A 113492-nucleotide genomic window follows, 5' to 3' on the forward strand; every position below is an offset into this window, starting at 1 on the left:
CGGCGCGTACCGACGTGGCCGTGCTCGGCGCCGGCTACACCGGCCTGACCGCGGCGTTGGCGCTGGCCGAGCAGGGCTACCGGGTCACCGTGCTGGAAGCCGAACGGGTCGGCTGGGGTGCCTCCGGCCGCAATGGCGGCCAGGCCATCGTCGGCTACGGCTGCGAGCAGGACACGCTGGAACGGCTGGTCGGCGACGCCGATGCGCGGCTGCTGTTCGACTTCTCGCGCGACGGCATGCAAATGCTCAAGCAGCGCATCGCCCGCCATGGCATCGACTGCGACTGGCGCGATGGCCACGCCAGCGTACCGATCCATCCGCGCCAGGAGCGCGCCCTGCGCGCCGACATCGAACGCATGGCGCAGCGCTATGACTATCCGCTGGAATGGTGGGACCGGCCCCGGTTGCGCCAGGAGCTGGCCAGCGAACGCTACCTCGGCGCGATGTACGACGCCGCCAGCGGCCACCTGCACCCGCTCGCCTACGTGCTGGGCCTGGCACGCGCCGCCGAGGCCGCTGGCGTCACCGTGCACGAGCATTCGCCGGTGCTGCGGCTCGAACGCGGCCCGCGCCCCGTGCTGGTCACCGCGCAGGGACGGGTCGAGGCCGAATTCGTGGTGCTGGCCGGCAATGCCTGGCTGCAGGGCATCGCGCCGGAGCTGGAGACCCGGATGATGCCGGTCGGCACCTATATCGGCGCCACCGAGCCGTTGGGCGAAGCACGTGCCCGGTCGCTGATCCGCAACGACATGGCGGTGGCCGACGTGAACTGGGCACTGGACTATTTCCGGCTCAGCCGCGACCACCGCCTGCTGTTCGGCGGCCAGGCCAACTACTCGGCACTGCCGCCGCCCGGGCTGCGCGCCAGCATGACCCGACGCATGCGCCGAGTGTTCCCGCAGCTGGCCGACGTGTCGCTGGAATACGTCTGGGGCGGCTACATCGACATCACCCGCAACCGCGCCCCGCACTGGGGCCGGCTCACCCCGAATGTCTATTTCGCGCAGGGCTTCTCCGGCCACGGCGTGGCCAGCACCGGCCTGGCCGGTGAAGTGATCGCCGCTGCCATCGCCGGCCAGGCCGGACGACTGGATGTGTTCGAGCGGATCCCGCACGGCATCTTCCCCGGCGGCAAGGCACTGCGCATGCCGCTGCTGGTCGCTGCCATGTCGTGGTACAAGCTGCGCGATCTGCTCGGCTGAGCGCGCGCGGGAACGGGAAGCGTGGCGCTGGTGTGCCCTGCCGGTTCAACCCGAGGATGGCTCTCGTCCCGGCACCCTCCCCGCTCCACGCCTAAAGTCCAGCCGATTGCTGCCGCTATCCCGTCCTGAGACCCCCAGAACCTTTCGCATGGCCGCCTCATCCCAGGCCGGCTTCACCAGCCCGCCGATCACGCCCCTGCCGCAGCGCATCCTGCTCGTGGAGAACTCGCGCACCTTCACCACGATGCTGCGCGCGGCCATCGAGCAGCGCCTGGAGCTGCCGGTCAGCGTCGCCTCGACCCTGGCCGAGGCCGGCGAGCTGCTGGAACGCGAGCAGGGCTGGTTCCTGGTGCTCACCGGGCTGGTGCTGGCCGACGGTGACCGTGACCACGTGGTCGACTACTTCGTCAGCCGCGGGTTGCCGACCATCGTGGTCAGCGGCGTCTACGACGAAGACCTGCGCAAGCGCGTGCTGCAGCAGGAAATCATCGACTACGTGCTGAAGAACACCCCCGGCAGCGTCGACTACCTGGTCTGGCTGGTGCAGCGCATGGAACGCAACCGCCGCATCTCGGCGCTGGTGGTCGACGACTCCCCCTCGGCCCGGTCGTATGCCGCGGCGCTGCTGGGCATGTATGGCTACCACGTCACCCAGGCCGGTGATGGCCCCTCGGCGCTGCATGCGCTGGAAGCGGACCCGGCCATCCGGCTGGTGATCGTGGACCAGGAGATGCCGGGCATGGACGGCGTGGAGCTGACCCGTCGCCTGCGCGCCCTGCGCGCGCGCGACAAGGTGGCGGTGATCGGCATCTCCGGCAATTCCGACCCGTCGCTGATCCCGCGCTTTCTGAAGAACGGCGCCAACGACTTCCTGCGCAAACCGTTCTCGCGCGAGGAGTTCTTCTGCCGCGTCTCGCAGAACGTGGACCAGCTGGAGTTGATCGGCACGCTGCAGGACCTGGCCACGCGCGACTTCCTCACCGGTCTGCCCAACCGGCGCAGTTTCCTGGAACACAGCCAGCGCCAGCTGGGCCGTGGCGAAGGCAGTGTGGCGGTGGCCATGGTCGACATCGACCACTTCAAGCACATCAACGACAGCCTCGGCCACGAAGCCGGCGACCAGGCCATCCGCGCGGTCGCCAGCGTGCTGCAGGGCCATACCCGGCCACGCGACATCAGCGCCCGCTTCGGCGGCGAGGAATTCTGCCTGCTGGTCCACGGGCTGGGCGATGACGCCAGCGCGGCGCACTTCGAGCAGTTGCGCCAGGCCATCGAGGCGATCCGCCTGCAGATCGGCGAGAACGTCCTGCGCATGACCGTCAGCATCGGCGTCAGCCGCGACCCGGGCGGGCGCAGCAGCCTGCACCAGCTCATCACCGAGGCCGACCGCCAGCTCTACCTGGCCAAGGCCGACGGCCGCAACCGGGTGCGCAGCATGCAACTTGCGCCAGCGGCGACCACCGGTGCCGCGACGCCTGCGCGACTACATTCGTGAACGCTTCCCTGCCGGCGCAGGGCCATTGATCCAGATCAACGCGCCGGCGAAGGTGCGCCCCTAGAGTGCCCCCAAGGAAATCACAGGGAGGAACTCGCGATGGCACTACTGGTTTGGCAGGACGACCTCAACACGGGGGTCGAGGTCATCGACCATCAGCACATGCGCATCGTGGAGATGCTCAACCACCTGCATATCGCCCAGAAGAGCCTGGAACGCGTCGCGGTGGCCGAGGTGATCGACGAACTGGTGGACTACACCATGTCGCACTTCGCCTTCGAGGAAGAACTGATGGAGGAAGCCGGCTATCCGTTCTGCGCCGCCCACAAGCGCGTGCACGAGGTGTTCGGCAAGCGCGTCTCCGAATACCGCATGCGCTTCCAGGCCGGCGAGGACGTCACCGACGAGCTGCGCAACATGCTCTCGCGCTGGCTGTTCAACCACATCCGCGGCGATGACAAGGCCTATGCCGAGCAGGTCAAGCGCCACCTCAACCAGTTTGCCCGCGATCACCAGGAAGGCAGCTGGCTGGGCCGCACGCTAAAGCGCCTGTTCAACTGACCGGCCCCGTGCAGGAACGACGCGGCGGCGGCCGATCCCCTCCCTACGTGGTGCTGCCGCGCCGTTCCTGCCCTTTCCGTCCTGCTGCCCCACAGGCTGATGACTTCCCAGCGCGCCGCCACCAGCGGCTCAGGCCGCTTCGGCACCTGCCCGCTGCTGGCGCCGGCCAATGGCCCACAACGCCAGCCCGGTAACCAGCGCGGTGACGCACAGGTAGCCGCCCACCGCGGCGATGCCGAACCGGCCTGCCAGCCAAGTGGCCGCGTAAGGGGCCGGTGCCGCACCCAGGATGCCGGCCAGGTTGAACGACAGCGACGCGCCGGTGTAACGCACCTGCACCGGATACAGGCTGGCCAGCATGGTGCCGCACGGGCCGTAGGTCAGGCCCATCAGGAACAGTCCCAGCGACAGGAACAGCAGCACCAGCAGCGGGTGCCCGGCCTGGAACAACGGCTGGAACAGCAACCCGAACACGAAGATCGCCACCGTCGCCAGCAGCATCGCCTTCACCGTGCCCTGGCGGTCGCCGTAGCGCGCGGCCAGCGGGATGCCGGCGGCGAAGAACAGGATGCCGACCATCTGCAGCAACAGGAAATCCTCGCGCGCGTAGCCCAGCGTCTTGGTGCCATGGCCCAGCGTGAACACCGTCATCAGGTAGAACAGCACGAAGGTGGCAAACGCAGCCAGCGTCCCCACCACCACCGCAAAGCCATGCGCCACCAGCACCTCGCGCATCGGCAGGCGCACGCGCTGGCCCTGGTCCAGCGCCTTCTGGAAGTCCGGGGTCTCGCGGATGTTCAAGCGCACCCACAGGCCGACGATCACCAGCAACGCGCTGGCGATGAACGGCACCCGCCACCCCCAGCCGAGGAAGGCCGCATCGTCGAGCACGCGCCCCAGCACCAGGAACACGCCGGCCGACAGCAGGAAGCCCAGCGGTGCCCCGAGTTGCGGGAACATGCCGTACCAGGCGCGCTTGCCCGGCGGTGCATTCTCGGTGGCCAGCAACACCGCACCGCCCCATTCACCGCCCAAGCCCAAACCCTGGCCGAACCGGCACAACGCCAGCAGCAGCGGCGCGGCCAGGCCGATATCGTGGTAGGTCGGCAGCAGTCCGATCGCGACGGTGGAAAGGCCCATGGTCAACAACGCCGCCACCAGCGTGGCCTTGCGGCCGATGCGGTCGCCGTAATGGCCGAACACCGCCGAGCCGACCGGGCGGGCGATGAAGGCCACCGCGAAGGTCGCCAGCGACTGCAACAACGCCGCATCCGGGCTGCTGTCGGGAAAGAACAGCCTGGGGAACACCAGCACCGCGGCAGTGGCGTAGATGTAGAAGTCGAAGAACTCGATGGTCGTACCGACCAGGCTGGCCGCCAGCACGCGGCGCGGGGAATTCAGGGGCACGGAGGCTGCAGCGGTCGACATGAGCCGGGACAAGGGAAACAGGTGCCGCAGTCTGCCACGCGTCGCCGCCCGGCCCCAGAAATGGTTGCAGCCGTGACCTTCCCACCCCTTATGCCCTCCACGGCCCCCCGCATGACGCCCGCTCACGCCGGGTTTCAACCCCGTGTAACCGCCCCGACGGGATTCCCGTGCAGACTGGATCGGCGGTTGCACCTGTCCCTCCCCTCACACCGGAGAACACCATGAGCACTCCCTCCCCCCGCATCGAACACGCCCCGGACGCCAGCGCCCGCTACTGGCACAACGCCCCGCTCAACACCCTGCCGCCGCCGGACATGGTCGGCAACTACCAGCGCTTCAAGCCCCTGCCCACCGAGGGCATCGCCGAGCGCAAGGCCTGGATCGTCGGCGGCGGCATCGCCGGCCTGGCCGCGGCGTTCTACCTGATCCGCGATGGCCACATGCCGGCACGCAACATCACCATCATCGAAGGCCTCGAGATCGAGGGCGGCTCGCTGGATGGCTCGGGCAACCCGCAGGACGGCTACCTGGTGCGCGGTGGCCGCGAGATGAACTGGAACTACGACAACCTGTGGGACATGTTCCAGGACGTGCCCGCGCTGGAACTGCCCGAAGGCTTCAGCGTGCTCGACGAGTACCGCCTGGCCAACGATGCCGACCCCAACTGGTCCAGGTCGCGGTTGATGCACAAGCAGGGCCAGGTGCTGCCGGATTTCACCCGCTTCGGGCTGAGCCGCAAGCAGCAATGGGAAGTGGTGAGCCTGCTGCTCAAGCGCAAGGATGAGCTGGACGACCTGACCATCCAGGACCATTTCAGCGAAGGCTTCCTGGCCAGCAATTTCTGGTTCCTGTTCCGCTCGATGTTCGCCTTCGAGAACTGGCACAGCCTGCTGGAAATGAAGCTGTACATGCACCGCTTCCTCGATGCCATCGACGGCTTCGGCGACATGTCGGCGCTGGTATTCCCCAAGTTCAACCAGTACGACACCTTCGTCACCCCGCTGGTCCGGCTGCTGCGCGAACAGGGCGTGCAGGTGCGGCTGGGCACCCAGGTGCTGGACATGGACTTCGACGTGCAGGGCGAGCAACGCACCGTCACCGCGCTGCGCACTCGCACCGCCGAGGGCGAGGGCCACATCGCGGTGGCCGCGCGTGACCTGGTGATCGCGCTGACCGGCTCGATGACCGAGGACACCGCCTATGGCGACCTGGACACCGTGCCGGTGCTGAAGAAGCGCCACGGCGGCCCGGCCGAGGGCAGCAGCTGGGGGCTGTGGCAGAACCTGGCCCGGCAGTCGCCGGTGTTCGGCAAGCCGGACAAGTTCTGCGGCGACATCGACCGCTCGATGTGGGAGTCGGCCACGCTGACCTGCACCGCCTCGCCGCTGCTGGACAAGCTGACCGAACTGTCGGTCAACGATCCCACCTCCGGCCGCACCGCCACCGGCGGCATCATCACCTTCACCGATTCGAACTGGGTGCTGAGCGTCACCATCAACCGCCAGCCGCACTTCCCCGGCCAGCCCAGGGACACGGTGGTGATGTGGGTGTACGCGCTGCTGATGGACCAGCCCGGCAACTTCGTCAAGAAGACCATGCCCGAGTGCACCGGCCGCGAGATCGTGGCCGAGCTGTGCTACCACCTGGGCATCGCCGACCAGCTCGACGCGATCATCCCGCACACCAAGGTGCGGTTGGCGCTGATGCCGTACATCACCGCGCAGTTCATGCCACGCGCGGCCGGCGACCGCCCGCAGGTCGTGCCGCACGGCTGCACCAACCTGGCGCTGGTCGGCCAGTTCGTGGAAACCGCCAACGACGTGGTGTTCACCATGGAAAGCTCGGTGCGCACCGCCCGCATCGCGGTCTACACCCTGCTCGACCTGCCCAAGCAGGTGCCCGACCTGAGTCCCACCCAGTACGACATCCGCAACCTGTTCAAGGGCGCACGCGCGCTCAACAACGGCGAACCGTTCATCGGCGAACGCTTGCTGCACAAGCTGCTGGACAACACCTACTTCGCCCACATCCTGCCGCCGCTGCCGAAGCACGAGGGCGAAGCCACCCGGCGCGAGCGCCTGGAGGCGGAGTTGGCCAACCTGCGCGACAAGGGCGGCGTGGCCCTGCAGGGCTTCGCGCAATGGCTGGAGCGCTTTGCCGGCCAGTTGCGCAAGGGCGGCAAGGACTGAGCCTGGCCCGGGGTGCCCTGACGGCGGGGCACCCCGCCCACTCACGGAATCAGTCGCCGAGGTGGATCCAGGTCGCCTTCATCTCGGTGTACTTGTCGAAGGCATGCAGCGACTTGTCACGGCCGTTGCCGGACTGCTTGTAGCCGCCGAACGGCGCGGTCATGTCGCCACCGTCCCAGTAGTTGACCCAGACGCTGCCCGCGCGCAGGTTGCGGGCTACGCGGTGGGCCCGGGAGATGTCGCGCGTCCATACGCCCGCCGCCAGCCCGTACTCACTGTCATTGGCCAACTGCAGCGCCTGCTGCTCGCCGTCGAAGGTGATCACCGACAGTACCGGGCCGAAGATTTCCTCGCGGGCGATGCGCTGCTGCGGTGAGACCTCGTCGAACACCGTGGGTTCGAGGTAGCAGCCGCCCTCCACCACCTGCGCACGCTTGCCGCCCAGCAGCAGCCGCGCGCCTTCGGCGGTGCCTTCGTCGATGTAACCGAGCACCCGCTGCAACTGGGCTTCGTCCACCATCGCGCCCATCGGCGCCCCCGGTTCGAACGGATGCTTCGGCTGCATGCGCCGGCCATGCTCGACCACGCGCGCGACGAATTCATCCTTGATCGAGCGTTCCACCAGCAGCCGCGAGGCCGCCGTGCACACCTCGCCCTGGTTGTAGAAGATGCCACTGGCCGCCGCTTCGGCGGCCTTGTCCAGGTCCGGGGCGTCGGCGAACACGATGTTGGGACTCTTGCCGCCGCACTCCATGTACGCGCGCTTCATGTTGGACAGGCCCGCGCATTGCAGCAGCCGCTTGCCCACCGCGGTGGAGCCGGTGAACACCAGCCCATCCACGTCCATGTGCAGGGCCAGCAGCTCGCCCGCGCCCTTGCCGTTGCCCGGCACCACGTTGAACACGCCCTCGGGCACCCCGGCCTCGGCCACCAGCTCGGCGAAACGCAGCGCGCTCAGCGGCGACTTCTCCGAGGGCTTGAGCACCACCGAATTTCCGGCGGCCAGCGCCGGTGCGAACTTCCATGCCGCCATCAGCAGCGGGAAGTTCCACGGCACGATCGCCGCGACCACGCCCAGTGGCTCGCGCGTGATCAGGCCCAGCTCGTTGCTGCCGGTGGGCGCCACCTCGCCATACAGCTTGTCCACCGCCTCGGCGGTCCACTGGATGCAGCGGATCACCCCGCCGATGTCCACCCCACGTGCTTCGCCGACCGGCTTGCCCATGTCCAGCGTTTCCAGCAGCGCCAGCTCATCGGCATGGCGCTCCACCAGCCCGGCCAGGCGCAGCAGCACCTGCTTGCGCCGCGCCGGCTTCAACCCCGCCCACTGCCCCTTCTGGAAGGCACGCCGCGCCACGGCCACGGCGTGGTCCACATCCCGTTGGCCGCACTCGGCCACCTGCGCCAGCACCCGCCCATCGATCGGGCTGATGCACTGGAAGCGCGCGCCGGACGCGGCATCCACGTAGCGGCCGTCGATGAAGGCGCGGGTGCGCAGCGACAGGCCATCGGCCAGCGTCTGCCATTGTTCGCGGAGGTGCGGCGTATTCATGGTCTGCTTCCTGTTGCGGGACAACGCGGCGCGGGCCGCCACCGTGCATGGTACGCCGGCCACGCCGCACGGCCGTCATGAATCCCTGCCGTCGCACGGCCAACGGGACTTGCCCCGGCACCGTCCCGGGTCACTACAATGCCCGCCCACGTTTCAACCGGCAGCCGCATGGACATCATCGTCAACGAAGAACTCAAGGCCTACATCGACCCGCTCACGCAGGACGAACATGACGCGCTGGAGCGCAGTCTGCTGGCCGAGGGCTGCCGCGACGCACTGGTGCTGTGGGGCAACATCCTGATCGACGGCCACAACCGCTACGGCATCTGCACCCGGCACGGCATCCCGTTCAACACCGTGCAGAACACCCGCTTCCAGTCGATGGACGACGTGCACCTGTGGATGATCGAGCAGCACCTGGGGCGCCGCAGCGTGTCCGATTTCCAGCGCGGCGTGCTGGCCCTGCGCAAGCGCGCCATCGTCGAGGCGCGCCGCCGCGCCGAGCAGGAGCAGCTGCGCCGGGAGAGCGAAGGTGAAGCCGCGCTGGCCGACGACCACGCCAACGACGCCGACACCCCGCCCTGGGACCCGGCACCGAAGCTGTCCAAGGCCGACCTGGCGCGCGAAGCCAAGCTCAGCGCCAGCCAGGTGACCCTGATCGAGAAGATCAGCGCACATGCCGCGCAGGAAGTGATCGAGGCGGTCAAGGCCGGGGAGATCTCGCTCAGCGCCGCCGCGGTGGTCGCCAGCCTGCCGGAAGCCGAGCAGCGCGCCGCCGCCCAGGGGGGCAAGAGCGAGCTGAAGGAAGCGGCCAAGCGGGTGCGTGAATCGCGCCGCAAGCCCAAGCCCGAAGCCCGCCCGGAGCACGACCAGGACGCCCACGACGAAGTGCAGTCCGCACCGTCCACCGCGGCGGCCAGCCCCGAAGTGGAGGCGCTGCGCCAGCGCGTAGCCTCGCTCACCGCGGAGAACCAGGCCCTGCGCATGGAACTGGACGCGCTGCGGGCGCGACTGGCCGCCAGTCGCGCGGAGGAACCGGAAGCGGCCGCCTCCGACTATTGATCGCCACGCGGCCGGCCCCTTACGCTGCGGGCACGCATGGCAGGGAGCACGCGATGGCATCGGCTTCACCCGAACTCGAATCATTCGTCCGCGAGGCCCTGATGCGCGGCCACAGCCGCGCCCAGGTCAACCAGGCACTACTGGCCGCCGGCTGGAGCCAAGCGCAGGTACGCGGGGTGCTCGATGGCTGGGCCGAGGTGGATTTCGCCTTGCCGGTACCGCGCCCGCGCGCCTCGCTGTCCGCCCGCGAGGCGTTCGTCTACCTGCTGCTGTTCAGCACGTTGTATTTCTATTGCTGGAACCTGGGCAGCCTGCTGTTCAAGCTGATCGAACACGCCCTGCCCGACCCAGCCGATGCACGCTGGCAGATGCTGCAGCTGGGGCCGTCGATCCGCTGGTCGATCTCGGCGCTGGTGATCGCCTTCCCGGTGTTCGCCTTCCTCAGCCACCGGGTCAGCCGCGACGTGGCCCGGCATCCGATCAAGCGGCTGTCGCCGGTACGGCGCTGGCTGACCTACCTGACCCTGTTCGTCGCCGCCGGGGTGCTGATCGGCGATCTGACCACGCTGGTCTACAACCTGCTCGGCGGTGAGCTGAGCCTGCGCTTCGTGCTCAAGGTGCTGGCCGTGGCGCTGCTGGCCGGCACCGTGTTCGGCTGGTACCTGGCCGACCTGCGCCGCGAGGAGGTGAGCCCATGAGCCAGACCGCTTGGGGCAGCCGCCTGCTGTGGGCCACCGGTGTGTTCACCGCACTGGCGATCGCCGCCGGCGTCTGGGTGATCGACTCGCCGGCGCAACAGCGCCTGCTCCGCCTCGACGAAAGCCGCCTGCAGGACCTGCGCTCGCTGGAGCAGGCGGCGCGCAGCTACCGCACCGCACATGAGGCGCTGCCACCGGACATGGCCCGCCTGCGCGCCACACCCGGGCTGGACCTGCCGCTGCACGATCCCGCCGGTGGGCCGGACTACCGCTACCGCCTGCTCGACGACAGCCACTTCGAACTCTGCGCCCTGTTTGCCACCGACAGTGCCCGGCAACGGCGCTTCGGCGGCCTGGAGGCCGATTGGGCTCACCCGGCCGGCGAGCATTGTTTCCGGCGCTCGATCAAGAACGATGAAGACTGAGGCGTGAACGCCGTCGACGATCCGCGCCGCGCGCAGCTGCGCCGGCTCAAGCTGTATGCGGTGGCGATGCTGCTGGCGATGCTGGCCGGCTTCATCGTCAGCCATCTCAACGGCGAGCGCGGCATCTGGGCCTGGGTCAGCGCGTTCTGCGAGGCGGCCACGGTGGGCGCCCTGGCCGACTGGTTCGCGGTGGTGGCACTGTTCCGGCGCCCGCTCAACCTGCCGATCCCGCACACGGCCATCATCCCGCGCAACAAGGAACGCATCGCCGACAGCCTGGCGGTGTTCGTGCGCGACCACTTCCTCGAGCCGGAAACGCTGCTGGCCAAGCTCAAGGTGTTCGACCCCGCCACCCGGCTGGGCGAATGGCTGGCGCAGCCACAGCAGGCGCGCATGCTCGCCGGCATGGCCCGCGGCTGGGCGGTGCAGGCACTGGACCTGCTCGACGAAGCCGCCGTGCGCCGCGCCATCCAGTCCTTCGTGGTCGAACAGCTGCGGCAATGGAATGCGGCGGCCACCGCTGGCGAACTGCTCGGCCTGCTGACCGCCGACAACCGCCACCAGCGCGTACTCGACGAAGGCCTGAAGCGCGTGGCCACCTGGCTGGATAAGGACAGCGTGCGCCAGCATGCCTCGGCACTGATCGTGCGCTACATCCGCAAGGAATGGCCGACGCTGGCCAGCACCGTGGATTGGGTCAAGCCGATCGACGAGATCGGCGATTCACTGGCCGACCGCCTCGCCCGCGCCGGGCTGGAGGAACTGCAGGACGTCCTCTCGCAACCGGAGCACCCGCTGCGGCAGGACTATGCCCGCTGGCTGGGCGACTACATGCAGCGCCTGCGCGAAGACCCCGCGCTGGCCGAGAAGGTCAACACGCTCAAGCAGCAGGTGATCGACCACCCGGCCGTGCAGGATTACGTGCAGGGGCTGTGGAAGCGCGTGCACGACTACCTGCGCGATGACCTTTCGCGCGAGGACTCGGTGCTGGCCGGCTACCTGGAGCGCAGCCTGTCCAAGCTGGGCACCGCCCTCGGCGAGGACCCCGCCCTGCGCGATGCCCTCAACCAGCACATGCTGGCCGGTGCCGAGAAGCTGACCAACCGCCTGCGCAACGGCGTGACCACGCATATCGCGCAGACGGTGAAGGCCTGGGACGAGAAGAAACTGGTCGAGCAGCTGGAACTGAGCGTGGGCCGCGACCTGCAGTACATCCGTTTCAACGGCACCCTCGTCGGCGGCCTGATCGGCCTGCTGCTGCATGCGATCACCGGCTGGCTGAAGTTCTGAGCATCGCGGCAGCAGCGGCCTCGGCCGCGAAGCCGATAGCGCATCAGCACGCAGAACATCCCGACCATCGATACGGCCGTCCGTCGGCGGCATCGCCCTCGTTCGCCGGTGCGATGTCTCACGCTGCAATGGCTTCGCGACCAAGGTCGCTCCTACGGGTGCGCCTTGATTTTTGTCATCCGTGACAAAAACGCTTGTCATTGGCAATGAGAATAGTTATCGTTTCGTTCATAGGCAGTACGCTTAGCCTCCCGCGGCATGGACGCCCCGCGCGTTCCCCGCCAAGCCCCGTGTACCCCCACTACAACTCCTGCCACGCGATGCCAACGGCCTCGCGTTGTGCACGCGGCTGACTTCAGGGAGCACTACCCCGCAACGTTGCTCACGCATGGCGTGAGGCGTCGCCATGGGCGAATTCCAGGTCGGCCACCCTTTCGCCCACCAGGAAACCACGATGCAACGCCCTGCCCCCACGTCCCTGCACTTCTCGCTGCTGGCCAGCGCCCTGGCCGCCGCCCTGGCCACCCACGCCGCGCCCGTCCTGGCCGATGACGCCGCCCGCGACCCGGCCACGCTGGATACGGTCAAGGTCGTGGCCGAAGGCGAACTGGCCAACTCCTACACCGTCAAGCACACCGGCACCGCGACCAAGCTGGACCTGTCGCTGCGCCAGACGCCGCAGTCGGTCACCGTCATCACCCGCCAACGGCTGGATGACATGGGCCTGTTCTCGCTGCAGGACGTGATGGGCCAGGTCACCGGCGTGCACGTCTCGGTGACCGACAGCGAACGCATCAACTACGTCTCGCGCGGCTACAACATCACCAACTTCCAGGTCGATGGCATGCTCAACACGTTCGGCGGGTCGATCAAGACCAACACCGACAACGTGATCTACGAGCGCATCGAAGTGGTGCGCGGCGCCACCGGCCTGACCACCGGCGCCGGCGATCCGTCCGGCACCATCAGCTTCGTGCGCAAGCGCCCCACCGACACCCTGCAGATGGGCGCCAACCTCACCGTCGGCCGCTGGAGCAACCAGCGCATGGAGTTCGACCTCGGTGGACCGGTGGCCTGGGATGGCCGCATCCGCGCGCGCGTGGTCGGCGCCAAGCAGCAGAGTGACTCCTTCCGCGACGTCTACAAGCTGGACAAGGACGTGTTCTACGGCATCGTGCAGGCCGACCTGAGCGACAGCACCCTGCTGGAGCTGGGGTACGAGTACCAGTCGCCCAAGACCACCGGCGTGACCTGGGGCGTGGTGCCGTACTGGGGCGTGGATGGCAAGCCGGCCAACCTGCCGCGCTCGACCAACCTGTCGGCCAGCTGGAGCCAGTGGCCAATCGTGGAGAAGACCCGCTTCGCGCGCCTTGAGCAGCAGTTGGGCAGCAACTGGACGATCAAAGGCAGCTTCACCCATGCCGACCGCGATACCGATGGCAGCGTCTGGTACGGCGCGGCCGGCAACCCGCGGCCCGACGGCACCGGGGTGACCGCCTACATCTCGCACTTCGCCGAGAAGAGCACGATGGACGTGACCGACGTCAACGTCACCGGCGCCTTCGAGCTGTTCGGCCACGCCCAGGAAGTGGTGTTCGGCTACGGCCAGTCGCTGCGCAAGAGCAAGGCGCCGTCGATCAGCATCCCTGACTACCCGGACAGCTACGCGCAGGTGCCGGACTGGCGCAACTGGACCGGCGACGTGCCGCAGCTGCCCATCGTCCGCAATGGCTACCTCAGCTCGCAGGACGAACTGCGCCAGCGCGGCGCCTACCTGGCCGCGCGCCTGCAGCTGGCCGACCCGCTGCTGGCCGTGGCCGGTGCGCGCTACAGCACCTGGGAAACCCGCAACTGGCGCTACAGCTACGACAACGCCGGCAACCGCACCAGCACCACCCGTGGCGGCTACAAGCCCGACAACACACTGACCCCGTACTTCGGCCTGATCTACGACATCAACCGCACCTTCAGCGCCTACGCCAGCTACACCGACATCTTCCAGCCGCAGAACTACCGCGACAAGAACAACAGCTACCTGGAGCCGGTGGTCGGCGACATGTGGGAAGCCGGCCTCAAGGCCGAGTTCTTCGACGGCCTGCTCAACACCTCCGTGGCCGTGTTCAAGGGCGAGAAGGACAACGTGGCCGAGCTCGATGACAGTGTGCCGGCCAAGTTCCTGCCCGATGGCAGCGATGCCTACCGCTCCACCGGCAAGGGCAACAAGGTCCAGGGCTGGGAAGTGGAAGCACAGGGCAGCCTCGGCGAGCACTGGAACCTGTCCACCGGCTACGCGCATACCGTGATCGAGAACCAGAAAGGCGTGCGCCAGAACACCACCACGCCGGTCAACACCTTCCGCCTCAACGCCAGCTGGCGTCCGGGCGGCATCGACGGCCGCTTCTGGCTGGGCGGTGGCGCTACCTGGCAGAGCGAGATCTGGCGCAACGGTGCCAGGCCGGCACCGGACTACTTGGTTAGCGGCCGTACCGAGAGCGTGCGCATGACCCAGGACGCGTTCTACCTGCTCAACCTGTCCGGTGGCTACCGCTTCAACGCCAACTTCAGCGCCCAGCTCAACGTCAACAACCTGCTGGACAAGAAGTACTACAGCAACGTCGGCTTCTACAACGGCGTGTACTGGGGCGAGCCGCGCAACGTGCAGCTGACCCTGCGCTGGAAGCTGTAACGCCTTTGGGGACGCGCCGCACGCGGCGCCGGCCAGGGATGGCCACTTCATGCAGCGCCGGTCGCCACCGGCACTGCCCGCTCCAGCCTTCACCGCAGGTTTCCGTGGACAGCACGCCCATCGCCAGCTCCTGGCTCGCCCGAATCGAGCACTTCCTCGCACGCCCCTGGCTGGGCGTGCTCTCGCGCAGCATCGCCGCCATCGTCGGCGGGTACGCGCTCGCCGCCACTTCCGCGATGTTCTTCGCCCTTGCCCTGCCGCTGCCACGCAGCCAGGCCGTGCTGACCGGCATGCTGGTCGCCATCGTGCTGTGCGCTTGTGCCGCGCTGTGGGCGTTCGCCACGCGCAGCGCGCTGCGCGCCTGGCTCGGCATCGTGCTGCCCGCCGCGCTGTTCTGGATGGCCGCCGAATGGCTGGGGGTGATGGCATGAAGAACGGATTCCGCCAATCGATGGCATGGCTGCACACCTGGACCGGCCTGCTGGTCGGCTGGTTGTTGCTGCTCATCTTCATGGCCGGCACCGCCAGCTACTACCGCGAGGAAATCAGCCGCTGGATGCGCCCGGAGCTGCCACGCAGCACGGTCAGCAGCGAGGTTGCCGCCGCCAATGCAGTGCGCTTCCTGCAGCGCAAGGCCCCGCAGGCCGAGAGCTGGACCGTCACCCTGCCCGATGCACGCAACCCGGCCATGCGCATGTTCTGGCGCAACCCCGAATCAATGGTCACGCCGCCGGCTGAAGGAGAGAAACGCCGCCGTCGCGGTGGCGGTCGCTTCGGTGACGCCACCATCGACCCGAACAGCGGCCAGGAGGTGCGTGCACGCGAAACCCGCGGCGGTGACTTCTTCTACCGCCTGCACTTCGACCTGCACTACATCCCGGTGATCTGGGCACGCTACATCGTCGGCTTCTGCGCGATGTTCATGCTGGTGGCGATCATCACCGGGGTCATCACCCACAAGAAGATCTTCACCGACTTCTTCACCTTCCGCCCGCAGAAGGGGCTGCGTTCCTGGCTGGACTTCCACAACGTCAGTGCAGTGATGGCGCTGCCGTACCACGCCATGATCACCTACACCGGCATCGTCACCCTGATGTTCCTGTACCTGCCATGGGGCGTGAAGGCGGCCTACCCGGACGACCCGGATGCGTTCTTCTCCGAAGCCTTCGCACGCATGGCCGACGTCGAGGGCCCGACCAAAGGACGCGCGCCGCCGCTACCGATCCAGCAGTTGCTGGACAGTGCCCGCAAGGAATGGAACGGCGCCGAGGTGGCGGGCTTCACTGTCCATCGCCCGGGCGCGGATAATTCGGTGGTCGACGTGCTGCAGCGGGACGGCCATCGCCTGTCGATCGACACGCCCTCGCTGCGCTACGACGCCCTCACCGGCGTGCGCCTGGAGGGCAGCCCGGCACCGGGCGGTGCCACCCAGACCCGCGGCGTGATGTACGGCCTGCACCTGGCCCGCTTCGCCGACTGGGGGCTGCGCGCCCTGTTCTTCGTCTCCGGCCTGATCGGCTGCCTGATGGTGGCCAGCGGCGTGGTGCTGTGGGCGGTCAAGGAGCGCCCCAAGCACGCCAAGTCGGGCAGGACCGGTTTCGGCCTGCGTCTGGTCGATGCCCTGAACATCGGCGCGGTGGCGGGTTTGCCGATCGCCTTCGCCGCCTACTTCTGGGGCAACCGACTGTTGCCGGTGGAACTGGCCGAACGCAGCGCGGCCGAAGCCAACGTGTTCTTCTACGCGTGGGGGGCCGCCCTGCTCGCGGCATTCATCTGGCCCAAGCGGATGATGTGGGCCTGGCAACTGTACGTGGGCGCGGCGATGTTCGCGCTGATTCCGCTGGTCAATGCACTGACCACGCACGCCCATCTGGGCGTGACCCTGCTGCAGGGCGACTGGCCGCTGGCCGGCGTGGATCTTTTCATGCTGGTGTTCGGCGTCGTGCTGGCCTACTGCGGCTGGCGCATGCAGCACTGGCAGCCCCCCTTGAGTGCGGCGGAGAAGAAGCGTCGCCTGCAGGCGGCCGCCGCGGGAGCGGGCGCATGATGCTGCTCGCCCTGGGGCTGTCGTTCGCGGCGTTCACCGCGCTGTCGCTGGCCATGGAAAAGCACCAGCGCGAGCTGCAGCGCGGCTCCGAACGCACGTCGCTGTGGCGTTGGCTAGGCTGGGGCCTGCTCGCGTTGGCCTTCGCGGTTTGCGTCGCCGACCACGGCTGGGCCGCCGGCCCGGTGTTGTGGCTGGGGGCGCTGACCGCCGCCGGGCTGCTGCTGGCGTTCGGCCTGTACCCCTACCGGCCCCGCTGGATCGTGCCATTGGCCTGGGCCCTGCCGGTCATCGGCCTGGCCGCGACCGTCGTGCCCTGAGCCCGTACGAGCGACCCTGGTCGCCAAGCCGATGATGCATCCGGATACGCCTTCATCGTCCAACGACCGGGCGCGCCAGGCAGTATCGGCTTCGCGGCCAAGGCCGCTCCTGCCCACTTCGATCAGGGCACCAGCGAGAACAGGTGCGCCGGGACGGGCCGGTCATGGACGATGAGCCGGTTGCGCGCGATGCCCTCGTGCAATGCGCCGGACTTCACCGCCACCCTTTCGCTGGCGGTGTTGCCCACCGCCACCACGATCTCGATGCGCTGCAGGCCTTCGTGGTCGAACCCATGCGCCGCCAGCGCGCGCACGCAGCGTGGCGCGATGCCGTGCCCCTGGCGCGACGTGCGCACCCAGTACCCCAGGTTGCAGAACCGGTGGCCACGCCGGATCTCGTTCAAGCCTGCGCCGCCAAGGAAGGCCCCGGTCTGCGCGCAGAAGACCCCGAACTCCAGTGCATCCCCCCGCTCGCGTCGTGCACGGCAGTCGGCGAACCACGCCAGCGCCTGCACGGTGTCGTAGTCCGGTGTTGCCCATGGCATCCACCGGCCCACGCTCTGGGCCGACTCGCGTACCGCTTCGGCGAACGGCTCCGCGTCGCTGTCCTCGAAGGGCCGCAGCAGCAAGCCTTCAAACACGATGGACGATGCTGCCATGCTGCCTCCCGCGCTCATCGTCTCATCCCAACCGCTGCAGTTCCCAGGCGCGGTGGATGCGGGCGTTGCGCTCGAAATCCGGGCCGATGGTCCTGGCGCTGATCTCGCGGCAGCGCGCGAACTCGGCGATGGCGTTCTCTTCCAGCTTGAAGCGGCGGAAGTTGTTGGAGAAATACAGCACGCCGCCCGGCGCGAGGCGCGCCACCGCCGCGCGCAGCAGGCGCAGCTGCTCGCGCTGCACGTCGAAGTCCTCCGCGCGCGCGGAGTTGGAGAAGGTCGGCGGGTCGCAGAAGATCACGTCGAACTGGCCCTGCTCGGCTTCCAGCCACTTGATCGCATCGGCCTGCACCAGCTGGTGGCGGCTGCCGCCCATGCCGTTCAGGGCCAGGTTGTCGGCGCACCACTGCAGGTAGGTGCCGGACAGGTCGACGCTGGTAGTCGAGACCGCGCCGGCCACCGCCGCTTCCACGCTGGCCACGCCGGTGTAGCAGAACAGGTTGAGGAAGCGCTTGCCGCGCGCCTGTTCGGCCATGTGCCGGCGCAGCGGACGATGGTCCAGGAACAGGCCGGTGTCCAGGTAGTCGAACAGGTTCACGCGCAGCAGCGCATTGTTCTCGCGCACCAGGATGAACTCGCCACGCTGCTCGAAACGGCCGTACTTGCTGCCGCCCTTGCCGCGCTCGCGCGACTTCAGCGCCACCTGCTCGGCCGGCACCTGGAACACCTCGCGCGCGGCGGCCAGCAACTCGTTGCGGCGGCGGCGCACGTCGGCATCGGGAATCGTGGCTGGCGCAGCGTACTCCTGCACATGCAGGAAAGTGCGGCCCTTGCCGCCATCCTCGCGGTAGACGTCGATGGCGGCGGCGTACTCGGGCAGGTCGGCGTCATAGGCGCGGAAGCAGGTAACGTCCTCGCGCGCCAACCAGCTCTTGAACTTCTTGAGGTTCTTGCGCAGGCGGTTGGCCACCATCTGCGCACCTTCGCTCAGCTCGCGCGGCTGGCCATCGTTTTCGCGCGCCGGCACCGCGATCGGGTCGCAGACGATCAGCGCGCACTCGATGGCACCATTGAACAGCTGGTAGGTCTTGCGCGCACGCAGGCCCGTGGCGAAGGCCAAATCGGCGCTACCGCACAGCAGGCTGGCCTTCCATTGCGGCACCGCGCGCTTGAGCGCATCACCGATGCGACGGTACAGCGCCGCGTCGGCGGCCAGGCGTTCGTCGTACGGCGGGTTGCAGACCACGCAGCCAATCTCCTGCGGCGGCACCTGCATGTCGGCGACATCACGCACACCGAACCAGATCGCTTCGCTGACACCGGCCACCTCGGCGTTCTCCTTGGCCGCACGGATCGCCTGCGGGTCGATGTCGCTGCCGTGGATGACCTGCTTCAGCGCGGCACGCCCGGCCTGCTCGCGCTCGCGCGCCTCGCCCATCAGCGCCTTCCACTGCGCCTGGTCGAAACCCCGCCAGCGGCTCGGCGGAATGCTGCCGTGGCGCTGCAGGCCCGGCGCGACATCGGCGGCCATCAGCGCGCCCTCGATCAGCAGCGTGCCACTGCCGCACATCGGGTCGAGCAGGCCACCACCTTCGGCATGGATCTTCGGCCAGCCGGCGCGCATCAGCACCGCTGCGGCCAGGTTTTCCTTCAGCGGGGCGTCGTTCTGCGACTGGCGCCAGCCGCGGCGGTGCATCGGGCCACCGCTCAGGTCGATGGAGATGGTGGCGCGGCCCTTGCGCAGCGACAGGTTGATGCGCACGTCCGGCAGATCGACGTTCACCGACGGGCGCTCCAGGCCTTCACCGCGCAGGCGGTCGACCACCGCATCCTTGACCCGTTGCGCGGCGAAGCGCGCGTGGGTGATGGCGGTGCCGGACACATGCGCGTCCACGGCCAGGGTCAGGTCGGCGTCCAGATGCTCTTCCCACGGCATCGACACCACGCCCTGGTACAGCGCGGCTTCGTCGGGGCAGTCGAACTCTTCCAGCGGCCACAGCACGCGGCTGGCCAACCGCGACCACAGCACCACGTGCTGCGCATCGCGCAGCTCGCCTTCGGCATTGACGCCGGCAATGGTGGCGGTGGCCTTGGGCAGGCCCATCGCCAGCAGTTCGTCGGCGAGCAGGTACTCAAGGCCCTTGGCGCAGGAAACAAAGAATTTCACGGGATCGGATCAACTGTCGGAAAGGAGGGGATGCGGGCGGGCACGACGGCCGGCCCCGGACGGCATCCAGGGCGTCATTGTAGGCAGTTGCCGGCCAACGCGCCGGAACGCCGGCTTGACGGGGCTCAGAGCGAGCGCAGCAGGGTCTCGAAGGCCTGCGCGGAGGCCTCGACGTTGCGCATCAGCCGGTGGCTGTCATTGACCATCAACAGGCGCGCCGAGCGCTGCCCGGCCCAGCGGATCACCTCCTCGGCCGGGATGATCTCGTCATGCCAGGCGTGCACCACGCTGATCGGCACCGCGGCCGCGTCCAGCGCCGGCATCGGCCCCATCGTGGTCGGCGGCACCATCAGGAACAGACCCTTGACCGGCACCTGCAGCGAGGTGATCGCGGAGATGTAGGCGCCCAGGCTGGAGCCGCCCAGCACCAGCGGGCCACGCGCGGCCATTTCGCCGGCACGCTGGACCAAGCGCTGCAGCCGCGCCGGCACGTCACCGACCGGGCTGATCTCGCGGCGGGCATCCAGGTCGGTGTAGTCGGGGCGCTCGTGGGTCCAGCCCAGCCGCTCGGCGACTTCGGCCAGCGCGGTGACCTTGGTGGCGTCAGGGCCACTCTCGAAACCGTGGGAAAGGATGCAGTGGCCGCGGCTCATGGCTGGCAGGCGGGAAGATCGGGATTCATCGACGAATGCTAGCATCCGCACATGCCTCTGCCGCCCCCGATCATCGCCGCGCCCCTGCCCTACGAACCATTGCTGGGCAGCCGCGCGCTCACCGACGTCGACCTGGTGGTCATCCACTGCACCGAACTGCCGGACCTGGCCACGGCCCGCCAATACGGCGAGCGCACCGTCTACGACAGCGGCACCGGCAACAGCGGCCATTACTACATCGACCGCGACGGCAGCATCCTGCAGTACGTGGCGCTGGAGCGCGTGGCACACCACGTGCGCGGCATCAACCCGCGCTCGGTCGGCATCGAGCTGGTCAACACCGGGCGTTACCCGGACTGGTTCGACTCACGCACCCAGCAGATGGGCGAACCCTACCCCGAGGCGCAGATCGCATCACTGGTGCGCCTGCTGCAATGGCTGCCGGACCAGCTCCCGGCGCTGCGCTGGATCGCCGGCCACGAGCAGCTGGACACCGCGCGCGTACCGGCCAGCGACGACCCGACCCGCGAGGTCGCGCGCAAGCTCGACCCGGGCCCGCAGTTCCCGTGGGCGCAGGTGCTCGGCGCGGTCACCCTGCAGCCACTGCCGCTCTGAGCCCGGCCTATTCGGCCACGAACTGGTACTTCTCGCCTGCGGTCACCCGCAGCTCGAGCCGGTTGACCGCCGGCGCGATCGGGCACACCACGTGCCGGCTCAATGCGCAGGGCGGGTTCTGCGCGCGGTTGAAATCCAGCACGACCTCGCCGTCACGCGGCGCCGATGCATTGAGATAACGCGCGCCGCCAAAGGTCTCGCGGCCGCCGGTAAGGTCGGTGAAGATGAAGAACAGGTTGGGCGACAACGGTTCAGAGGCATCCTGCATCGCCTGCAGGCGATAGTGGCGGCCCCCGACCTCGAACTCGGCCTCCCCGGGCGCGACGGCCGGCAATGGCGTGCCGATCGAACTGAGCAGCATCGCCGGAGCCGGGCGCGGGAACGGTTTCCAGCGCGCCACCACCCGCCAGCGCGGGTCCACCGGGAAGTGCTCGATGCCACGGAAGCCGCGTCGCAGCGCCGCGTTGGTATCCCGGCAACGCCAGCCCAGCACGTTGCCGATCCGCACCAGGTAGAACTCGGCGCTGCCGAAATGCAGCCGGCTGGCCTCCTTGCCATCACCCGCCGGCTGCAGCGTGGCGCCCCGCAGCGGCTGGCCGTTGAGGGTGACGCCGGTGCCCGGGTAGCCCTCGATGGTGGCCTTGCCGGCCGCGTCGATGCTCAGCCGGCCCACCCGCTCCGGCCCCAACGGCAGCCGCACGTCGCTATCGGGCGCGCTGCCGACCGAATAGGTCGTCCCGGCCTCCAGCCGCCCCGAGCCCACGTAGCTGAGCCAGCCCTGCGGCCCGCGCAAGCGTGCCAGGCGCTGCGTGCGCCATTGCTCCACGTCACGCTGGTACTGCCGCACGTCGTAGGGGTGCTGCAGCGCGTCGTTGGCAAACGGGTCATTGGCCGGCGTACAGGCCGCCAGCACCAACGCCAGCGACAGCAGGAATGCCCCTTTCATCGAAACCATGTCTCCCCCGAGGCCCTTGGTTCTTTCGCGTGTCAGCCTACCGCCACGGGTCGTGACGGATCACTGGACCAGCCACTCCAGGAGTCGGCGAACACGCGCGCCCCCGCCAGGCCGGCATGTTCGAACGCCAGCAGCAGGTGGCAGGCGGTCACCCCGGACCCACACATCAGCACCGTCTCCCGGGCGGGCTGGTCACCCAGCAGCGCGCCCAGTTCGGCCTGCAGTTCCGCCGCCGGGCGCATGCGCCCTTCATGCACGTTCATGCCGAACGGCCGGTTCAATGCCCCCGGCACGTGGCCGGCGACCCGGTCCAGCGGCTCGACGTCACCGCGATAGCGTTCGGCCGCGCGCGCGTCCACCAGCCACCCCGGCCGCTGCGCCAGGCGCGCCTGCACCTCGTCGGCGCTCACCACCTGGGCTATGTCGAACCGGCCCGGATACGGCCCCAGCGCGGTCACTTCCGGCACCTCGCTGTCGAGCGGATGGCCGGCCGCCTGCCAGGCCGCCAGCCCGCCATCGAGCACGGCAACGTTGCGGTGGCCGATCAGGCGCAGCAGCCACCACAGGCGCGCGGCCGCCATGCTGCCGTCGGCGGCGTCATAGACCACCACCTGGGTGTCGGGGCCGATGCCCCAGCGGCCCAGCGTCGCGGCGAAGGTATCGCTGTCCGGCAGCGGGTGGCGGCCATGTCCCTGCCTGCCCAGGTCGGACAGGTCGCGGTTGAGGTCGGCATGCAGCGCGCCGGCGATGTGCCCAGCCGCGTACTGCGCCGCCCCCGACTGCGGGTCGGCCAGCGAGAAACGCGCGTCCACCACCCGCACCGCGGTGCTGGCGGTGGCGCGTGCATCGAGCACCTGCACCGACGGCCCGACCAGCGCGGCGGCCAGGCGGGGAACATCGACCAGCGTGGTCCACGGCAATCCGGTCAGGCTCATCTCACGTGCTCCAGGCGACGACGCAGGTTGTAAAGGATGGCGGCCGTGGCTCCCCAGATGCGCTGGCCCGGCCAGGTGTACTCCAGCACATGCCGCACCCGGCCGCGGTGCTCCACGTCCACGTGGCGCAGGTTGGCCGGATCCATCAGGTAGTCCAGCGGCACTTCGAATACTTCGGCCACCTCGCCCGGCTCCGGGCGCGGCACGAAATCCGGGTCCACCACCGCCACCACCGGCGTCACCCGGAAGCCGCTGATGGTGATGAACGGGTCCAGGTACCCCAGCGCCAGCACCTGCTGCGATGGCAAGGCGATTTCCTCGTCGCTCTCGCGCAGCGCGGCGGCCAGGGGATTACGGTCGCGCTTTTCCATCCGGCCGCCCGGGAAGCCGACCTGCCCCCCGTGGTTGCGCAATGCCTCGGTGCGGCGCGTCAGCAGCACCTGCGTGCCCTGCGCGCGCGGCACCAGCCCGGCCAGCACCGCGGCCTCCACCGGCGGCCCCGGCGGCAACAGGTCTTCCAGTTCACTGCGGTTCCAGCCCGGTCCGGCCGGCACGCGGGTCAGCGGAAGCAGGGCCTGCTGCAGGCGATCACGCCCGGCCAGGCGCTCGGCGAAGCTGGCCGCCTGGCGCGCACGCCCCGGCAACACCTGCTCCATCAATCCGCGACGCTCGCTCTCGCTCATGCGCATCCAGCTCCCGATCTCGTTTCCCGTGCGCCAGCACCCTCGGCAAAGGCCTTCCGCGTCCAGTGCGCACACACCGATGCAGGGGCTGGAGACGGCACGAACCGGAGAACCCATCAATTCAGACATCTCCCCAGCTTAGCGCGGCGCGAGGACAGCGCACAGGCTGGACAGGGCGTGATGTCGCGCTGTTGCACGCGGGTCGGTGATCGCGATGCGGGCGGAACGGCCGTGCCCCAACGGCGGCGCCCTGCCGCCTGCACAGTAAAATTTGTGACGGACATCAAGTCTATTGAACTGACGTTCATCCCCATGCACACTCGGGTTGCCGTCAGGGGGAAACACGAAACCACGTCACGCAGTCCGCAGGGTCCGGTGGCACGCCCACCACACCACTGCTGCCTTCGTTGCGCTGGGGCCTCTCGTTTTTCACTCTGTAACGGAGCCAGAAATGAAAGTGGCAAAACCTTCCCTGTTGTTGACCGCGCTTGCGCTGGGCACCTGCCTTACCGCCCACGCCGCCGAACCACCCACCACCGAAGCCCCGGCCACCACGGCCGAGAGTGGCATGGTCGCCGGCATCGACCCCACCACCGGCAAGCTGCGCAAACTCACCGACGCAGAAATCCGCGCCCTCTCCGAGAAGGCCAACGCCATGCCCGCCACGGCGCGTAGCGCCGCCGGCAGCAGCACCGCCACCAACGCCGCCTGGGCACGCATGCCGCAGAACAGCGCCCAGGCCACCGCCACCATCCGCACCCATGCCAACGGCATGAGCAGCGCGGAACTGCCGGTCTCGGCAATGAATTCGCTCACCGTCGAACGCGCTGCCGATGGCAGCGTGCAGGTGCTGGAGAACGGCGCACCGCCGTCGCATGGACGCCAGGAGGTCAGCAAATGAAGACACATCTGCTCTGCGCCCTGATCGGCGCCAGCCTGTTCGCCGCGTCGGCCGAAGCGGCCGTGATCACCCCGGTCAACCAGGACCCGGTTGGCAAGGGCCTCAATGACCCCACCGCACGCGCGCCGGAAGGCGGCAACCCGGGCAAGACCGTCGGTGAACAGCGCCGCATCGTCTACCGCTACGCCGCCGACCTGTGGGGGGCGGTGCTGAACAGCGACGTGGAAACCTTCGTCGGCGCCAGCTTCCAGGACCTGACCTGCACCGCCACCGGCGGCACGCTGGGCTCGGCCGGCGCCGCATGGATCGCCACCTCCGCGCCCTCGGGCAGCCAGCTCGGCATGATCTACCACGGCCCGCTGGCCAACGCGATCAACGGCTCGCGCATCAGCATCAGCTCGTCCGGCACCGACATCACCAGCCGCTTCAACAACAACCTGGGCGGCACCAATCCGGACGGCACCCCGTGCATGACCGGCTCGGGCTGGTACTACGGGCTCGATGGCAAGACGCCGGCCGGGCAGATCAACTTCCTGGACGTGGTGCTGCATGAGATCGGCCACGGCCTGGGCTTCTCCGGCTTCGTCGGCTACACCAGCGGGCGCCTGGGCGAACGCACCGGCATCCCCAGCTACTACGGCTATTCGGACGTGTACACCGACAACGCGTTCGACAACCTCACCGGCAAGCGCTTCACCGACGCGAGCATGACCAACGCGCTGCGTGCCACCTCGATCAAGACCCGCGGCGGCCCGGCCTGGAATGGTGCCAGCACCCGTGCGCAGGCGCCGTTGTGGCTGGATCCGGCGGTGGTGCTGTCCATCAGCGGCATCAGCCCCACCCTGGTCACCCAGTTCTACGGCACGGCTTCGTTCGGGCCCAAGGCCACCTCCGACAACTTCGCCGGCAGCGTGGTGGTTGCCAATGACGGCACCGGCAGCGACACCGCCGATGCCTGCGAGGCCCTGCCGGCCGGCAGCCTGACCGGCAAGGTGGCCTACATCAACCGCGGCGGCTGTGCCTTCGAGATCAAGGCCGCCAACGCCGAAGCCGCCGGGGCGGTCGCGGCGATCATCGGCAACGTGGCCAGCTCCGGTGATCCGGGCACCGCACCGGGCATGGCCGAGGATGCAACGGTCACCGCCAACATCCCCACCGTCAGCGTCAACCTGACCGATGCCAACCGCATCAAGGCCGGAGCCCAGGGCGGTGCGGCGATGACCGCGGCGTTGGGCGAAGTGGCCGGGCAGATGGCCGGTGCCGATCCCAGCGGGCGTCCGCTGCTGTACGCCCCTGCCACGGTCGCCAGCGGCTCGTCGTTCTCGCACTTCGAGAGCGTGCTGATCCCCGATGCCCTGATGGAGCCGGCCAACAGCGATGAAACCGACGGTGCCCGCATCGTCGACCTGACCCTGGGCGTGTTCGCCGACGAGGGCTGGGTGTTGAACACTGGCACGGCGCGTATCGGCACCTGCGATACCGGCGTGAAGCTGTTCAAGAACCCGGGCCTGATCGCCGGTGCCAACGTGCAGGCACAGGACCGCCTGTGCCGTACCAGCGCCAACGGCAACCGCGGTGCCTACCTGCGTTGCATGAACGACACCGCCTCGGACCTGAAGGCACTGGGCATGATCAGCAACGTCGAGCAGGCCAGCATCCGCTCCTGCGCGGCCAAGGTGACATCGCTGTAAGCCCGCGCTCCAACCCTGCAGTACCACGACCGGCGCCCGCGTGGCGCCGGTCGTGTGTCAGGCCCCTTCCCGCGCAGGCCCGGAATCGATCCGGATGTACACCCACAAAAAAGCGCCGGTGCTTTCGCACCGGCGCTTCGTGTTTCCGTGCAACTGGCGTGGATTACTTCACGCTGACCAGCTTGATCTCGAACTGCACGGCCACGTTCGGCGGGAACGGGGTACGCGGGTCGGCACCGTAGGCCTGTTCCGGCGGCAGGGTCACTTCCCACTTGGCGCCGGCCGGCATCTGCAGCAGGGTTTCGCGCATCGCGGCCATTTCGACTTCGCTGACCTTGATCGACGGAATCGACTGGGCCGGGCGGGCTTCGGTCGGACGCTGGCCGTACGGGAACGGACCGGCCACTTCCAGCGCAACGGTGCTGGCCTGGGTCGGCTTGGCGCCGTTGCCGGCTTCGATCACGCGGTACTGCACGCCGCTGGCCAGCGCCTGCACGCCCGGCTTGGCCCGGTTGGCGGCGATGAACTGGTCGCTGCGGGTCTTGTTGTCGGCGGCGGCCTTGTCGTACTCGGCCTTGGCGGCCTGGGCACGGCTCTGCTCACGGCGCTGGAAGGCTTCCACGGCCGGCTTGAGCTGGTCGGCGGTGATCGCCGGCTGCTTCTTGGCGTAGGCATCCTGCAGGCCCTTCACCACCGAAGCGATGTCCAGCTGCTCGCCGCGACCGGTGAGTTCAGCCAGGTTGTTGCCGTAGTCATAGCCGAAGTAATAGCTCAGCTTGCCCTTTTCGGACGAGACGTCCTGGGCGAATGCAGTGCCGGTGATGGCCAGAGCGGCCACGGCGACCGCGATAGAACGCAACTTCATCAAACTGTTCTCCAGGGAAGGTGTCTCAGGGCAACCATGCCGCTTGAGGCGACGGGTTAGGATAGCCGTCACAAAGGCGCTCCGCCACTGACGACCCGGGCTCTGACCCACATGGGTTCGATTTAGTTCAAAACTCACTTTTTTTTAACTTTTCAGGAGCTTCACCGTATGTCCGACGCCCCGGTCTCGATCGCCACCCGCGACGGTATCCGCACCATCACCGTGCAACGTCCGGAAAAGCTCAATGCATTGAACCGCCAGACCCTGGAAGCCTTGGATGCGGCATTCGCCGCGGCCGGCCAGGCCGACGACGTGCGCGTGGTGGTCCTGACCGGGGCCGGTCCCAAGGCGTTCGTGGCCGGTGCCGACATCGCCGAGATGAATGGCCTGACCCCGGTGCAGGGGCGCGACTTCTCGCTGGTCGGCCAGCGCCTGATGCGCCGCATCGAACGCCTGGAAAAACCGGTCATCGCGATGATCAACGGCTTCGCGCTGGGCGGCGGCATGGAGCTGTCCATGGCCTGCCACCTGCGCATCGCCGCCGACAGCGCCAAGGTCGGCCAGCCGGAAATCAACCTGGGCCTGCTGCCGGGCTTCGGCGGCACCCAGCGCCTGCTGCGCCTGGCCGGCCGTGCCGCGGCGCTGGAGCTGTGCCTGCTCGGCGCGCCGATCGACGCCGCCCGCGCCCAGCAACTGGGCCTGGTCAACCGTGTGGTGCCGGCCGCCGAGCTGGAGGCGGAGACGCTGAAGATCGCCACCCAGTTGGCCCATGCCGCGCCGCTGGCACTGCGCGGCATCCTGGACGCGATCAACGTCGGCGGCGAGTGCGGCATCGAGGAAGGACTGGAGTACGAAAGCGCGCAGTTCGGCCTGGCCTTCTCCACCGAGGACATGCGCGAAGGCACCTCGGCCTTCCTGGAACGCCGCAAGCCGGAATTCAGGAACCGCTGAGCTGCACCGATGCCTGCCGTGACCGCCACACTGCAACAGCTGCTGCAGTTCATCGCCGCCGACGACCTGGACGCGGCCGTGCGCGCCGGGCTGATGGAGTACGCGCCCGAAGCCGCCGGGCTGGACACCGCGCAGGTACAGCCGTTGCTGGAAGCACAGCAGCGCCTGCGCCAGGCCTGGGCCGCGCGTGAACGCCACCGCGCGCGCGACGCACGGCTGGCCCGGCGCGCGGCCGAACGCGAAGCACGCCGCGCGCCACCACCGGCACCGGACCACAAACCCGCCCTGCCCTCGGCAGCGGCCGCCATCCTCGCCCGTGCCAAGGCACGGGCCGCGGGAAAGCCCACTGCATGACTGCCCCCACCGTGAAGAAAGCCGCGGCACGCAAGGCCGCGCCCCGCAAAGCCGCCCCCCCACCAAGCGCCGCGACGGTGAAGAAGCCGTCGACGCCGCGTGCCGGCAAGCGCATGAGCCGCGAGGAAGTGCGGGAGATGTTCACCCGCCTGCGCGAGCTCAACCCGCACCCCAAGACCGAACTGGAATACAGCACGCCGTTCGAACTGCTGGTGGCGGTGACGCTGTCGGCGCAAGCCACCGACGTGGGCGTCAACAAGGCCACCCGCAAGTTGTTCCCGGTGGCCAACACCGCCCAGGCCATCCTCGACCTGGGCGAGGAAGGGCTCAAGCGCTACATCGCCACCATCGGCCTGTTCAACGCCAAGGCGAAGAACGTCGTCGCCGCCTGCGCGATCCTGGTGCAGAAGTACGGGGGCGAAGTGCCCGCCGACCGCGCCGCGCTGGAAGCCCTGCCCGGCGTCGGCCGCAAGACCGCCAACGTCGTGCTCAACACCGCCTTCGGGCAACCGACCATGGCGGTGGACACGCATATCTTCCGCGTCGCCAACCGCACCGGCCTGGCGCCCGGCAAGGACGTGCGCGCGGTGGAGGATGGCTTGTTGAAAGTGATCCCCGGGGAATTCCTGCAGGACGCGCACCATTGGCTGATCCTGCACGGCCGCTACGTCTGCAAGGCGCGCAAGCCGGACTGCCCGCAATGCGTGATCCGCGATCTGTGTCACTTCAAGGACAAGACAGCCGACGCCTGAGCGCGGCCGGCTGCCATCTGCACGACACCTGACCGTAACAGCGCCCGCGTCCAATACGCGGGCATGGGCGTTGCGTGCGCGGAAGGTCGTCGCCGGACTGTCACATTTACGCAATCTTTACGCCCTAGCCTTCGCAGCATCCTCAACCTGCCTGCAAGGCTACCCATCCATGAAACTGCATCGCCAACTCCTCACTGCAGCCGTTGTGTCGGCGCTGTTTGTCCCGGCCGCACACGCCGAAATCGCCATCGATGTCATCGGCGGCTCCGAAATCACCTTCGAAGGCCTGGTGCAGGCTGATGGCAACTGGTTCGACAACGATCGCGCCGACCTGAACGGCGTCGCCAAGAACGGCAAGGACAGCGAGTTCGAGCTGCGCCGCGCCGAGCTGGTGCTCAAGGGCAAGGGCCCGGGCAACGTGGAATGGGTGGTCGGCTACGACGCCAAGGCCGACAAGTTCCTGGACACCAACCTGAAGTACAAGCTGGGCGGCAACAGCAACCACTACCTGCAGGCCGGCCAGTTCAAGCAGCCCAACAGCCTGGAAGAGCTGTCCAGCACCAAGAACAACGACTTCATCTCCAAGGCCACCGTGACCAACACCTACGCCGTGGCCCGTCGCCTCGGCCTGGGCTACAGCATCGGTGACAGCGACTGGTCGGTCACCGCGTCGGCGTTCGGCCGCGAACTGACCCGCGACCTGGCCCATGGCAGCGGCTACGGCGTGCGCGGCACCTTCGCCCCGATCAACGAGAAGGGCAACATCCTGCACCTGGGCCTGAGCTACGTCGATTACGACACCGACGCGGACACCCTGCGCTGGCGCGCCCGCCCGAACGCCGACCTGGCCACCGTGCGCCTGGTCGACAGCGGCGACCTGAAGGACAGCGACCGCATCAGCACCATCGGTGCCGAAGCCATGTACGTGCAGGGTCCGTTCAAGGCCCAGGCCGAGTACTACAACTCCAAGGTCAAGCGCTACGACCATGACAACTACACCACCGACGGCTACTACGTCAGCGGCGTGTGGAACGTCACCGGCGAAACCTGGGGCTACAAGGGCGGCACCCCGAGCCTGGGCCTGCCGGACGATCCGGGCCGTGGCATGTGGCAGCTGGGCGCCCGCTTCGACAGCATCGACCTGAACGACGGTGGCCTGCGCGCCCCGGCCGTGATCGGTGGTGCTCCGCTGGTGGACGGCGTGCTCGGCGGCAAGATGGACATCTGGACCGTGGGCGCCAACTGGTACTGGCGTTCGAACTTCAAGGCCTCGCTGAACTACGTGATGGTCGACAGCAAGAAGTACAGCTCCAGCGCCCGCACCTTCCTCAGCGACAAGCCGAACATCCTGGAAGCCCGCCTGCAGTTCTTCTGGTAAGCCCAGGCAGCGATGATCGAGGAGAACGCCCCGCAAGGGGCGTTCTCTTTTTCCTTGGGGGAACGGCCTTGGCCGCGAAGCCCGTCGTCGTTCCGAACGCGGGAATACCCATTGTCGTGATCCTCGCAGGAAGCCATGGTCCGCCGTTCGTCGTTTCGCGGCTGGATGCATTCCCGGCTTCGCGGCCAAGGCCGTTCCCTCGCCGGGCGAGCGGCTATGCTGCGGGCCTACGTCATCAACGGATTGATCATGCGCATCGCCCTGCTGCTGTTCCTGCTCGCCCTCCCCGTCACGGCATTGGCCCAGGACTGCGGCGCCGACAGCGCCACCCGCATCCGCCAGGCCTATGCGCAACTGCCCGCCGGCACCCTGCCGGAACATCGCCAGATGCGCATCGACGCCACCCAGGGCGTCTGCCGTGTCTGGCCGGCCGACACCTCCCTGACCCTGATGGCCGTGCCGCTGCTCGGTGAATGGCAGGAGGACGGTTCTTACCGCGACGGCGACCTGGACCTGCTGGTGGTCGACACCACCACGCTGCGCCCGCGCGCCACCGTGCGCCTGCCCGGCGCGATGAGCAGCGACGCCGTCCGCATCGAGGGCGTGAGCCTGGACACCGCTCGCTATCGCCTGTCCGCGGACGTACGCGCGTTCGGCGTGCGCATCTCGCGCAGTGGCTCCTCGCAGCCCAACCCGTTCTCTGACACACGCCTGCAATTGTTCGTGCTGGACAAGGACCGGCTCACACCGGTCACCGGCCAGATCGTGATGAACCTTTTCAGCGGCGAATGGGACACCCGCTGCACCGGCGAGTTCAACGACGTCGAACGGACCCTCGAAGTGGAGCCACCGCCGGCACAGGGCTTTGTCACCCTGCGGGTGCGCGAGCGCATCACCGGGATCATCAACCGCGAGGATGCCGCCGGCCAATGCGCGGAGGATCGCCACACGCTGCCGGTCAAGCACTACACCCTGCAACCCAAGGGCCGCAGCTACCCGCTGCCGGAGGCGATCACGGCCAGCTTCTGAGCAGGTTGCGGCTGTCACCGCGTCGTCATATGACAGACGCTGCGTTGTCATCAAATGGTTATGGAATAGGCGCCGGGCGGAACTCACCGCACATTCACCTCCCAGGAGCCATTCGTGATCCACGCCATCAAATCGCGCGCCGTCGTCGCCATCCTCGCCGCGTCGTCCGTGTTCGCCGCCAATGCCACCGATGTCACCGGCGCTGGCGCCTCCTTCATCTACCCGGTCATGTCCAAGTGGTCGGCCGACTACAGCGCCGCCACCGGCAAGCGGGTGAACTACCAGTCGATCGGCTCCGGCGGCGGCATCGCCCAGATCAAGGCCAACACCGTCGATTTCGGTTCCTCCGACGCCCCGCTGCGTCCGGAAGAACTGGCCTCCTCGGGCCTGGTGCAGTTCCCGTCGGTGATCGGCGGCGTGGTGCCGGTCATCAACGTGGCCGGCGTCGAAGCCGGTGCCATGAAGCTCGACGGCCCGACCCTGGCCAACATCTTCCTGGGCCGCATCACCAAGTGGAACGACCCGGCCATCGTCGCCCTCAACGCCGGCCTGGCCCTGCCCGACGCGAAGATCACCGTCGTGCACCGCTCCGACGGTTCTGGCACCACCTTCAACTTCGTCAACTACCTGTCCAAGGTCAACAACGACTGGAAGACCAGCGTCGGTGAAGGCACCAGCGTGCAGTGGCCGGTCGGCATCGGCGGCAAGGGCAACGAAGGCGTCGCCGCCTACGTCAAGCAGATCAAGGGTTCGATCGGCTACGTCGAGTTCTCCTACGCGCTGCAGAACCGCCTGACCTTCTCGCGCATGAAGAACGCCGCCGGCAACTTCGTGCAGCCGCGTGACGAGACCTTCTCGGCCGCTGCCGCCAGCGCCGACTGGGCCAATGCCCGCGACTTCTACCTGGTGATGACCAACGCCCCGGGCGAGCAGGCCTGGCCGATCACCGCCACCAACTTCATCCTGATGCGCAAGCAGCCCAAGACCGCCGAAGGCGCCAAGGCCGCGCTGGACTACTTCCGCTGGATCTACGCCAACGGTGATGCACAGGCCCGCCAGCTGGACTACGTGCCGCTGCCGGACAGCCTGGTCCGCCAGATCGAAACCTACTGGCAGCAGAACGCGCGTTACTGAGTGTAGAGCCGACGAGTCCCTCTCCCTCGTCGCCTCAGGCGCGGATCGAGCGATCCGCGCCTTTTTTTTGCACATCCCGGCAGCACGGAACCCCGCACCGCCGCGGCGCCGCCGGGAAGGCCCTGCCGGGCATGCCCCGGCATTCCGCCCTGGCGTCATCCGGAAGGCCAAACGCGTCACACAGCACCGCTGTCCCGGCCGTTTCCGGACGCCCCACTGCATCCTGTAGCCCATTGATTAACATTGGGTTTTCAGATTTTTTTCAGCATGTAATCAGGCTGTAACAAAAACATCATTTCATAGCCGCATCCGCTGGCGCCGCCAGCCTTTCTCCCGCTATGGAGTGACGCATGAAGCTGCACATGACCGGCCTTGCCGCCCTTTCCCTGGCCATTGCCCTGGGCCTGTCGGCCTGCGGTGGCAACAACGGCAACCCCGCCGCTTCCAACCCGGAAAACGCTGCTGCCGGTGCCCCGGCCGCGGGTGACAAGGTTGCCGCCGAAATCTCCGGCGCAGGCGCCTCGTTCATCTTCCCGCTCGTGTCGAAGTGGTCGGCCGACTACAACACCGCCACCGGCGCCAAGATCAACTACCAGTCGATCGGCTCGGGCGGCGGTATCGCCCAGATCAAGGCCGGCACCGTCGACTTCGGTTCCTCCGACAAGCCGCTGTCCAGCGAAGAGCTGGCCCAGGCCGGCCTCGGCCAGTTCCCGTCGGCCATCGGCGGCGTGGTCCCGGTGGTCAACCTGGAAGGCATCCAGCCGGGCCAGCTGCGCCTGAGCGGCGCCCTGCTGGCGGACATCTTCCTGGGCAAGGTCACCCAATGGAATGACAAGGCCATCGCCGATGCCAACCCGGGCGTGACCCTGCCCGACACCAAGATCACCCTGGTGCACCGCTCCGACGGTTCGGGCACCACCTTCAACTTCTCCAACTACCTGTCCAAGGTGAGCGGCGAGTGGAAGGACAAGGTCGGCGAAGGCACCTCGGTGCAGTGGCCGGACGGCGTGGGCGGCAAGGGCAACGAAGGCGTCGCCTCCTACGTGCAGCAGATCAAGGGTTCGCTGGGCTACGTCGAGCTGGCCTACGCGCTGCAGAACAACATGCCGTACGCGTCGATGCAGAACGCCGCCGGCAACTGGGTGCAGCCGACCGCCGAGACCTTCGCCGCCGCTGCCGCCAGCGCCGACTGGGCCAACGCCAAGGACTTCAACCTGGTCATCACCAACGCCCCGGGCGCCAATGCGTGGCCGATCACCGCCACCAACTTCATGCTGATGCACAAGCAGCCGAAGGACGCCAAGCGCAGCGCCGACACCCTGGCCTTCTTCAAGTGGGCCTTCGAGAACGGCCAGACCCAGGCCAACGAACTGCACTACGTGCCGCTGCCGGCGGAGCTGGTGACCCAGATCGAAAGCTACTGGGCCGCCGAGTTCAAGTAATGGAACCGCACGGGTGCGCCACGGGCGCACCCGTGCAGGTTGCATGCAGTACCCGCAGGACCGTTGTCGTTGTTGTTGTCGTCATTCCCGCGAAGGCGGGAACCGCTCCTGCTTCCGGGGTTGCATCGGGGGTAAAGGCAGGAACGATCCCCGCCTTCGCGGGAATGACGAACGCCTCCGCTTCCCCCGCCACCGCGCGGACAACGTTGCCACCGCTGTGTCCTTCCCGGAATACCGGGGACAGAACCAAAACCGCCTCCCCCTTGGGCCTACGCCGCTGCCATGAATGCCATCGCACCGTCCCTCGCTTCGCCCAGCTCGCGTGATGTGCGCGATGCCCGCAATGACCGGCTGTTCCGCTGGTTCCTGATCGCCACCGTCATCTTCGTGCTGGTCGCCCTGGCCAGCGCCGCGCTGTCCATGCTGTGGGGCGGCCGCCATGCCCTGCAGGAACAGGGCCTGAGCTTCTTCTACTCCGCCGACTGGAATCCGGTGGAGAACAAGTTCGGCGCGCTGGCGCCGATCTACGGCACCATCGTCACCGCGCTGATCGCCATGCTGATCGCCGTGCCGGTGAGCTTCGGCATCGCCTTCTTCCTGACCGAGGTGGCGCCGCGCTGGCTGCGCGGCCCGGTCGGCACCGCCATCGAACTGCTGGCCGGCATCCCGTCGATCATCTACGGCATGTGGGGCCTGTTCGTGCTGGTGCCGGTGATGACCGAGTACGTCACCCCGTTCCTCAACGAGAACCTCGGCGGCCTGCCGGTCATCGGCGCGTTGTTCCAGGGGCCGCCGCTGGGCATCGGCATGCTCACCGCCGGCTTCGTGCTGGCGATCATGGTGATCCCGTTCATCTCCTCGGTGATGCGCGAGGTGTTCCTCACCGTGCCGACCCGCCTGAAGGAGTCGGCCTACGCGCTGGGCTCGACCAAGTGGGAAGTGAGCTGGGACATCGTGCTGCCCTACACCCGCTCGGCGGTGATTGGCGGCGTGTTCCTCGGCTTGGGCCGCGCCCTGGGTGAAACCATGGCCGTGGCCTTCGTGATCGGCAACAGCGTGCGCCTGACCCCGTCGCTGCTGGAGCCGGGCACCACCATCGCCGCGCTGATCGCCAACGACTTCGGCGAAGCCACCGAAACCTACCGCTCGGCGCTGCTGCTGCTCGGCTTCGTGCTGTTCATCGTCACCTTCGTGGTGCTGGCCATCGCCCGACTGATGCTGCTGCGCCTGTCCCGCAAGGAGGGCAACTGATGTCCACCGTCGCTTCCCACAAGGCCGCCGACGCGCTGTACCTGCGTCGTCGCATCACCAACGGCCTGGCCCTGCTGCTGGCCTGCGCCACCGCGCTGTTCGGCCTGTTCTTCCTCGGCTGGATCCTGTGGACGCTGCTGTCCAAGGGCCTGCCGGGCATCAACCTCAACCTGTTCACCAAGATGACGCCGCCGCCGATGCAGGAAGGCGGCCTGCTCAACGCCTTCTTCGGCAGCGCGGTGATGTGCGCGCTGGCCATCGCCATCGGCACGCCGCTGGGCGTGGCCGCCGGCACCTGGCTGGCCGAGTACGGCAATGCGCGCAAGGCCGGCACGGTGGTGCGCTTCGTCAACGACATCCTGCTGTCGGCGCCGTCGATCGTGCTGGGCCTGTTCGTCTACACGCTGTACGTGATGCAGACCGGCGGCCAGTTCTCCGCCTTCGCCGGTGCGCTGTCGCTGGCCTTCATCGTGCTGCCGGTGGTGATCCGCACCACCGACGAAATGCTGCGGCTGGTACCGGTGCAGATGCGCGAAGCCGCGCTGGCGCTGGGCGTGCCGCAGTGGAAGGTGATCATGCAGGTGCTGTACCGCAGCGCCATGGCCGGCATCGTCACCGGCATCCTGCTGGCGCTGGCACGCATCTCCGGCGAGACCGCGCCGCTGCTGTTCACCGCCTTCGGCAACCAGTACTGGAACAGCAACGTGTTCCAGCCGATGGCCTCGGTGCCGGTGGTGATGAACCAGTTCGCCGGCAGCCCGTATGAATCCTGGCAGGTGCTGGCCTGGGCCGGCGCACTGGTCCTGACCGTGTTCGTGCTGCTGGTCAGCCTCTCCGCCCGCGGCCTGCTGCTGCGCAATCGAATTTCAAACGACTGATCCCATGGACCTTCCCATGAACGACCTCAACAACGCCGTGCCCATGCAGCGCATCAACGTGCCTGCCTCCAACCAGGAGCTGCATGCACCGGCGCCGGTGAAGCTGGCCGCACGTGGCCTGGACTTCTACTACGACAAGTTCCATGCGCTCAAGGGCATCAACCTGGAGATCCCCGAAAAGCGCGTGACCGCGCTGATCGGCCCGTCCGGGTGCGGCAAGTCCACCCTGCTGCGCATCTTCAACCGCATCTATGCGCTGTACCCGAAGCTGGAAGCGCGCGGCGAAGTGCTGCTGGACGGCGAGAACATCCTCTCGCCCAAGTACCCGATGAACCGCCTGCGCTCCAAGGTGGGCATGGTGTTCCAGAAGCCGGTGCCGTTCCCGATGACCATCTTCGAGAACGTGGCCTACGGCATCCGCCACCACGAGAAGCTGTCCAAGGCCGAGATGAACGTGCGCGTCGAGCAGGCGCTGCGCCAGGGCGCGCTGTGGGACGAGGTGAAGGACAAGCTCAACCAGAGCGCGCTGGGACTGTCCGGCGGCCAGCAGCAGCGCCTGTGCATCGCCCGCGCCGTGGCCCTGCGCCCGGACGTGCTGCTGCTCGACGAACCGACCTCGGCGCTGGACCCGATCTCCACCAGCCGCATCGAGCAGCTGGTCGAGGAACTGAAGAACGACTACACCATCGCCATCGTCACCCACAACATGCAGCAGGCCGCGCGCGTGTCCGACTACACCGCCTTCATGTACTTGGGTGACCTGATCGAGCATGACCGCACCGAGGTCATCTTCTCCAACCCGTCCAAGCAGCAGACCGAAGACTACATCACCGGTCGGTTCGGCTGAGCCCGGGCAATGGGGAGCCGGCAGGCGGGAGCGCAGTCCTCCCGCCCCCTGCCCCACCGGACTTCAACGCCCCGCCTCCCCATTCCTGTTTCCCCTTTTCCGGCTGACGCCCATGAACAACCCCAACGACCACATCGTGAAGAGCTACGACGAAGAACAGCAGCGCCTGGTAACCGAGATCGTGCGCATGGGCGAGATGTCCGTCGCGCAGCTGGAAGCGGCGCTGGACGTGATCGAACGCCGCGACGAGAAGGCCGCCCAGCGCATCGTCGCCAACGACGAGGCCATCGACCAGCTCGAACAGCAGATCAGCCATGACGTCATGCGCCTGGCGCTGCGCGGCCCGATGGCGCGTGACCTGCGCGAGATTCTGGCCGGCCTGCGCATCCCGGCCGACATCGAACGCATCGGCGACTATGCCGCCAACGTGGCCAAGCGCTCGATCGCGCTGGTGTCGGTGCCGCCGATGCCGCAGATCCAGGGCGTGCGCGCACTGGGCCGCCTGGCCGCCCAGCAGGTCCGCGCCGCGCTGGTGGCCTACCGCGACAACGATGCCGAAGCGGCATTGAAGCTGCGCGAGGAAGACGCCCGCCTGGACGCGCAATACACCGCGCTGTTCCGTGAACTGCTGACCTACATGATGGAAGACCCGCGCAACATCACCCCGTGCACGCACCTGCTGTTCATGGCCAAGAACCTGGAGCGCATCGGCGACCACGCCACCAACATCGCCGAGAACGTCTGGTTCCTCGTGCACGGCGAACAGCCGCTGCCGCCGCGCGAGAAGCGCGACGAAACCAGCACCGTTGACCACGCCTGAGCCTGGCAACGGCCCGCCGGATCCTCGTCCCGGCGGGCCGTTACATGCCGATACAAAGCGATACCGCGGCGGCGGGGAATTTAATTACGCGTTCATGGATTTTTTCCTAGCGTGGTGTTGCACGCGGCATCCCCGCCGCGTCCCCCAGGAAACCACCATGAAGCGCATCTTCGCCACCGCCCTGTCCCTGTCCCTGCTGGCCTCGGCCAGTGCCTTCGCCGGCCCCGCGCAGGACCGCGACCGCCACGACCCGCCGGCACCGTCGCATGCGCAACAGCACCCGGCAGCCGCGTCGTCCAATGGCGCCCGCCATGCCGCCCCGCAGTCGGCCCATCACGCCCCCCGCAAGGGCGAGCGGCTGTCCCAGCACCAGCGTGGAACACGCGTGGCCGACTACGCTCACCATGGCCTGCGCAAGCCCGGAAGGGGCAATGAGTGGCGCCGGATCGACGATCGCTACGTGTTGATCGCCATCGCCACCGGGCTGGTCGTGGACATCGCCAGCGGTCGCTGAACACCGCCCGTACCGCAACCCCGACAGGCCCGAACCGGGCCTGTCGACACATGCGCTACCCGCACGCCCGCCACCGTGCTTGCTAAGCTCCAGCCTCCCCCGCACACCTCTGACACTGGAGCACCACCGCATGGCCATCGATCTCCGCAAGCCTGCTTCCCTCGCCCTGGGTGTCGCGTTGCTCGGGGGCAGCGCCGCCCCGGCCTTCGCCATGACCGACCTGGCCCAGGGCTACGCACTGGCCGCCACCGGCCAGACGCCGCCGGCCGAACAGAAACCGGCCACGCCGCCGCCGACCGGCACCACCGACGCACCGGCCAAGCATGCCGAGGGCAAGTGCGGCGAAGGCAAGTGTGGCGGCAGCCACGCCGGCGCCGCTGCGACCGCCACCCCGGCACCGGCCGCTGCCCCCGCACCGGCCAAGGCCGGTGACGACACGGCTGCCGACAGCGCCAAGACCCACGCCGAAGGCAAGTGTGGCGAGGGCAAGTGTGGCGGCAACCACTGACCGCCTCCCCGGCAACCTGCGCGCGCCGGCAGCGGCCAGCGCAGGACTGGGCCTGCGGCGGTCACTGCTGGATGCACTGGCCGCCGCGCCGGCAGGCGCGTTCGATTTCCTCGAATGCGCCCCGGACAACTGGGTGGGCGTCGGCGGCCGGCTGGGCGAGGCACTGGCCGAGCTGTCGCGGCGTCACCCCCTGACCTGCCATGGGCTGTCCCTGTCGCTCGGCGGCCCAAGCCCGCTGGACGTGGCATTCCTGCAGCGCACCCGTCGCTTCCTCGACCAGCATCAGGTCGCGCTGTACAGCGAACACCTGAGCTGGTGCAGCGACGACGGCCACCTGTACGAGCTGCTGCCACTGCCGTTCACCGCCGAGGCCGTGCGCCACGTGGCGGCCCGCATCCGCCAGGCGCAGGACATCCTGGGCCGCCGCATCGCCGTGGAGAACGCCTCCTACTACGCCGTGCCGGCCGCCGACATGGACGAAGCCGGCTTCATCAACGCCGTGCTGGAGGAGGCCGACTGCGACCTGCTGCTGGACGTCAACAACGTCTACGTCAACGCCATCAACCATGGCTACGACGCGCACGCCTTCCTCGCCCGCCTGCCGTCGGCACGCATCGCCAGCTATCACGTCGCCGGCCACCATGACGAAGCCGACGACCTGAAGATCGACACCCACGGCATGCCGGTCAAGCACGATGTCTGGCAGTTGCTGGCGGCCAGCCATGCCCTGCACGGGGTCCGCCCGACGCTGCTGGAGCGTGATTTCAATTTCCCGCCCCTGCCCGAGCTGCTCGACGAGCTGCAGGTCATCCGCCGGTTGCAGCAGGCCGCCGCGACGGAGCACGCGCATGGCTGAAATCCTGGCGCAACTGCAGCAGCGCTTCGCCGCCCACCTGCGCGACCCGGAACGGCAGCCGGCGCCCGATGCCATCGCCGGGCGGCGCATGCAGGTGTATCGCGAGCTGTATTTCAACAACCTGCAATCGTTGCTGGCGGCCAACTTCCCGGTCATCCGCCGCACCCTGGACGATGCCCAGTGGTTGCCGCTGGTCCGCGCCTTCTGTCGCGACCATCGCGCCCACACGCCCTTGTTCACCGAGATCGCGCAGGAGTTCATCCTGTTCCTCGACCAGCGGCCAGCGGACCCGCGCTACCCCTGGCTGCTGGAACTGGCCCACTACGAGTGGATCGAACTGGCACTGCAGATCAGCGACGCCGCCCTGCCCGCCCACGACCCGCAGGGCGACCTGCTGGACGCCGCGCCGCTGTGCTCCCCCTGGTGCCGGGCCCTGGCCTACCAATGGCCGGTGCATCGCATTGGCCCGGCGTGGCAACCGATGCAGCCCCCCGCCGAGCCGACCCTGCTATTGGCACGGCGCGGCGTCGATGGCAGCGCGGCGTTCTCCACCGTCTCGCCGCTGCTGTTCCGCCTGCTGGAGCGGCTGGAGCAGTTCCCCGGACACAGCGGCCGCATGCATCTGCAGGCGCTGGCCGAGGAAGCCGGCGTCGTCGCCGACCCCGCCTTCCTCGCCAATGGCGCTGCGATGCTGCAGCAGCTGCGCGAGCGCGCCTGCATCCTGGGCACCGCCCGGTAGGCGCGCCTGCAGGCGCGAAACCCGCCTATCACCGGCCGTTCTTACGCGCTCTGCTACCCTATTGTGATGAACGAACACGTTGAATCGCCCGTCCCGCGCCCCGTTTTCACGCCCATGGCGCAACGCTTCCGTGGTTTCCTGCCGGTGGTCGTGGACGTGGAGACCGGTGGCTTTGACTGCAACCGGCATGCACTGCTGGAGATCGCCGCGGTACCGGTGGAGATGGACGAAAACGGTTTGCTGTATCCCGGGCAGACTGCCAGCGCCCACGTCATCCCGGCCGAAGGCACCGAAATCGACCCCAAGTCGCTGGAAATCACCGGCATCGTGCTGGACCACCCGTTCCGCCTGGCCAAGCCCGAACGCGACGCGCTGGAGCATGTGTTCGCCCCGGTGCGCGCGGCCATGAAGAAGTACAACTGCCAGCGCGCGATCCTGGTCGGCCACAACGCCCATTTCGACCTGGGCTTCATCAACGCCACCGTGGCCCGCAGCGGCCACAAGCGCAATCCGTTCCATCCGTTCAGCGTGTTCGACACGGTGACCCTGTCCGGCATGGCCTACGGCCAGACCGTGCTGGCCCGCGCGGTGCAGGCGGCCGGCTTCGAATGGGATGCCAACGAGGCGCACAGCGCGGTCTACGACACCGAACAAACCGCACGGCTGTTCTGCAAGATCGTCAACGCCTGGCCCACCCCGCTGGGCCGCTGAGCGGCCCGCCGCCCTCGTGGCTCAGGCCGCGCAGGTACGCGCGCGCCCGTCCTGCTTGGCCTGCGCCAAGGCGTTCTTGGCACGCTGGTAGAACAGCACCGGGGCCTGGTCGGCATCGCCCATCTGCACCGCACCGGCACTGAAGGTCACGGCAATCTCGCCTTCACCGCGGCCACCCCATTCGCCGTACTGGCCAAACAGGCGCTGCAGGCGCTGGCAGACCATCTCGGCATCGGCCAGGGTGGTGTCGCCCAGCAGGATCGCGAACTCCTTGTTGCCCAGCCGCGCCGGCATGTCCGAGGCACGCAGGCTGCGCCGCAGCAGTTCGCCCACCTCGCACAGCACCAGGTCACCGACGGCACGCGACCAGGCCGCGTTGATCTGCTTGAGGTGGTCGATGCTCAGCACCACCAGGCACAACGGTCGTTCGCTGCGGCGCGAGGCGGCCATCTGCCGCGACAGCGCATCATCGAAGGCACGCCGGTTGGGCAGGCCGCTGAGGTCGTCCTCGTGCGCCAGCCGCGCGAACGACTCGGCCTGCTGCTGCATCTGCAGCTCCAGCTCAGCCACGGCCTGCTCGGCCGCGGCCAGCCGCTCGGCGGCCTGGCGCCCGTCGCGGGCCTGCCGTTCGGCATCCTGCATCAACCTGGCCAGTTGCATGCGCTGCTGGCCAAGCCGGTAACCGCACCACAGCAGTGCCGCCATCAGCAGCGCGCCGACGCCGGCCAGCACCGGTACCGTGGCCACCGCCAACGGCGGTGCCGGCGGCGCGCCAGCCGCCTGCGCGAACATCGGCAACACCAGCAAGGCCGGCGCAGCCAACACGGCCTTCCGGCGCTGTCTGCGCGTGCGCTTGCCACACCTGTCAACCGCCCCCGGCGTACCTGCCAGAACCGTATCCCTTGCCATCGATCTGCATCCCCGGATAGTGCGGCGATACTAGCAAAGACACCGGCCCAGCCAGGCGACCTCCTTCACAGCCCGGCGCTGCAGATGCCCGCCCCGCTCAACCGCGCTGACCGGTCTCCCACTGCGGCTGCTCCCACCGCACCACCGCCTCCAGGCCGCCTTCAGGGTGGTTGCGCAGCACCAGCGTGGCACCGTCCTTCTCGGCCAGCGCGCGGGCGATGGTCAGGCCCAGCCCGGCACCGCCGGTCTCGCGCGAACGCGAGGTCTCCAGGCGCAGGAATGGCGTGAACACCGCCTCCAACTCGTCGCTGGCCAGGCCGGGCCCATGGTCACGGATCACCACCTGCACCGCATCGCCCTGCCGGCTCGCATGCACCTGCACGCCACGCCCGTACTTGACCGCGTTGTCGACCAGGTTGGAGAACAGCCGGCGCATGGCCAGCGGGCGCAGCATCAGCACGGCACCGCAGTTCTGCTCCAGCGTGGCGTCATGCCCAGCCTCGGCGGCATCCTCGACCACGCTCTCCAGCAACGAGTCCAGGTCCAGCGCGGCACGCTGCTCGGCGCTTTCGGCGCTGCGTGCCAGCTCTAGGCCCTCGCGGATCAGCGCCTGCATCGCGGCCAGGTCACCGATCAGGCGCTCACGTAGTTGTTCGTCGGCGACGTTCTCCAGGCGCAACCGCAACCGGGTCACCGGTGTCTGCAGGTCGTGCGTGATCGCCGCCAGCATCTGCGTGCGTTCACCGAGGTGGCGCTGCAGCCGCTTCTGCATGGCGTTGAAGGCTTCGGCGGCACGCCGCACTTCCAGCGGACCGCTCACCGGCAACGGATCGCGTTGCAGGTCCTGCCCCAGCCCGGCGGCGTGCGCGGCCAGGCGTTCCAGCGGGGTACTGGCCATGCGCGCGACCACGTAGGCCAGCACCGCGATGGCCAGCCCCAGCAACGACAGGAACCACGGATCGAACGCCGCCGCGGGGCTGCGCGCGATGGCCGGGTACTCCAGCGCCAGCCGCACCGGGGTGCCGTCGCTCAGCTTCAGTTCGACCAGGCGACAGCGCGGCGGCGTGAACGCCGGGTCATGCACATGGCGACGGCGCTCGCCTTCCCGGCGCCCCGGCGGCGGGGCCGGTGGCCGCATGAACTGCGGCAGCGGCACCATGCAGGCGCGGAAGCTGGTGGCGCGCACCTGCGCACCGGCCACCACGCCACCGCGCTGCGCCAGGGTCTCCATCAGCGCCGTGTCCGGCGCGCCCGTACGGAACGTGTCCTTGACCACCCGCACGCTCGGCCCACCCACCGCCAGCAGGCGGGCGCGCAGCTCCGGGTTGCCATCGAGCAGGTTGACGAAGCCCTGCAGGCGGTCGGCGATGCGCGCCAGGTTCTGCCGTTCGAACTCCTGCTGGCGGCGGGACTCGGCCAGCAGCGTGGCACCGATCGCCGCGATCATCATGCCGACCAGCAGGATCACGAACAGGCGTCCCGTCATCGAGGACAGGAACCGGCGCAGGCGCTTCATTCCAGCGTCACCGCGCTGGCGAACACGTAACCCTCGTTGCGCACCGTCTTGACCAGGCCATCGCTGCCGCCAGCATCGCCCAGCTTCTGGCGCAGGCGACTGACCTGCAGGTCGATCGCGCGATCCTGCGACTCGTAGTTGCGGCCGGTGCTCAAGGCCACCAGTTGTTCGCGCGAGAGCACCTTGTTGGCATGCGCGACGAATACCCGCAGCAGCCGGAACTCGGCGCCGGACAGCATCACCACGCGCCCGGCCGGGTCGACCAGGTGGCGATGCTCCAGGTCGAACACCCAGCCGGAAAATCCCGCCCGGCGCATCGCCAGCGGCTCCAGGTTGGCCGGCAGCGCCTCGGTCCGCCGCAGCACGTTGCGGATGCGCGCCAGCAGCTCACGCGGCTCGAACGGCTTGGCCAGGTAATCGTCGGCCCCCATCTCCAGGCCCAGCACGCGGTCGATCGGCTCGCTGCGCGCGGTCAGCATGATCACCGGCGTGGCCGAACGCGCGCGGATCTCGCGGCACAACGCCAGCCCGTCCTCGCGCGGCAGGTTCAGGTCGAGCACGATCAGGTCGATGTGCTCGCGCGCCAGCACCTGGCGCATCTGGCCGCCATCGCCGGCCGTGCTCACGGTGTAACCGGCCCGTCCCAGCTGTTCGGCCAGCAGGCTGCGGATGTCGCTGTCGTCGTCTACCACCAGGAGGCGGTGCATGGTCTGTACTTCCGTCATGGCGCCATGATCCATGCTAGCGGATCAACGTGCGCGGGCGCGCCTGTATCGGCATGTATCGATCGTCGCGGCCGATACACACCGTTACACAGCGTGCCGGACCGGACACAGAACGATACAACCCGTGCATTGAGGCGGCATCTTCCGCTGGCGACACTGGCACTGTCGCCGCGTCCTGCGGCCCGCCATGAGTGTCCGATCATCGTGAAGCTGCTGCCCTCCTCCCGCCGCAACCGCCTGCTGCTTGCCGCCGCCATCATCGTCCTGGCCGGCGCGGCCGCCGCCTGGGCGCTGCGCAAGCCCGCCGCGCCGTCACTGGCCACCTCGCCCGTCACCCGCGGCGACCTGGAGCAGACGGTCGATGCCACCGGCGTGATCGATGCCTACAAGCTGGTCAGCGTCGGTGCGCAGGTGTCCGGCCAGATCAAGTCGCTGAAGGTGCAGCTGGGTGACGTGGTCAAGCAGGGCGACCTGATCGCCGAGATCGACTCGGTCACCCAGCAGAACAGCCTGAGGAACGCACAGGCCGCGCTGGAGAACATCCGCGCCCAGCGCGCGGTGCAGACCGCCTCGCTGAAGGAATCGGAGCTGGCCTTCGCCCGCCAGAAGGAAATGCTGGCCGCCGAGGCCACTTCGCGCGCCGACTACGAGGCCGCCGAGGCCAACCTCGCCAGCACCCGTGCGCAGATCCGTGCGCTGGACGCGCAGATCATGCAACGCGAAACCGAACTGAGCACCGCCCAGGCCAACCTGGGCTATACCCGCATCATCGCGCCGATCGACGGCACCGTGGTGGCGGTGGTCGCCGAGGAAGGCCGCACCGTCAACGCCAACCAGTCCGCGCCGACCATCGTCAAGCTGGCCCGCCTGGACCTGGTCACGGTCAATGCCGAGATCTCCGAGGCCGACGTGGTCAAGGTCAAGCCGGACATGCCGGTGTACTTCACCATCCTCGGCAAGCCCGACCACAAGTACGAGGCCAGGCTGCGCACGGTCAATCCGGCGCCTGCCTCGATCAGTACCGACAGCACCACCTCCAGCAGTTCGTCCTCCTCCAGTTCCAGCACGGCGGTGTACTACAACGCGTTGTTCGACGTGGAGAACCCGGACGGCACGCTGCGCATCGACATGACCGCGCAGGTTTCAGTACTGCTGGCGCAGGCCAGCGATGCGCTGCTGATCCCCACCGTCGCACTCGGCCCCAAGGTGCCCGAAGGCGGCCCGGCAGGCACGGGCGCGCAGCGCGAGCCGCGCAGCCTCGGCGAGGCCCAGCGCCAGCAACGCCAGGCGCGGGCGCGGCCGGATGCCGCCGCACTGGCCAACAGCAACAGCTACATCGTGCGGGTGCTTGGCAAGGACGGCCAGCCGGCGCCACGCCGCATCAAGGTCGGCCTGAACAACGGCTCCAGCGTGCAGGTGCTCGAAGGGCTGGAAGAAGGCGAGCAGGTGGTGGTGGGCGAAGTCACCGATGCCGAGAAGGCCAGCGCACGAGGCAATACCCGGGGACCGATGAGTCCGATGATGGGCGGGCCGCGTCGATGAGCCAGCCGCTGCTGCAGCTGCGCGAGCTGCGTCGCGAGTTCCCGGCCGGCGAGGAAACCATCGCCGTGCTCAAGGACGTCAACCTGGACATCCATGCCGGCGAGATGGTCGCCATCGTCGGCCAGTCCGGCTCGGGCAAGTCCACGCTGATGAACATCCTCGGCTGCCTGGACCGTCCCACCGTGGGCTCGTACAGGGTCGCCGGGCGCGAGACCGGGCGCATGCAACCGGACGAGCTGGCGCAGCTGCGCCGCGAGCACTTCGGTTTCATCTTCCAGCGTTACCACCTGCTCGGCGACCTGGACGCACGTGGCAACGTCGAGGTGCCCGCCATCTACGCCGGTACGCCGGCGCAGGCCCGTCGCAGTCGCGCCGAGGCACTGCTGGCACGGCTGGGCCTGTCCGACCGCATGGGCCACACACCGGGCCAGTTGTCCGGTGGCCAGCAGCAACGCGTGTCGATCGCGCGTGCACTGATGAACGGCGGCGAGGTGATCCTGGCCGACGAACCCACCGGTGCGCTGGACAGCGCCTCCGGCGAGGAGGTGATGAAGATCCTCGGCGAGCTGCATGCCGAGGGCCACACCATCATCATCGTCACCCACGACATGCACGTGGCCGAGCACGCCCAGCGCATCATCGAGATCCGCGATGGCGTGATCATCGACGACCGCCGCAACGACGCCGCGCCACGGTTCCCGGCCCAGCAGCGCGCCACGCCGGTGAAGACCGGCGGCAGCGCCTTCCAGGCCGCGCGCGACCGCTTCCTGGAAGCCTTCCGCATGGCCTTGCTGGCCATGAACGCGCACCGCCTGCGCACCTTCCTGACCATGCTGGGCATCATCATCGGCATCGCCTCGGTGGTTTCGGTGGTGGCGATGGGCAATGGCTCGCAGCAGGAGATCCTGAAGAGCATCTCGGCGCTGGGCACCAATACCATCGACGTCTACCCCGGCAAGGGCTTCGGCGACATGCGCTCGGCGCGGGTGCAGACCCTCAAGTCCAGCGACGCCGACGTCCTGGCCCAGCAGAGCTACATCGACAGCGCCACGCCCAGCGTCTCCAGCTCGGTGACCGCCCGCGTCGGCAACAAGGCGGCCTCGGCGCAGGTCAGCGGCATCGGCGAGCAGTACTTCCGGGTCAAGGGCATGACGCTGGTGTCTGGGCGCTACTTCGATGAAAGCGAGGTCAAGGGCCTGGCGCAGGTGGTGGTGATCGACGAGAACACCCGCACCCAGCTGTTCGGCAGCGACGACCCGCTGGGCAAGGTGGTGTTGCTGGGCAACGTGCCGGCACGCGTGATCGGCATCGCCAAGCGCCAGTCGATGGGCTTCGGCGGCAGCACCAACCTGAGCGTGTGGGTGCCCTACACCACGGTGATGGCGCGCATGCTCGGGCAAAGCTACCTGAGCAGCATCACGCTGCGGGTCAAGGACGACACCCCGATGGATGCGGCGCAATCGGCCATCACCCGGCTGTTGACCCTGCGCCACGGCACCGAGGACTTCTTCCTCAGCAACACCGCCGAGATCCGCGAGACCATCGCGTCCACGACCCGGACCATGACGCTGCTGATCGGCGCCATCGCCGCCATCGCACTGGTGGTGGGCGGCATCGGCGTGATGAACATCATGCTGGTGTCGGTGACCGAGCGTACCCGCGAGATCGGCGTGCGCATGGCCGTGGGCGCGCGCCAGAGCGACATCCGCCAACAGTTCCTGATCGAGGCGGTGCTGGTGTGCCTGCTCGGCGGCATCCTCGGCATCGTGCTGGCGCTGGCCATCGGCTGGGCGTTCCGCACCTTCGGCGCCAGCTTCACCCTGCTGTTCTCCACCGGCTCGATCGTCGCCGCCTTCGCCTGCTCGACCCTGATCGGCGTGGCGTTCGGTTTCCTGCCGGCCCGCAATGCCGCCCAGCTGGACCCGGTGGAGGCATTGGCCCGCGAATGAAGATGACCATGACTGCCTATCGTCCCTTGCTGCTTTCCGCCGCATTGACCACGGTGCTGGCCGCCTGTGCCACCACGCCCAGCGCCGATCCCGCCGCCCATCTGCCGGTACCGGCGCAGTACGGCCGCGGCGATGCCGCCGCCAACGCACCGGTGCAGGACATCCAGCGCGAGGTCACCGCACCGCCCGCCGACATCCGTGCAGACGCCTGGTGGCAAGGGTTCGCCGACCCACGCCTGGACCAGCTGATCGCACGCGTGCTCGACAGCAACACCGACATGGCCTCGGCCGGACTGAAGCTCGAGCGCGCACGCGCGCAGGCCGGCCTGGCCGGTGCCGACCTGTGGCCGCAGGCATCGGGTTCGGTCAGTGCCAGTGCCAGCCGCAGCACCGACAGCGGCGACGACTGGTCCCGCAACCACGGCGCCAGCGTGTCGCTGGGCTGGGAGCTGGACCTGTGGGGCAAGCTGCGCGGCCAGCGCGACATCGCCCGCTGGGAAGCGCAGGCCACCGCGCAGGACCTGCAGAGCACGGCGTTGAGCCTGGTCGGCCAGAGCTGCGAGCTGTACTGGCAGCTGGGCTACCTCAACCAGGCCATCGCCACCGGCCAGGCCAACCTCGATCGGTTGGAGCGTACCGCCGCGCTGGTGCAAAGCCAGTTCAAGGCCGGCGCGGTCTCGCGGCTGGAGGTGCGCCAGGCGCAACAGAACATCGAGAGCCAACGCGCCGCGCAGGCCCAGCTGGAACAGCAGCGGGTGGAAACCCGCAACGCACTGACCGTGCTGCTCGACGGCCAGCCTTGGCCGCTGGCCGATGAGCCGCAGAACCTGGACGTGGCGCAGAGCCCGGCGCTGGCAGAAGGGCTGCCGGCCGAACTGCTGGCACGTCGCCCGGACCTGCGCGCGGCCGAGCTGCGCCTGCGCCAGTCGCTGGCCAGCATCAAGGTCACCGCCACCAGCTACTACCCGAGCCTGAGCCTGAGCGGCAGCATCGGCAGCTCCAGCCCCTCGCTGGGTGAGGTACTGACCCATCCGGTGGCAACGCTGGGCGCGGGCCTGAGTTTGCCGTTCCTGAAGTTCCGACAGATGCAGCTGGACATCGATTCGGCCGACCTCTCCTACCAGATCGCCGCCAATGATTTCCGCCGGACGCTGTACACCGCGCTGTCGGACGTGGACAACGCCCTGTCCGCGCGCACGCGCCTGGCCCAGCAGCTCGCCGCCGCGCAGGCCTCGTACGAGGAAGCGGTGGAGATCGCGCGGCTGTATGAAGTGCGCTACCGCGCCGGCGCGACCGACCTGCGCACCTGGCTGGAAGCCGAGCAGACCCGTCGCAGTTCCGAGTTGTCGCTGGCGCAGGTCAAGCGCAGCCAGCTGGTCAACGACGTGACCCTGTACAAGGCATTGGGGGGTGGGACCCCGTGATGGAACCCCTTCTCCCGTCTGCGTGAGAAGGGAGTCATCGCGCCATCCGGCAGCTCCCGCACCGCTCGCAATCCAAGCCCCTCTCCTGCCCCGCGGGAGAGGGGTTGGGGTGAGGGCACGTATCGCGGAACGCAAAAGCAACAGCGCCCTCATCCGGTGCTTCGCACCACCTTCTCCCGCAGGCGGGAGAAGGGAGTCATCACGCCATCCGGCAGTTCCCGCACCGCTCGCAATTCAAGCCCCTCTCCCGCCTAGCGGGAGAGGGGTTGGGGTGAGGGCCGCTTTTACGACGCGGGCGCAATCCCATGCGCACGCAGCACATCGCGCACCTTGTCCAAGGGAATCGCCTCCACCGTCTTGCCGTTGCCACTCGTGGTGGTCGCCATGAACAAGGCGTTGTAGACCGCCTCTTCCACCGCATCGACGCTGGCCTGGAACACCGCGCTCATCGGCTCGTTGGCCAGCTCCGTGATCTGCAGGCGGGTCGCATCGAATGCCCGTCGCACCGACTCGGCGGTGGAGAACGCCAGCACATAATCGCCGCTGCCGTTGGAGGCCGAGCTGCCGGTGCGCCCCAGTCCCATCATCCCGCGCGAGGCCAACCGCTTCAGGTTGCGGTCCGACAACGGGGCGTCGGTGGCGATCACGATGATCACCGAGCCATCGCCCCGGTCATCAGCCAGGCCGCCCGTGTTGTCCTGCATCGCCACCGCGTTCTGGAATGCATAGCGGTCCAGCGCGCGGCCGACCGGCGCGCCTTCCACCTGCAGCACGCCGCCGAAGTTGGCCTGCACCAGCACGCCGACCGTCCAGCCGCCGAGGCTGTCGGGCAGCTTGCGCGAAGAGGTTCCGATCCCGCCCTTCCAACCGAACGCCACCGTGCCGGTGCCGGCACCCACGCTGCCTTCCTGCACCGGCCCGCTCTTGGCGCTTTCCAGTGCATTCCGCACTGCCCCGGCGGTGATCGGCCTGGCGCGGATGTCATTGAGTCCGCCGTCGTTGGTTTCGCCGACCACGACATTCAGTGAGCGCACCTGCTGCATGTCCGGCTGGGCCAGCATCCACTCGGCCATCGCATCGGCCGCCTTCCACACGCACAACGTGCAGGTCAGCAGGATCGGGGTTTCCAGCTCGCCCAGTTCGTTGACCTGGGTGCTGCCGATGAACTTGCCGAAGCCATTGCCCACGTGCACCGCCGCCGGCACCCGTGAGCGATAGGCATTGCCCGGGTGCGGCAGGATCGCGGTGACGCCCGTGCGCACGCTGTCGCCCTCGGCCAGCGTCACCTGGCCCACGCGCACGCCGGCCACGTCGGTGATCGCGTTGTAGTGGCCCGGCGCGAAGATGCCCGGGGCCACGCCCAGGTCACGGGCGCGGGCGCGCGGGGCTTCCTGTGCGGAAGCCACCAGGGCGCACAGCCCCAGCAGCGCCGCAGTCAGTCGAAGGGAGAGACGATACGGCGCAGGGAGCATGTGGTTTCCTCTTACAGTCGTTGGCGGACGGCTTCGAACAGCGCCACGCCGGTGGCGACGGAGACATTGAGGCTCTCGATGTCGCCCGGCATCGGGATGCGCACCAGCTGGTCGCAGGTTTCGCGGGTGAGGCGACGCAGGCCATCGGCTTCGCCGCCCATCACCAGCGCCACGTTGCCGCGCAGGTCCAGCTGGTGGAGGGTGGTGTCCACCTCACCGGCCAGGCCGTACACCCACACGCCCAGCTTCTGCATGTCCTTGATGCAGCGGACCAGGTTGGTCACCGCGACCACCGGGATGCGGTCAGCGGCGCCGGCACTGACCTTGCGCACCGTGGCATTGACCGGCGCGCTCTTGTCCTTGGGGATCACCACGGCGGTGACGCCGGCGGCGGCAGCACTGCGCAGGCACGCGCCGAGGTTGTGCGGGTCCTGTACCTCATCGAGCACCAGCACCAGCGCCTTGCCCTCGGCGGCCTCGATCAGGCCTTCCAGTTCGTTCTCGGCCCACAGCTTGGGCGCGGCGTACCGCGCGGCCACGCCCTGGTGGCGCACCTGGCCGGCCACGCCGCCCAGCGCCTGGGCGTTGACCTTGCGCACGTCGATGCCCTTGCGCAGGGCTTCTTCCTCGATTTCGACCAGGCGCGGGTTCTTGGCACCGGCCTCGATCAGGACCTCGCGGACGTTCTCCGGGTCCTTTTCAATCGAAGAAGCCACGGCATTGACGCCGACGATCCATTGGTTCTGCTTGCTCATGGGCGTCACATGGGGAAATTCGGGGGGTGGCAATGGTAGGCCCAATCGGGCCGGCCCGCAGCTGCCACCGGCCTGCGGGGGACTGCCCGGGCGCCGCCACGCAGCGGCGGCACCCCGGTCCTCAGTACTTCTGCTTGGTCCGCTTGGCCGGCTTGCCGCGCTCGGGCAGCGGCGGCAGGCCGCTGTCCATGGCCTCCCCGTCCAGCTTCTCGACCAGGCGGAAGTCGATCTTGCGCTCCTCCATGCTGGCCTTGAGCACCAGGATCCGGACCCGGTCGCCCAGCCGGAACGCGTTGCCGCGGCGGTCGCCACTGAGCGTCTTGCGGATCGGGTCGAACTGGTAATAGTCGTGCGGCAACTGGGTCACGTGGACCAGGCCGTTGACCTTGGACTCGTCCAGCTCCACGAACAGGCCGAAGCTGGTCACGCCGCTGATCACGCCATCGAACTGGCCACCAACGTGCTTTTCCATCCACGCCGCGCGGAAACGCTCGTCGACCTCGCGCTCGGCCTCGTCGGCACGGCGCTCGCGTTCGGAGCACTGCAGCGCCAGGGCTGCCATCTCGCGCGGGGTGTAGGTGTACTTCTCGCGCGGCGCGCCGGTCAGCGCGTACTTGATCGCGCGGTGCACCAGCAGGTCGGGGTAGCGGCGGATCGGCGAGGTGAAGTGCGCGTACGCCTCCAGCGCCAGGCCGAAGTGGCCGTTGTTGTCCGGCGAATACACCGCCAGCGACTGGCTGCGCAGCAGCACCGATTCCAGCAGCGCCGCGTCCGGGCGCTCGCGCACCTTCTTCAGCAGCTTGGTGTAGTCGCCCGGCTGCACCTTGCTCCAGGCCGGCAGGCTGAGCTTGAACTCCTTCAGGAATTCCAGCAGATCGGCGAACTTGGACTCCGGCGGCCGCTCGTGCACACGGAACGGGGCCGGGATGTGCGTGGACAGCAGGTAGCGCGCGGCCTCCACGTTGGCCGCGATCATGCATTCCTCGATCAGCTTGTGCGCGTCGTTGCGCACCATCATGCCGGCCTGGGTGACTTCACCGCGGTTGTCCAGCACGAAGCGCACTTCGGAGGATTCGAACTCGATCGCGCCACGACGCTCGCGCGCCTTGGCCAGGATGCGGTACAGCTGGTGCAGGCTCTCGATCTGCGGCAACAGCGGGCCGATGAAGGCCTTGGCGTCGGCATCGTCCTCGCCCACCGCGGCCCACACCTGGGTGTAGGTCAGGCGTGCATGCGAGTTCATCACCGCTTCGTAGAACTTCGAGCCGGTCACCTGGCCGTCGCGGCCCACCTGCATGTCGCAGACGAAGCACATGCGGTCTTCCTTCGGCCGCAACGAGCAGATGCCGTTGGACAGGGTCTCCGGCAACATCGGCACGACGAAGCCGGGGAAGTACACCGAGGTGGCGCGCTTCTGTGCCTCATCGTCCAGCGGCGTGCCGGGACGCACGTAGTTGGACACGTCGGCAATGGCCACCACCAGGCGGAAGCCGTCGCGGTTCGGTTCGCAGTACACCGCGTCGTCGAAATCCTTGGCATCCTCGCCATCGATGGTCACCAGCGGCATCGAACGCAGGTCCACGCGCTTGCCGATCATCGACGGCTCGACCGTCATCGGGATGGCGGTGGCTTCGTCCAGCACTTCCGGCGGGAACTCGTACGGCAGCTCGTGGCCGTGGATGGCGGTTTCCACCACCAGCGACGGGGTCAGCTTGTCGCCCAGCACTGCGATGATCCTGCCGATCGGCGGGCGCCGCGAATCCGGGGCGTGGGTCAGCTCGCATACCACCAGCTGCCCATCCTTGGCCCCGCCGGTGGCATCGGCCGGGATCTGGATGTTGCGCTGGATGCGCTTGTCGTCCGGCACCACGTAGCTGATGCCGGCCTCGACGCTGAAATGGCCGATCAGGCGGTTGACGCCGCGCTCCAGCACGCGCGCGATGGCGCCTTCGCGGCGACCACGGCGGTCGATGCCGGTGACGTTGGCCAGCGCACGGTCACCGTGCATGACCTTGCGCATTTCATACGGCGACAGGAACAGGTCGTCGCCGCCCTCGTCCGGGCGCAGGAAGCCGAAGCCCTCCGGGTTGGCGATCACCACGCCGGGGATCAGGCTCAATGCCAGCACCGGGGCGAAGCCGCCACGGCGGTTCTGCACCAGCTGCCCATCGCGCACCATCGCCCCGAGGCGCTTGGCCAACGCATCGGCGCGGTCCGGTTCGGTCAGGCCCAACTGCGCGCCGATCTCCTCGGCGTTCTGCGGCCCCTCGCAGCGCTCCAGCAACTGCAGGATCGCCTCGCGGCTGGCGATGGGCTGGGCGTAGCGCTCGGCCTCGCGTGCGGCGTAGGGGTCATCGAAGGCAGGGGCCGGGGCCGCCTTGCGGCGGCCGCGCACGAAACTCTGTGGCGAGGCGTTGTCCGGCGTCTTCTTGCCGCGGCCGGGCTTGGCCGGGGCGGTCATGCTGTCCGGCATCCAGGCCGGCAGCTTGGTGGATTTGCGGGCCTTGCCCGGCGCCTTGCCCGGCGTGCTGCCGGAGGCGGACTTGTGGGCCTTGCCGGCCCCAGTGGTCTTTTTGTTTTTCATCGCCCTACATGGTACCTGCTGTGCCGTGGATACAGTGCGTACGCCGTCAAGCGCGGCGGATGTGAAAAAACGTTGACAAAGCCCGTCACCCCGGCCAAAATCGCCGGCCTGAAATGCCCAGGTGGCGGAATTGGTAGACGCACTAGTTTCAGGTACTAGCGGGTAAAACCGTGGAGGTTCGAGTCCTCTCCTGGGCACCAAGCACAAGATCAGACCCGCGCAAGCGGGTCTTTTCGTATCCGGCGTTCAACGCAGCCCTGCCGGCACGAAGGAGCCCTTCCCGCACCGGCCTTCACAAAAGTGTTGACGAAGGAAAAAACGACCCGCATAATCTCGCTCCTGAGTCGCCCAGGTGGCGGAATTGGTAGACGCACTAGCTTCAGGTGCTAGCGGGGGCAACTTCGTGGAGGTTCGAGTCCTCTCCTGGGCACCACGACTCAAGAATGAAGAAACCCGCGAAAGCGGGTTTTTTCATGCCCGCGATCCAGCACGGGACAGGCGGTGCCGAGCCACGCCCGGCAAGCATCCCGGCGCAGCATGCCTGCGCTCACCCCCTGCATCACCCCTGCACGTCAGCGCGCGAACTCCTTCGCACCGGCCACACACGGCACCGCGGCCAGCGTCACTGCACGCTCACCGCCTCGTGCAGCAACGATGCCACCGGCATTGCACTCGCCTTGCGCGCTTCCCCCTGAAGGAAGACATCGCGCCCGCCACCGGCAACGCCTTCGATCAATCGCACAACGCCGGCAGCGTCCTGCGGTTCAACGCCGCCCAACAAGTGGATGAGCGCTTCCACGAGGTGCTCGCACGCGCGTTGTCCGCCGCAGTTGGTGATGTCCGCAGGGACGCGATGCAGGACTGATGCAGCGCTGAAAAAAACCTGCGCATCGCCTGCGAAATCCTGTTGACATGTCGCGCGTTCTCCAACAGAATTCACGCCCTGAGTCGCCCAGGTGGCGGAATTGGTAGACGCACTAGTTTCAGGTACTAGCGGGTAAAACCGTGGAGGTTCGAGTCCTCTCCTGGGCACCACGACTCAAACAGATCAAACCCGCGAAAGCGGGTTTTTTCATGCCTGCAGTCCAGCACGAAAGAAGATCGAAGCAAGGCAGTGCCGGGCAATGCCCGGCACGTATCCGGCAGGGCACAGCGCAGCACGGCAGCGCTCTATCGCTGCACCACCCGATCGTGCCGAGCCACGCTCGGCACGTATCCGGCACCTGCTCCGCCAACGCCGATCAATGACCGCCCGCCGACGCAGCGCCACCGCCCGCACCGAACGGCGGCTTGGCCATCCACACGATGCCGGTGATCAACAGGAACACCCAGCCCAGCAACAGGAAGATGTCGTTGAAGCCCATCTGCGAGGCTTGGTGCACGATCATGTTGTCCAGCACCGCGGCACCGCGCTGCAGATCGCCCTGCCCCATCGCGGTGACCTGCGCATGCATGCCCGGGTCGTACAGCGACACGTGCTCGGTCAGGCTGGCGTGGTGCTGCTGGGTGCGGCGCGCCCACAGCCAGGTGGTCAGCGAGGCCGCGAAGCTGCCGCCAAGGGTGCGCAGGAAGGTCGCCAGGCCCGAACCTGCCGCCACTTCACGGCCATCCAGGTCGGACAGCACGATCTGCAGCACCGGCATGAAGAACAGCGCCACACCCAGGCCCATCAACAGCTGCACGCCGGCCACATGCTCGAAGTTGACCTGCAGGTTGAAGCCCGCGCGCAGGAAGCAGGTCGCCGACAACACCACGAAGGCGAAGCTGGCCAGCGTGCGCATGTCGAAGCGGTGCCCGAACTTGCCCAGCAACGGCGCCAACAACACCGGCAGGAAACCCAACGGCGCCGTGGCCAGGCCAGCCCAGATCGCGGTGTACCCCATGTCCCGCTGCAACCACTGCGGGATCATCAGCGCCACCGAGAAGAACGCGGCGTAGCCGACCACCATCGCCAGCGTACCGGCGCGGAAGTTGCGGTGGCGCAGCAGGCGCAGGTCGACGATCGGGTCCTTGTCGGTCAGCTCCCAGATCACGAACACCGCCAGCATCACCACCGCGATGCAGGTCAGCACCACGATCTTGGTCGAGGCGAACCAGTCTTCCTCGTTGCCCAGGTCCAGCATCAGCTGCAGGCAGCCCACGCCGATCACCAGGGTGACCAGGCCGACGTAGTCCATCTTCGGCTTCTCGACCTGCTCCACGCGGTGCCGCAGCTGGCCACCGACGATGGCTGCGGCGATCACGCCCAGCGGCACGTTGATCAGGAAGATCCATTCCCAGCTGTAGTTGTCGGTGATCCAGCCACCGAGGATGGGCCCGGCGATCGGCGCGACCACCGTGATCATCGCCAGCAGCGCCAGCGCCTGCCCCCGCTTCTCGCGCGGATAGATCGACACCAGCAGCGACTGGGTGATCGGGTACATCGGGCCGGCGACGAAGCCCTGCAGCGCGCGCGAAACCACCAGCATGCCCATGCTCTGCGCGATGCCGCACAGCAGCGAGGCGATGGAGAAGGCGATGGTCGCCCACATGAACAACTTCACCTCGCCGAAGCGCCGGCTCAGCCAGCCGGTCAGCGGCAGCGCGATGGCCGTGCTGACCGCGAACGAGGTGATGACCCATGTCGCCTGCTGCGAACTGGCACCGAGGTTGCCGGCGATGGTCGGCAGCGAGACGTTGGCGATCGTGGTGTCGAGCACCTGCATGAACGACGCCAGCGCCAGGCCGGCCGTGCACAGCGCGACGTTGACCGGCGCCTGGCCGGCCTCCGCCTGCGGGGCTGCGGGAGCTTGAGCGGACATGGTGACCTCAGCCGGCGCGGGCCGACGACGGCAGGTTGCCCTGGATGATGGTGTGGATCAGCGCGTCGGCTTCCTGCAGCTGCCTGGCGTAGACCTCGGTGCCATACACGGTGCCCTTGGCGACGTCGGCCGGCAGCACGCTGCCCTTCTGGTCGTGCAGGTTCACCTCGGCCTTCATCGACAGGCCGATGCGCAACGGGTGGTCAGCCAGCTGCTTGGCATCGATGGCCACGCGCACCGGCACGCGCTGCACGATCTTGATCCAGTTGCCGCTGGCGTTCTGCGCCGGCAGCAGCGAGAACGCCGAACCGGTGCCCAGGCCCAGGCTGGTGATGTGGCCCTTGTAGGTCACCTCGCCGCCGTACAGGTCCGAGCGCAGTTCCACCTCCTGGCCCAGGCGCATGTGGCGCAGCTGGGTTTCCTTGAAGTTGGCCTCCACCCACATCTGCTCGGTCGGCACCACCGCCATCAGCGCGGCGCCCGGCTGCACGCGCTGGCCGACCTGCACCGAACGACGGGCCACGTAGCCACTGACCGGCGCCACGATGCCGGCGCGGGCATTGTTCAGATAGGCCTGGCGCAGCTGCGCCGCGGCGGCCTGCACGTCGGGCTGGGTGGCGATGACGGTGTCATCGACCAGCGCGCGGCTGCGCTCCACGCTTTCGCGCGAACCGGACACCGCCGCTTCGGCGGCCGCCAGTTCATCGGCGGCGTGGGCAAGTTCCTCGCGCGAGATCGCGCCGGTATCGGCCAGGCCCTTGCGCCGCGCGTAGTCCTCGCGGGCGCGCTTGAGCGTGACCTGGCGGGCGTTCAACTCGGCCTGCGCGCCTTCCACGCTGCGGTACATGCCGCGCACCTGGCGCACGGTGCGGGCCAGGTTGGCTTCAGCCTGCTGCATGGCCACCTCGGTGTCGGCCGGGTCCAGCTGCACCAGCAACTGGCCCTGCTCCACCTTCATGCCGTCATCGGCGGCGATGGACACCACCGTGCCACCGACCAGCGGGGTGATCTGCACCTGGTTGCCGACCACGTAGGCGTCGTCGGTTTCCTCGGCCCAGCGGCCCATCAGGTAGTACCACGCCACGAAGGCGACCAGCAGGATCGCCACGATCAGGAACAGGCCGCGCAGCAGCTTGCCGCGGCGGCTGGGTGCGGCGGCGGCCGCGTCATTGGAAGAAGTCTGGCTCATGGAAAGGACTCTCAGGAATTCGGAAGATCGGAAGCCTTGGCGGCACCCGGCAGCGCGTCGTCGCCGGGCTGGTAACCACCGCCCAGCGCCGCGCTCAACTGCACCGAGGACAACAGCTGCTGCGACTGCAGGTTGCTCAGCCGCTGCTGCGCTTGCAGCAGCACGTCCTGGGTGCCGAGCACGTCCAGGTAGTTGCCGATGCCCGCGCGGTAGCGCTGCTGCGCCAGCGCGTTGGCCGACTGCGCGGTGGCCACGGCCTGCTGCTGGGCTTCCACCTGGGTGCCCAGCGAACGCACCGCGTTGACCTGGTCGGCCACCTCGCGCAGCGCCTGCACCACGGTGGTGTTGTAGCTGGCCACGGCCAGGTCGTAATCGGCGTCACTCTTGGCCAACCCGGCGCGCAGACGGCCACCGTCGAAGATCGGCAGGCTCAATGCCGGTGCCAGCAGGCCGAAGGTGGAGCCACTTTCCAGCAGGCTGCCGACGTCCTTGGACACCACGCCGCCGAGCGCCATCAGGTTGAGGCTGGGATAGAAATGCGACTTGGCGACATGGATCTGCTTGTCCGAGGCTTCCACCCGCCAACGCGCGGCGACCACGTCGGGGCGACGACCCAGCAGTTCGCTGGGCAACACGCCCGGCAACTGCAGCGCCAACGGGTTCAGCGCCTCCGGCACGGTGATCTGCAGGCCGCGGTCCGGCCCCTGGCCCAGCAATGCGGCCAGCCCGTTGCGGGCGGCATCGATCTGCTGCTGCGCCGCCAACTGCTGCTGACGTGCCAGCGGGATGCGGGCTTCGGCCTGGCGCACCTGCAGGTCGCTGTCGATGCCGGCGCTGCGGCGCTGGCGGGTCAGTTGCAGCAACTGTTCCGAGCGTGCCAGCTCGTCATTGGCCACCCGCTGCAGGGCACCGGCGTGGGCCAACTGGGCGTAACCCTGGACGATGGCCGCCGACAGGTCCAGCCGTGCCGCCTGCGCGTCCACCGCCGCGGCATGCCGGCTGTCCACCGCCGCTTCCCAGGTGGCGCGCTTGCCGCCCCACAGGTCCACGCCGTAGCTGAAGTTCAGCACGGTCTGCACGCTGCCGGCGTAATGGCCACCGGCCTCGCCCAGCATCGATTCGGGCAGGCGCATGCCGGTGTAGCCCGGCGAGACCGACAGGCTGGGCATGCGTTCGGCCTTGCTCCCGGCCACCTGCGCCTGGGCTTGGCGCAAGCGCGCATCGGCCACTTCCAGCGACGGACTGTTGCGCAGCCCTTCGGCGACCAGCGCGTCGAGCTGGGCGTCGCCCAGGGCACGCCACCAGTCCACGGCCGGGAAACCGGAGGCGCTCAGGTCATCACCGGCCAGGCTGCGGCCGGCCTGCAGGCCGTCCATGTCGAGCAGGCGTCCCTGCGGCTGCAGCCCACGGCTGCTGGCACAGGCGGTGAGCGCCAACGCCAAAACGCCCACCAACAGCGGGCGGGCTGATTGCAATGGATGAGTTTTCATGGGGAAGAGAGGGAGTCGCGGACTCGGGTCAACAGGGAAGTCAAAAGAGCGCGCTCGGCGTCGTCGAGGTCGCGCATGGCCAGGTCCATCACCCGGTCACCGCGCACCTTCAACTGCTGCCAGAGCGCCTGGCCTTTTTCGGTAAGCACGATCTGCAGCGCACGCCGGTCCTGCGCATGCGGCTCGCGGCGCAGGCAGCCCAGCGCTTCGAGCTTGTCCAGCAGGCGCGTGACCGCGCTGGGCACCTGGTTGATGGCCTGGCCCAGCTCGGCCGCCGTGCACGGGCCCATGTTGGCCAGCACCTTCAGGCCCACGTAGTGGGTGAAGTTGATGCCCAGGCCTTCTTCGGCCATGGCGGCATCGAGCTGGCGCACCAGCCCGTCGCCGACCTGGCGCAACAGCAGGCCGAAACTGGGGGGCATGGCGATCGGGGGCACGGACAGGCAGGAAATCATGGGGCGGCATATTATTTCCATTTGGAAATATTCTCAATGGAACATTTCCAACAAAAAGTGAATTCAGTGTTACAGATTTGGATCGAATCCTGCGCCGTGCCGGTTGCCGCGGCGGTACACGCTTGGCATCGCCGCCGCCATCCGGATAATCGGGCGGCTGGAAGCCGGCAGCCACGCCGCGGCTTCAACGTTCACAGGTAGCACCACCCGCAATGACCGACCTTGCACGCCCCGCGTTCCACGGCTTCGAACAGCAGCCGCTGCGTGAATACGCCGAACGCGCCTATCTCGATTACTCCATGTATGTGGTCCTGGACCGCGCCCTGCCGTTCATCGGCGACGGGCTCAAGCCGGTGCAGCGCCGCATCATCTACTCGATGAGCGAGCTGGGGCTCAGCGCCTCGGCCAAGCCCAAGAAGTCGGCACGCACCGTCGGTGACGTGATCGGTAAGTACCACCCGCACGGCGACAGCGCCTGCTACGAAGCACTGGTGCTGATGGCCCAGCCGTTCTCCTACCGCTACCCGCTGATCGACGGCCAGGGCAACTTCGGCTCCAGCGACGACCCCAAGTCGTTCGCGGCCATGCGCTATACCGAATCCAAGCTCACCCCCATCGCCGAAGTGCTCCTGGGCGAGCTGGGCCAGGGCACCGTGGACTGGACGCCCAACTTCGACGGCACCCTGGAAGAGCCCAGCTGGCTGCCGGCGCGCCTGCCGCACCTGCTGCTCAACGGCACCACCGGCATCGCCGTGGGCATGGCCACCGACGTGCCCTCGCACAATCTCAATGAGATCGTCAGCGCGCTGGTGCACCTGATCGACGACCCGGACGCCACCGTGGCCGAGCTGTGCGAGCACGTGAAGGGCCCGGACTACCCGACCACCGCCGAGATCATCACCTCGCCGTCGGACCTGCGGAACATCTACGAGACCGGCAACGGCAGCGTGCGCGCCCGCGCCACCTTCCTGCGCGAGGCCAGCAACATCGTGGTCAACGCGCTGCCGCACCAGGTCTCCCCGTCCAAGGTGATCGAGCAGATCGCCGCGCAGATGCGCGCCAAGAAGCTGCCGTGGCTGGAAGACATCCGCGACGAGTCCGACCACGCCAACCCGGTACGGGTGGTGCTGATCCCGCGTTCCAACCGCGTCGATGCCGAACAGCTGATGGGCCACCTGTTCGCCACCACCGACCTGGAACGCAGCTACCGCGTCAACCTCAACGTGATCGGCCTGGACGGGCGCCCGCAGGTCAAGAACCTGAAGATGCTGCTCGGCGAATGGCTGCGCTTCCGCCAGGACACCGTCACCCGCCGCCTGACCCACCGCCTGCAGAAGGTCGAGCGTCGCCTGCACCTGTTGGAAGGCTTGCTGATCGCCTTCCTCAACCTGGATGAGGTGATCCGCATCATCCGCACCGAGGACGATGCCAAGGCCGCGCTGATCGCCCGCTTCGCGCTGAGCGAGGACCAGGCCGAGTACATCCTGGAGACCAAGCTCAAGCAGCTGGCCCGCCTGGAGGAAATGAAGATCCGTGGCGAGCAGGACGAGCTGGCCAAGGAACGCGACAAGATCCTGTCGATCCTGCAGAGCAGCGCCAAGCTGAAGAAGCTGGTCAAGGACGAGCTGCTGGCCGATGCCAAGAAGTTCGGCGATGCCCGCCGTTCGCCGCTGGTGCAGCGCGTTGCCGCCCAGGCCATCGACGAGACCGAGCTGGTCGCCAGCGAACCGATGACCGTGGTGCTCTCGGAGAAGGGCTGGGTGCGCGCGGCCAAGGGCCACGACGTGGACGGCGCCACGCTGTCCTACCGCGAAGGCGATGGCCTGCTTGCCGCCACCCGCACCCGCAGCACCCAGCAGGTCGCCTTCCTCGACAGCGAGGGTCGCGCTTACTCCACGCCGGTGCACACCCTGCCCTCGGCACGCGGCAACGGCGAGCCACTGACCGGTCGTTTCTCGCCGGCGGCGGGCAGCTCCTTCGTCACCGTGGCCAGTGGCGAGAACAACACCCGCTTCGTGCTGGCCTCCTCGCACGGCTATGGCTTCGTCACCCGCTTCGAGAACCTGGTCGGCCGCAACAAGGCCGGCAAGGCGATGCTCAACCTGAGCACCGGCTCGGCGGTGCTGTCGCCGTCCGTGGTCGCCAACCCGGAGACCGACCGCATCGTCGCGGTGACCAGCGCCGGCAACATGCTGGCCATCCCGGCCGCCGACCTGCCCGAGCTGGACAAGGGCAAGGGCAACAAGATCATCGAGATCCCCAAGGCCAAGCTCTCCACCGAGCGCGTGGTGGCGGTGGTCGCGGTGGGCCCGGGCAATACCCTGCTGGTCCGCAGCGGCCAGCGCACGATGAACCTGTCGTTCAAGGACCTGGAAACCTACCTGGGCACCCGGGCCACGCGCGGGCACCTGCTGCCGAGGGGGTGGCAGAAGGTCGAAGGGCTGGAAGTCCAGTAATTCACTTCACTGGCGCCCGGCGGCGCGTTCGGCAATGCGATTGCCAGATGTGTGCGTGGCGCGGCAGAAGGTCGAAGGACTGGAAGTCCAGTAATTCACTTCACTGGCGCGCGGCGGCGCGTTCGGCAATGCGATTGCCGGATGTGTGCATGGCGCGGCAGAGGTCGAAGGGCTGGAAGTCCAGTAATCACGAAAAAGCCGGGCAGAACGCCCGGCTTTTTTTCGCAGGAGCGGCCTCGGCCGCGAAGCCGATGAACGCGTCGGTCAGGCACGGCCTGCATCTGCAGCATGCCCGGCATCGCGGCCGAGGCCGCTCCTACAATGGTGCCCTCTTCCCTTGGACGAACCCCATGCATCCCGACTTCTGGCTCCAACGCTGGCATGACGGCCAGATCGGCTTCCATCGCAACGAGGTGATGCCGTTGCTGCAGAAGCACTGGCCCGACCTGCAGCTGCCCACCGGCAGCCGGGTGCTGGTGCCGCTGTGCGGCAAGACCCTGGACATGCATTGGCTGGCCGCGCAGGGGCACCGCGTGCTGGGCGTGGAGTTGTCATCGCTGGCCGTGGAGCAGTTCTTCGCCGAAGCCGGCCTCACCCCGCAGCGCCACCGCAGTGCCAACGGCGAGCACTACGTCGCCGGGCCGATCGAGATCATCTGCGGCGATGCCTTCGCGCTCGATGCGACACTGCTCTCCGACATCGCCGCGCTCTACGACCGTGCTGCGCTGATCGCCCTGCCGCCGGCGCTGCGCGAGCGCTATCGCGACACCGTCTATGCGCGCGTGCCGCAGGGCTGCCAAGGCGTGCTGATCACCCTGGAATACCCGCAGGACGAAAAGCAGGGCCCGCCGTTCTCGGTCGAGCAGCCCGAGGTGGAGCAGCTGTCCCGGCTGGGTTGGAAAGTGCAGTTGGAAGAGCGCCGCGACATCCTCGACCAACAACCGGACTTCCGCGCGCAGGGCGTGAGTGCGCTGTCCACGGCCGTGTATCGCTTGCTGCGCGGCTGAAGACCGCCCTCACCCCAACCCCTCTCCCGCAGGCGGGAGAGGGGCTCGGAGCGCTTGAGCTTGGCCGTGTAAGCCCCTCTCCCGCTTGCGGGAGAGGGGTTGGGGTGAGGGTCGCTTCAAGGAAAAGCCCCAGAAAGAAGAAGGGCGGCTCACGCCGCCCCTCCTCCGTCATCCCGATCAGTGCGCCGGGGTGCCCTTGGCGTCCATCTTGCTGGTCTGGTACAGCGCCAGGCCGATCCGCTTGATCAGGCCCAGCTGCTGCTCCAACCACCAGGCATGGTCTTCCTCGGTGTCACGCAACTGCGCGATCAGGATGTCGCGGCTCACGTAGTCGCCGTGCGCTTCGCACAGCTTCACGCCGGCGGCCAGGTTGGCGCGCACCTGGTATTCGACCTGCAGGTCCTTCTCCAGCATCTCCACCACGGTCAGGCCCGGCTCGAAGCCGTGCGGACGCATGTCCGGGTTGCCGCCCAGGAACAGGATGCGGCGCAGCAGCGCGTCGGCGTGCTCGGTCTCCTCCTCCATCTCGTGGCCGATGCGTTCGTACAGCGCCTGCAGGCCCTGGTCCTCGTAACGGCGGGAATGGATGAAGTACTGGTCGCGCGCAGCCAACTCGCCGCGCAGCAGCTCCTTCAGGCATTCGATGACTTCGGGTTTGCCCTGCATGGGGGTGCTCCTGATGGTTCGGAATGGGCATAGGGTGCCCTATCCCGCCGCGCAATGATCTAATCGGAATCACTTTCAGTTGCGCTTCCCCTCGCCGGCCCGCCTTTTGACACCTGCCGGCTTCACAAGCTGTCTACAATCGCCGGACACACCTGACCGGGGATAGGCCTGTGCTGCGTTGGCTGATGCGTTCACTGGGGATCTTGCTGGGTCTGTTGCTTGTTCTGGTTCTGGTCGTCTGGCTGCTGCTGCGCGGCAGCCTGGCCCAGCTGGATGGCGAGTTGCTGTTGCCCGGGCTCAGCGCCCCGGTCAGCCTTGATCGCGATGCCAACGGCATGCTCACCGTGCAGGCCGCCAATGAGGCGGACATGGCACGTGCGCTGGGCTACGTGCACGCGCAGGAGCGCTTCTTCGAGATGGACCTGATGCGGCGCGCCGCCGCCGGCGAGCTGTCCGAACTGTTCGGCGCCGCCGCCCTGCCCCGCGACCGCGCCATGCGCGTGCACCGGCTGCGGGCACGCACCCATGAAAACCTGGGCGTGGCGCTGGGCGACAAACGCACGGTCATCGAGGCCTACCGCGATGGCGTCAACGCCGGCCTGGCCGCCCTGCCGGTGCGCCCCTGGCCGTACCTGCTGCTGCGCCAGCGGCCACGGCCGTGGGAACTGGAAGACTCGGTCCTGACCGGCTTGGCCATGTATGCCGACCTGCAGGACACCAGCAATACCCGCGAACTGGCGCTGGGGCGCATCCGCGAGGTCGTGCCTCCGGCCCTGTATGCCCTGATCAGCCACGACGGCAGCAGCTGGGACGCGCCCCTGTTCGGAAACGCGCGTGGCGATGCGGTGCTGCCGGGGGCGGATGCCTTGGATCTGCGCGTTGCGCCGCCCGCGCAGGGCGACGCGACGGCAGCCCTCTCTCCACCCTCCGCGTCGCAGAGGGTCTCCCTCTCTCCCGCACGGCGGGAGAGAGGCCTCGGCGGGCCGCCGGAGGCGGCCGATTACTTTCCGGGGAGCAACAACTTCGCCGTGTCCGGGGCGCTCACTGCCGACGGCCGCGCGATCATCGCCGATGACATGCACCTCACCCTGCGCGCACCCAACATCTGGTTCCGCGCGCGCCTGCGCTATGCCGAACCCACCGCGCCGGACGGCAACATCGATGTCACCGGCTTCACCCTGCCCGGCCTGCCGGCGGTGATCGTCGGCAGCAACACGCACGTGGCCTGGGCGTTCACCAACAGCTACATCGACACCGCCGACTTCGCGCCGCTGCCTGCGGACACGCCGCTGCGCGAGCACGTGGAATCCATTGCCGTCGCCGGGCAGGCACCGGAACGGCTGCTCGTGCGTGAATCCGACTGGGGCCCGGTGCTGCATGACACCCCCGATGGCTCGCTGCTGGCGCTGCGCTGGGTGGGCCAGCTGCCCGGCGCGGTACGCCTGGACTTCGCCGACATGGCCAAGGCCGCCGACCTCGATGCCGCCTTTGCCGTGGCCGACCGCTCCGGCATCCCGGCGCAGAACCTGCTGGTCGGTGACCGCAAGGGTCGCATTGCCTGGCGGCTGATCGGCGCACGTCCGGACCGGAGCCCGGACTGCTCGCATGGCATCGACACCTCCACCCAGGCGGTGCCCGCCATGCCGGCGACGTGTAGCGCGTGGGCGATCCGCTCCGACCAGGCCCCGTCACTGGTCGACCCGCCGGACCACCGCCTGTGGACCGCGAACGGGCGCGTACTCGACGGCCCGGCGCTGGCCGTGGCCGGCAACGGGGGCTACGACTTCGGCGCACGCGCCCGGCAGATCCGCGACGGCCTGTTCGCACGCCAGCAGTTCACCGAACGCGACCTGCTCGCCATCCAGCTCGATGACCGCGCCCTGCTGATGGAACGCTGGTGGAAGCTGTTGCGGCAGACCGTCGAGCACAGCTGCGATCCCTCGCTGCAACGGCTGGAAGCGGCCACCCGCAGCTGGGATGGCCACGCCAGCGTCGACTCGGTCAGCTACCGGCTTGCCCGCGGCTTCCGCGGCATCCTGCTCGACAACCTGCAGGCCGCGCTGCTGGCACCCGCGCAGGCCACCTTGGGCGATGACTTCATCGCGCCCAACCTGCCGCAGCTGGAGGGCGTGGCCTGGCCACTGCTGACCGAACGGCCGGTGCACCTGCTGCCGCCACCGTTCAAGAGCTGGGATGCGTTGCTGACCGAGAGCGCCGTCCAGCTGGAGAAGGACCTCACCGCCCAAGGGGCGGACCTCACCCAGCGCACCTGGGGCGAACGCAACACGGCGGCCATCTGCCACCCGGTCAGCCGCGCACTCCCGGAACTGTTCAAGCGCTGGCTGTGCATGCCGCGCCAAGCCCTGGCCGGTGATGGCGACATGCCGCGCGTGGTCGGTCCCTCCTTCGGCGCCTCCGAGCGCATGGTGGTCTCACCCGGACACGAAGCCGACGGCATCGTGCACATGCCCGGCGGCCAGAGCGGTCATCCGTTGTCGCCGTTCTGGGGCGCGGGCCATGAGGACTGGGTCAAGGGCACGCCGACCCCGTTCCTGCCCGGGGAACGCGTGCACACGCTGCGCCTGAGCCCACGTTGATCCCGGCCGGCCGGAGCGCGTCCGGTCGGCGGGGCCACTGCAATGAAGCCCGGCCGGCCATGCGCCGCCGGGCCATCCCTCATGCGGTGGTCACTTCAACCGCACGGTCCACTCCACCTCCAGCATGTCCTGGGCATTGAACAGGCGCTCCACCTGTACCCAGGAGGCGGCCGGATAGCGACCATCGGCAAAGAACGCCTTTCGTTCCGGGATGGCCTTGACCAGGGCATCCATGTCGGTGGTGAACGCGGTTTCCTTCACCACCTGGCTGCTGTCGGCACCGAAACGCTGCAGGATCTCGTTCAATTTCCCGTAGCAGCGCTGCACCGCCTCCTGCATGTCCTTGCCCCGGCACGGCACGCCGGAGATATGCAGCGTGTCGCCGTCACGGACCACGCCGCTGTAGCCGATGTCGGCCTCCCAGCTGCCCAGCGAATGCCGCTCCAGCGGGACCTCCGTCGCCTGCGCCAGGCCACACGCCAACAGGCCGGCAATTCCCGGCATCAATGCGCGCATCATTCCTCCTCCCCGTCATGGAAATGCCGTCACCGGCGATGGATACGACGGGACCCGCATCCGTGCGGGCCCCGTCGCGCTGCTCAACCGGCCAGTGCCTGCTCATGCACGCCGGCCACGGCGCGACCGGAGGGGTCGGCCATGTTGGCGAAGCTGGCATCCCAGGCAATCGCGGCCGGCGAGGAACAGGCGATCGACTTGCCGCCCGGCACCGTCTCCGACGCCGCGCGGCTCGGGTAGAACTGTTCGAACAGGTGGCGATAGTAGTACGCCTCCTTGGTCTGCGGCGGGTTGTACGGGAAGCGCTTGTCGGCCGCGGCCAGCACGCGGTCGCTGACCTGCTCCTCGGCGTGCGCCTTGAGCCCGTCGATCCAGCCGTAGCCGACGCCGTCGCTGAACTGCTCCTTCTGCCGCCACAGGATCTCCTTCGGCAGGTAGCCCTCGAAGGCTTCGCGCAGCACCGCCTTCTCGATGCGGCCGGTGCTCTTGTCGACCATCTTGTAGCGCGCGTCCAGCTGCATCGCCACGTCCATGAACTCGCAGTCCAGGAACGGCACGCGCGGCTCCACGCCCCAGGCCATCATCGACTTGTTGGCGCGGAGGCAGTCGTAGTAGTTCAGCGCATCGATCTTGCGCACCAACTCCTCGTGGAACTCGCGTGCGTTCGGTGCCTTGTGGAAGTACAGGTAGCCGCCGAATATCTCGTCGCTGCCTTCGCCGGACAGCACCATCTTCACGCCCATCGCCTTGATCCGGCGCGCCAACAGGAACATCGGGGTCGAGGCGCGGATGGTGGTGACGTCATAGGTCTCGATATGCCGGATCACTTCCGGCAGCGCGTCCAGCCCTTCCTCGAAGGTGTACTCGAACCCGTGGTGGACGGTGCCCAGTGCCTCGGCGGCAACCTTGGCCGCGGCCAGGTCCGGCGAGCCCTTCAGGCCGATGGCGAAGCTGTGCAGGCGCGGCCACCAGGCCTCGCTCTGGCCGCCGTCCTCGATGCGATGGCGTGCATAGCGCGCGGCCACCGCCGCGACCAGCGACGAATCCAGCCCCCCGGACAGCAGCACGCCATACGGCACGTCGGTCATCAGCTGGCGGTGCACGGCGCGCTCGAACGCCTCGCGCAGTTCCTGCAGCGGCACCTGCACGCCATCGACCGCGTCATAGTCGCGCCACGGCCGCTCGTAGTAGCGGGTCAGCGTGTCGGTGCTGCTGTCGTACCAGTGGCCCGGCGGGAACTGCGCCACGTCGGCGCAGGTATCGGACAGCGACTTCATCTCCGAGGCCACGCACAGGCGGCCCTGCTTGTCATGCCCCCAGTACAGCGGCACCACGCCGATCGGGTCGCGGGCGATGATCGCGCGGCCCTTGGCCTTGTCCCACAACGCGAAGGCGAAGATGCCGTTGAGGCGGTTGAGGAACGATGCCGGTTCGTCCTGCCGGTACAGCGCGTTGATCACCTCGCAGTCCGAACCGGTCTGGAAGGCGTAGGGCTGGGCGAGTTCCTTCTTCAGCTCCTGGTGGTTGTAGATCTCGCCGTTCACCGCCAACGCCAGCTCGCCGTCCTCGGACAGCAGCGGCTGCGAGCCGCCGGCCGGATCGACGATGGCCAGGCGCTCGTGCACCAGGATGGCGCCGGTGTCGACGTAGACACCGCTCCAGTCCGGGCCGCGGTGGCGCTGGCGCTGGGATTGGTCAAGCGCCTGGCGACGCAGCGCCTGCAGGTCATCGCCCGGTTGCAGGCCGAAAATGCCGAAGATGGAACACATGGGAAAGCTCCTGGGGTTGTGTGGGGACAAGCATTCGAAGCAACGGCATGAGGACGGCGCAGCCGCTTGGTATTCCCGCCCGGCCACAAAAAAACCCGCATCGACCGATGCGGGTTTTCTGGTGTCCTGAGCGTGTTGCCTGTTCTAGCTCTGGTCGCAGTCCCGCATCGGCCGCGCACGATTATTCGCGCGCAGATTATTGCGGTTGTTGTTGTTGACGGCGGTGGCCAGGAACGAGGACATGACGCTGACCGTATCCCTGTTTTGGCGACCGCGCAACTGTTGCTCGCGCAACCGATTCAGCGGGTGGGCCGCCACGGTCCCGGATAATCCCCTGCCCTGCCAGGACTTCACGGATGATCCCCCACGCTCCCCGCCTGCTCCTGGGCGCGCTCGCCCTGTTCATCCTGGCCGGCTGCGCGTCCACCCGGACACACCGGCCAAGCGACGACAGCGAACGCCAGGCCCTGGCCGCCACCGCCGATGGCCAGTTCGATTCGGCCCAGCGCATGGCACGCCTGTACCGGTCCCGCAACGATCCGCGGGCACTGGACTGGTACGCACGCGCCGCGGCGATCCCGCCCCGCACCCACCACAGCGCCAGCGCCGAGGAACAGCTCGGGACGATCCTGGAACGTGGCCGGCTCGACAGTGGCGATGCCCCGCAGGAACCCGGGCACGTCGTGCTCAAGCCATCGCCACGCAAGGCCTACCGCTGGTACCGCAGCGCCGCCTACCACGGCTCGCCCTATGCCATGGCCGACCTGGGGCGGTGGCATGCCGATCGCGGTGACATGGCCGGCGCGCTGCGGTGGCGGATGCGCCACGCGGTCTACATGCGCGAGTTGTACAAGCTCGCGCCCCTGCGCGCGGCGGCGGGTGAGCCGGCATCGGTCGGCCGCCTGCGCCTGGACGGGCCATCCTTGAACGCCGTGATCGCGCGCATCCAGCGCGACGCCGCGCGTGGCGACGCCGAGGCGCAGGTCGATCTCGGCGCGCTGCACGAAGCCGGACTGGGCGTGGCCGAAGACACCGCCGAAGCCCTGCGCTGGTACCAGCGCGCGGGCGCACAGGGCAACGTCTACGGGCAGTACTTCGCCGGACTGGCACTGGGACGCGGCAGCAAGGGACTGCAAGCCGACGTGGACGCTGCGGCCGCGTGGTTCGCACAGGCGCAAGCCCAGCAGTTCTATCTGGCCGAAGAGGCCTACTGGCGCAAGGCCATCGCCCCGCCCTTCTTCATCTTCGAATAGGGCGCCTGCCCCGCGCGCGGGTCCTGCATCGTCGAATACCGGCCGCCGCGTCGCCGCCGGCGGGCAGCAGCTAGGCGAGCAGGCGCTCGATCAGCCGCTGGTACAGCGCCGGCAAGGCTTCCAGGTCAGCCACGCGCACGTTCTCGTCCACCTGGTGGATGCTGGCGTTCACCGGCCCGACCTCGATGCACTGCGCGCCCAGCGGCGCGATGAAGCGGGCATCGGAAGTGCCACCGCCGGTGCTTTCTTCCGGCGGCGCGCCGGCGAACCCGGCCAGCACCTCGCGCGCGACGCTGCGCAGGCGCCCTTCCGGCGTGTAGAACGGCTCGCCGCTGCGATGCCAGTTCAATTCGTAGTCCAGGCCATGGCGATCGAGCAACGCGGTGATCTCCGCCTCCAGCTGGTCGGCATTCCAATGGGGGTTGTAGCGCAGGTTGAACATCACCTGCAGCTCGCCGGGGATCACGTTGTTGGCGCCGGTGCCGGCGTTGATGTTGGACACCTGCAGGCTGGTCGGCGGGAAGCTCTCATAGCCATCGTCCCAATGCCGCGCGGTCAGCTCGGCCAACGCCGAAGCGGCCAGGTGGATCGGGTTGCGCGCCTTGTCCGGATAGGCCACGTGACCCTGCACGCCCTTCACCCGCAGCTTGGCCGACAGGCTGCCACGCCGGCCCACGCGCAGCAGGTCACCGAGCCTTGCGGTGGAAGAAGGCTCGCCGGTGATGCACCAGTCGATGCCCTGCCCGCGCTCGCGGAACAGGCGCGCCACGTGGCGCACGCCATCGATGGCATCGCCCTCCTCGTCGCTGGTCAGCAGTACCGCCAACGTGCCCGGATGCTGCGGATGCGCGGCCACGAACTGCTCGGCGGCGACCACGAACGCGGCCACGCTGCCCTTCATGTCGGCCGCACCGCGCCCATACAGCACGCCTTCGCGCACGACCGGGGTGAACGGTTCACTGGCCCATTGCTCGGCCGGGCCGCTGGGCACCACGTCGGTGTGACCGAGCAGCACCAGCACCGGCGCACCACTGCCGTGGGTGGCCCACAGGTTGTCGACTTCGCCCAGGCGCAGGTGCTCACAGTGGAAGCCGGCGGCGGCCAGGCGCCCGCCGATCAACTGCTGGCAACCGGCATCGTCCGGGGTTACCGAGGGGCGCGCGATCAACGCGCAGGTCAGGTCGAATACGTCGCTCATGGGGGGCCTCGTTCGAGGGTGCGCCGGGGTTTGCGCCACGGTTGTTTCGGCGGTGGTGGTTTCGCGGCCGAGGCCGCGCCTACGTTGGATTCAGGCGATGTCGAAGCGCTTCTTGAAGCCGTTGTCGCTGAAGCCCTGGCTGAACTGGCCATCCTCGGTGATCACCACCGGGCGCTTGATCAGCTGCGGGTATTCGCGCAGCAACAACTTCCATTCCGCGTCCGAGGCGGCGCCCTTGCGGTTGTCCGGCAGCTGCCGCCAGGTGGTCGAGGACTTGTTGATCATCGCCTCGAAACCGCCGGCCTTGCCGGCCCATTCCAGCAGCGTTTCCGGGCTGGGCTTGTTGTCGCGGTAATCGATGAAGGTGTAGGCGACGTTGAAGCGGTCCAGCCACTTGGTGGCCTTCTTGCAGGTGTCGCAGTTCTTCAAACCGAAAACGGTGGTCATTGTCCAATGCTCGCGATGATGTACTCCCCTCTCCCGTGTACGGGAGAGGGGTTGGGGGTGAGGGCAAGCTCCAGGTTTGCGTGCATCAACAGCACAGAAGCGCCCTCATCCGGTGCTTCGCACCACCTTCTCCCGCTCGCGGGAGAAGGGAACGCCAGGGGCGGCTGCGTTAGTCGGCCAGGCCGCGCAGCAGGTCGTTGACGCTGGTCTTGCTGCGGGTCCGGGCATCAACCTGCTTGACGATCACCGCGCAGTACAGCGAATGGGTGCCGTCCTTGGACGGCAGCGAACCGCTGACCACCACGCTGTACGGGGGGATGTAGCCGTAGCTGATCTCGCCGGTGGCGCGGTTGTAGATGCGGGTGCTCTGGCTCAGGAACACGCCCATGCCGATCACGCTGTGATGGCCGACGACCACGCCTTCCACCACTTCCGAACGCGCGCCGATGAAGCAGTGATCCTCGATGATGGTCGGGCTGGCCTGCAGCGGCTCCAGCACGCCACCGATGCCGGCACCGCCGGACAGGTGGCAGTGCTTGCCGATCTGCGCGCACGAGCCCACCGTGGCCCAGGTGTCGACCATGGTGCCCTCGCCCACGTGCGCGCCGATGTTGGTGAAGCTCGGCATCAGCACCACGTCCTTGCCGAAGTGCGTGCCGCGGCGGGCGATCGCGCCCGGCACCACGCGCACGCCGGCCTGGCGGAAGCGGGTTTCGTCATAGCCTTCGAAGCGCGATTCGACCTTGTCCCAGAACGGTGCCGGACGGCCTTCCATCACCGCCATGTCGTTGACGCGGAAGTACAGCAGCACCGCCTTCTTCAACCATTCGTTGACCTTCCAGCCGCCATTGCCATCGGGCTCGGCGACGCGGAATTCACCCGACTCCAGTCCATCGATCACGCGGTTGACCAGCGGGCGGGTCGACCCTTCGATCTCGTCGACGGTCAGCATCGCGCGGCGCTCGAACGCGCTCTCGATGCTGAACTTCATCTCCGCCACGCCCGGCGCCGGCGGCTTGCGCAGGCTGCGCGGCCCCACCGATTCGATGGTCTTCGGCTTGGCGGCGGCCACCGCCTTGTTCACTACCGGCTTGGCCGCTGCAGCGGGCTTCTTCACCGCCGGCTTCTTCACCACCGGCTTCTTTGCAACGGGCTTCTTCGCAACAGGCGCGGGGGCTGCCGGCTTGGCAGCGGTCTTCTTGGTCGGTGCAGCCTTCTTGGCGGCGGGTTTCCGGGTGGCCATCAGTGGGGGTCTCCTGGCGTTTTTTCAGGCTCCAGGCTGGCCAGCAACGCTTCGCGCAGGGCCTGCCGGGAGGATTCGGTAAGGGGTTGGTCGTGCCGGTCGGTCAACTGGAACTGGTCTTCGGCGCGCTCGCCGAACGTGGCGATGCGCGCATCCTGCACGCGCAGTTGCTGGTCACGCAGGACATGCGCCACGTCGGCCAGCAGGCCGGGGCGATCCGGCGCCACCAGGTTCAACAAGGTGCGGTCGGCATGCGTGGACTCGATGAACTCGATCCGCGGCGCGAAGCGGAAATGCTTGAGCTGGCGTGGCATCACCCGCCGCGCCGGCCGCAGGATCTGGATATTGCCGGCCAGCGCCTTGCGCAGCGCCGCCTCCAGCCGTGCGGTATCGCCATCGGCGAAGTTCACCGCTGGCGTCACTTCGAACGTATCGAAGATGGTGTCGTCCGGGCCGTCCAGCACGCGCGCGCGGTGGATGCCGTACCCGGCGCGGTCCAGCGTCATCACGATGGCGGCGAACAGGCCATCGCGGTCCGGCGAATGCACGAACACTTCCAGTGCATCGCTCTCCGGGGTGATGCGGCGCACCTTCACCAGCGTGCCGCCCTTGCGCACCTCCACCAGCGAGGCTGCCTGCCACACCAGCTGTTCGGGACGGAAGCGCAGGAAGCTCTCGTCCGGCATCGCCGCGAACTGGCGGTCGATCACCGCGTCGGCATGGCCGAGCAGCCGCATCTGCTCGCGCACGTTGTCACGTGCTTCCTGCACGCGCTCGGCTTCGGGCAAGGTGTGCTCGCCACCTTCGCGCAGCGCGCGACGGGTGGCGAAGTACAGGTCGGCCAGCAGGCGGTCCTTCCAGGCATTCCACAACTTGGGGCTGGTGCCGGCGATATCGGCGCAGGTCAGCAGGTACAGGTAATCCAGCCGGTCGCGGTCGCCCACCAGCGCGGCAAACCGCTGGATGACGTCCGGGTCGGTGATGTCCTGCTTCTGCGCGGTCACCGACATGCGCAGGTGCTGTTCCACCAGCCACGCCACCAGTTCGGTGTCGGAGGCGCTGAGCTCATGTGCGGCGCAGAACCCGCGTGCATCCACCGCTCCCAGCTCGGAATGGTCGCCGCCGCGGCCCTTGGCGATGTCGTGGAACAGGCCGGCCAGCAGCAGCAACTCGGGCTTGCGCAGGCGCGGCCACACTTCATGGGCGATGGAGAAGCGCTCGTCCGCGCGCCCGGAAGCGAACAGGCCGATGTTCCGCAGCACCATCAAGGTGTGCTGGTCCACCGTGTAGACGTGGAACAGGTCGAACTGCATGCGCCCGGACACCTGCGCGAACGCCGGGATCCACTGGCCGAGCACGCCCAGGCGTGCCATCCGGGCCAGCGTGTCGACCGCGCGCGGGCCGCGCAGCAGCGCCATGAACTGGTCGCGCACCACCACGTCCACCTCGGTGTACGCGGGGATCTCGTCCAGCATCTCGGCCAGGCCACGCGCGGTCATCGAATGCAGGCCACGCACGTCCGGGGTGCGTGCCCAGCAGGCAAACAGCGCAAACAGGCTGCGGATGTCGCCATGCGGCCAGGCGGGGTCGTCGGCGGACAGGTAACCGCGGCGCAGCGAGAAACCATCGCCCACCGGCTCCGGGCTCGCCTCGCCGTCGAACTGTTCCTCGAAGCGCTGCAGCAGGCGGTCGCTGATGCGACGGATCACCGCGGCGCTGCGATAGAAGCCCTGCATCATCTTTTCCACGCCCAGGCTTTCGGCGTCATCGACGAAGCCCATGCGCGCGGCGAGCGTCTTCTGGTGATCGAAGCGCAGCCGTTCCTCGGCACGCTGGGCGACCAGGTGCAGGCCGAAGCGCAACCGCGCCAGCACCAGCCGCTCGCGCTTGAGGGCAGCGGCCTCGTCCAGGCCCAGGTGGCCCAGGCCCACCAGCGCGTCGATGTTGCTCACCCCGAAGGCGCGCAGCGCCATCCAGCCCAGCGTGTTGAGGTCGCGCAACCCGCCCGGGCCGTCCTTGATGTCCGGCTCCAGGTTGTCGGCGGTGTCGCCAAAGCGCTGGTGCCGCCGCTGCAGTTCCTCGCGCTTGGCCAGGAAGAATTCGCGCGCCGGCCAGACCAGCCCAGGGGCGACCGCGCGCGCCAGCGCCTGTTGCGCGGCGTTGCCGGCGCACAACGGGCGTGCCTCGATCAACGCAGTCAACACGGTCTGGTCGGCGGCGGCCCGGGTGCACTCCTCGGCCGAACGCACTGCATGGCTGGCCGGCAGGCCGGCGTCCCACAGCAGCGCGAACAGGCGCGCCAGGTCCGCCTCATGCGCCTGTTGGGCCGGCACCTCGCCCAGCACCAGCAGGTCGATGTCCGAGCGCGGGAACAACTCCCCCCGCCCGTAGCCGCCGACCGCGAACAGGGACAACGCGGCATCGCCGATGCAGCGCTGCCAGGCCTGGCGGATCAGCAGGTCGGCCGCGCGCGCGCGCAGCCCGAGCAGGCGCTCGACGTTGTCGCCCTGCTCGAAGCGTTTGCACAACCGCGCATCGGTATGCGCCAGTGATTGCCGCGCCTGCGCGGCCCACTGCGCATCACCGGCAGGATCTGCCGGCGCGTCCGGTACGGAATCGACCTGACCCGCCGGCAGTTGGCTCATGCCTGCGCGGATTCGGCCGGCGACAGCGTCAGCACTTCCACGCCGTCTTCAGTCACCGCGATCATGTGCTCCCACTGGGCCGACAGCTTGCGGTCCTTGGTCACCACGGTCCAGCCGTCGGGCAGTACCTTGGTGTAGCGGGTGCCTTCATTGATCATCGGCTCGATGGTGAAGGTCATGCCCGGCTTGAGCACCAGGCCCTGGCCCGGACGGCCGTAGTGCAGCACCTGCGGCTCGTCGTGGTAGACCTTGCCGATGCCATGCCCGCAGTACTCGCGCACCACGCTGAAGCGTTCGGATTCGGCGTACTCCTGGATGGCGTGGCCCACGTCGCCCAGCGTCGCGCCCGGCTTGACCGCACGGATGCCGCGCCACATGGCTTCCCGGGTGGTCTCCACCAGGCGCTTGGCCATCACCGACGGGGTGCCGACGTAGTACATGCGGCTGGTGTCACCGTGCCAACCGTCCTTGATGACGGTCACGTCGATGTTGACGATGTCGCCGTCCTTCAACACCTTGGCCTCGCTCGGGATGCCATGGCAGATGACGTTGTTGACCGAGGTGCAGACGGTCTTGGGGAACCCGCGGTAGCCCACGTTGGCCGGGATCGCACCCTGCACGTTGATGATGTGATCGTGGCAGATGCGGTCCAGTTCCTCGGTGGTGACACCGGGCTTGACGTGCGGACCAATGATGTCGAGCACCTCGGCAGCCAGGCGGCCGGCGATGCGCATCTTCTCGATTTCTTCAGGGGTTTTCAGTTGGATTGCCATCGGCGGATTATCGCGCATTTGGGGAGATCGCTGAACCTTTCACATTATTAAACGTTTAGGTGCCCCGGCAGCCGACCGGACCGGCCGACCTTGCCGTCAAGGCCCGCGCCCGCTCCGCCAGCCCACGGTTGCCGCCAAGGCCCTGCTGACAGCAGCCCTGTCGAATTGGCGGCAATTTGGCCGACAAACATCACAAAAATCCCGGATCCGGCCATATCTCATCCTTTGGCCCGGCGGCCAGACAGCACACTGGATCCCGCACCTGCTCCCACATTCCTGCCTTGCTGCAAGGGCTCGCCAACGCGGCAGCCGGTGCCCCACTCCCCCCGCGCAAGGATCCCAATGAACGCTCGTACCGCTCATCTGTTCGCCGGCCTGTTGGCCGCCTCCCTGCCCAGCGCCGCCCTCGCCGCCACGGATGCCACCCAGTTCCAGGTCAAGATCGTCATCACCGAGTCCTGCGATGTGCACACCATCAGCGCCACGGACATCGACTTCGGCACCCACGCGCGCTCCACCGACGCCACCCCGATCGACAAGCAGGGCGCCCTGCAGCTCAACTGCACCAAGGGCACGCCCTACCAGATCGCCATGAATGCCGGCCTCAACCCGACCAGCCCCACGGCATCGGCCGACAACCGCAGGATGGTCAGCGCCGACAACCGCTACGTCCGGTATGGCCTGTACCGCGACGCAGCGCGCACCGACTTCTGGGGCGATGTGAGCAACACCAACACCCTGGCCGGCACCGGCACCGCGGCCACACAGTCCATTCCGGTGTATGGACGCGTCCCGGGTACCGATGCCCCCGCCGGCACCTATGTGGACACGGTCACTGCCACCGTCACGTACTGAGCGGGCCCCTCATGTCCCCACGCCACCCGCCCGCATCGCGGGTGGCGGGCCTGCGCAGGCTCGCCACCGCCGCATTTGCGTTGCTGCTGATCGCCGCGGGCAGCACACATGCGGGCAACCTGCAGGTCGCCCCGATCCTGTTGGAGTTTGCCCATGGCCAGCACTCGCAGACGCTCTGGCTGGCCAACACCGGGCAGCACCCGCTGCGCGCGCAGATCCGCGTCCAGCAGTGGACACAAGCGGGTCAGCAGGACGTGTTGCATTCCTCCGACGCCCTGCTCGCCAGTCCGCCACTGATCGAGATCGCGGCGGGCCACAGCCAACTGGTACGGCTGGTACAGGCCGAACCCGGCATCAATGACCGGGAGAAAGCGTTCCGCCTGATCGTCGACGAGTTGCCCGGCGACGCGGATACCCCCGCCCCTGGCCTGCAGTTCCTGCTGCGCTATTCCATCCCCGTGTTCGTACTGCCGCCCGGTGCAGTTCCCCAACTGGAGCGCAGCGGCGGCCGCCTGCCAACGGACGCACACCACCTGCAGGGCCACTGGACGATGGAACGCGGCAACCTCTCCCTGGCGCTGCACAACCACGGCACACAACGCATCCGCATCAGCCAGCTGAGCTGGGTGACGCCCACGGGCCCGGACATCGAATTGTCTCCGGGCCTGCTGGGCTACGTGCTGCCGGGTGCCGGCGTGCGCTGGACACTGCCCCTGCCTTCGCCCCTGCACGGCAACGGCACGCTTCACGCAAGACTCAATGACGACACCGACCCACAAGCGCTGCCGCAGATCACTGCCGGCCAGTAGGCTTCGGCAGGTCGTTGCCGCCGCGGTCACCGGGCTCGCCCTGGCCGACGCCCCTGCCAATGATGCGATGGATATCGCGGTCGACGAGCACGTGCTTTACCTGGACACCCGCGTCAACGAGGCCACCAGCGGCAAGCTGGCACGCTTCGTACGACGCGGTGACGTGCTGCTGGCCAGTCCGGCCACCCTGTGGAAACTGGGGCTCCGACTGCCGGCCGCGGTTGCCACCCGGCACCTGGTCGAACTGCCCTTGCTGGCGGGGCTCAGCGTGCAGTACGACGCACCACGGCAACGCCTCGACCTGCTGGCGCCGGTGGAGATGCTCGACCGCCCGGTGACGCATATCGACCTGACCCGCGCCGAGGCCGCACCGCGCGATGCACGCCAGCGCGTGCCCGGTGCGGTGCTCAACTACGACCTGTACGGCCAGCGCTCCGGCGAGGGAAGCAACCTCAGCAGCTTCAACGAACTGCGCCTGTTCGGCGTGGGCCGTGGCGTCTGGAGCAACACGATGCGCAGCCGCCTGCATGCCGGGCCCGCCAAGGCGGACGTCCGCGCCCGCAACACGCGCCTGGACAGTCGCTGGCAGCTGGATCCCCCCGAATCCATGATCACCCTGACCGTGGGCGACACCACCACCAGTGCGCTGGAATGGTCACGCGCGACGCGTATCGACGGCATTCGACTGTCGCGCAACTTCGCCCTGCAGCCTTACCGCATCACCACTCCCCTGGCCGCATTCTCCGGCGAGGCGGTGTTGCCCTCCACGGTGGACCTGTACATCGACGGCATCCGGCAATCCACCCATTCCCTGCTCCCCGGCCGCTTCCAGCTGGATGGCAGCCCTTCGCTCAACGGCTCGGGCCAGGCGCAGCTGGTCATCACCGATATCAACGGACAACGTCGCGCGCTGGACTTCAGCCTGTATGGCAGCCCCCGCCTGCTGCAGGCGGGGCTGTCGGACTGGTCGCTGGAGGGCGGGGTAATCCGACGCGAATACGGCCAGCGTTCCCTCCGTTACGGCGACTTCCCCCTGGCCAGCGCCAGCCTTCGCCATGGCATGAGCAAGCACCTGACCCTGCAGACCCATGTCGAGGGCAGTCACGGCATCGGCCAGGCCGGAGCCGGCGCGGTCCTGCTGCTTGGCCAGCGTGGCGGGGTAGTCAGCGGCTCGTGGGCGAGCAGTCGCGCCGGTGCCAGGACGGGCCAGCAACGGGGGCTGGGCTACCAATGGACGTCACCGCGGCTTGCCGCCGCGGCCAGCACGTTGCGCCGCAGCGCGGACTATCGCGACGTGGCCGCCGTGCATGAGGGCGCCACCTTGCCGCGCCGGACCGAACAGGCCTCCCTCGGCATCAGCACCCCAGCCGGACAGCTGGGCCTGAGTTATGTGATGCAGCAGCACCCGGATACCTCGCGCAACCGCCATGCAGGACTGAACTGGTCCATGACGTCCCCCGGCGGTGCGCTGCTCAACCTCAGCGTCAACCGCGACCTCACCGACCACCGCGGCGAGAGCGCATTTCTGTACTGGTCGATGCCCCTGGACCGGCACACCGCCACGGCTGCGTCCATCGGCCATGACCGCGGCGGCAACAGCCTGTCCGTGGAAGCCCATCGCAGCGCCCGCCGCGAGCAGGGCGAACTGGGCTGGCGCGCGCAGGCCAGCGTGGGCAATCACCGCTATGGCGCGCACGGGGAAATCAGTCAGCACGGCAACCATGGCCAATGGACGGCCGGCCTGGACCACGACAACCGCAGCGGCAACAGCCCGCTGCTCTACGCCGGTGTCAACGGCGGACTCGCCTGGCTGGGCGGGCGCCTGCACACCCTGCCCCGTGTCGATGACGCCTTCGCCCTAGTATCCACCAGCGGCGTGGCCGGCGTCCCGGTGCAACTGGAGAACCGCACCGTCGGTGTCACCAACAAGCATGGACAGCTGTTGATCCCGCAACTCACTGCCTGGCAACGCAACCAGCTGTCCATAGACCCGCTGGACCTGCCGGCCGACATGCTGCTGGAGACCGTCCGGCATGACGCCGTACCGGAAACACGCAGCGCGATCCAGGTGGCGTTTGCGATGCGCCGCACCCTGGCCATCCAGTTCGGCGTGCGCGACCGGGCCGGCCAATGGTTGCCGGCTGGCAGCCGCCTCACCCTCAAGGCACCCGGCGCCCCACCGGCCACCACGCTGGTGGGTCACGAAGGCAAGGTCTACCTGCTCGATCCGCCCCCGCTGGCACACCTGCACTTCCGCGCCGACGGCGACGCCTGCAGCACCGCCGTACCCGAAGCGCCCTTGCGCGAAGGGCGCATCAACCTGGCCGATGTGGTCTGCCAATGAGCCATTCCTGTACTCCCCTGCGCCGTCCCGGCCCCCTGATGTGCATCCACTCCAGGAGCCACGCCCACGCATGGCCAACGCGGGTGCTGTTGGCCCTGGCCATCCTGTTGGCGCCCTGCCTGTCGTTTGCTGCCTACCCGGTGTGCACTGTCCGCCAGCAGGCATCCCTGGATTTCGGCACCGTCTCCGGCAGCGGTGCGCGCGATGCCAGCGCTTACCTTCGCGTGGAATGCAGCGGTGACACCAACACCTTGATCAGCACCGCCCTGTTCCGGGTCTGCCTGTTCATCGGCGAAGGCTCGCCTGCCGGCATCGCACCACGGCGGATGTACAACGGCACGGATGCCTACATGAACTATGACCTCTACTCTGATTCCAGCCGGACGCTGATGATCGGCACACCGGGATCCAACCATCCCCTGCACAGTGCCACCTTCGGCGTCGCCCCGCGGGCCACCTACTACCATGACTTTCCCATCTATGGCCGGGTACGGGCGGGGCAGAACCTGCCCGCCACCGCGGCCTACAAAGGGCTGCCAACCAATTCGATGGTGCGGTACAGCTACGGCTACGTGTACACACCGACGGAAAGCGAGTGCCGCGCCGGGACGCCAGGCCACTTTGGCGGTGCCGGCATCGCCAATTTCACCTGGAGCGGGATCCACGCACGCGCCGCCAACACCTGCAGAATCTCCACCGCTACCGACATGGATTTCGGCACGGCCGGCGGCTTGGCTGCCGCGCTGGAGCAGACCTCGACCATCCGGTTCAAGTGCCCGACCAATACCGCATGGCACGTCACCCTGAACGATGGCGCCTACGCCCAGGCAGGCCGTCGCTTCATGAACGCAGGCGGCAAGCGCCTCGGCTACGAGTTGTACCGGGACCCCGCGCTGCTCGAACGCTGGGGCAATACCCGGGCCACCGGGGTCAGTGGCATCGGCACCAATGTCGAACAATCACTGACGGTCCATGGCCGTGTCTTCAGCGACCCCGCCGCCGCACCGGGCAGCTACCGCGACACCATCACGGTCACGCTCACCTTCTGAAGGTGCTGCCCGCCCAGCCCGGCACCCGCGCCGGCAGCTACACGGACACCGTCACCGTGACCCTGACCTACTGATCCGCCCATCTGCCCGCCCCCAGGCGCCGCCGGGCCTGGCAATTTGCGGCCGACACCCGCTACCGCTATACTTTGCGGGCTTTGCCGGGCCCTGCCCTGTCAAATGCCGCCCACGCCGTGCGTCATCGGTGAATCCACACCCTTCGCCCCCATCCGTGCCGGGGTGCCCTGCCAGTCAGGGTTCGGCCACGGAGGCGTCGGGGAAGCCCAACCCCGGAACCTACCGCTTCAATGCGGACTGCCCTTCCTTTTACCCGGCAGCCGGTTCCCCGTCAGGAGTTTTTGCAATGCCCCAGATCACCATGCGTCAGATGCTGGAAGCCGGCGTCCACTTCGGCCACCAGACCCGCTACTGGAACCCCAAGATGGCTCCGTACATCTTCGGCGCCCGCGGCAAGATCCACATCATCAACCTGGAAAAGACCGTCCCGCTGTTCAACGATGCGATGAACTTCATCTCCTCCGTTGCCCAGAAGCGCGGCACCATCCTGTTCCTGGGCACCAAGCGCAGCGCGCGCGAAGCCATCAAGGAAGAAGCCGAGCGTTGCGGCATGCCGTTCATGAACCAGCGTTGGCTGGGCGGCACCCTGACCAACTTCCGCACCGTGAAGCAGTCCGTTGCCCGCCTGAAGGAACTGGAAGCCGGTGAAACCGACGGCACCTTCGACAAGCTGGTCAAGCACGAAGTGCTGGGCCTGCGCCGCGAGCGCGACAAGCTGGAAGCTTCGCTGGGCGGCATCAAGGAAATGAACCGCCTGCCGGACGCCATCTTCGTCATCGACATCGGTCACGAAGACATCGCCATCAAGGAAGCCAAGAAGCTCGGCATCCCGGTGATCGCCGTGGTCGACACCAACTACAACCCGGAACTGGTGGACTACGCCATCCCGGGCAACGACGACGCCATCCGCGCCGTGCAGCTGTACGCCCGCGCCGCCGCTGACGCCGTGCTGGAAGGCAAGGCCGCTGCTCCGAACGCCGCCTCGGTGCGCGAGGAAGAGTTCGCCGACGCCGACGCCGGCGAAGAAGCCAAGCCGGCTCGCCGCGCTCCGGCCAAGAAGGGCGCCAAGAAGGGCGACGAGGCTTCGGCCTGATGCACCCGGCGGGCGCAGCCCCTGCGCCCGCTCTCCCTGTACCGGCAGCCCAGCGCGCCGGCTTCTGACAGGGCCACGTAACAACGGCCGGCGACCATTGCCGGCCTGCCCCTTTCTATTCGTGAGGAAATTCCATGGAAATCACTGCTTCCCTGGTCAAGGAACTGCGTGAGCGCACCGGCGCCGGCATGATGGAGTGCAAGAAGGCTCTGTCCGAAACCAATGGCGACATCGACGCCGCTGCCGAGGCCCTGCGCAAGTCCGGCGCCGCCAAGGCCGACAAGAAGGCTGACCGCGTCACCGCCGAAGGCCGCATTGGCGTCGCCGTCGACGGCGGCAAGGCCGTGCTGGTCGAAGTGAACTCGGAAACCGACTTCGTCGCCAACGACGTCAACTTCAAGGCATTCGTTGATTCCGTCGCCCTGGCCGCCCTGGCCTCCGGCGCCGGCGACGTGGAAGCCCTGAAGTCGGCCAAGCTGCCGACCGGCGAGACCGTCGAGGAAACCCGCGCCACCGCCATCCAGAAGCTGGGCGAGAACATCCAGATCCGCCGCCTGGTCAAGGTTGACGGCAACAACACCGTGGGCGCCTACGTGCACTCCAACGGCAAGATCGGCGTGCTGGTCGACCTGGCCGGCGGCAACGCCGAGCTGGCCAACGGCCTGGCCATGCACGTGGCCGCGATGAACCCGCCGCACAACAAGGCCGCCGACGTGCCGGCCGAGTTCGTTGCCAAGGAAAAGGAAATCGAGCTGGCCAAGATGACCGACAAGGACAAGGCCAAGCCGGCCGAAATCCTGGAAAAGATCATCAGCGGCAAGATCAACAAGATCATCAGCGAAGTGACCCTGTACGGCCAGGCTTACGTGCTGGACAGTGACAAGACCGTCGAGCAGGCCGTCAAGGCCGCCGGTGGCGACGTCGTCGGCTTCCAGCGCCTGATGGTCGGCGAAGGCATCGAGAAGGTGGTGGAAGACTACGCCGCCGAAGTTGCCAAGGCCATGCAGGTCTGATCCCTGCCTGAGCCCGCAACACCCGAAGAAGCCGCGGACCTCCGCGGCTTCTTTGTTTTTCCGCAAACCGAAGCACACGGGAAGTGCAACCACTTTCATGCAAAACCATGACGCCCCTTTCATATTCGAGGGGTGTCTGTATGCTTTGAGGGATTGCCTCCTGCCTGCCTGTCATGTCGCCCGAGCTCAACGCTGCACTGTCCCTCTGCCGCAACCTGCCCTCGCCGCCTGCCATCGCCGTCCGCCTGATCGAGCTGGCGCAGGATCCGGAGACCGATATCGCCACCGCGGCCGATGTCATTGCACTGGATATGGGCCTGAGCGCGCGCATGATGCGCATCGCCAACTCCCCGCTCTACGCCAGCCGCCGCCGCATCGAGAACCTCGGCCAGGCGCTGACCATGCTCGGCCTCAACGCCACCCTGCAGCTCGCACTGGGTTTCAGTCTCTCGCGGGCCCTGGAGGACGACGCACGCAACGCGCAACTGCATGAGGCGGTCTGGCGCCGCGGCATCCTCAGCGCACTGGGCGCCCGCTACCTGGGCCTGGCCATCGGCGTGCGCCGCCTCGAGGAACTGATGCTGGCCGGGCTGCTGCAGGACATCGGCATCCTGGCCCTGCTGCAGGTCCGGGCCGACAGCTACCCGGCCATCCTGGCCGATGCCACCAGCAACGACAGCCTGCTCGACCACGAGCGCGCCCTGTTCGACTGCACCCACGCCGACATTGGTTCCCGGCTGGTGGAGATGTGGGGCCTGCCCCACTACCTCACCCATGCCATCGCGCACAGCGAACCCCCGGCCGAACCGGCCGACCCGTTCGAGCGCTGCGTGGCGCTGTCCGGCGCGCTGGCCGAGATGTGGCTGGCCGACGACGTTGACGCGGCCCGTGCCCACGCGCTGAACCTGGTCCACACCCAGCTGGGCCTGGACAGCGCCCAGTTCGAGCAGGTCCTGCAGCAGATGAGCCAGATGCTGCCGGAGATCAGCGCACTGTTCGACATCCCGGTCCCCTCGCCGGCACGCATCACCTACCTGCTCGACCACGCCAGTGAGCTGATGGCCCTGCGCAACCTGCGCGAACTGCAGGACGCCAGCGCCTCGCACCGCCGCGCCGACGATTTCGAGGCCCAGGCCCGGCGCCTGTCCGAACAGGCCCACCTGGATGCCCTGACCGGCGTGCTCAACCGGCGCCAGCTGGAAGTCGTGCTGGAACAGGAGTTCACCCGCGCCAGCGCCGCCGCCCGGCCGCTGTCGGTGGCCTTCATCGACCTGGACGACTTCAAGAAGATCAACGACCAGCACGGCCACCTGGTCGGCGACCAGGTGCTGCAGGCCTTCGCCAGCCGGCTGCAGGGCCAGCTGCGCGGCACCGACACCGTCGCCCGCTTCGGCGGCGAGGAGTTCGTGGTGCTGTTCCCGGGCGCGAACGAGCAGATCGCGGTGGAAGTGATCCGCCGCGTGCTGCAGGTCATCACCCAGACCCCGATGGCCATCGTCAACGAGGCGCCGCTGTACGTCACCTTCTCCGCCGGGGTGGCCACCCATGGCGCCTACGAGCGCTTCAGCGACACCCGCGGCCTGCTCCAGGCCGCCGACGACGTGCTCTACCGCTCCAAGAACCTGGGGCGCAACCGGGTCATCGCCCGCGCACCGTCCCCGGTGTCGCAACCGTCCGCCTGCTGAACCGGCGGGCGGCAATTCCCGCAAATTGTCGCCGCACTGCAACAAAGCTCTGACTGTACGACCCGGGTTCCGTTAGAATTCCCGCGTTTTCCAGCCACCAGAGGTCGTCATGTCCAAACTCGCCTACCAACGCATCCTTCTGAAACTCTCCGGGGAGGCGCTGATGGGAGATGAGGACTACGGCATCGACCCCAAGATCATCAACCGCCTGGCGCGTGAGGTCATCGAAGCCCAGCAGGCCGGCGCCGAAGTGGCGCTGGTGATCGGCGGCGGCAACATCTTCCGTGGCGCCGGCCTGGCCGCCGGCGGCATGGACCGCGTCACCGGCGACCAGATGGGCATGCTGGCCACGGTCATCAACGCGCTGGCCATGCAGGACGCGCTGGAGAAGCTCGGCGCCAAGGCGCGCGTGATGAGCGCGATCAAGATCAACGACGTGTGCGAGGACTACATCCGCCGCCGCGCCATCCGCCACCTGGAAAAGGGCCGCCTGGTGATCTTCGCCGCCGGCGTCGGCAGCCCGTTCTTCACCACCGACTCCGGTGCCGCGCTGCGCGCCATCGAGATCGGCGCGGACCTGCTGCTCAAGGCCACCAAGGTCGACGGCGTCTACGACAAGGACCCGAACAAGCACGCCGACGCGGTCCGCTACGACACCCTGAGCTACGACCAAGTCATCAGCCAGGGCCTGGAAGTGATGGACACCGCCGCCTTCGCCCTGGCCCGCGACAGCGACCTGCCGCTGCGCGTGTTCGACATGGGCCAGCCGGGCGAACTGCTCAAGATCCTGCACGGCGAGAACATCGGCACCCTCGTCCACGGCCGCGACGCACACTGACCTTCCACGGTTCCGGTCCGATGGAGGGGGGTCTTCGCCTATAATCGCCCGGTTCCAGCACCATCAAGGATTCGGGCGATGATCAACGACATCAAAACCACGGCGCAGACGCGCATGGCAAAGAGCCTCGACGCTCTGCGCCACACCCTCACCACCATCCGTACCGGCCGTGCCTCCCCGGCGCTGCTGGACGGCATCAAGGTCAAGGCCTACGGCACCGACACCCCGCTGAACCAGGTGGCCAGCATCAGCGTGTCCGAAGGCCGCTCGCTGGTCATCACCCTGTTCGACAAGAACATGATCAAGGAAGTCGAGAAGGCCATCTACGCCTCGGACATCGGCATCACCCCCACCACCATGGGCACGGTGATCCGCCTGAACCTGCCGCCGCTCACCGAGGAGCGCCGCAAGGAACTGGCCAAGTCGGTCAGCAAGGAAGGCGAGGAGACCAAGGTCGGCATCCGCAACATCCGTCGCGATGCCAACCAGGACGTGGCCAAGCTGCTCAAGGACAAGGCCATCACCGAGGACGACGACCGTCGCGCCCAGGACGACATCCAGAAGCTGACCGACAAGGCCATCAAGGACGTCGACGACATCGTCAAGCAGAAAGAACAGGAACTGATGGCGGTCTGACCGGTGCCATCCGTCCTGCCCAGCGGCACACCCGCACCGCGCCTGCCGGGCCACATTGCCATCATCATGGATGGCAATGGGCGCTGGGCGCAGCAACGCCGTCGGCCGCGCATGATCGGCCACCGCGCCGGCGCGCGCGCGGTCAACCGCACCATCGACTTCTGCCTGGAACGCGGCATCGCCGCGCTCACCCTGTTCGCGTTCTCCAGTGAAAACTGGGGCCGCCCGCAGGACGAGGTGGATGCGCTGATGAAGCTGTTCCTCGGCGCGCTGGACCGCGAGGTGGATGAACTCCACCGGCGCGGCGTGCGCGTGCGCTTCATCGGCGACCGCTCCCGCTTCGCCGCCAGCATCGTCCAGCGCATGGACAAGGCCGAGCAGCGCACCGCGGCCAACGCCACGATGACCCTGAGCATCGCTGCCAGCTACGGCGGCCGCCAGGACATCGCCATGGCCGCCCGACGTCTGGCCGAGCAGGTCGCCGCGGGCACGCTGCGCCCCGACCAGGTCGACGAGGCCCTGCTCGGGCAACACGTCGCCCTGGCCGACATGCCGCCGCCGGACCTGTTCATCCGCACCGGTGGCGACACCCGCATCAGCAACTTCCTGCTGTGGCAGCTGGCCTATACCGAACTGTGGTTCACCGAGGTGCTGTGGCCGGACTTCGATGCTGCCATCCTTCAACAGGCACTGGATGACTATGCCGGGCGCGAACGCCGCTTCGGCCTGACCAGCGCCCAGATCGCCGCCGGCAAGGCGGCCGAGAGCGCCCTTCCATGACCAAGACCCGAGTGATCGCCGCGCTGATCATGGCCCCGGTGGCCATCTGCGCGATTCTGCTGCTGCCCACCCAATGGCTGGCGGCCGCGGCCGCGCTGGTGTTCCTGGTCGGGCTGTGGGAGTGGCTGAAGCTGTCCGGCGTGGACGGCCTGCCGCGCACCGTGCTGCTGGTCCTGAACCTGCTGCTGATGGTGCTGCTGGTCTGGGCTTCGGCCGGCTATGACGTGCTGTTCCAGCTGACCGCGCTGATCGGCGTCGGTTTCTGGTTGCTGGCCCTGCTGTGGTTGCGCTTCTTCAATTTCGGCGCGCACGAGGAAAGCGGCGCCCGCCCGCTCAAGCTGGCGGCCGGCACGCTGGCGATCGTGCCGGCCTGGGCCTCGCTGGTGCTCATCCACGGCAGCGAGCCGAACGGACACCGCTGGCTGCTGACCGCCCTGACCCTGGTCTGGGCGGCCGACTCCGGCGCCTACTTCGCCGGCCGCGCCTTCGGCAAGCACAAGCTGGCCCCGCGCATCAGCCCCAACAAGACCATCGAAGGCCTGCTTGGCGGCCTGGTCGCCGGCATGGTCACCGCGGGCGTGTTCGGCTGGATCGCCGGAGTGCAGATGTCGCAGTTCGGCTGGCTGATGCTGGTGGCGGCCATCGCCGTGCTGGCCTCGGTGCTCGGCGACCTGTTTGAAAGCCTGCTCAAGCGCCACGCCGGCGCCAAGGATTCGGGCCACGTGATCCCGGGCCACGGCGGCGTGCTGGACCGCATCGACGGTGTGCTGGCCGCGCTGCCGGTATTCGCGCTGGGCAAGGAAATCTTCGGTTTCTGACCATGTCCTCCTCCTCGACCCCGCGCCAGGTCGCCATCCTCGGCGCCACCGGCTCCATCGGCACCTCGGCGCTGGACGTCATCGCCCGCCACCCGGAGCAGATGCGCGCCAGCGTGCTGGCCGCCGGCAGCAACGTGGATGCGCTGCTCGCGCTGTGCCGCACCCACCGCCCCGACCACGCCGCGATCGCCGACCCGGCCCTGTTCGAACGCCTGCGTGACGGGCTGGCCGACGCCGGGCTGGCGACCGAAGCCCATGCCGGGCATGCCGCCATCGAGGCGCTGGCGGCCAGCGCCGCCTGTGACACCGTGGTGGCCGCCATCGTCGGCGCCGCCGGCCTGGCCTCCACGCTCGCCGCCGCCCGCGCCGGCAAGCGCCTGCTGCTGGCCAACAAGGAATCGCTGGTCCTGGCCGGCACCCTGCTGACCCGGGAAGCGGCCGCCGCCGGCGCTGAAATCATCCCGATCGACAGCGAACACAACGCTATCTTCCAGTGCCTGCGCTCGCGCGATGCCAGCCTGGACGCCGGCGTGCGCCGGATCATCCTCACCGCCTCCGGCGGCCCGTTCCGCGGCCGCAGCCGGGCCGCGCTGGAGACGGTCACGGTCGCGCAGGCCGTGGCCCACCCGAAATGGTCGATGGGGCCGAAGATCTCGGTGGATTCGGCGACGTTGATGAACAAGGGGCTGGAGGTCATCGAGGCCCACCACCTGTTCAACGTGCCCGGTTCGCGCATCGACGTGCTGGTCCACCCGCAGAGCCTGGTGCATTCGCTGGTCGAGTTCATCGACGGCTCGACCCTGGCCCAGATGGGCCTGCCGGACATGCGCACCACCCTGGCCGTGGGCCTGGGCTGGCCGCGCCGCATCGAATCCGGCGTGGCCGGGCTGGACCTGCTGAGCCAGGGCCGGCTGGATTTCGAGGCCCCGGACCTGGACGCCTTCCCCTGCCTGCGCCTGGCCTGGCAGGCGATGGACGCCGGCGGCACCGCCCCGGCCATCCTGAACGCGGCCAACGAAGAAGCGGTTTCAGCCTTTCTTCAGGGCCGCATAGGCTTCCTGTCGATCCCTGCGCTGGTGGAACATGCCCTCTCCACCCTGCCTCACGCGGCCGCCGATACACTGGAGGCCCTGCTGGCCGCTGATGCACAGGCCCGCCATACCACCCGCACCGCCATCGCCCACCTGCCGCATGTCTGAGCCCTTCCCCCAACCGAGCGCTGCACATGGCTGACTTCCTCGGTTCCGTGTGGTGGATGATCGTCAGCCTTGGCCTGCTGGTGACCTTCCATGAATTCGGCCATTACTGGGTGGCCCGCCGCTGCGGGGTGAAGGTGCTGCGCTTCTCGGTCGGCTTCGGCAAGCCGCTGTGGAGCCGCTACAACAAGGACGGCACCGAGTTCGCGATCGCCGCGATCCCGCTGGGCGGCTACGTGAAGATGCTCGACGAGCGCGAGGTCGAGGTCCCCGCCGGGGAGCGCGCGGTCGCGTTCAACAACAAGACCGTCTGGCAGCGCATCGCCATCGTCGCCGCCGGCCCGGCCGCCAACCTGCTGCTGTGCATCGCCCTGTTGTGGGTGATGTTCGTGATCGGCCGGCAGGACTATTCAGCCACCCTCGGCCGCACCACCGGCGTCGCTGCCAGCGCCGGCTTCGCCAGCGGCGACCGCGTGCTGGAGGTGGATGGGCGCAAGGTCGACACCTGGGCCGAGGCCAGCATGGCGCTGACCACCGCGGCCATGGACCGCCAGGACGCCCATGTGCGCGTCCGCGACGCCCTGGACAACGAGCGCACCCGGGTGCTGCCGCTGTCACAGCTGCCGGCCGGCTTCGACGAGCGCCAGGTTCCGGCCCAGGCCGGCCTGGTCTGGCAGTTCTGGCTGCAGCCGGCCCGGGTCGACAGCGTGGTCACCGGCTCGGCCGCCGCCAACCTGCTGCAGAGCGGCGACCTGATCCTGGCCGTCGATGGCCAGCGCGTGGACAGCATGGACCAGGTCACCCCGCTGGTGCAGGCGCTGGGCAAGCGCGGCGGCCCCGGCATGGTCGAGGTCGAGCGCAATGGCGAGCGCCTGGCGCTGGAACTGACCCCGAAGCCCGGGCAGGGTGCCGACGGCAAGCCGCAATGGCTGCTGGGCGTGGGTTTCCAGCAGGGGCAGGCCCCTGCCTATGACGCCCGCCAGCAGTACGGTGTGCTGGCCGCCCTGCCGGCCGCGGTGCGCGAGACTGGCAAACTGGCGTCAGATTCGCTTGGCATGATGCGCCGGATGCTCACCGGCCACGCCTCGCTGAAGAACGTTTCCGGCCCGATCACCATCGCCCGCGTGGCCAATGCCTCGGCCGAGCGCGGGGTGGACTGGTTCCTGTATTTCCTGGCCCTGCTGTCGCTGAGCCTGTGCATCATCAACCTGCTGCCGATCCCTGTCTTGGACGGCGGGCACCTGCTGTATTACCTTATCGAGTTGGTCAAGGGCAGCCCGCTGAGCGAGCGTGCCATGGCGACGGGTCAATTCATCGGCCTGGCGCTGTTGGCCGGGCTGATGGGCTTGGCGTTCTACAACGACATCCTCAGCCTGGTCCCGCGATGAACTTTTTCCCGCTGACGTCGTCATACGCCGGCACCCACGCAACTCTGAAATCGACTCCAACCGGACGTGATATGACGCGACTCCCCAATCGCCGCCTGCTAGCCCTCGCCCTTGCTGCCGGCCTGGCACTGCCTGCGCTCGCACAGGCGGCCGAGCCGTTCACCGCCAGCGACATCCGCGTGGACGGGCTGCAGCGCATCTCCTCCGGCACCGTGTTCACCTACCTGCCGGTGGAGCGTGGCGACGTGGTCGACGATGCCAAGGTCGGCGACACCATCCGTGCGCTGTACAAGACCGGCTTCTTCGAGGACGTGCAGCTGGACCGCCAGGGCGACATCCTGGTCGTCACCGTCAAGGAACGCCCGGCGATCAACAAGCTGACCGTCACCGGCAACAAGGACATCAAGAGCGAGCAGCTGCTCAAGGGCCTGGCCGACATCGGCCTGAGCGAGGGTGGCACCTTCGACCGCCTGAGCCTAGACCGCGTGACCCAGGAGCTGCGCCGCCAGTACAACGACCGCGGCAAGTACAACGTCGAGATCACCCCGACCGTCAGCCCGCTGGACCGCAACCGCGTGGACGTGGCCATTGCCGTGAAGGAAGGCAAGGCCGCCAAGATCCGCCACGTGAACCTGATCGGCACCGAGAAGTTCCCGGCCGAGGACATCCTGGAAACCTGGGAGTCCAAGGAGCACAACTGGGCCTCGTGGTACCGTCGCGACGACCAGTACTCCAAGGAAAAGCTGTCCGGCGACCTGGAAAAGCTGAACTCCTGGTACCTCAACCGCGGCTACGTGGACTTCAGCGTCGATTCCACCCAGGTCTCGATCAGCCCCGACAAGCGCGACATGTTCATCACCACCGGCGTGACCGAGGGTGAGCAGTACAAGATCTCCGACATCAAGGTCACCGGCGACACCATCCTGCCGCAGGAAACGGTGGAGAAGATGGTGTTCCAGAAGTCCGGCGACATCTTCTCGCGCGGCCTGCTGGAGCTGAGCGCGGACAGCATCACCAACAGCCTGTCCAACATCGGCTACGCCTTCGCCAAGGTCAACCCGATCCCGACCAGCAACCGCGGTGACCGCACCGTGGCGGTGAACATGCAGGTCGTGCCGGGCCCGCGCGTGTCCGTGCGCCGCATCGTGTTCAAGGGCAACTCGCGCACCGCCGACGAGGTGATGCGCCGCGAGATGCGCCAGTTCGAGAACAGCTGGTACTCGCAGGCCGCCATCGACCGCTCCAAGATCCGCCTGCAGCGCCTGGGTTACTTCGAGTCGGTGGACGTGGAAACCACCCCGGTCACCGGCAGCAACGACCAGGTCGACGTGGTCTACAACGTCAAGGAAACCACCTCCGGCAGCTTCGTGTTCGGTCTGGGCTATTCGCAGTCCTACGGCATGACCACCTCGGTGCAGCTGTCGCAGAACAACTTCCTGGGCGGCGGCAACCGCGTGTCGGTCGAGGCTTCGCGCAGCAGCTACCTGCAGCGTTATGGCTTCTCCTACACCAACCCGTACTTCACCGATGACGGCGTGTCGCTGGGCTACAACCTGTCCTGGCGCGAGCTGGACTACTCCGACTTCAACACTGCCCAGTACAACAGCACCAACGGTGCGGCGCAGGTGGTGTTCGGCGTGCCGATCACCGAGAACGATGCGTTCTCGCTGATGTTCGGCATCGACAGCAACCAGATCACGACCTACCCGGGCTACACGCCGGCGGCGATCATCAACTACATCGAGGCCGTCGGCGCCAAGACGTTCCACTCCTGGCGTACCGAGCTGGGCTGGGCGCGCGACACCCGCAACGATTACTTCATGCCGACCGCCGGCACCTACCAGCGCGTGGGCCTGGAAGCCACGCTGCCGGGTTCGACCGTGGAGTACTACAAGCTCAGCTACCAGTTCTCCAAGTACTGGCCGATCATCCCGTCGCTGGTCATCAACACCCGCCTGGAACTGGGCTACGGTGATTCGTACGGCAGCGACAAGGTCCGTGACATCTGCTGGAACGTGATCCCCGGTACGCCGGGCACGCCGGCCAACGGCAGCACGCCGGCGGTCCCGGGCACCCCGGACACCACCCAGGTCGTCGACTGCGCCACCAACCCGACCGCCAACCACCGTCAGGTGAAGGCCACCGGCCTGCCGTTCTTCGAGAACTTCTACGCCGGCGGCACCAACTCGGTGCGCGGCTTCGAGGACAACACCCTGGGCCCGCGCTCGGAAGTCATGGCCGGCTACTACAACGGCCAGCCGCTGGGTGGCTCGGTGAAGACCGTCGGCTCGATCGAAGCCTACTTCCCGAAGCTGTTCGACAGCCCGTCCGCGCGCGTGTCGGCCTTCGTCGACTTCGGCAACGTCTACAACGGCGTGGACAACTTCAAGGCCAACGAGCTGCGTGCCTCGGCCGGTGTCGCCCTGTTGTGGCGCGCCCCGGTCGGCCCGATCTCGATCAGCTACGCGATCCCGCTGAAGAAGGAAGACGGCGACGAGATCGAACGCCTGCAGTTCACCTTCGGTGGGCAGTTCTAAGCAACTGCCACGCTGACCCCGGGGCGACCCGGGGTACCCGGCATCACGCCATGGGCGCGCTGCCGGGGCGCGCTCCGGGACTTCCAGATCCCCACGCGCCCTTACCAAAGGGGCTTTCCTCCAGAACCGCCGGCGCGCGGTTCTGGTCGTTTAGGGCTTCCGGTTTACTGCCCCCTCCCCGGCCTGCATGGGCGGTGGCGGGCGCTGGCTTCCTTTCCGGTCCACGCCCTGACCGCTGTTGGCCGGTCCACGTCCGTCTGGCTCGCGCCACGTCGGCCGGGCCGCCCGCATGACCACCACCTGCACAGGCTGTAAACTCGCCACGTGAATATTCCTACCCATACCGCACAGGAACTTGCCGACCGCTTCGGCCTGCAGGTGCACGGCGATCCGGCTGCTGCCATCTCCGGCGTGGCCACGCTCGCCCATGCCGGCCCCGGCCAGCTGACCTTCCTCGCCAATCCCCGCTATCGCGCGCAGTTGGCCGACAGCAAGGCGTCGATCGTGGTGCTGCGCGCCGATGATGCCGAGGTCGCACCCGGCACCGCGCTGATCGCCAAGGATCCCTACACCACCTTCGCCAAGATCGGTGCACTGTTCGAAACCGTGCCGGTCCGCGAGCCCGGCATCCATCCCAGCGCGGTGATTGATCCCAGCGCGACGGTGGCGGACAGCGCGCACATCGGTCCCCACGTCTGCATCGGCGCACGCTCGATGATCGGTGAGGCCGCCATCATCGGCCCGGGCTGCGTGATCGGCGATGACTGCATCGTGGAGGCCGGCAGCGAACTGCTGGCCCGCGTCACCCTGGTCGCCCGGGTCAAGCTGGGCAAGCGCGTGCGTATCCATCCCGGCGCAGTGCTTGGCGCCGAGGGCTTCGGCCTGGCGATGGACAACGGCCACTGGATCAAGGTGCCGCAGCTGGGCGGCGTACGCATCGGCGACGACTGCGAGATCGGCGCCAACAGCTGCGTGGACCGCGGAGCGCTGGAAGACACCGTGCTCGACGAAGACGTGCGCGTGGACAACCTGGTGCAGATCGCCCACAACGTGCAGATCGGCGCGCACAGCGCCATCGCCGGTTCCACCGGCATCGCCGGCAGCGCCAAGATCGGCCGTTACTGCCTGCTCGGCGGTGCGGTCGGCGTGGTCGGCCACCTGGAAATCTGCGACCACGTGGTGATCACCGGCAAGTCGGTGGTCCGCAACTCCATTACCGAACCGGGCGAGTACTCGTCCGGCACCCCATTGACCGATAACCGCACGTGGCGCAAGAACGCCGCGCGCTTCAAGCAGCTCGATGCGCTCGCGCGGCGCATCCTGGCTGTGAGCAAGGAGAAGGAATGAACGCACCGCTGCAGCTGCCCGTCGACGTCAACACCATCCAGACGTTGATCCCGCACCGCTACCCCTTCCTGCTGGTCGACAAGGTCGTCGAGCTGGACGTGGAAGGAAAGCGCATCGTTGCGCACAAGAACGTGACCATCAACGAGCCGTTCTTCCAGGGCCACTTCCCCGGCCAGCCGATCATGCCGGGCGTGCTGATCATCGAGGCGCTGGCGCAGGCCGGCGGCGTGCTGACCCAGCTGAGCCTGGGCCGTGATGCGCAGTCCAAGCTGTTCTACCTGGTCAAGGTCGACAACGTGCGCTTCATGAAGCAGGTGGTGCCGGGCGACGTGCTGGAGCTGCATGTGCAGGTCAAGCGCGTGATCCGCAACATGGCCGTGTACTACGGCGAAGCCAAGGTCGACGGTGAAGTGGTCGCGCACGCCGAAGTGCTGTGCGCCGGCACCCGCGAGTAATCCAGCCGGAGTCTTTGCATGAGTGACAGCGCCCCCCTGATCCATCCGACCGCGGTCATCGACCCTTCCGCCAAGCTGGGTAGCGGCGTGCGCGTGGGCGCGTTCACCCTGATCGGGCCGGAAGTGGAGATCGGCGACGGCACCGAGATCGGCCCGCACTGCAGCGTCCACGGCCCGACCCGCATCGGCCGCGACAACCGCTTCATCGGCCACGTCGCCGTCGGCGGCGAGCCGCAGGACAAGAAGTTCGCCGGCGAACGCACCGAGCTGGTCATCGGTGACCGCAACGTGTTCCGCGAGTTCGTCACGCTCAGCCGTGGCACCGCCGGCGGTGGTGGCGTGACCACCATCGGCAACGACAACTGGATGCTGGCCTACACCCACATCGCCCACGACTGCCACGTGGCCGACCACTGCGTGTTCTCCAACAACACCACGCTGGCCGGGCATGTCAGCGTCGGCAGCTGGGTGATCATCAGCGGCTTTGCCGGTGCCCACCAGTTCTGCCGCATCGGCGACCACGCCTTCCTGGGCATGGGCTCGCTGGTGACCGGTGACATCCCGCCGTTCACCATGGTCGGCATCGATGGCCATGGCCGCCCGCGCGGCATCAACAGCGAGGGCCTCAAGCGCCGCGGGTTCGATGCCGAGCGCATCAGCGCGATCAAGCGCGCCTACCGCACCATCTACGTCGCCGGCCTGCCGCTGGCCGAGGCCAAGCAACAACTGGCCGAACAGGCGCGCGACAGCGACGACGTGAAGCAGCTGCTGGACTTCATAGAAAGCGGCGAGCGTCCGTTGCAGCGATGAGCATGGGGAACCGCCCGGGGAACGGGGAGCTGGCGGCAGCAAGTGCGCCGACCACGGTGCAGCCAACGGCCCTTCCCGCCTCCCTGCTCCCTGTTTCCCGCCGCAAGGTCCGCATCGCGCTGGTCGCGGGCGAAGCGTCCGGCGACGGACTCGGCGCCGGCCTGATCAATGCGCTGCGCGCGCGCTATCCGGACGCCGAATTCGCCGGTATCGGCGGCGATGCCATGCGCAACGCCGGCTGCGAAACCTGGTTCGATGCCAGTGAACTGGCGTTGATGGGCCTGGCCGAGATCCTGCGCCATCTGCCGCGCCTGCTGAAGCTGCGCAAGGCGTTCCGCCAGCGCGTGCTGGACTGGCAGCCGGACGTGTTCATCGGCATCGATGCGCCGGACTTCAACCTGGCCGTGGAGAAGTGGCTCAAGCAACGCGGCATCCGCACCGTGCACTACGTCAGCCCGTCGGTCTGGGCATGGCGCGAGAAGCGCGCCGAGAAGATCGGCGCCAGCGCCGACCTGGTGCTGTGCCTGTTCCCGATGGAGCCGCCGATCTATGCCCGGCACGGCATCGACGCGCGCTTCGTCGGCCATCCCATGGCCGATGACATCCCGCTGCAGAGCGACCGCCTGCAGGCACGCCAGGCACTGGACATCCCCGCGCAGGCACCGGTGCTTGCGGTGCTGCCCGGCAGCCGGCTGGGCGAGGTCAGCCGTCTCGGCCCGCCGTTCTTCGCCGCCGCCTGGCAGCTGTGCGAGGACCGGCATGACCTGCACCTGGTGGTGCCGGCCGCCAATGCCAAATGCAAGGCGATGCTGGTCGAGCAGATCCGCGCCGCGGCGCTGCCCAGCGCGCGCGTGCACCTGCTCGATGGCCGCGCCCGCGAGGCCATGACCGCCGCCGACGTGGTGATGCTGGCCTCCGGCACCGCCACGCTGGAAACCATGCTGGTCAAGCGACCGATGGTGGTCGGCTACCGGGTGTCCGAGCTGACCTACCGCATCGTCAGCAGCCTGGGGCTGATCAAGGTCAACCGCTATGCACTGCCCAACGTGCTGGCCGGCAAGGACCTGGCACCGGAGCTGATCCAGCACGACTGCACGCCCGACAACCTGGCCGGCGCCGTGCGTGACTGGTTCGACAATCCGGCCCGCGTGGCCGGACTGCAGGACGACTACCTGCGCCTGCACCAGCAACTGCGCCAGGACGCTTCCGCCCGCGCCGCCGATGCGGTGGCCGGCCTGCTGGATGCACCGGCCCGGCAAGCCCAGCCGTGAACGCCCGCCGTGTTCCTGCCAGGACAGCGGACCTTTCGCTGTCCCTGTTCGACGATGCCGCGCTGGCGCAACGCCAGGGCCCGCGCCTGGTCGCCGGCGTGGACGAAGCCGGCCGCGGCCCGCTGGCCGGCCCGGTGGCCGTCGCCGCGGTGGTGTTCGACCCGGCACGCCCGCGCATCAACGGACTGGACGACTCCAAGGCCCTGACCGCCGGCAAGCGCGAACTGCTGTACGACCGCATCGTCGAGCGCGCCCTGGCCTATTCGATCATCTTCGTCGACGTGGCCGAGATCGACAGCCTGAACATCTTCCAGGCCACCATGCAGGGCATGCGCCGCGCGGTGGAAGGCGTCGGCCACGTGGCCCAGTTCGCGCGCATCGACGGCAACAAGATCCCCAAGGGGCTGCCCTGCCCGGCCGAAGCGCTGGTCGGCGGCGACGCCATCGACCGCGCGATCATGGCCGCCTCGATCCTGGCCAAGGTCAGCCGCGACCGCTACATGCTGGAGCTGCACCAGCGACACCCTGAATACGGCTTCGACCAGCACAAGGGCTACGGCACGCCGTTCCACCTGGCCGCGTTGAAAGCCCACGGGCCCTGCGCCGAACACCGAAGGTCGTTCGCGCCGGTCCGGGACGCCCTCGGCTAGCGCCGGAGGGCTGCGCAAGGCGGCGACGGCAGGACAACGGCGCAACCTGGCCGCGCTCCTGCTCCTGGCCTTCGTTCCTGCAAGGGGGAGCGAAACCGTGCCGGCAGCCGCCCCGCCCCCTGTTCACCCCTGAGCCCTTGTTCCCCCGTTCCCCCGTCGCTACCCTGCTTCGGCACACTTCTGGCCCGGCATGTCTACTTCTTCCCGATTCGTCCATCTCCACGTCCACACCGAGTTCTCGATGGTGGACTCCACCATCCGCGTGCCGGCCAAGCCGGACCAGGCGGACCCGAAGAAGGCCAAGCAGGCCAACATCCTCAGCCGTTCGGTGGAGATGCAGGCCCCCGCGCTGGCCGTCACCGACTTGAACAACATGTTCGCGCTGGTGAAGTTCTACAAGGCCGCCGAAGGCGTGGGCATCAAGCCGATCGCCGGTGCCGACCTGCTGATCGCCGAGGAGAACCAGGACCCGTGGCGGATGACGCTGCTGTGCCGTGACCGCGAGGGCTACCTGAGCCTGTCGCGGTTGCTCACCCGCGCCTGGATGGAAGGCCACCGCAACGAAGGCGGCGTGGCGGTGCACCCGCAATGGCTCAAGGACGGCGGCCAGCACCTGTTCGCGTTGGCCGGCCGCCACAGCCTGGCCGGCCGCCTGGCCGCCGAAGGCCGCCACGACCTGGCCGAGCAGCAGCTGGCCGATTGGCAGCGCGTGTTCGGCGACGGCCTGCACCTGGAGCTGACCCGCACCCAGCGCGAGGGCGAGGAAGCCTTCAACCAGTTCGCGCTGATGGCCGCCGGCCAGCGTGGCCTGCCGGTGGTCGCCACCAATGACGTGCGCTTCCTGTCGCCGGAGGATTTCGACGCGCACGAAGCGCGCGTGTGCATCTCCACCGGGCGCGTGCTCGATGACCCCAAGCGTCCGCGCGAGTACAGCCGCGAGCAGTACCTGAAGACGCCCGAGCAGATGTGCGAGCTGTTCGCCGACATCCCCGACGCGATCGACAACACGCTGGCGCTGGCGCAGCGCTGCAACGTGGAGATGCGGTTGGGCACCTACTTCCTGCCCAATTACCCGGTGCCCGACGACGAGACCCTGGATACCTGGATCCAGAAGATGTCGCGCGACGGCCTCACCGAGCGCCTGGAGAAGAACCCGCTGGCGCCGGGCATGAGCCGCGAGGACTACTTCGAGCGGCTCGAGTTCGAGCTCAACACCATCATCAAGATGGGGTTCCCGGGCTACTTCCTGATCGTTGCCGACTTCATCCAGTGGGGCAAGAACCAGGGCATCCCGATCGGTCCGGGCCGTGGCTCGGGTGCCGGCTCGCTGGTGGCCTGGGCGCTGAAGATCACCGACCTGGACCCGCTGCCGTACAACCTGCTGTTCGAGCGCTTCCTCAACCCCGAACGCGTGTCGATGCCCGACTTCGACATCGACTTCTGCATGGACCGCCGCGACGAGGTGATCGACTACGTCGCGCGCAAGTACGGCCGCGAGCGCGTCAGCCAGATCATCACCTACGGCACCATGGCGGCCAAGGCGGTGGTGCGCGATACCGGCCGCGTGCTGGGCTTCCCGTACGGCCTGGTCGACGGCGTGTCCAAGCTGATCCCCAACATCCTGGGTATCCACCTGAAGGATGCGCTGGGCAAGGGCAAGGAAGGCGTGGATTCGGAAATGGCCTCGGCCGAGCTGATCCAGCGCTACGAGACCGAGGACGACGTCCGCGACCTGATCGATCTGGCGCTGCAGCTGGAAGACCTCACCCGCAACGCCGGCAAGCACGCCGGTGGCGTGGTGATCGGCCCCGAGCCGCTGAGCGAGTTCTGCCCGCTGTACGCCGAACACGACGAAGGCGGCATCGGCAAGAACCCGGTCACCCAGTTCGACAAGAACGACGTGGAAGAAGTGGGCCTGGTGAAGTTCGACTTCCTCGGCCTGCGCACGCTGACCATCATCGATTGGGCGGTGAAGGCGATCAACAAGCGCCACGAGCGCGCCGGCATCCCGCCGGTGGACATCACCCAGATCCCGCTCGACGACGCCCCGACCTACAAGGACATCTTCGCCAACGGCAACACCGGCGCGGTGTTCCAGTTCGAATCCTCGGGCATGCGCCGCCTGCTGAAGGACGCGCGCCCGGACCGCTTCGAAGACCTGATCGCGCTGGTGTCGCTGTACCGCCCCGGCCCGATGGACCTGATTCCGTCCTTCAACGCGCGCAAGCACGGCCAGGAAGAAATCATCTATCCCGACCCGCGCACCGAAGCCATCCTCAAGGACACCTACGGCATCATGGTGTACCAGGAGCAGGTGATGCAGATGGCGCAGATCGTCGGCGGCTACTCGCTGGGCGGCGCCGACCTCCTGCGCCGCGCGATGGGCAAGAAGGTGCCGGCGGAAATGGCCAAGCACCGCGAGATCTTCCGCGAGGGTGCGGCCAAGGGCGGCGTGGACGGCCCCAAGGCCGATGAAATCTTCGACCTGATGGAGAAGTTCGCCGGCTACGGCTTCAACAAGTCGCACGCCGCGGCCTATGCCTTGGTCAGCTACCAGACCGCGTGGCTCAAGCGTCATTACCCGGCCGAGTTCATGGCGGCCACGCTGTCCTCGGACATGGACAACACCGACAAGGTGGTCGGCTTCCTGGCCGAGGTGCGCAACCTCAACCTGACCGTGCTGCCGCCGCGCGTGAACGACTCGGCCTACATGTTCGAGGCCGCCAACGCCGACACCATCCGCTACGGGCTGGGTGCGATCAAGGGCGTCGGCCAGGGGGCCTGCGAGGCCGTGGTGGACGAGCGCCTGCGCAGCGGCGAGTACGTTTCGCTGCTGGACTTCTGCACCCGCGTAGAGTCCGGCAAGCTCAACCGCCGCACGCTGGAAGCGATGATCAACTGCGGCGCGCTTGACGGGCTGGGCAAGAACCGCGCCACGCTGATGCTGCAGTTGCCGGAAGTGCTCAAGGCCACCGACCAGATGGCGCGCGAGAAGGCCTCCGGGCAGAACTCGCTGTTCGGCGCGCCGGACCCGGTCAGCACCGCCAACCAGCTGGACCTGCCCGAAAGCAAGGAATGGCCGCTGGCGCAGTTGCTCGGCGGCGAGCGCGAGACGCTGGGCTTCTACCTCAGTGGCCACCCGTTCGACCCCTACGCCGAGGACGTCAAGGAACTGGTCGGCACCGACCTGGGCGGCCTGGACAAGATGGTCACCCCGGCGTTGCCGTCCAAGGACGGCGAAAAGCGCGCCTGGCGGCAGGAGGCGCAGGTGATCCTGGCCGGCATGGTCATCGGCGTACGCCGCAAGGGCGACAGCCAGGTGTTCGTGACGCTGGAGGACGGCAAGGGCCGGGTCGAGTGCAGCGCCTTCTCCGACGGCCTGGCCGAATTCGGGCACCTGATGACCAAGGACCGCATCCTGGTGGTCAAGGGCGGCCTGCGCGAGGACGAATTCAACGGCGGCTATGCCCTGCGCATCCGCCAGTGCTGGGACTATGAGCAGCTCAGCGCCGACCATGCCACCGGCATGTTCCTGCGCGTGGATGGCCGCGGCGGCCCGATCTGGCAGCGCATCGACGCCCTGCTGGCCGGCAGCCGGCCCGGCCGCACCCCGCTACGCCTGGACCTGCTGCTCAACGGCAAGCCCAACGGCAGCGTGGCCGGCATGCTCGACCTGGGCGGCCAGGGGGCGGTGCGGGTCAGCCCGCAGCTGCTGGACACCCTGCGCGAGGACCCGGCCGTGCGCCGGGTCAAGGTCAAGTACAGCCCGCCCTGGGCGAACTGAACCGGACGGACGCGTACGGGTTCATTCGACGCGTTCGGCTACACTTCCCCCCTTTAATTCATGACGGTTTCCGATGAATCCGAACTACCTCGACTTCGAGCAACCCATCGCTGATCTGGAAACCAAGATCAAGGACCTGCGCAGCGCCAGCGCCGGGCCGGCGGTCAATGTCGATGCAGAGGTGAAGGCGCTGGAAGACAAGCTGCGCCTGCGTACCGCACAGATCTTCCGCAACCTGACCCCCTGGCAGGTGCTGCAGGTGGCCCGCCACCCGTCGCGCCCGTACCCGCTGGACTACATCCGCATCTTCTGCGACGAGTTCCAGGAACTGGCCGGCGACCGCGCCTTCGCCGATGACAAGGCCATCGTCGGCGGCCTGGCCCGCATCGGCGGCCGCGCAGTGATGCTGATCGGCCACCAGAAGGGCCGCGACACCAAGGAAAAGGTCAAGCGCAACTTCGGCATGCCCAAGCCGGAGGGCTACCGCAAGGCGCTGCGCCTGATGAAGATGGCCGAGCGCTTCAAGCTGCCGGTGCTGACCCTGATCGACACCGCCGGCGCATGGCCGGGCATCGACGCCGAAGAGCGCGGCCAGTCCGAGGCCATCGCCCGCAACCTGATGGAAATGGCGGAGCTGAAGGTGCCGGTGATCTGCACCGTGATCGGTGAAGGCGGCTCCGGCGGCGCGCTGGCACTGGGCGTGGGCGACCGCACCCTGATGCTGGAGTACAGCGTGTACTCGACCATCAGCCCGGAAGGCTGTGCCTCGATCCTGTGGAAGGACGCCAGCAAGGCCAAGGACGCCGCCGAGCAGCTGGGCATGACCGCCCCGCGCCTGAAGAGCCTGGGCCTGGTCGACAAGGTGATCCGCGAGCCGATCGGCGGTGCCCACCGCAACCCGAAGCAGATGGGCACCCGCCTGAAAGCCGTGCTGCTCAATGAACTGGACGCGCTGGACAAGCTGAGCGTGGAAGCATTGCTGGAGCAGCGCTACAAACGCCTGCGCAGCTACGGTGCCTACGAGGCCGCCTGAGCCAACACCGACACGGGGACACAGGGATGAGCCCGATCATTCTGCTTTCGCTGGTATTGCAGGTTGCCTGCTGCGTGCACGTCGTGCGCAACGGGCGGCCGCTGTACTGGATCGTCATCATCCTGATGTTCTCGTACCTGGCGGTGCTGATCTATTTCATCGCCGAGATCCTGCCGGGGTTGCGCAACAACCCCAGCGCGCGGCGCGGCCTGCGCCAGATGCGTGACCAGCTTGATCCGTCCCGTGGCAAGCGCCAGGCCGACCAGCGCCTGCGCGTGTCCGACACCGCCGAGAACCGCCGGCAACTGGCGCAGCAGCACCTGGACCATGGCGAGTACGCCGAGGCCGCCACGCTGTTCGAAAGCGCCCTGCGTGGCATCCACCGCGAAGACCCCGACCTGATGCTGGGCCTGGCCAAGGCCCAGTACGGGCTCGGCCAGGCAGCGCAGGCCCGGCAGACACTGGACGCGCTGATCGCCGCCAATCCCTCCTTCCGCTCGCAGGAAGGTCACCTGCTGTATGCCCGCGCCGTGGAGGACAGCGGCGATGTCGATGCCGCTCTGCACGAGTACGAGGCCATGGTCGACGGCTTCGCCGGCGAGGAAGCACGCCTGCGCTATGCCCTGCTGCTCAAGCGCGCCGGCCGCCCCGACGAGGCGACCGTACAGCTGCGCAAGCTGCTGGATCGTGCCGAGCTCTCACCGAAGTACTACCAGCGCGCCCAGCGCGAATGGACCGACCTGGCCCGCAAGGAACTGCGCCAGCTCACCGCGTAGCAGCGGCCTCGGCCGCGAAGCAGGGAACCCCTCCCCTCGCAGGAATGCCCGCCATGGCAGCCCACTGGCTGGCGGTTTTCATGCGCGCGGACGCCTCAATGGCATCGCGGGTACAAGAAAGGCCGGCATTGCCGGCCTTTCTGCTTGATACCCGCCGCGTATCAGAACGGCTTGGCGATCACCAAGTACACGATGGCGATGAACAGCACCAGCGGCAGTTCGTTGAACCAGCGCAGCGCGCGCGAGGACGGCAGCCCCCTGCCCTTGGCCACGCCCTTCAACCAGCGACCGGTCACGGTGTAATAGACCATCAGCAGCACCACCAGCCCGAGCTTGGCGTGCAACCAGCCCGCCCCCCCGGGAGCCACCATGGTCGGGAAGTCCGGCAGCACCTTGTAGCCCAGCCACAACACCAGCCCCAGCAGGAAAGCGATGCCGAACATCATGTGGCCGAAGCGATACAGGCGCATGCCCATCAACTGCAGGCGCTGCTGCACGGGCGCCTGCCCGGCGGTCTCGGTCAGGTTGACCAGGATCCGCGGCAGGTAGAACACCGCCGCCATCCATGCCACCACGAAAACAAGGTGGAAGGTCTTGACCCAAAAATAGGACTGCATGCACTGGCTCCAGCGGCGGCGTAGGATGTGCGCCATTTTCGCCCATCCGCACAAGACACGCACATGCAGGAAAAACAGTACGACGCCGCCTACTTCCAGCGTTGGTACCGCCGTGGCGATATCGGCGGCGCCGCGCGCCTGGCGCGCAAGGTGCAACTGGCGGTGGCCAGCGCCGAGTACTACCTGGAACGGCCGATCCGCAGCGTGCTGGACATCGGCGCCGGTGAAGGCGCCTGGCGCGCGCCCCTGCTCAAGCTGCGCCCGAAGCTGCAGTACATGGGCTTTGACGGCAGCGAGTACGCGGTGCGCCGGTTCGGCCGCACCCGCAACCTGCACCTGGCGCGTTTCGGCGACTTCCAGTGGCTGCGCCCATGCGCGCCGGTGGACCTGCTGGTCTGCTCGGACGTGATGCACTACGTGCCCAGCCGCGAGCTCAAGGCCGGGCTGGAAGGCCTGGCCGAGCTGTGCGGCGGGGTCGCCTTCCTGGAAACCTTCGCCGCCGAGGACGACTTCCACGGCGACCATGACGGTTTCCAGAAGCGCCCGGCGCGCTGGTACCGGCGGCAGCTGCAGGAGGCCGGCTTCCGCGCGGTGGGCTCGCACTGTTGGCTCGGCCCCGCATTCAGCGACGACGTCGCCGCGCTCGAAAGCCCCCGCTGAGCCAGTCCGGCCGGCCTTAACGCCATCGCTGCCAGACTGGAGTATGCTGCGCAGCACCATATGACCATACATATTTGGACGTCATGCTTTATCAACTGCATGAATTGACCCGCAACCTGCTTGCCCCGTGGGTCCACCAGGCCCAGGCCAACGCGGCGTTCTTCAACAACGGCGGGCACTGGTGGTCGTCCATGCCCGGCGCCGACCGCCTGGCCGCGATGAACGAGTTGTTCCATCGCCTCGGCAAGGATTACGAAAAGCCGGAATGGGGCATCCACGAGCTGGAGCTGGACGGCGAGATCGTACCGATCGCCCAGCTCACCGAGGTCGAGAAGCCGTTCTGCAAGCTGCTGCGCTTCAAGCGCCACAGCAACGAGACGTCCAAGGTCGAAGCCCTGCTGGCCCAGCCGATCGTGCTGGTGGTGGCGCCCTTGTCAGGCCACCACGCCACCCTGCTGCGCGACACCGTGCGCACGCTGCTGCGTGACCACCGCGTCTACGTCACCGACTGGGTGGATGCGCGCATGGTGCCGGTCGAACAGGGCGAGTTCGGCCTGGACGACTACATCGAGTACGTGCAGGAATTCATCCGCCACCTCGGCGCCGACAACGTGCACGTGGTCAGCGTGTGCCAGCCGACCGTGCCGGTGCTGGCGGCGGTGTCGCTGATGGCCAGCCGTGGCGAAACCACGCCGCGTTCGCTGGTGATGATGGGCGGCCCGATCGATGCCCGCCACAGCCCCACCGCGGTCAACAACCTGGCCACGCGCAACCCGTTGTCGTGGTTCGAGAACAACGTCATCCACACCGTGCCTGCCCCGTACCCGGGCCAGGGCCGCCGGGTCTACCCGGGCTTCCTGCAGCACGCCGGTTTCGTCGCCATGAACCCCAGCCGGCACCTGATGTCGCACTGGGATTTCTACACCGACCTGGTCAAGGGCGACCTGGACGACGCCAACGCGCACCGTCACTTCTACGACGAGTACAACGCGGTGCTGGACATGCCGGCACAGTTCTACCTGGACACCATCCGCGTGGTGTTCCAGGAGTTCCTGCTGCCGCGCGGTGAATGGTACGTACGCGGTGAGCGCGTGGACCCGTCGGCGATCCGCGACACCGCGCTGCTGAGCATCGAGGGCGAGCTGGACGACATCGCCGGCCTGGGCCAGACCGAAGCGGCGCAGGCACTGTGCACCGGCATCCCGGCGTCGCGCCGCAACCACTTCATCGTCGAGGGTGCCGGCCATTACGGCATCTTCAGTGGTCGCCGCTGGCGCGAAGTGGTCTACCCGAAGATGCGCGACTTCTTCAGCGCGCAGTCGCAGCCGGCCGCGGCGAAGAAGAGCCGCAAGGCAGCGGCGAGCAACGTCACGCCACTGCGCCGTCGCGCGCAGCGCTGAGTACATTTGGACCTTTGTAGCCCCTCTCCGGCCTGCGGGAGAGGGGTTGGGGTGAGGGCAGATCGAAACGATGGCAATGCGCTTGGCAGCGTACTGCCCAAAACCCGCTGTCAGGGCCAAGGCAGAAGCCTCAAATGCTCAAGTGCTCAGAATCCCCTCATCCGCCCCTAGCGGGGCCCCTTCTCCCGCTCGCGGGAGAAGGGATGCAATCAGCGCCTGCCTCATTCAATACAAAGGCCCCGGCAATCACCGGGGCCTTCTGCGTTTACGACACGGCCTTCAACCCGACCACGCCGGCCACGATCACGCCCAGGCTCAAAAGGCGCGCGGTGCTGCGCGACTCACCGAAGAACAGCATGTTCACCAGCACCGCCGCCGCGGTACCCAGGCCGATCCATACCGCATAGGCCACGCTCAGCTGCAGGTAGCGGAACGACTGGTACAGCAGCACGAACGAGGCACCGAAGCCGCCGAAGAACAGCAGCGCATTGAGCGCATTCCTGCGCTGGCTGTAACGCTTCAGGCCAACCACGCCCAGCGTTTCCATCAGCGCGGCGATCACCACCAGGAACCAACCCATCTCAACCGTCCTTGCCGGTCGCACCGGCAGTTTCTGCTTCCTTGCCATCGGCCAGCTTGAGCGCGATCACGCCCGCCACCAGCAGCGCCATGAAGGCACCCTTGGCGACGCTGAAGCTGCCACCGAACAGGAAGATGTCCATCAATGCGGCGCCCACCGTACCCACTGCCGCGAACACCGCGTACACGGTGCCGGTCGGCAAGGTTTCGCAGGCGCGGGCCAGCCATTGGAAGTCGACCAGGATGACCGCGATGATCGGTATCCAGTGCCACCAGGCCGAGGCCACGTTGAACCCATACACCCAGACCAGCTCGAACACGCAGGTCAGGGCAACAAACAGCCAGCCTTTCCCGGCCATGTCGTTCTCCTTGCTTCTCGTTGTTGTGTGCGGTGCGCATCGGCACCGCCGTGATCAGACCGCCGGCGCGCGCCCCAGCCCGGCGCCGATGAAACGCTCCAGTTCGGCCAGATGCGCCCGCGCCTCGTCGGCCGACGTATCGGCATACAGGTGCACCTGCTCGGCGGCGGCCTCAATGGCACCGACCAGCACCCGCGCGGCATGCCGCGGCTGCACGCCGGCGGCGATCGCACCGTCCGCGCGTGCCTGTTCCAGCAGTTGCTGCAGCCACGCATACAGCGGCGCGTAGATCTGCTCCCAACGCCGCATCTGGTCGGTCTGGGTCATGCCGCTGTACAGCAGTGCCACCTCCTGATGCTGCGCGCCGACCTCGGTGAAGATCACCGCCGCCAACCGGTCCAGCTGCGCGCCGGCCGGCAGGCCATCGAGCTGCGCATGCAATCGCGCCAGCAGCTGGGTCAGCACGCGCTCGGCGATGCCGCCCATCACCGCCAACCGCGACGGGAAGTACAGGTAGTACGTGCCCTGGGCGATGCCGGCGCGCTTGACGATGTCCGATACCGTTGCCTTTTCGACGCCCTTTTCGGCGAACACGGCGATGGCGGCGTCGATGATGGCGGCGCGCTTGTCCATGGCGAACCCAACTGACTGACTGTCAGTCATTTTAGGGATCCGCTCCGCAAGGTCAACCCGGACCCGCGCCGGGGCTGAACCACGATTTAGAAAGACCCCTTGCCCGCGTTCCGGAAGGAACACCCGGCCCCACCAGACAAGATCGCTTGCCAGCGGCCGGCGCGGCCCCTAACATGCGCGCCGTCGTCCCGGTTCTCGTGGCGACCGTAAGCGTTCACGTCAACCAACGCGCCCATCAACTCCGGCCCTGCCGGGGCTGTTTGCCCGCTCGCGGGCGATAGGCGCCTTTGCTTGACCGGATCCTGGAGATCGCTCTTGAACGCTTCACACAAACCCACCATTTTCCTCGGCATTCCCAAGCTTCCCGTGCGTTACGGCGCCCTGGTCATGCCGTTGCTGCTGTCCCTGCTGATGACCAGCATCGTGTCGTTGATCAGCACCCTGAAAAGCATCGGCCTGTCGCCGCAGCTCACGTCCAAGTGGCTGGGCGCCTGGGGCGTTTCCTGGCTGATCGCCTTCCCCGTGCTGTTGTTGCTCCTGCCGGTGGTACGCCGGGCGACCGCCGCATTGGTGCGCTCGCCCTGAGCATCCGCGCAGGGCTCCACCGTCATGCCACAAACGAACGGGACGCCAAGGGCGCCCCGTTCGTTTGTTCCTGCTGGCATGTGGCTTACAGGCGCACCAGCAGATGCTTGGCCATCGCGCCATGCAGCTTGCCGATGCCCCGTGCCAGGTGCAGCGTGCCGAACAGCAGCAATGCACCCACCGCCACCGATACCGGCCACACCCAGAAGGCGGTGGCCACGTTCACGCCGTCGATCCAGATGCCGGCCGGATGGTCGAACAACAGGTCCCCCAGCGGCGCGAACATCAGTGCCAACGACAGCGACAACAAGGTCGTCGCAATGGTGAAGTAGGCCACGCCCAAGGGCAGCATCAGCAGGAAGTACAGCATCGTCAGCCAGGTGCGCCCGTCGGCGAACATCGCCCCGATGCGCGCCAGCCAGCCTTGGCTCTTGTCCGTGTAGGCTGGGCGACGCGGCATGCGCACCCCGAGCATGGTCTCGATGATGCGGCCCTCCACCAGCGACAGCACCCGCACCGACCCCAGGAACAGCAGCAGGATCGGGATGCCGATGATCAGGATCAGCAGCGATACCGACAGCGACAGGCCGGTCACCACCCAGGTGAAGAAGAACGTGCCGGTGGCCAGCGACAGCAGCATGTAGAACAGCGCGCCGTAGGTATGCGGGTCGAGCACGACGCCGAAGAAGCGCGCCACCAGCGACCGCTGCGGCGCGGCGGCCGGCGGTGGCGACGCCGGCCCGGCCGGGGCGGCCGCTGCGGCGGCCACCGCCGCCGGCGTGATCCGCATGCCCGGCGCACGCAGCGCGCGGTTCACCGTCACTTCGGTCTCGCGGTAGATCTCGGCCACTTCCTCCGGCGCGCCGTAGCTGCCGGCGACACCGGCAATGACCTCCGCCTCGGTCTTGCCGGCCTGCTCTGCCAGTTCCGAGCGCAGGTACTCCTCCGCGTCGTACAGCGCGTCCTGGATCATCGCCGGATCGGCACCGGCCAGCGCCGCGCGCAGTTGCTCCAGGTACTCGGGGATGGTGGTGGGAAGCGGCCTTGCGTGGTTGTCAGCGTTCATCAGTGGATTCCCTCCAGTACGTACTGCAAAGAGTTGCGAGTGGCATCCCAGGCGGCGATCCACTGCCGCAGCGCGGCGCGGCCGTCATCGTTGATACGGTAGTAACGTCGCGGCGGCCCGGACACCGAGGGCTCGACATGGCTTTCCAACAGCCCGGCACCTTCCAGGTTGCGCAGCACCGGGTACAGGGCGCTCTGCTTGCCACTGAGCACGCCCTCCCCGACGCGCTCCAGCTCCTTGGCGATCAGGTAGCCGTACAGCGGCTCCGAAGCCTTGGCCAACACCGCCAGCAGCGCCAGCGAGACCGTGCCGGAGCTCAGTTCCTTCTGGAACTTGCGTAGCTGGGCATCCAGGTCACTCATCGCCCCACTCCTTCCAACTAGCCTGAAGCGAATACTAGTGTTGAGTTCGGTATAGCGAATGTGCCGGTAGTCATCCCACCTTGCGTAATGCCGCTGGCCGGCGGCGCGGGCAATCGCGCAGAATCGGCCCACACCCAATCCGGAATGCGCCCGATGACGCTTCGCCCCTCGCTGTTGGCCCTGGCCCTGATGTTGTCCCCGCTGCCGCTGCTGGCCGCCGATGCCCCCGCCAAGTACCGCAGCGCGCAGGAGATCATCGACGCCTCGCCTGCCAGCGACTGGCACACCCCGGCCGCGGAGAACCTGCTGTACATGAACCTGGCCGGTGGCCGGGTCATCATCGAACTGGCGCCGGCGTTCGCCCCGGAACATGCCGGCAACATCCGCACCCTGGCACGCGAGCATTTCTGGGACGGGCTCAGCATCTACCGTTCGCAGGACAACTTCGTGGTCCAGTTCGGCGATGCCGATGCCGACGACACCGCCAAGGCCAAGTCGATGGGCAGCGCCAAGCCGCACCTGCCGGCCGAGTTCCAGCGCCCGGCGCAGGGGTTGGCGTTGACCGCCCTGCCCGACCGCGACGGCTGGGCAGCGAAGACCGGCTTCGTCGGTGACTTCGCGGTCGGCAGCGATGGCGAGAAGGCATGGCTGGCCCATTGCTATGGTGCGCTGGGTGCCGGCCGCAACAATGACGAGGACAGCAGCGTCGGCGCGGAACTGTACGTGGTCACCGGGCAATCGCCGCGCCAGCTGGACCGCAACATCACCGTGGTCGGGCGCGTGCTCAAGGGCATGGAGCTGTTGAGCACCATCACCCGCGGCCCGGATCCGATGGGCTTCTACGAGAATGCCGCCGAGCGCACGCCGATCATCTCGATCCAGCTGGCCAGCGAGCTTCCGGCCAACCAGCGCGTGCCACTGCAGGTGCTGCGCACCGATTCCAAAACCTTCGCCGATGCGGTGGAAGCGCGCCGCAACCGCGTGGACGGCTTCTACAAGCGTGCCGCCGGGCACATCGACCTGTGCAACATCCCGCTGCCGGTACGCGTGGGTGCGGCGGTGAAATAAGCGGTCGACCCGGGCGGCAAGGCCTGCCCGAAGTGGATCACGCGGGCCAGCTCCCCCCTGCCCGGTCCTGCCATTTGCGCCGCAAAGGAGAGGACCGGGCACAAGGCGCCCCGCCGCCCTGCATCCACGCTTGACAGCACGGCGCGCCCGTGCAATTAATCATTTAACGAATTAGTTAAGTGATTACCCATGGCTGCCGACCAGATCTTTGAAGCCCTGGCCTCGCGTCCACGCCGCGAGATCCTGGCCTACCTGTCCGCGCAGGAACTCACCGCCGGCGAGATCGGCCAGCGCTTCGACATGAGCGCACCGGCCATCTCCCGCCACCTGTCGGTGCTGGCTGCCGCCGGGTTGGTCACCAGCGAGCGCCGCGGCCAGTTTGTCTATTACCGGCTGACTCCGGACAACATGGTCAACACCCTCAGCAGGTTCGCCTTCGAGGTCTGCCCCACGGCCGGCCCGCTGCAACGCGAATCGCGCCGCAAGGCCAAGGCCAAACCCGCTACCTGATCGCCATCGAGGCACGCCATGGAACGCACCCGCACGACCCGCGACCGCAGTTTTCCCCGTGTCTCGATTGCCGCCGCCGATGGAAGGCGGGCGGTGGAAGTCACCCTGCTCAGCCAGCTTGATCCTGGTGCCGGCGATGCGCTGGCCCTGCGTGCCGGCCAGCGCCAGCAGCATCACCCGCAGTTCAACGATGCGCTCGATGAGCCATCGGTACGCCTGTCCGCACCCGACTTCGCGGCACACGATCCCGCCTCGCTGTACACCTTTTCGGTCGGCAGCGCCGGCCATCCGTTCCATCGGCACGCCGGCCCGCGCCTGTTCACCGCAGTCAGCGGCAGCGGCGGCGCACGGCTGCGATTCATCCCGGCCACGTCATCGGCCGAGGCCGGTGCGCTGGAAGGCCTGCGCCACGTCGAGATTCCCGCCGACTGCCTGTTCACCGTACGCATGGCGGCACGCACTTGGCACCAGTTCCAGCCCCTGCACGGCAACGGGCAGCACCCGGCCTTGTTCGCGGTGTCGTGCCACCCGGACGAAACCGCCGGTGAGCTGGACCCGGCCACGCGCGCACAGGTCGGTCGCGGCGAAGCGGACCTGGCCAGCCTGACCGAACTGCTGCCGCCGACGCTGCTGCAGGCGCTGTCGCAGCTCGACCCGGCCAAGGCGCCGGTCCCGACCACCACACTGGGCTTCACCCACGCGATGGACACGTCCTGGTGCATCGGCCTGTGTGCGCACCTGCGTCGGCATGTCGGCCGGGCGCGCCAGACGCTCGCCCGCCTGTGCCGGCTGCATGGGATTGTCGGCCAGGACCTGCCCGCGCTGCGCACGTGCACACTGCCTGCCCTGCCCGCACGCTCCCTGCTCGCCGCGCAATTGCACGGTCATCACCACCAGGACAGCGTGCAGATCCGCATCGACACCCGCTGGCTCGGGCGGCAGTCGCCGGAACACCTGCTGGTACGCCTGCTGGAGGCCTTCATCGAACAGCCCGCCGCGCCGGTTAGCGGCCTGATGCGGTTCCGCAACCTGCTGGTCAAGCCGCTGGGGTTGCGCACGTCCACGCTGGGCTGCCCGGTGTCGTCGCTGCTCAACGATTCGACGGCACAGCGCTTCGCGCAACGCTTCCCGGTGCTGGACGCCCAGGTCGACGCGGAGCACGCGCAGGTGCTGCTGGGGGCCGACGATCGCCACCTTGGGTTCCGCAGCGGTGTCTCGGTACAGCGCGACGGCGATGGCATGCTGTTCACGCTGTCCACGCGGGTGCGCTGCCGCAACCTGTTCGGCCGCGCCTACATGGGGGTGGTGGACCCGGTGCATCGGCACTACATCGCACCGCGGATGCTGCAGTCGGCGGTGGCTGCGCTGGTACGCGCGGAAGAACGGGAGATGGCGCCGGCCGGCGCAGCCTGAGCCGCCGCATCGTTCAGGCGATGGAACGATCCGGCCACCGGCCCGACCTACCGGCCGGTACCTCCAGCAGCTAACGTAGGCCCATCCCTACTACCGGAGCAGCTGCCATGGCACACGTCACCATCGAATCCACCGATACCGATTACGCGCATGCCATCAGCAATGGCAAGCACCAGTTGATCGCCGATGAACCGCCAAGCCTGGGCGGACAGGGGGCCGGCATGGCGCCGTTCGACCTGTACCTGGCCTCGTTGGCCTCATGCACGGCGATTACCTTGCGCATGTATGCACAGAAGAAAGGCTGGGACCTGGGCAAGTTCAGCGCCGAGCTGACCTCCAGCCGCGACGAAGCCGGTAAGCTGCAGGTGCATCGCGTGCTG

Annotated in this window: 102 protein-coding genes and 3 tRNA genes (2 of these 105 only partly in view); 70 read left to right on the forward strand and 35 right to left on the reverse strand. The window is 68.0% G+C overall.

Going from position 1 to position 113492, the window contains the following annotated elements; genetic code table 11:
- The 3 genes from AC06FE_RS02170 to AC06FE_RS02180 all read left to right on the forward strand — a co-directional run.
- Positions 1 to 1202, forward strand: partial view of an NAD(P)/FAD-dependent oxidoreductase gene (locus AC06FE_RS02170; protein ID WP_478072115.1) — the 3' portion only. 88 nt of this gene lie to the left of the window's left edge; 1202 of the gene's 1290 nt are visible here — the last part of the coding sequence; its start codon lies off the left edge, out of view; it ends in the stop codon at positions 1200 to 1202.
- A 148-nt stretch (positions 1203 to 1350) separates the two neighbouring features.
- Positions 1351 to 2697, forward strand: a complete 1347-nt coding sequence (locus AC06FE_RS02175) for a diguanylate cyclase (protein ID WP_478072116.1) — start codon at positions 1351 to 1353, stop codon at positions 2695 to 2697.
- Positions 2698 to 2796: 99 nt separating this feature from the next.
- Positions 2797 to 3258: a bacteriohemerythrin gene (locus AC06FE_RS02180; RefSeq protein WP_132862667.1), complete on the forward strand. Its 462-nt coding sequence runs from the start codon at positions 2797 to 2799 to the stop codon at positions 3256 to 3258.
- Between the two features lie 129 nt (positions 3259 to 3387).
- Here the strand turns inward: AC06FE_RS02180 and AC06FE_RS02185 are convergent, their stop codons facing one another.
- The gene (locus AC06FE_RS02185; RefSeq protein ID WP_478072117.1) at positions 3388 to 4686 is read right to left on the reverse strand and encodes an MFS transporter; all 1299 of its coding nucleotides are present in this window, start codon (positions 4684 to 4686) and stop codon (positions 3388 to 3390) included.
- Positions 4687 to 4907: 221 nt separating this feature from the next.
- Here AC06FE_RS02185 and AC06FE_RS02190 point away from each other — a divergent pair, with 221 nt between their 5' ends.
- Complete coding sequence (locus AC06FE_RS02190) at positions 4908 to 6875, forward strand: oleate hydratase (protein ID WP_478072118.1); 1968 nt, start codon at positions 4908 to 4910, stop codon at positions 6873 to 6875.
- Between the two features lie 49 nt (positions 6876 to 6924).
- On the opposite strand, the gene AC06FE_RS02195 is transcribed toward AC06FE_RS02190, so the two are convergent.
- Positions 6925 to 8427 carry an aldehyde dehydrogenase gene (locus tag AC06FE_RS02195; protein ID WP_478072119.1) on the reverse strand — a complete coding sequence of 501 codons (1503 nt, stop codon included), beginning with the start codon at positions 8425 to 8427 and terminating at the stop codon, positions 6925 to 6927.
- Positions 8428 to 8595: 168 nt separating this feature from the next.
- On the opposite strand from AC06FE_RS02195, the gene AC06FE_RS02200 reads away from it, so the two are divergent.
- The 8 genes from AC06FE_RS02200 to AC06FE_RS02235 all read left to right on the forward strand — a co-directional run bounded on the left by AC06FE_RS02200 (position 8596) and on the right by AC06FE_RS02235 (position 16952).
- On the forward strand, positions 8596 to 9489 hold the full coding sequence (locus AC06FE_RS02200) for a plasmid replication/partition related protein (RefSeq protein WP_478072120.1): 894 nt from the start codon (positions 8596 to 8598) through the stop codon (positions 9487 to 9489).
- 53 nt (positions 9490 to 9542) lie between these two features.
- Positions 9543 to 10187, forward strand: coding sequence for a DUF5671 domain-containing protein (locus tag AC06FE_RS02205; RefSeq protein WP_192288020.1), 645 nt, complete (start codon positions 9543 to 9545; stop codon positions 10185 to 10187).
- Positions 10184 to 10612, forward strand: coding sequence for a hypothetical protein (locus tag AC06FE_RS02210; RefSeq protein ID WP_446540306.1), 429 nt, complete (start codon positions 10184 to 10186; stop codon positions 10610 to 10612). Before AC06FE_RS02205 ends, AC06FE_RS02210 begins: the two co-directional genes overlap by 4 nt.
- Positions 10613 to 10615: 3 nt before the next feature.
- Entirely contained in the window at positions 10616 to 11902 is a 1287-nt protein-coding gene (locus AC06FE_RS02215) for a DUF445 domain-containing protein (RefSeq protein WP_318639553.1), read from the forward strand.
- Positions 11903 to 12356: 454 nt separating this feature from the next.
- Entirely contained in the window at positions 12357 to 14588 is a 2232-nt protein-coding gene (locus AC06FE_RS02220; RefSeq protein ID WP_478072121.1) for a TonB-dependent siderophore receptor, read from the forward strand.
- Positions 14589 to 14692: 104 nt separating this feature from the next.
- Positions 14693 to 15019: a DUF3649 domain-containing protein gene (locus AC06FE_RS02225; protein ID WP_243693940.1), complete on the forward strand. Its 327-nt coding sequence runs from the start codon at positions 14693 to 14695 to the stop codon at positions 15017 to 15019.
- On the forward strand, positions 15016 to 16635 hold the full coding sequence (locus tag AC06FE_RS02230) for a PepSY-associated TM helix domain-containing protein (protein ID WP_478072122.1): 1620 nt from the start codon (positions 15016 to 15018) through the stop codon (positions 16633 to 16635). Before AC06FE_RS02225 ends, AC06FE_RS02230 begins: the two co-directional genes overlap by 4 nt.
- Positions 16632 to 16952, forward strand: coding sequence for a DUF3325 domain-containing protein (locus AC06FE_RS02235; RefSeq protein WP_313251418.1), 321 nt, complete (start codon positions 16632 to 16634; stop codon positions 16950 to 16952). Before AC06FE_RS02230 ends, AC06FE_RS02235 begins: the two co-directional genes overlap by 4 nt.
- Positions 16953 to 17074: 122 nt before the next feature.
- Here AC06FE_RS02235 and AC06FE_RS02240 read toward each other — a convergent pair whose 3' ends face one another.
- From AC06FE_RS02240 to AC06FE_RS02250, 3 genes are all read right to left on the reverse strand, one after another.
- Positions 17075 to 17611 carry a GNAT family N-acetyltransferase gene (locus AC06FE_RS02240; protein ID WP_192288015.1) on the reverse strand — a complete coding sequence of 179 codons (537 nt, stop codon included), beginning with the start codon at positions 17609 to 17611 and terminating at the stop codon, positions 17075 to 17077.
- A 22-nt stretch (positions 17612 to 17633) separates the two neighbouring features.
- Positions 17634 to 19775, reverse strand: a complete 2142-nt coding sequence (rlmKL, locus tag AC06FE_RS02245; RefSeq protein WP_478072123.1) for a bifunctional 23S rRNA (guanine(2069)-N(7))-methyltransferase RlmK/23S rRNA (guanine(2445)-N(2))-methyltransferase RlmL — start codon at positions 19773 to 19775, stop codon at positions 17634 to 17636.
- Between the two features lie 125 nt (positions 19776 to 19900).
- The gene (locus tag AC06FE_RS02250; protein ID WP_323439388.1) at positions 19901 to 20428 is read right to left on the reverse strand and encodes a hypothetical protein; all 528 of its coding nucleotides are present in this window, start codon (positions 20426 to 20428) and stop codon (positions 19901 to 19903) included.
- Between the two features lie 51 nt (positions 20429 to 20479).
- Here AC06FE_RS02250 and AC06FE_RS02255 point away from each other — a divergent pair, with 51 nt between their 5' ends.
- On the forward strand, positions 20480 to 21043 hold the full coding sequence (locus AC06FE_RS02255) for an N-acetylmuramoyl-L-alanine amidase (RefSeq protein WP_313251426.1): 564 nt from the start codon (positions 20480 to 20482) through the stop codon (positions 21041 to 21043).
- Positions 21044 to 21050: 7 nt separating this feature from the next.
- Here the strand turns inward: AC06FE_RS02255 and AC06FE_RS02260 are convergent, their stop codons facing one another.
- Genes AC06FE_RS02260 through AC06FE_RS02270 form a run of 3 tightly spaced genes read right to left on the reverse strand, consistent with a single transcriptional unit; the run spans position 21051 to position 23733 of the window.
- Positions 21051 to 21989, reverse strand: coding sequence for a DUF1684 domain-containing protein (locus AC06FE_RS02260; RefSeq protein WP_192288011.1), 939 nt, complete (start codon positions 21987 to 21989; stop codon positions 21051 to 21053).
- A gap of 41 nt (positions 21990 to 22030) precedes the next feature.
- The gene (locus tag AC06FE_RS02265) at positions 22031 to 22933 is read right to left on the reverse strand and encodes a sulfurtransferase (RefSeq protein ID WP_478072124.1); all 903 of its coding nucleotides are present in this window, start codon (positions 22931 to 22933) and stop codon (positions 22031 to 22033) included.
- Complete coding sequence (locus AC06FE_RS02270; RefSeq protein ID WP_192288010.1) at positions 22930 to 23733, reverse strand: CoA pyrophosphatase; 804 nt, start codon at positions 23731 to 23733, stop codon at positions 22930 to 22932. The genes AC06FE_RS02265 and AC06FE_RS02270 overlap by 4 nt, the downstream gene beginning before the upstream one ends.
- A 334-nt stretch (positions 23734 to 24067) precedes the next feature.
- Here AC06FE_RS02270 and AC06FE_RS02275 point away from each other — a divergent pair, with 334 nt between their 5' ends.
- Together AC06FE_RS02275 and AC06FE_RS02280 are read left to right on the forward strand one after the other, a co-directional pair.
- A complete protein-coding gene (locus AC06FE_RS02275) occupies positions 24068 to 24517 on the forward strand; it encodes a post-PEP-CTERM-1 domain-containing protein (RefSeq protein ID WP_478072125.1) in 450 nt (149 codons plus the stop codon).
- Positions 24514 to 26208 (forward strand): PA domain-containing protein, encoded by a 1695-nt coding sequence (locus AC06FE_RS02280; protein WP_478072126.1) that lies wholly within the window; start codon positions 24514 to 24516, stop codon positions 26206 to 26208. The genes AC06FE_RS02275 and AC06FE_RS02280 overlap by 4 nt, the downstream gene beginning before the upstream one ends.
- 163 nt (positions 26209 to 26371) lie before the next feature.
- Here the strand turns inward: AC06FE_RS02280 and AC06FE_RS02285 are convergent, their stop codons facing one another.
- On the reverse strand, positions 26372 to 27073 hold the full coding sequence (locus AC06FE_RS02285; protein WP_132862647.1) for an FKBP-type peptidyl-prolyl cis-trans isomerase N-terminal domain-containing protein: 702 nt from the start codon (positions 27071 to 27073) through the stop codon (positions 26372 to 26374).
- Between the two features lie 168 nt (positions 27074 to 27241).
- Between AC06FE_RS02285 and AC06FE_RS02290 the strand changes: the two genes are divergently transcribed.
- The 16 genes from AC06FE_RS02290 to rnt all read left to right on the forward strand — a co-directional run bounded on the left by AC06FE_RS02290 (position 27242) and on the right by rnt (position 41237).
- A complete protein-coding gene (locus AC06FE_RS02290) occupies positions 27242 to 28024 on the forward strand; it encodes an enoyl-CoA hydratase/isomerase family protein (RefSeq protein ID WP_478072127.1) in 783 nt (260 codons plus the stop codon).
- 9 nt (positions 28025 to 28033) lie between these two features.
- The gene (locus AC06FE_RS02295; RefSeq protein WP_478072128.1) at positions 28034 to 28378 is read left to right on the forward strand and encodes a hypothetical protein; all 345 of its coding nucleotides are present in this window, start codon (positions 28034 to 28036) and stop codon (positions 28376 to 28378) included.
- Positions 28379 to 28491: 113 nt separating this feature from the next.
- Positions 28492 to 29130 (forward strand): endonuclease III, encoded by a 639-nt coding sequence (gene nth / locus AC06FE_RS02300; RefSeq protein WP_478072360.1) that lies wholly within the window; start codon positions 28492 to 28494, stop codon positions 29128 to 29130.
- Positions 29131 to 29299: 169 nt separating this feature from the next.
- A complete protein-coding gene (locus AC06FE_RS02305) occupies positions 29300 to 30508 on the forward strand; it encodes an OprO/OprP family phosphate-selective porin (protein ID WP_132862644.1) in 1209 nt (402 codons plus the stop codon).
- 249 nt (positions 30509 to 30757) lie between these two features.
- Positions 30758 to 31537 (forward strand): PA3715 family protein, encoded by a 780-nt coding sequence (locus AC06FE_RS02310; RefSeq protein ID WP_478072129.1) that lies wholly within the window; start codon positions 30758 to 30760, stop codon positions 31535 to 31537.
- Between the two features lie 114 nt (positions 31538 to 31651).
- Positions 31652 to 32671 carry a phosphate ABC transporter substrate-binding protein PstS gene (gene pstS, locus AC06FE_RS02315; protein WP_132862642.1) on the forward strand — a complete coding sequence of 340 codons (1020 nt, stop codon included), beginning with the start codon at positions 31652 to 31654 and terminating at the stop codon, positions 32669 to 32671.
- Between the two features lie 350 nt (positions 32672 to 33021).
- On the forward strand, positions 33022 to 34113 hold the full coding sequence (pstS, locus tag AC06FE_RS02320; protein ID WP_478072130.1) for a phosphate ABC transporter substrate-binding protein PstS: 1092 nt from the start codon (positions 33022 to 33024) through the stop codon (positions 34111 to 34113).
- A gap of 282 nt (positions 34114 to 34395) precedes the next feature.
- Positions 34396 to 35364, forward strand: coding sequence for a phosphate ABC transporter permease subunit PstC (gene pstC, locus AC06FE_RS02325; RefSeq protein ID WP_132862640.1), 969 nt, complete (start codon positions 34396 to 34398; stop codon positions 35362 to 35364).
- A complete protein-coding gene (pstA, locus tag AC06FE_RS02330; protein WP_478072131.1) occupies positions 35364 to 36242 on the forward strand; it encodes a phosphate ABC transporter permease PstA in 879 nt (292 codons plus the stop codon). Before pstC ends, pstA begins: the two co-directional genes overlap by 1 nt.
- A gap of 16 nt (positions 36243 to 36258) precedes the next feature.
- Complete coding sequence (pstB, locus tag AC06FE_RS02335) at positions 36259 to 37089, forward strand: phosphate ABC transporter ATP-binding protein PstB (RefSeq protein WP_132862638.1); 831 nt, start codon at positions 36259 to 36261, stop codon at positions 37087 to 37089.
- Positions 37090 to 37201: 112 nt separating this feature from the next.
- Positions 37202 to 37909 carry a phosphate signaling complex protein PhoU gene (phoU, locus tag AC06FE_RS02340; RefSeq protein ID WP_132862637.1) on the forward strand — a complete coding sequence of 236 codons (708 nt, stop codon included), beginning with the start codon at positions 37202 to 37204 and terminating at the stop codon, positions 37907 to 37909.
- A gap of 157 nt (positions 37910 to 38066) precedes the next feature.
- Positions 38067 to 38423, forward strand: a complete 357-nt coding sequence (locus AC06FE_RS02345; RefSeq protein WP_192288002.1) for an RcnB family protein — start codon at positions 38067 to 38069, stop codon at positions 38421 to 38423.
- 130 nt (positions 38424 to 38553) lie between these two features.
- Entirely contained in the window at positions 38554 to 38931 is a 378-nt protein-coding gene (locus tag AC06FE_RS02350) for an HvfA family oxazolone/thioamide-modified RiPP metallophore (protein ID WP_478072132.1), read from the forward strand.
- Positions 38915 to 39787, forward strand: coding sequence for an HvfB family MNIO-type RiPP peptide maturase (locus AC06FE_RS02355; protein WP_478072133.1), 873 nt, complete (start codon positions 38915 to 38917; stop codon positions 39785 to 39787). Before AC06FE_RS02350 ends, AC06FE_RS02355 begins: the two co-directional genes overlap by 17 nt.
- Positions 39780 to 40526 carry an HvfC family RiPP maturation protein gene (locus AC06FE_RS02360; protein ID WP_478072134.1) on the forward strand — a complete coding sequence of 249 codons (747 nt, stop codon included), beginning with the start codon at positions 39780 to 39782 and terminating at the stop codon, positions 40524 to 40526. Before AC06FE_RS02355 ends, AC06FE_RS02360 begins: the two co-directional genes overlap by 8 nt.
- 66 nt (positions 40527 to 40592) lie before the next feature.
- Positions 40593 to 41237: a ribonuclease T gene (gene rnt, locus AC06FE_RS02365; RefSeq protein WP_478072135.1), complete on the forward strand. Its 645-nt coding sequence runs from the start codon at positions 40593 to 40595 to the stop codon at positions 41235 to 41237.
- A 21-nt stretch (positions 41238 to 41258) separates the two neighbouring features.
- On the opposite strand, the gene AC06FE_RS02370 is transcribed toward rnt, so the two are convergent.
- The 3 genes from AC06FE_RS02370 to AC06FE_RS02380 all read right to left on the reverse strand — a co-directional run bounded on the left by AC06FE_RS02370 (position 41259) and on the right by AC06FE_RS02380 (position 44369).
- On the reverse strand, positions 41259 to 42062 hold the full coding sequence (locus AC06FE_RS02370; RefSeq protein ID WP_478072136.1) for a GGDEF domain-containing protein: 804 nt from the start codon (positions 42060 to 42062) through the stop codon (positions 41259 to 41261).
- Between the two features lie 181 nt (positions 42063 to 42243).
- Positions 42244 to 43662: an ATP-binding protein gene (locus AC06FE_RS02375; RefSeq protein WP_478072137.1), complete on the reverse strand. Its 1419-nt coding sequence runs from the start codon at positions 43660 to 43662 to the stop codon at positions 42244 to 42246.
- Entirely contained in the window at positions 43659 to 44369 is a 711-nt protein-coding gene (locus AC06FE_RS02380) for a response regulator (protein ID WP_132866042.1), read from the reverse strand. Before AC06FE_RS02380 ends, AC06FE_RS02375 begins: the two co-directional genes overlap by 4 nt.
- A gap of 216 nt (positions 44370 to 44585) precedes the next feature.
- Between AC06FE_RS02380 and AC06FE_RS02385 the strand changes: the two genes are divergently transcribed.
- Genes AC06FE_RS02385 through AC06FE_RS02395 form a run of 3 tightly spaced genes read left to right on the forward strand, consistent with a single transcriptional unit; the run spans position 44586 to position 49302 of the window.
- A complete protein-coding gene (locus AC06FE_RS02385; protein ID WP_478072361.1) occupies positions 44586 to 45929 on the forward strand; it encodes an efflux RND transporter periplasmic adaptor subunit in 1344 nt (447 codons plus the stop codon).
- Positions 45926 to 47878 (forward strand): MacB family efflux pump subunit, encoded by a 1953-nt coding sequence (locus AC06FE_RS02390; protein WP_478072138.1) that lies wholly within the window; start codon positions 45926 to 45928, stop codon positions 47876 to 47878. Before AC06FE_RS02385 ends, AC06FE_RS02390 begins: the two co-directional genes overlap by 4 nt.
- An 8-nt stretch (positions 47879 to 47886) precedes the next feature.
- Positions 47887 to 49302, forward strand: a complete 1416-nt coding sequence (locus AC06FE_RS02395) for an efflux transporter outer membrane subunit (protein WP_478072139.1) — start codon at positions 47887 to 47889, stop codon at positions 49300 to 49302.
- Positions 49303 to 49586: 284 nt separating this feature from the next.
- Here AC06FE_RS02395 and AC06FE_RS02400 read toward each other — a convergent pair whose 3' ends face one another.
- The 3 genes from AC06FE_RS02400 to rnr all read right to left on the reverse strand — a co-directional run bounded on the left by AC06FE_RS02400 (position 49587) and on the right by rnr (position 54113).
- Positions 49587 to 50774, reverse strand: coding sequence for a DmpA family aminopeptidase (locus AC06FE_RS02400; protein WP_478072140.1), 1188 nt, complete (start codon positions 50772 to 50774; stop codon positions 49587 to 49589).
- Positions 50775 to 50785: 11 nt separating this feature from the next.
- The gene (gene rlmB, locus AC06FE_RS02405) at positions 50786 to 51529 is read right to left on the reverse strand and encodes a 23S rRNA (guanosine(2251)-2'-O)-methyltransferase RlmB (RefSeq protein WP_478072141.1); all 744 of its coding nucleotides are present in this window, start codon (positions 51527 to 51529) and stop codon (positions 50786 to 50788) included.
- A 121-nt stretch (positions 51530 to 51650) separates the two neighbouring features.
- Positions 51651 to 54113 (reverse strand): ribonuclease R, encoded by a 2463-nt coding sequence (gene rnr / locus AC06FE_RS02410; RefSeq protein WP_478072142.1) that lies wholly within the window; start codon positions 54111 to 54113, stop codon positions 51651 to 51653.
- 115 nt (positions 54114 to 54228) lie between these two features.
- Between rnr and AC06FE_RS02415 the strand changes: the two genes are divergently transcribed.
- A tRNA-Leu gene (locus AC06FE_RS02415) sits at positions 54229 to 54313 on the forward strand.
- 146 nt (positions 54314 to 54459) lie between these two features.
- Positions 54460 to 54546, forward strand: a tRNA-Leu gene (locus AC06FE_RS02420).
- Positions 54547 to 54735: 189 nt separating this feature from the next.
- Here the strand turns inward: AC06FE_RS02420 and AC06FE_RS02425 are convergent.
- Entirely contained in the window at positions 54736 to 55053 is a 318-nt protein-coding gene (locus tag AC06FE_RS02425; protein ID WP_478072143.1) for a hypothetical protein, read from the reverse strand.
- Positions 55054 to 55063: 10 nt separating this feature from the next.
- Between AC06FE_RS02425 and AC06FE_RS02430 the strand changes: the two genes are divergently transcribed.
- Positions 55064 to 55148: transfer RNA gene (locus AC06FE_RS02430), tRNA-Leu, on the forward strand.
- Between the two features lie 206 nt (positions 55149 to 55354).
- Here AC06FE_RS02430 and AC06FE_RS02435 read toward each other — a convergent pair.
- The 4 genes from AC06FE_RS02435 to AC06FE_RS02450 are packed head-to-tail and all read right to left on the reverse strand — an operon-like array spanning position 55355 to position 60015.
- Positions 55355 to 56914: a DHA2 family efflux MFS transporter permease subunit gene (locus AC06FE_RS02435; RefSeq protein ID WP_132865106.1), complete on the reverse strand. Its 1560-nt coding sequence runs from the start codon at positions 56912 to 56914 to the stop codon at positions 55355 to 55357.
- 7 nt (positions 56915 to 56921) lie between these two features.
- On the reverse strand, positions 56922 to 58103 hold the full coding sequence (locus AC06FE_RS02440; protein ID WP_478072144.1) for a multidrug transporter: 1182 nt from the start codon (positions 58101 to 58103) through the stop codon (positions 56922 to 56924).
- Between the two features lie 11 nt (positions 58104 to 58114).
- Entirely contained in the window at positions 58115 to 59593 is a 1479-nt protein-coding gene (locus AC06FE_RS02445) for an efflux transporter outer membrane subunit (RefSeq protein ID WP_478072145.1), read from the reverse strand.
- Positions 59590 to 60015, reverse strand: coding sequence for a MarR family winged helix-turn-helix transcriptional regulator (locus tag AC06FE_RS02450; protein WP_132865109.1), 426 nt, complete (start codon positions 60013 to 60015; stop codon positions 59590 to 59592). Before AC06FE_RS02450 ends, AC06FE_RS02445 begins: the two co-directional genes overlap by 4 nt.
- A gap of 245 nt (positions 60016 to 60260) precedes the next feature.
- On the opposite strand from AC06FE_RS02450, the gene parC reads away from it, so the two are divergent.
- Both parC and AC06FE_RS02460 read left to right on the forward strand, forming a co-directional pair.
- Positions 60261 to 62504, forward strand: a complete 2244-nt coding sequence (parC, locus tag AC06FE_RS02455) for a DNA topoisomerase IV subunit A (protein WP_192287988.1) — start codon at positions 60261 to 60263, stop codon at positions 62502 to 62504.
- A 350-nt stretch (positions 62505 to 62854) separates the two neighbouring features.
- Complete coding sequence (locus AC06FE_RS02460; RefSeq protein ID WP_478072146.1) at positions 62855 to 63511, forward strand: thiopurine S-methyltransferase; 657 nt, start codon at positions 62855 to 62857, stop codon at positions 63509 to 63511.
- Positions 63512 to 63688: 177 nt separating this feature from the next.
- Here AC06FE_RS02460 and AC06FE_RS02465 read toward each other — a convergent pair whose 3' ends face one another.
- On the reverse strand, positions 63689 to 64177 hold the full coding sequence (locus AC06FE_RS02465; protein WP_132865112.1) for a bacterioferritin: 489 nt from the start codon (positions 64175 to 64177) through the stop codon (positions 63689 to 63691).
- A 185-nt stretch (positions 64178 to 64362) separates the two neighbouring features.
- Here AC06FE_RS02465 and AC06FE_RS02470 point away from each other — a divergent pair, with 185 nt between their 5' ends.
- Positions 64363 to 66774 (forward strand): penicillin acylase family protein, encoded by a 2412-nt coding sequence (locus AC06FE_RS02470; RefSeq protein WP_478072362.1) that lies wholly within the window; start codon positions 64363 to 64365, stop codon positions 66772 to 66774.
- 90 nt (positions 66775 to 66864) lie between these two features.
- Here the strand turns inward: AC06FE_RS02470 and AC06FE_RS02475 are convergent, their stop codons facing one another.
- The 3 genes from AC06FE_RS02475 to AC06FE_RS02485 all read right to left on the reverse strand — a co-directional run bounded on the left by AC06FE_RS02475 (position 66865) and on the right by AC06FE_RS02485 (position 69413).
- On the reverse strand, positions 66865 to 67293 hold the full coding sequence (locus AC06FE_RS02475) for a RidA family protein (protein WP_192287986.1): 429 nt from the start codon (positions 67291 to 67293) through the stop codon (positions 66865 to 66867).
- 80 nt (positions 67294 to 67373) lie between these two features.
- Positions 67374 to 69059, reverse strand: coding sequence for an asparagine synthase B (asnB, locus tag AC06FE_RS02480; protein ID WP_478072147.1), 1686 nt, complete (start codon positions 69057 to 69059; stop codon positions 67374 to 67376).
- A 144-nt stretch (positions 69060 to 69203) separates the two neighbouring features.
- On the reverse strand, positions 69204 to 69413 hold the full coding sequence (locus AC06FE_RS02485) for a hypothetical protein (protein ID WP_478072148.1): 210 nt from the start codon (positions 69411 to 69413) through the stop codon (positions 69204 to 69206).
- A gap of 2 nt (positions 69414 to 69415) precedes the next feature.
- Between AC06FE_RS02485 and AC06FE_RS02490 the strand changes: the two genes are divergently transcribed.
- Positions 69416 to 70312, forward strand: coding sequence for a tetratricopeptide repeat protein (locus tag AC06FE_RS02490; protein WP_478072149.1), 897 nt, complete (start codon positions 69416 to 69418; stop codon positions 70310 to 70312).
- Positions 70313 to 70382: 70 nt separating this feature from the next.
- On the opposite strand, the gene dapE is transcribed toward AC06FE_RS02490, so the two are convergent.
- The 5 genes from dapE to map form a co-directional block, all read right to left on the reverse strand.
- A complete protein-coding gene (dapE, locus tag AC06FE_RS02495; protein WP_313251484.1) occupies positions 70383 to 71510 on the reverse strand; it encodes a succinyl-diaminopimelate desuccinylase in 1128 nt (375 codons plus the stop codon).
- Positions 71511 to 71600: 90 nt separating this feature from the next.
- Positions 71601 to 71957 carry a Spx/MgsR family RNA polymerase-binding regulatory protein gene (locus AC06FE_RS02500; protein WP_478072150.1) on the reverse strand — a complete coding sequence of 119 codons (357 nt, stop codon included), beginning with the start codon at positions 71955 to 71957 and terminating at the stop codon, positions 71601 to 71603.
- Between the two features lie 169 nt (positions 71958 to 72126).
- The gene (gene dapD, locus AC06FE_RS02505) at positions 72127 to 73200 is read right to left on the reverse strand and encodes a 2,3,4,5-tetrahydropyridine-2,6-dicarboxylate N-succinyltransferase (protein WP_478072151.1); all 1074 of its coding nucleotides are present in this window, start codon (positions 73198 to 73200) and stop codon (positions 72127 to 72129) included.
- Complete coding sequence (locus tag AC06FE_RS02510) at positions 73200 to 75845, reverse strand: [protein-PII] uridylyltransferase (protein WP_478072152.1); 2646 nt, start codon at positions 75843 to 75845, stop codon at positions 73200 to 73202. The genes dapD and AC06FE_RS02510 overlap by 1 nt, the downstream gene beginning before the upstream one ends.
- Positions 75842 to 76618 (reverse strand): type I methionyl aminopeptidase, encoded by a 777-nt coding sequence (map, locus tag AC06FE_RS02515; RefSeq protein ID WP_132865122.1) that lies wholly within the window; start codon positions 76616 to 76618, stop codon positions 75842 to 75844. The genes AC06FE_RS02510 and map overlap by 4 nt, the downstream gene beginning before the upstream one ends.
- 342 nt (positions 76619 to 76960) lie before the next feature.
- Here map and AC06FE_RS02520 point away from each other — a divergent pair, with 342 nt between their 5' ends.
- From AC06FE_RS02520 to AC06FE_RS02625, 22 genes are all read left to right on the forward strand, one after another.
- The gene (locus AC06FE_RS02520; RefSeq protein WP_478072153.1) at positions 76961 to 77473 is read left to right on the forward strand and encodes a Csu type fimbrial protein; all 513 of its coding nucleotides are present in this window, start codon (positions 76961 to 76963) and stop codon (positions 77471 to 77473) included.
- An 11-nt stretch (positions 77474 to 77484) separates the two neighbouring features.
- Positions 77485 to 78282, forward strand: a complete 798-nt coding sequence (locus tag AC06FE_RS02525) for a fimbrial biogenesis chaperone (protein ID WP_478072154.1) — start codon at positions 77485 to 77487, stop codon at positions 78280 to 78282.
- A complete protein-coding gene (locus AC06FE_RS02530) occupies positions 78233 to 80626 on the forward strand; it encodes a fimbria/pilus outer membrane usher protein (RefSeq protein WP_478072155.1) in 2394 nt (797 codons plus the stop codon). The genes AC06FE_RS02525 and AC06FE_RS02530 overlap by 50 nt, the downstream gene beginning before the upstream one ends.
- 83 nt (positions 80627 to 80709) lie before the next feature.
- A complete protein-coding gene (locus AC06FE_RS02535) occupies positions 80710 to 81675 on the forward strand; it encodes a Csu type fimbrial protein (RefSeq protein ID WP_478072156.1) in 966 nt (321 codons plus the stop codon).
- A 361-nt stretch (positions 81676 to 82036) separates the two neighbouring features.
- On the forward strand, positions 82037 to 82843 hold the full coding sequence (gene rpsB, locus AC06FE_RS02540; protein WP_192287973.1) for a 30S ribosomal protein S2: 807 nt from the start codon (positions 82037 to 82039) through the stop codon (positions 82841 to 82843).
- Between the two features lie 134 nt (positions 82844 to 82977).
- The gene (gene tsf / locus AC06FE_RS02545; protein ID WP_192287972.1) at positions 82978 to 83856 is read left to right on the forward strand and encodes a translation elongation factor Ts; all 879 of its coding nucleotides are present in this window, start codon (positions 82978 to 82980) and stop codon (positions 83854 to 83856) included.
- A gap of 173 nt (positions 83857 to 84029) precedes the next feature.
- A complete protein-coding gene (locus AC06FE_RS02550; RefSeq protein ID WP_192287971.1) occupies positions 84030 to 85541 on the forward strand; it encodes a GGDEF domain-containing protein in 1512 nt (503 codons plus the stop codon).
- 109 nt (positions 85542 to 85650) lie between these two features.
- On the forward strand, positions 85651 to 86379 hold the full coding sequence (gene pyrH / locus AC06FE_RS02555) for a UMP kinase (protein ID WP_132865134.1): 729 nt from the start codon (positions 85651 to 85653) through the stop codon (positions 86377 to 86379).
- Between the two features lie 78 nt (positions 86380 to 86457).
- On the forward strand, positions 86458 to 87015 hold the full coding sequence (frr, locus tag AC06FE_RS02560) for a ribosome recycling factor (RefSeq protein WP_132865135.1): 558 nt from the start codon (positions 86458 to 86460) through the stop codon (positions 87013 to 87015).
- Positions 87016 to 87018: 3 nt separating this feature from the next.
- Positions 87019 to 87795 (forward strand): polyprenyl diphosphate synthase, encoded by a 777-nt coding sequence (gene uppS / locus AC06FE_RS02565; protein WP_132865136.1) that lies wholly within the window; start codon positions 87019 to 87021, stop codon positions 87793 to 87795.
- Positions 87792 to 88613 carry a phosphatidate cytidylyltransferase gene (locus AC06FE_RS02570; protein ID WP_192287970.1) on the forward strand — a complete coding sequence of 274 codons (822 nt, stop codon included), beginning with the start codon at positions 87792 to 87794 and terminating at the stop codon, positions 88611 to 88613. Before uppS ends, AC06FE_RS02570 begins: the two co-directional genes overlap by 4 nt.
- A 2-nt stretch (positions 88614 to 88615) precedes the next feature.
- Complete coding sequence (locus tag AC06FE_RS02575; protein WP_192287969.1) at positions 88616 to 89812, forward strand: 1-deoxy-D-xylulose-5-phosphate reductoisomerase; 1197 nt, start codon at positions 88616 to 88618, stop codon at positions 89810 to 89812.
- Positions 89813 to 89838: 26 nt separating this feature from the next.
- Positions 89839 to 91197 (forward strand): RIP metalloprotease RseP, encoded by a 1359-nt coding sequence (gene rseP / locus AC06FE_RS02580; protein WP_478072157.1) that lies wholly within the window; start codon positions 89839 to 89841, stop codon positions 91195 to 91197.
- Between the two features lie 71 nt (positions 91198 to 91268).
- A complete protein-coding gene (bamA, locus tag AC06FE_RS02585) occupies positions 91269 to 93734 on the forward strand; it encodes an outer membrane protein assembly factor BamA (protein WP_478072158.1) in 2466 nt (821 codons plus the stop codon).
- 324 nt (positions 93735 to 94058) lie between these two features.
- Positions 94059 to 95081, forward strand: coding sequence for a UDP-3-O-(3-hydroxymyristoyl)glucosamine N-acyltransferase (gene lpxD / locus AC06FE_RS02590; protein WP_478072159.1), 1023 nt, complete (start codon positions 94059 to 94061; stop codon positions 95079 to 95081).
- A complete protein-coding gene (gene fabZ, locus AC06FE_RS02595; RefSeq protein WP_132865142.1) occupies positions 95078 to 95536 on the forward strand; it encodes a 3-hydroxyacyl-ACP dehydratase FabZ in 459 nt (152 codons plus the stop codon). Before lpxD ends, fabZ begins: the two co-directional genes overlap by 4 nt.
- Positions 95537 to 95554: 18 nt before the next feature.
- Positions 95555 to 96346: an acyl-ACP--UDP-N-acetylglucosamine O-acyltransferase gene (lpxA, locus tag AC06FE_RS02600; protein WP_192287965.1), complete on the forward strand. Its 792-nt coding sequence runs from the start codon at positions 95555 to 95557 to the stop codon at positions 96344 to 96346.
- Positions 96347 to 96348: 2 nt separating this feature from the next.
- Positions 96349 to 97617, forward strand: coding sequence for a lipid-A-disaccharide synthase (gene lpxB / locus AC06FE_RS02605; protein WP_478072160.1), 1269 nt, complete (start codon positions 96349 to 96351; stop codon positions 97615 to 97617).
- A 38-nt stretch (positions 97618 to 97655) separates the two neighbouring features.
- The gene (locus AC06FE_RS02610; RefSeq protein ID WP_225591900.1) at positions 97656 to 98267 is read left to right on the forward strand and encodes a ribonuclease HII; all 612 of its coding nucleotides are present in this window, start codon (positions 97656 to 97658) and stop codon (positions 98265 to 98267) included.
- A gap of 190 nt (positions 98268 to 98457) precedes the next feature.
- The gene (gene dnaE, locus AC06FE_RS02615; RefSeq protein WP_478072161.1) at positions 98458 to 102051 is read left to right on the forward strand and encodes a DNA polymerase III subunit alpha; all 3594 of its coding nucleotides are present in this window, start codon (positions 98458 to 98460) and stop codon (positions 102049 to 102051) included.
- Between the two features lie 73 nt (positions 102052 to 102124).
- Positions 102125 to 103084, forward strand: coding sequence for an acetyl-CoA carboxylase carboxyltransferase subunit alpha (locus AC06FE_RS02620; RefSeq protein WP_132865147.1), 960 nt, complete (start codon positions 102125 to 102127; stop codon positions 103082 to 103084).
- 26 nt (positions 103085 to 103110) lie between these two features.
- A complete protein-coding gene (locus AC06FE_RS02625) occupies positions 103111 to 103860 on the forward strand; it encodes a tetratricopeptide repeat protein (RefSeq protein WP_478072162.1) in 750 nt (249 codons plus the stop codon).
- 161 nt (positions 103861 to 104021) lie between these two features.
- On the opposite strand, the gene AC06FE_RS02630 is transcribed toward AC06FE_RS02625, so the two are convergent.
- Complete coding sequence (locus tag AC06FE_RS02630; protein WP_478072163.1) at positions 104022 to 104477, reverse strand: CopD family protein; 456 nt, start codon at positions 104475 to 104477, stop codon at positions 104022 to 104024.
- Positions 104478 to 104540: 63 nt separating this feature from the next.
- Here AC06FE_RS02630 and AC06FE_RS02635 point away from each other — a divergent pair, with 63 nt between their 5' ends.
- Together AC06FE_RS02635 and AC06FE_RS02640 are read left to right on the forward strand one after the other, a co-directional pair.
- Positions 104541 to 105137 carry a class I SAM-dependent DNA methyltransferase gene (locus tag AC06FE_RS02635; protein ID WP_478072164.1) on the forward strand — a complete coding sequence of 199 codons (597 nt, stop codon included), beginning with the start codon at positions 104541 to 104543 and terminating at the stop codon, positions 105135 to 105137.
- 83 nt (positions 105138 to 105220) lie between these two features.
- The gene (locus tag AC06FE_RS02640) at positions 105221 to 106537 is read left to right on the forward strand and encodes a polyhydroxyalkanoate depolymerase (RefSeq protein ID WP_478072165.1); all 1317 of its coding nucleotides are present in this window, start codon (positions 105221 to 105223) and stop codon (positions 106535 to 106537) included.
- A gap of 265 nt (positions 106538 to 106802) precedes the next feature.
- Here the strand turns inward: AC06FE_RS02640 and AC06FE_RS02645 are convergent, their stop codons facing one another.
- Genes AC06FE_RS02645 through AC06FE_RS02655 form a run of 3 tightly spaced genes read right to left on the reverse strand, consistent with a single transcriptional unit; the run spans position 106803 to position 108138 of the window.
- The gene (locus tag AC06FE_RS02645; protein ID WP_192287957.1) at positions 106803 to 107117 is read right to left on the reverse strand and encodes a DMT family transporter; all 315 of its coding nucleotides are present in this window, start codon (positions 107115 to 107117) and stop codon (positions 106803 to 106805) included.
- Position 107118: 1 nt separating this feature from the next.
- Complete coding sequence (locus AC06FE_RS02650) at positions 107119 to 107475, reverse strand: DMT family transporter (protein ID WP_446540256.1); 357 nt, start codon at positions 107473 to 107475, stop codon at positions 107119 to 107121.
- A 54-nt stretch (positions 107476 to 107529) separates the two neighbouring features.
- On the reverse strand, positions 107530 to 108138 hold the full coding sequence (locus AC06FE_RS02655) for a TetR/AcrR family transcriptional regulator (protein WP_478072166.1): 609 nt from the start codon (positions 108136 to 108138) through the stop codon (positions 107530 to 107532).
- A gap of 285 nt (positions 108139 to 108423) precedes the next feature.
- Between AC06FE_RS02655 and AC06FE_RS02660 the strand changes: the two genes are divergently transcribed.
- Complete coding sequence (locus AC06FE_RS02660; protein ID WP_225591887.1) at positions 108424 to 108693, forward strand: DUF2798 domain-containing protein; 270 nt, start codon at positions 108424 to 108426, stop codon at positions 108691 to 108693.
- A gap of 85 nt (positions 108694 to 108778) precedes the next feature.
- Here the strand turns inward: AC06FE_RS02660 and AC06FE_RS02665 are convergent, their stop codons facing one another.
- The gene (locus AC06FE_RS02665; protein WP_313251523.1) at positions 108779 to 109759 is read right to left on the reverse strand and encodes a sensor domain-containing protein; all 981 of its coding nucleotides are present in this window, start codon (positions 109757 to 109759) and stop codon (positions 108779 to 108781) included.
- Complete coding sequence (locus AC06FE_RS02670) at positions 109759 to 110121, reverse strand: PadR family transcriptional regulator (protein ID WP_132865156.1); 363 nt, start codon at positions 110119 to 110121, stop codon at positions 109759 to 109761. Before AC06FE_RS02670 ends, AC06FE_RS02665 begins: the two co-directional genes overlap by 1 nt.
- A 153-nt stretch (positions 110122 to 110274) precedes the next feature.
- On the opposite strand from AC06FE_RS02670, the gene AC06FE_RS02675 reads away from it, so the two are divergent.
- The 4 genes from AC06FE_RS02675 to AC06FE_RS02690 all read left to right on the forward strand — a co-directional run.
- A complete protein-coding gene (locus tag AC06FE_RS02675; RefSeq protein WP_478072167.1) occupies positions 110275 to 111189 on the forward strand; it encodes a peptidylprolyl isomerase in 915 nt (304 codons plus the stop codon).
- A 189-nt stretch (positions 111190 to 111378) separates the two neighbouring features.
- On the forward strand, positions 111379 to 111699 hold the full coding sequence (locus tag AC06FE_RS02680) for a metalloregulator ArsR/SmtB family transcription factor (RefSeq protein ID WP_057635045.1): 321 nt from the start codon (positions 111379 to 111381) through the stop codon (positions 111697 to 111699).
- 18 nt (positions 111700 to 111717) lie between these two features.
- Positions 111718 to 113112: a DUF2867 domain-containing protein gene (locus AC06FE_RS02685; RefSeq protein ID WP_478072168.1), complete on the forward strand. Its 1395-nt coding sequence runs from the start codon at positions 111718 to 111720 to the stop codon at positions 113110 to 113112.
- Positions 113113 to 113219: 107 nt separating this feature from the next.
- Positions 113220 to 113492, forward strand: the 5' portion of a protein-coding gene (locus AC06FE_RS02690) for an OsmC family protein (RefSeq protein ID WP_132865159.1). The gene runs 120 nt beyond the window's last position; 273 of the gene's 393 nt are visible here — the first part of the coding sequence; its start codon is at positions 113220 to 113222; its stop codon lies off the right edge, out of view.

The organism is Stenotrophomonas sp. Steno-C18 (assembly GCF_056393195.1).

Excerpts from the sequence above, each read along its gene's own strand:
- AC06FE_RS02680 (WP_057635045.1), top strand. The coding sequence starts at position 111,379 with ATGGCTGCCGACCAGATCTTTGAAGCCCTGGCCTCGCGTCCACGCCGC.
- AC06FE_RS02240 (WP_192288015.1), bottom strand. The coding sequence starts at position 17,611 with ATGGCAGCATCGTCCATCGTGTTTGAAGGCTTGCTGCTGCGGCCCTTC.
- dapD (WP_478072151.1), bottom strand. The coding sequence starts at position 73,200 with ATGGCCACCCGGAAACCCGCCGCCAAGAAGGCTGCACCGACCAAGAAG.
- phoU (WP_132862637.1), top strand. The coding sequence starts at position 37,202 with ATGAACAACCCCAACGACCACATCGTGAAGAGCTACGACGAAGAACAG.
- AC06FE_RS02635 (WP_478072164.1), top strand. The coding sequence starts at position 104,541 with ATGCAGGAAAAACAGTACGACGCCGCCTACTTCCAGCGTTGGTACCGC.
- AC06FE_RS02400 (WP_478072140.1), bottom strand. The coding sequence starts at position 50,774 with ATGCTCCCTGCGCCGTATCGTCTCTCCCTTCGACTGACTGCGGCGCTG.
- AC06FE_RS02285 (WP_132862647.1), bottom strand. The coding sequence starts at position 27,073 with ATGAAGTTGCGTTCTATCGCGGTCGCCGTGGCCGCTCTGGCCATCACC.
- AC06FE_RS02435 (WP_132865106.1), bottom strand. The coding sequence starts at position 56,914 with ATGTCCGCTCAAGCTCCCGCAGCCCCGCAGGCGGAGGCCGGCCAGGCG.
- AC06FE_RS02275 (WP_478072125.1), top strand. The coding sequence starts at position 24,068 with ATGAAAGTGGCAAAACCTTCCCTGTTGTTGACCGCGCTTGCGCTGGGC.
- AC06FE_RS02575 (WP_192287969.1), top strand. The coding sequence starts at position 88,616 with ATGTCCTCCTCCTCGACCCCGCGCCAGGTCGCCATCCTCGGCGCCACC.
- AC06FE_RS02525 (WP_478072154.1), top strand. The coding sequence starts at position 77,485 with ATGTCCCCACGCCACCCGCCCGCATCGCGGGTGGCGGGCCTGCGCAGG.
- AC06FE_RS02200 (WP_478072120.1), top strand. The coding sequence starts at position 8,596 with ATGGACATCATCGTCAACGAAGAACTCAAGGCCTACATCGACCCGCTC.
- AC06FE_RS02490 (WP_478072149.1), top strand. The coding sequence starts at position 69,416 with ATGATCCCCCACGCTCCCCGCCTGCTCCTGGGCGCGCTCGCCCTGTTC.
- dapE (WP_313251484.1), bottom strand. The coding sequence starts at position 71,510 with ATGAGCGACGTATTCGACCTGACCTGCGCGTTGATCGCGCGCCCCTCG.
- AC06FE_RS02625 (WP_478072162.1), top strand. The coding sequence starts at position 103,111 with ATGAGCCCGATCATTCTGCTTTCGCTGGTATTGCAGGTTGCCTGCTGC.
- AC06FE_RS02310 (WP_478072129.1), top strand. The coding sequence starts at position 30,758 with ATGCGCATCGCCCTGCTGCTGTTCCTGCTCGCCCTCCCCGTCACGGCA.
- AC06FE_RS02255 (WP_313251426.1), top strand. The coding sequence starts at position 20,480 with ATGCCTCTGCCGCCCCCGATCATCGCCGCGCCCCTGCCCTACGAACCA.
- pstS (WP_478072130.1), top strand. The coding sequence starts at position 33,022 with ATGAAGCTGCACATGACCGGCCTTGCCGCCCTTTCCCTGGCCATTGCC.
- rpsB (WP_192287973.1), top strand. The coding sequence starts at position 82,037 with ATGCCCCAGATCACCATGCGTCAGATGCTGGAAGCCGGCGTCCACTTC.
- AC06FE_RS02185 (WP_478072117.1), bottom strand. The coding sequence starts at position 4,686 with ATGTCGACCGCTGCAGCCTCCGTGCCCCTGAATTCCCCGCGCCGCGTG.
- fabZ (WP_132865142.1), top strand. The coding sequence starts at position 95,078 with ATGAACGCACCGCTGCAGCTGCCCGTCGACGTCAACACCATCCAGACG.
- AC06FE_RS02570 (WP_192287970.1), top strand. The coding sequence starts at position 87,792 with ATGACCAAGACCCGAGTGATCGCCGCGCTGATCATGGCCCCGGTGGCC.
- AC06FE_RS02350 (WP_478072132.1), top strand. The coding sequence starts at position 38,554 with ATGGCCATCGATCTCCGCAAGCCTGCTTCCCTCGCCCTGGGTGTCGCG.
- lpxA (WP_192287965.1), top strand. The coding sequence starts at position 95,555 with ATGAGTGACAGCGCCCCCCTGATCCATCCGACCGCGGTCATCGACCCT.
- AC06FE_RS02530 (WP_478072155.1), top strand. The coding sequence starts at position 78,233 with ATGACGACACCGACCCACAAGCGCTGCCGCAGATCACTGCCGGCCAGT.
- AC06FE_RS02465 (WP_132865112.1), bottom strand. The coding sequence starts at position 64,177 with ATGCAGGGCAAACCCGAAGTCATCGAATGCCTGAAGGAGCTGCTGCGC.
- AC06FE_RS02390 (WP_478072138.1), top strand. The coding sequence starts at position 45,926 with ATGAGCCAGCCGCTGCTGCAGCTGCGCGAGCTGCGTCGCGAGTTCCCG.
- rseP (WP_478072157.1), top strand. The coding sequence starts at position 89,839 with ATGGCTGACTTCCTCGGTTCCGTGTGGTGGATGATCGTCAGCCTTGGC.
- AC06FE_RS02380 (WP_132866042.1), bottom strand. The coding sequence starts at position 44,369 with ATGCACCGCCTCCTGGTGGTAGACGACGACAGCGACATCCGCAGCCTG.
- rlmB (WP_478072141.1), bottom strand. The coding sequence starts at position 51,529 with ATGAGCAAGCAGAACCAATGGATCGTCGGCGTCAATGCCGTGGCTTCT.
- pstC (WP_132862640.1), top strand. The coding sequence starts at position 34,396 with ATGAATGCCATCGCACCGTCCCTCGCTTCGCCCAGCTCGCGTGATGTG.
- AC06FE_RS02655 (WP_478072166.1), bottom strand. The coding sequence starts at position 108,138 with ATGACTGACAGTCAGTCAGTTGGGTTCGCCATGGACAAGCGCGCCGCC.
- AC06FE_RS02650 (WP_446540256.1), bottom strand. The coding sequence starts at position 107,475 with ATGGCCGGGAAAGGCTGGCTGTTTGTTGCCCTGACCTGCGTGTTCGAG.
- AC06FE_RS02685 (WP_478072168.1), top strand. The coding sequence starts at position 111,718 with ATGGAACGCACCCGCACGACCCGCGACCGCAGTTTTCCCCGTGTCTCG.
- pstB (WP_132862638.1), top strand. The coding sequence starts at position 36,259 with ATGAACGACCTCAACAACGCCGTGCCCATGCAGCGCATCAACGTGCCT.
- AC06FE_RS02395 (WP_478072139.1), top strand. The coding sequence starts at position 47,887 with ATGACTGCCTATCGTCCCTTGCTGCTTTCCGCCGCATTGACCACGGTG.
- AC06FE_RS02235 (WP_313251418.1), top strand. The coding sequence starts at position 16,632 with ATGATGCTGCTCGCCCTGGGGCTGTCGTTCGCGGCGTTCACCGCGCTG.
- AC06FE_RS02645 (WP_192287957.1), bottom strand. The coding sequence starts at position 107,117 with ATGGGTTGGTTCCTGGTGGTGATCGCCGCGCTGATGGAAACGCTGGGC.
- rnr (WP_478072142.1), bottom strand. The coding sequence starts at position 54,113 with ATGAAAAACAAAAAGACCACTGGGGCCGGCAAGGCCCACAAGTCCGCC.
- AC06FE_RS02670 (WP_132865156.1), bottom strand. The coding sequence starts at position 110,121 with ATGAGTGACCTGGATGCCCAGCTACGCAAGTTCCAGAAGGAACTGAGC.
- AC06FE_RS02440 (WP_478072144.1), bottom strand. The coding sequence starts at position 58,103 with ATGAGCCAGACTTCTTCCAATGACGCGGCCGCCGCCGCACCCAGCCGC.
- AC06FE_RS02510 (WP_478072152.1), bottom strand. The coding sequence starts at position 75,845 with ATGAGCCAACTGCCGGCGGGTCAGGTCGATTCCGTACCGGACGCGCCG.
- AC06FE_RS02620 (WP_132865147.1), top strand. The coding sequence starts at position 102,125 with ATGAATCCGAACTACCTCGACTTCGAGCAACCCATCGCTGATCTGGAA.
- AC06FE_RS02295 (WP_478072128.1), top strand. The coding sequence starts at position 28,034 with ATGCCTGCCGTGACCGCCACACTGCAACAGCTGCTGCAGTTCATCGCC.
- AC06FE_RS02460 (WP_478072146.1), top strand. The coding sequence starts at position 62,855 with ATGCATCCCGACTTCTGGCTCCAACGCTGGCATGACGGCCAGATCGGC.
- bamA (WP_478072158.1), top strand. The coding sequence starts at position 91,269 with ATGACGCGACTCCCCAATCGCCGCCTGCTAGCCCTCGCCCTTGCTGCC.
- AC06FE_RS02210 (WP_446540306.1), top strand. The coding sequence starts at position 10,184 with ATGAGCCAGACCGCTTGGGGCAGCCGCCTGCTGTGGGCCACCGGTGTG.
- AC06FE_RS02260 (WP_192288011.1), bottom strand. The coding sequence starts at position 21,989 with ATGAAAGGGGCATTCCTGCTGTCGCTGGCGTTGGTGCTGGCGGCCTGT.
- AC06FE_RS02205 (WP_192288020.1), top strand. The coding sequence starts at position 9,543 with ATGGCATCGGCTTCACCCGAACTCGAATCATTCGTCCGCGAGGCCCTG.
- AC06FE_RS02360 (WP_478072134.1), top strand. The coding sequence starts at position 39,780 with ATGGCTGAAATCCTGGCGCAACTGCAGCAGCGCTTCGCCGCCCACCTG.
- AC06FE_RS02445 (WP_478072145.1), bottom strand. The coding sequence starts at position 59,593 with ATGAAAACTCATCCATTGCAATCAGCCCGCCCGCTGTTGGTGGGCGTT.
- rnt (WP_478072135.1), top strand. The coding sequence starts at position 40,593 with ATGAACGAACACGTTGAATCGCCCGTCCCGCGCCCCGTTTTCACGCCC.
- AC06FE_RS02270 (WP_192288010.1), bottom strand. The coding sequence starts at position 23,733 with ATGGGTTCTCCGGTTCGTGCCGTCTCCAGCCCCTGCATCGGTGTGTGC.
- AC06FE_RS02280 (WP_478072126.1), top strand. The coding sequence starts at position 24,514 with ATGAAGACACATCTGCTCTGCGCCCTGATCGGCGCCAGCCTGTTCGCC.
- AC06FE_RS02475 (WP_192287986.1), bottom strand. The coding sequence starts at position 67,293 with ATGATGCGCGCATTGATGCCGGGAATTGCCGGCCTGTTGGCGTGTGGC.
- map (WP_132865122.1), bottom strand. The coding sequence starts at position 76,618 with ATGGCAATCCAACTGAAAACCCCTGAAGAAATCGAGAAGATGCGCATC.
- AC06FE_RS02180 (WP_132862667.1), top strand. The coding sequence starts at position 2,797 with ATGGCACTACTGGTTTGGCAGGACGACCTCAACACGGGGGTCGAGGTC.
- frr (WP_132865135.1), top strand. The coding sequence starts at position 86,458 with ATGATCAACGACATCAAAACCACGGCGCAGACGCGCATGGCAAAGAGC.
- asnB (WP_478072147.1), bottom strand. The coding sequence starts at position 69,059 with ATGTGTTCCATCTTCGGCATTTTCGGCCTGCAACCGGGCGATGACCTG.
- dnaE (WP_478072161.1), top strand. The coding sequence starts at position 98,458 with ATGTCTACTTCTTCCCGATTCGTCCATCTCCACGTCCACACCGAGTTC.
- parC (WP_192287988.1), top strand. The coding sequence starts at position 60,261 with ATGACCGACCTTGCACGCCCCGCGTTCCACGGCTTCGAACAGCAGCCG.
- AC06FE_RS02305 (WP_132862644.1), top strand. The coding sequence starts at position 29,300 with ATGAAACTGCATCGCCAACTCCTCACTGCAGCCGTTGTGTCGGCGCTG.
- AC06FE_RS02220 (WP_478072121.1), top strand. The coding sequence starts at position 12,357 with ATGCAACGCCCTGCCCCCACGTCCCTGCACTTCTCGCTGCTGGCCAGC.
- AC06FE_RS02290 (WP_478072127.1), top strand. The coding sequence starts at position 27,242 with ATGTCCGACGCCCCGGTCTCGATCGCCACCCGCGACGGTATCCGCACC.
- AC06FE_RS02345 (WP_192288002.1), top strand. The coding sequence starts at position 38,067 with ATGAAGCGCATCTTCGCCACCGCCCTGTCCCTGTCCCTGCTGGCCTCG.
- pyrH (WP_132865134.1), top strand. The coding sequence starts at position 85,651 with ATGTCCAAACTCGCCTACCAACGCATCCTTCTGAAACTCTCCGGGGAG.
- pstA (WP_478072131.1), top strand. The coding sequence starts at position 35,364 with ATGTCCACCGTCGCTTCCCACAAGGCCGCCGACGCGCTGTACCTGCGT.
- AC06FE_RS02375 (WP_478072137.1), bottom strand. The coding sequence starts at position 43,662 with ATGAAGCGCCTGCGCCGGTTCCTGTCCTCGATGACGGGACGCCTGTTC.
- AC06FE_RS02470 (WP_478072362.1), top strand. The coding sequence starts at position 64,363 with ATGCGTTCACTGGGGATCTTGCTGGGTCTGTTGCTTGTTCTGGTTCTG.
- AC06FE_RS02665 (WP_313251523.1), bottom strand. The coding sequence starts at position 109,759 with ATGAACGCTGACAACCACGCAAGGCCGCTTCCCACCACCATCCCCGAG.
- AC06FE_RS02175 (WP_478072116.1), top strand. The coding sequence starts at position 1,351 with ATGGCCGCCTCATCCCAGGCCGGCTTCACCAGCCCGCCGATCACGCCC.
- AC06FE_RS02450 (WP_132865109.1), bottom strand. The coding sequence starts at position 60,015 with ATGCCCCCCAGTTTCGGCCTGCTGTTGCGCCAGGTCGGCGACGGGCTG.
- AC06FE_RS02500 (WP_478072150.1), bottom strand. The coding sequence starts at position 71,957 with ATGACCACCGTTTTCGGTTTGAAGAACTGCGACACCTGCAAGAAGGCC.
- AC06FE_RS02675 (WP_478072167.1), top strand. The coding sequence starts at position 110,275 with ATGACGCTTCGCCCCTCGCTGTTGGCCCTGGCCCTGATGTTGTCCCCG.
- AC06FE_RS02195 (WP_478072119.1), bottom strand. The coding sequence starts at position 8,427 with ATGAATACGCCGCACCTCCGCGAACAATGGCAGACGCTGGCCGATGGC.
- AC06FE_RS02190 (WP_478072118.1), top strand. The coding sequence starts at position 4,908 with ATGAGCACTCCCTCCCCCCGCATCGAACACGCCCCGGACGCCAGCGCC.
- AC06FE_RS02630 (WP_478072163.1), bottom strand. The coding sequence starts at position 104,477 with ATGCAGTCCTATTTTTGGGTCAAGACCTTCCACCTTGTTTTCGTGGTG.
- tsf (WP_192287972.1), top strand. The coding sequence starts at position 82,978 with ATGGAAATCACTGCTTCCCTGGTCAAGGAACTGCGTGAGCGCACCGGC.
- lpxB (WP_478072160.1), top strand. The coding sequence starts at position 96,349 with ATGGGGAACCGCCCGGGGAACGGGGAGCTGGCGGCAGCAAGTGCGCCG.
- nth (WP_478072360.1), top strand. The coding sequence starts at position 28,492 with ATGAGCCGCGAGGAAGTGCGGGAGATGTTCACCCGCCTGCGCGAGCTC.
- AC06FE_RS02250 (WP_323439388.1), bottom strand. The coding sequence starts at position 20,428 with ATGAGCCGCGGCCACTGCATCCTTTCCCACGGTTTCGAGAGTGGCCCT.
- AC06FE_RS02265 (WP_478072124.1), bottom strand. The coding sequence starts at position 22,933 with ATGAGCCTGACCGGATTGCCGTGGACCACGCTGGTCGATGTTCCCCGC.
- AC06FE_RS02230 (WP_478072122.1), top strand. The coding sequence starts at position 15,016 with ATGAAGAACGGATTCCGCCAATCGATGGCATGGCTGCACACCTGGACC.
- AC06FE_RS02520 (WP_478072153.1), top strand. The coding sequence starts at position 76,961 with ATGAACGCTCGTACCGCTCATCTGTTCGCCGGCCTGTTGGCCGCCTCC.
- AC06FE_RS02640 (WP_478072165.1), top strand. The coding sequence starts at position 105,221 with ATGCTTTATCAACTGCATGAATTGACCCGCAACCTGCTTGCCCCGTGG.
- AC06FE_RS02550 (WP_192287971.1), top strand. The coding sequence starts at position 84,030 with ATGTCGCCCGAGCTCAACGCTGCACTGTCCCTCTGCCGCAACCTGCCC.